Source organism: Micromonospora sp. LOL_023 (genome assembly GCF_048060115.1).
Lineage (GTDB): Bacteria > Actinomycetota > Actinomycetes > Mycobacteriales > Micromonosporaceae > Micromonospora_E.
Genome location: NZ_JBHMIM010000019.1, coordinates 1 through 109,522, shown reverse-complemented (window position 1 = coordinate 109,522; position 109,522 = coordinate 1). Strand labels below are relative to the sequence as shown.

Below are 109,522 nucleotides of genomic sequence, written 5' to 3'. Positions count from 1 at the left end.
CGTTCCTGTGAGCTGCTGGAGGTCTCCCGGTCCGCCTACTACCAGCACCGTGCCGGGCCGTCGCGGCGGGAACGCGACGACGTCGACCTGACCGCCCGCATCGCGGATATCCACGCCGACTCGGCCGGCACCTACGGCGCGCCCCGGGTCCGGGCCGAACTCGCCGCCCAGGGGCGGCGGCACTCCGGCAAGCGGGTCGCCCGGCTGATGCGGGACGCCGGGTTGTGTGGTCGGATGCCGAAGCGGTGGCGGACCACGACCGTGCCCGACCCGGGTGCGGCGTTGTCGGCGGACCTGATCCGTCGGGACTTCGACGTCGCCGCCGGCCGGGTCGACACCCGCTGGTGCGGCGACATCACCTACATCCACACGTGGGAGGGCTGGCTGTACCTCGCCACCGTCATCGACATCGCGTCACGCCGGGTGGTGGGCTGGGCTACCGCCGACCACCTACGGACCGATCTGCCCGCTCAGGCATTGTCCAACGCGATCGCCGTCCGACGCCCGACCGGGCCGGTGATCTTCCACAGCGACAGGGGTTGCCAGTACACGAGTGCGCAGTACGCCCGGCTCGCCGACCGCAACGGGGTGCGGTTGTCGGTCGGTGGGCGGGGTCAGTGCTGGGACAACGCCGTCGCGGAGTCGTTCTTCGCCACGATCAAGACCGAACTGCTCGACCGGAGGGCGTGGCCGACCCGGGCCGCCGCCCGTGCGGCGATCTTCGAGTGGATCGAGGGGTGGTACAACACCCGCCGCCGCCATTCCACCTTGGACTACATGAGTCCGGCCGAGTATGAGGCGACGGCCTATTCCCGCAGGCCAGCCAGCAAGGTAGCGTGAGATCAACTTACCGACCCTGTCCGTCAAACCGGGTCAACCCCAGACGTCGGTGATCCGTTTGAAGGCGAGCAGTTCGCGCAGCTGCGGGGCCCAGCCGATCTCGCCGCTGTCGTACTGGGTGGCGAGGTTGCGGGCGGCGCGGACCATCCGGGAGTCGACGCCGAGCGCGGCGGCCAGGTCGTAGTCGGAGGAGACCTTGACCTGGGTGGAGAACCGCGAGGAGAGGGCCTCGGTCAACACGGCGCCGTGCACGCCGGGGTTGTGGCCGGCGACGACGTAGAAGCCGGGGGCGGCGGTGACGACCCGGCCGGCGGCGGCCTTGAGAATGATCTGCCGTCGGCCGTCCATGGCCGGGTAGACCACGGCGAGGACCTTCGGCTGGATCAGGGTGGCGTCGTCAATGAACAGCACCCCGCCGGCTTCCATCGCCCGGGGCAGCGGGCCCGGCACGAACTCGTAGCCGCCGCTGTCGGTGGGCACGTAGTCCCCGACGATGTCGCCGACCGTGGTGTCGCCGTCGCCGGGCACCGTGTACAGGTCGGTGCCGAACGCGGCCTCGATCAGCGAGGTCTTGCCGGTGCCGGGCGGCCCGTACAGCAGCACGGGCACGTCGGCGTCGCGGAGGTCTCGCAGTACGTCGACGTCGGGGCGCTTGGCCAGCAGCCGCGGGTAGTACAGCTGCCCGTTCGGGCGCCGCACCGGCCCCGTGGTCGGCTTCTTCGGCGCGGGCGCCGCCGGTGCCGCGGGCCGCGGAATCGCAGCCGCCGGCTGTGTGGGGTTGGTGGATGCCGCCGGGCGTGGGGCTGGGGCGGCCGGCCGGGCCGGGGACGCGGGTCGAGCGGTGGTGCTTTGCGGTGCGGGCGGTATCGGCGTCGGGTTCGCCCGGTGCTCCGTCAGCCCGGCCAAGGTGATGCGGTACTGCTTGGGCGAGCTTGGCAGGAGTTCGACGTGGCCGCGCGCGACGAGCCGGTCACACGCCTGACCGATCGCGCCAGAGGACCGTCCGGCGAGGACCCCGGCGATGTCGCCGACGTCCAGGGCGACGCCGGCGCTGGCCAGGACCGCGAGGACCTGGTTCTGCAGCTCGCCGGCGCGTAGCCTCGGCAGCCCGCTGACCGCGTTGATCCCGGCCGCGCCGGCAGGTGTGGCGGGCGCACCCGCTGTCGGTGTCGTCATCGCCGGTCCCCTGACGCCGTCGATCGGTGCGGCGCAGACACGACTACCGTTGCCGCTCTCGCTGATCAAGTCGCGGTCGGGGCTGTGGTGCGCTGGTGTGGGTGGAGAGTCCATCCGTTGTTCCTCCTGAGAAAAGGGACAGGAGGTGGCCACGCCTCCGGCGTGGCCACCTCCCGGTCGGGAATTGGGGTTGGTGCCGCGCCGAACCGCCGTCACGAGGCGGGGCGGACAACCGGTGGCGGTGCCGAAAGCGGGGCGTCGGTCAGCTACGGATGACGCCGCGGGAACGGGTGGAGCTGGTGCCGCTCGCCGGAGTGTCCGGACGTCGAGCGGAGCCGGGATCGGGTGGCGTGGGTGCGCCGGTCACGGCTTTACGTGGTCTGCCACACCCCAGCGGTTGCCGGTGCCGTTGAGGCCGTCACGCGTGCCGCGCGATACGATCTGACCACGCTCGTCGATGATCTCGACGCGCCAGAACACCGACAGGGTGCGGTACTCGCGCTGCACGTGGTGTTGCGCTGCGGTGAGGCTAGGGAACAGGGTCCCTGTACCGGCGGATACCTCACTGATGGGGTGAACGCTCGGGTTTCCCTCCAGATACCGATGCCCTCGGACGGATACAGCGAGGATTCTGAGCATCTCGCCTCCTTTCTGGGGTAGAGGAATTGCTTTAGGGCTCGGCTCGCGCCTTGGCCGTGCCGGCCCGCGGTACCGGGCCTCGCCCAGGCGGGCCAGTACGGCCCGGGGCGCGCCGGGCCGGGTGGCGGGCCGGGTTCTACTCCGGCCACTCCTCCCACGTCCACGTACCGGCGCCAACGGCGAACATGTCGTCGTCGTCCGGGTGGATGACCTCCTGGACGCCCTCGTCGTGGAACAGGAGCACGTTGCCGTCCTCGAGCAGCTGTCCGGCGAGGGAGTCGGGGTGCTGCCCGCTGCGGTGCCAGTCCTCGTCCAGGTCGGCCATCAGCCGGGCGACGATGTCACGGGTGAAGCGGGGCCGGGCCCAGCCGTTCCAGCCCGCCTGCCAGATCTGGCAGGGGTAGGGCCCGCCGTGGGCGCCGGCGATTCGGACCACGCCGGGACGCCAGGGCGACGCGACCGCGGCGCGACTGCCGCCTGGGGTGAGCAGCCGCGCGGCACCGGTGCTGACCGCGGTGGACAGGAGCACGGCGACGGCCCGGTAGGCGCGCTCGATCGCGGTAGCAGCGTCCGCGACGATGCCGTGCACGTAGTCCGGGTCCTGGCTGATGGTGTAGCGCAGGCCGGGGTCGTTGATGTAGCTGGCCTGTTCGATCAGGACCGCGCACAGCCGGGCGGCCTGTGTGTCGGTCGCGGGGACGCCCGGGTCGGTGAGGAGCGAGGTTTCGTCGAGGTCGTAGCCGAACTGAGCGGCCACCCGGACGAGAGGGCTTTTCGACGGAGGCATGGATTTCTCCCAGCGAAGAGGCAGCGGCGCCCACGAAGGCGAGCCCGCCCAGTGGTGGGTGGGCCAGCCTTCGGGGCGCCGCATGCGAATGATTGGAGCTGGATTGACCTGAAAACCTCGGCAGCGGGCTGCCGGAGTGCGCTGTCGCCTACCGGTGGGCTGGCGGCAGACCGGCGGGCCGGCGGCGCGGATTAGCCACCGAGGTTGACGCGCCGGCGCCCGGCTACTGAGTTGCCGGGGACATGGTGATGAGGCTCGGGTCGACGAGGGTGCAGAAGCTTCGGTGGACACCACGCCAGTAGCGGCCGTTGTCGCCGCCGAGCTTGACCAGGGAGACCTTGTCGCCGCTCGTCCGCAGGACGACGTAGAGCTGGCCAGCCTGCCCTGTCCACCGTGGCCCGGCGACCGTGACGACACTGCCGGCCCACAGGGTGACCGGGTTGGCTGGGGCCGGATGCGTGCCGTCCGGCTGTTCGGCAGCGGCGGTGGTCTCCGGCGTGGGCTCAAACATGTCCTTGGGTGCCCGGATGGGACGCCCGCCGCTGACGGGAGCGGCGTCGAGGTTCACTCGGTGAACCTCGACCACGCGATACACGACGTTCTCCTCGCCAGGGCGAGCGAAAACCGGGCTGATGACGACAAGGTCATCCTTGCCGAAGGTGTGACTGGGCATGGAAAGTAACGCTCCTGTGTCGATTCTTGGGCACAACAAAGCCCCATGCGCGGGGCGTGGGGCCAGGCGAATCGCGTCGCTGTCTCCCACAGCGACACCCGGGTTCGTAGTGAACGCGGCGAGGACAGCGACGGCGTCGCCGTTAGAGAGCGGTGCCGTTTCGCGCCCCGCCCGTCACACGGGCGTTTCCAGCACCCCGAGTTCGGCGAGCGGAATGACGAGCGTCCGTACTCGATCGACGGCTGCTTGTCGCTCGTCGAGGAGGGTCAGGGACATGTCCGCCAGTGCGCCGGCGACGAGCAGTAGGTCCTCGGGGACGCCGCCGTTGACTTTCGCCGCGTCAAGCATGTGATTGAGGTCTTGCTGATGCTTCTGTATCAGGCCGGTGTTGAACTCGACGGTCGCGGCGGCGCTGATGAGCGCGGTCACGGCCGGGGATAGCAGATTGTTGTGCAACGCGGTCCAGTTGACGGTCGCGCCAACTTCCAGCGCCAGGTCGTTGATGGCTCCCGTGATGCCGCTCATCGGGTTACGGGCGTCCCAGCAGCGGTTGTACGTGAGCGGGGTATTCGTAGCCGTCGTCCCACGGGAACCGGGAGCGCGGGTCCGGCCACACGATCTGCTGCAGGCGCACGCGATCCTTGCCGTACCGGGCGTGGGCCGCACCGGGAAGCAGCGCGTCGGTGGCGGGCCCCTCGACGATGATCGCGTCGTAGCCGACGAGCAGGTCGGCGACGCGTTGGCCGTGGGTGAACCGCTCGGCCCGGGAGTAGACGCGTCCGGCCATGTCGTTCAGCAATGCCTGGGCGATGAGCGGGTCGAGGCCGGCGATGACCAACTCAGGGAAATCATGCTCGGTCAGGCCGACGGTGTAGGCGAACGTGGAGCCGCTCTCCCCGAGATCGGGTAGTACGGCGGTCACTGCCCAGCCGAATTCGTTGATGAGACGTTGTTGGTTTTGGAGGAACTCCTCGAGGGGTGGCATCTTGTTTCCTTTCTTGTTTAGCGGGCGAGGATGGAGACGGCGTCACCAAGAAGCAGCGGGGCGCCGTCTGGCCCCTTGATGTGTTTGTGGACCCAGATGCGATACCGCCGGCCGTCAGCATCGGAGAGGTGACGCCAGTGACCTTTGACAAAGAACCGGACCCGGTAGTGCCATTTCGCTTCACCGGTGTTGCGGTCGGTGACGGGTTTGCGTCGGCGCAGCATGACAACGCGGGTCAGGTGGACGACCTTGTCTCGTTGGGCGCGGCGGCGGGCGGCGCGGTCGAGCGGTGGGGCGGATACGGTGGCGAGGGGTTGGGCCTGGATGGCCCAGAACGCGTAGGCGATGGCGGCGACCGCGTTGACCCGGACGGTCGACTCGTCGATGCAGAACCGCCCGTCGGGGGCTGGTTCCCACTCGATGTCGTCATCGTCGACCGCAGTGAGGTCGCAACGGGCTTCGACCGACCTGCCCACGGGAATCCGGGCCGATGAGGCCAGCACGTACGGGCCGAAGTCCGCCGCGAGTTGGGCGTCCTGTTCGTACTGGGCTCGGAGGCGGGCGGCGCTGGGGTCGAGCGGGTCGTTACGGTCGGCCCAGCCGGTGATCCACCAGTCGGTGCTTCCGGTGCCGATGTTGTGCATCTTGGCCCAGGTGACCGCGCCTATCGATGCGACCTGGCCGTGTGTTCCACGGTGGTAGATCGGTTCGGGCAGGAAGAGGACGCCGCTGTCGCTGGGGGCGATGTCGTCGGGGATGAGGTCGCCGGTCAGGTCGAGTGCCTCGGCGGCGGCGGCCACGATCGCGGTCATCTCGGGGGCCAGCACGTAGGGATCGCCGAGTTGCCACGGCTGGTGGGCGAGCTTGTCGACGGCCGCGAGCACCTTCGGCGTTGTCGTCGCGACGGTCTCCTCGAACGCGGCGTCGAGGTAGGCCTTCAGGTACTGCTGGGCGAAGCGGGTACGGCTGTAGTCGACCATCCGTGACTTGAGGTGGACGGCGGCGCGGGCGTAGCCGGCAAGGGTTGTCTCTTGGTAGAAGCTCAAGGCGCCTCCATGGGGTTGTCGAACCGGCGGCGGAACCGACCCCGGTCGCTGGTCTGTTCGGGACGTCAGGCCGCGAGGCCGAGGGTGGCCATGGGCTGCCGGCGGGGCAGCGGTACCGGCGCCGGCGGAACGGGGCGCGCGGGCCGGAACCAGCCGACGAACCTCTGCGCGGCGGCAGCGACGGCGGTGACGCGGGCGCGTCCCGGCGCGAACCGGTGCGGGCGGGTCGCGGCCTGCTGCGCCCGCTGCGCGTCGCGCAGTGGCGGGCAGGGGTAGGCCTCGTGAACGCAGCGCAGGTTGGCGCAGCGGCCGGGATGGCGCGGGTGGGGCTGGTGATCGGCGGTGACCCGGACGGCCATGCGCCAGAGCATCGGGTCGGTCACGGTCACGGTCACGGGCTCGGGAGCGGGGGTGGTGGGCAGCATGAGGGCGGGTCCTTTCGGCGACCGGGATCGGGCGGGTGGTCACCACCCCTCGGCCGTCTCGGCACGTGGCCTGGGAGCCGTCCTCCTCGCCGTTCGGGCCGGGCGATGGTGACCGCACCGATCGACGCTCGACTCTGCGGAAAGATCAAGTCGTCCAGGGGCGTCGGCGGGCTCCGCGTTCCCGCACGCGGCTTGCGGACCGGCCGAAGTCTCGGTGTGCCCGTGGGTGTCTCTGCGGATGAGGAAGCAGTCGGGCACGGCGGGGTCGTCGTGCCGGTAGTCCTGCAGGCGGGTGTCGTAGTGCGCGGGGTGGCCGCAGTGGGCGCAGCACAGCGGGACCTCGCGGTCCAGGTGCTGCCCATCCGGACCCGCGCTGGTGGTGTGGTCGTGAGCGCTGAACGTGCAGCGGCCGTAGGTACAGAACGGGCGGCCGGGCGTTCGTAGCCGCCGGCTGACCTCGTCCGTGACGGCGTTGGCGAGGTCGAGGTCAGCCTGGCTGCTGTAGTGGGGCAGGCCGGCGGCGTCGAGGTAGCCGTTCGCGTCGAGGTAGCAGTGCAGGTCGACGAAGCTGCCGATACCGGGTGGCACCGCTCCCTCGGTGATGTCGCCGTCGATCTCGGTCATGATGTGGTCGGCGTAGCGGGCCACACGTGGGTCCCCGGTGTGCATCGGATGCTGCTCCTTACTGGTCGATCGAATGCTTCGGCGGGGCGCCGAAGCCGGTCAGCCGGTGGTATTCGTGGGCGGGTGTTTCACGGCGGTGCGGGCGGCGGCGCTGAGCTGGGCGCGGGGTGCGGGGCCCGCCCACCCAATGCCTGGGTGAGCGGGCCGTTCATCACCAGTGATGGGCGCACTGCGTGGCGGGCGCGCTAGACGCGTTTGGCCAGCTCGGTAAGGGCGCGCAGCCCGACGACGACGCCGCGCCGCTGGCCCCACCGCGGCAATTCGGGCCAGCTCTGCGCGGCCGACGGTTGGCCATGGCGTACCCGCGCGACGCGGTGCAGCCCCAGGTCGGTGTCGACGGCGGCGGCGATGCGGACCTCGCGGCGCAGCACCGCGGGGGCCTTGGCGAGATCACCGCGCCGGTAGCCGGGGGTCACCGGTCCAGCCCAGCCCTCGAACAGCAGGCCGAAGCCGACGAGTGCGCGGCGGTCGCGGGCCAGCCAGTCCCGCAGCCAGACTCGGGCGTGCGGTGTGGCGAGCTGCCGGGCGAAGCGCCGGAGTACGACCGGTACGGGCAGCGACTCGCCGGGCCGGGCCGGGTCGGACGCGGTCCACAGGTCCGGGGCGGCCAGGCTCGGGTCGACCTCAAGCGCCCCAAAGCCGGAGCCGGCATCGGTGGCGAGGTCGGCGCGGTCGAACAGGCCGAACACGACCGGGGGCTGGTCCCAGCCGTACTGGTCGGCGGCTGACTCGACGCCGGTCAACACCGCGGGTATCGCGGCGCGGGTGGCAGGGTGCAGCACAGTTGTCCTCCTTGCGGGTAGGTGCGGCTCGAACGCAATGGCGATCCGAGCCATGGACGGGATGGCGCAGGTGGCCCTGGCTCGGACCGGCGGGACGAACCACACGCGAGCGACCGGTGTTGATCAAGTCGCTTGGGTCGTCCGGCGTGAGGCCGCTCAGCTCCGGCGGCCGCGTCGAGGGGGCGCCGTGGTCGCCGCCTCGTCGGCCGTCCACGTGAAGCCGGGCAGCGGAAAGGCGGCGCCGGGCAGGTCCACCAGGTGTGGGTGCAGCCGGCCGTACTCGGCGCGGCTGATCTTGCCGATGAGCAGCGAGTCGCCGACCGCGATCCGTGGGGTGACCCAGGCGGGAACGGCGGCCAGGCGCAGCGGACGCGGGAGCAGCCCAGCGTCGGCAAGCAGATGTCCGAGGTAGACGGTCATTCGAAGCCGGGCGACCGCCACGGTCAGCGGGTCGATGTCGACGCCGTCGACTCCGGCGAGGATCCGCCGGATCGCCTCGCCGGGCGGGAGAGTGTGCCCGCCGGTGATCGGCGGTTGCTCAACCGATCGGGCGTCCATTCGGCCGGCGGTGTACCACTGCCAGAGGTAGTCGACCGCCCGGACCAGGTAGTGGCCGGTGCCGACGGTCGGGTCGATCAGCCGCAGCACGGGCTCTTCGCGGAAGGTGTCGGCGGCTGGGCGGAGGGTGCGATCGAGGATGAAGTCGGCGACGTAGTGCGGTGTCTGCACCAGGGCGTGACGCGCCCGCCGCTGCGGGGACAGGATCTGCAGCAGGTCGCCGATGACCCAGCCACTGATCGACGGCGGATAGCCGTCCTGGTCGGGCCAGGCCAGCGACGGCGCCTGGGTGGCCCACCACCTGATCAGGTCGTCGCAGGCGGCGGCGCTGGGAGCGCCGGCCCACAGCATCGGGTTGTACTCCGGGTGCAGCAGCCACTGGGTGCAAGGGTGCCGGGTGAGGGCTTCGAAAGCGCGGCCGAGCCACAACGGCGCGCTCGCGGCGTTGCGCACGATCCCGGGCGGTGCGCTGCGCAGCAGCGGCTCGACGAGCTGGTGGTCCTCGGCCCAGACGGCGACGCAGGACAGGTAGAGCCAGGCGGCGGCCACCTGTTCCCGCCACTCACGCTCGGCCGTGACGCTGAGTCCGTCGGGAGGGTCTTTGAGCGTGACCGTGGCAGCCAAGGCGTCGACCTGCCGTTGCAACGCACGGTGGAACGCCCTGTCGTCGGCGGGGTTGGGAGTGCCTGGCCGTCGCTGGCTACGGCGGGCGGTCACGGCTGCTCCTCGACCATGGTCGCGGGCGTCCAGCGCCACTGGTAGGCGCCGACGGCGTAGTGGTCGTCGGCGTCGGCCGGTACCCGGTCCTCCTCGATCCACCGGCTGCTGTCCTCGCCGGTGTCCGCTTCCCACTGCACGCTGACGAAGCCGGCACCGAGACGCAGGACGGGGTGTTCACCGGGCATGTCGCCGATCGACAGCCCGTGCAGGTGGTCGGCCATGCGTTCGACCTCGTCGCGGGTCTTGCGCTGCCGGGGGGTGGCGGCGGCGTGTTCGGCCAGCGGGAGGATCTCCTCCACCCGCCACCAGAGTCGACGCGTCATCGTCGTTTGGCTCCTTACATGCGAAAGGCCACCCGGGCGTCGCGCGGGACGCGGGCCGGGTGGCCGTTGGTGAGACAGGGGTGCGCCGTCGGTCGGCGCCGTGGTGCGTTACCGCCGTGGGCGGCGGGGCCGGCGGCGGCCCGGCGGCAACGGGTTGCCGCCAGTGACGTGCTGCGCCCGAGCCGCCGGTTCGTCACCGCCGACGGCTTCCTGCCGTCCGGCCAGCGCGGCGGGTAGTGCGGTGGCCGCCGGGTCGTCGATCAGCGGCGGCCGGCCGAGGTGCGCAAAATCGAGGGCGTGCCGGCCGAGGTCACGTAGGGCATCGTCGAGGTCCTCGTCGATGTCGGCGAGCAGGTCGCACACGGCGGCGAGCGCTCCGGCGGCGGCGCGGAACTGCGTAGGCGGCCGGCCGGTGAGCCGGTCGCGTAGCTGCTGTGCGGCGTCGGTCAGCAGGCGCTGAATCCTGCTTGTGGCGGTGTAGCGGGCGGCGGCGGCGATCCAGTTGTAGGTTCCGTCGTTGCCCTGTCAACGGCAGCGCGGTGACCTGGGCGTCCAGGGTTGCCGGTCAGCGGATGGCGGCTCGGTCGTCCAGGGTTGCGTGGCAGCAGTGGTTGGGTGCTGTGACGTTCGGGTGTAGTGGCAGGTGTGGCAGTGACGGAGTTCGGTGGCCTCACCAGGACGTTCGCAACTGGCACCCACCGGCGTTATGAATGCGTTTCCCCGGCACGCCGGCACTCTCGGTGATCGCATCCGCGTTGTTCTCACGCGTGCAAGCGTTATCCGCGGCTATGAGCGTGCGCCGGATCAAGCGACCGACCGCCTCCGCTGCTCGGTGTCCGAGGGCTTGGCGACGCGTGGACCGGATTTGGCTGGCAGAGGCGGCGGCTCTAACGGTGGAAGGGCCTTGATGATGCAAGGACGCTGGTCGGGCCTGGTGCCGCGCAGTGCGAGCCACAGGAGGAGACAGTTGCGGACTTCCCGAGCCACGGGCGCCATCACTCGGGTGAGCACGGTCGTGGTGGCCAGTGCGGCCAGCGCGAGGCTCAGGAGACTGCTTGCCATGCCGCCTATGGGAGCACCTCGCACGGCTGCTGGCCCACTGCGGCTTGTCCACGACGGGTGGACAAGAAGACCTTGACGGCCCGGATGCAAACCCCTCTATGGTGGCGCGCGTGAGTATCCTGGACGAATGGCAGAACCCTGCCTGGAGGGGAACCCCGTGCACTTCCGACGCGTGGCCGTTTTCCCCCGATATCGCGGTGTTCGAAGCGCGGCGCGCCATTGGCCAACTGGTCAGGACGTTGGGCGAGGCGAATCCGTCCGGCCTTGAGTCATCCGATGTGGACCCAGTGCTGCGCTACATCCGTGCGGCGCGCGATCTGGAAAAAATCATGGGTGTCATTCGAAAGGATCTTGTTGCCGAGGCTCGAGCGCGCGGCCTGACGTGGGAGATGATCGGTCGTAGTGAAGGAACCGGTAGGAGAGCGGCCCACAACGCCTACAGTGACGGGCTCCCAGATGGGCGTCTGGAGCAGCTGAGAGACGAAGCGTTTGTATCGTGGATGGCGAGGCAGGCCGTTAAGCCGCATCGGCCTCCGGAGCAGGTCAGCGGCGATCTAGACGGGTCTACGCCTCTCGATCGGCTCGCGTACCTGGTCCGCCATGCCTGGCATACCCTCACCGAGGTCGATGAGCTGCTGACATTGACCGAATCCAATCACAGGAACGCACTGGATGTCTTGGAACGGCCATGCCGCAGGATCGAGCGGACCATGACGGCAGTGACTCTCGATCATGCCATGTGGGAGGCAATGGCTGACTGGTCCGGTCGGCCGGGGACCAACGATCGGGTGAACTACCATGCGCCCACCACGTATCAGCTACACGTGATGAGGCTGCTCCTATTCGCGTTGCTGCACGCACCCGAGGAAGGTTCTGCGGATATCGACCATTTCCGCATGTTTCTTACCAAGGTGCGGCAAGTTTACGCTACCGTGCTCCTCATCCTCGAACGCCCCGACGTCGGTTGGGCGATACCGTCGCCCGAGTGAAGTAGTGCCATGGTGTGCTGGTATGGATCATAGGTGGCGTCGGTCACCGCGACCGTCGTCGGCACGCGCCCGGTAAAGCTTCTGCGGAACCTACACCAGTTCGCGACGTGCTCGGGCTGCTCGATCGCGGCCTCGGTCAGCCGGTCGTTCGCCAGGCGGTAGCCGGCGGCGCCTGCGGCGCGCCGCAGGAACGTGTCGTCCATGAGGCAGTCACCGCCCCGTGCGCCGTGCGCCGTGCGGCAGGTGCGGTGGATTCTGGGTTCGGGATCATGTCGGGTCCTTCTGCGCGTCGGTGGCGCGCGGTTCGGACGCGAAAGCCCCGGCCGGGGCGGCTCCTGCTGACACGGACCGGCGCACGGCCGGCGGCAGCAGGTGCCCGGGCCGGGGCGATCGTGTCAGGTGGAACGAGCCGGTTGAGGCCGTCGGGACTACGACGGCAGGTGGTGCAAGGCGGAGGGCCGCGGCGGCGACCTCGAGCGGGGACAGCACGGCGGCGTGCGGGTCCGCCGCCCAGGTACCCGGCCAGCGGGCGGGGCAGGGTGACGCCACCATGGCCGGGCCGGCCGTCGCCGAAGGTGTGCCCAGGCGTTGGGGAGCTGCGGTGAGGGCCGGCGTGCGGTGCGGGGTACGGATGGCGGGGTCAGGATGGGCGAGAGGCGTGTCTGCTTCTACTGGGGGGTCGTGTCGGGGTGCTCGGCTGCCCAAAGCCGGGTGAGGGAGCGCAGGTGGTCGATCTGCGCGGCGCGGCGGGCGAGCAGCGCGTCGAGGCGGGGTCCTCGTGCGTGGAGGACGCCGGTGTTCTCGATGAGGGGAATCTGGTCGTGGCGTCCGGCGGCGAGGACCTGCTCGACGTCGCGCAGGCTGCGGTCCAGCGGTGTGATGAGTCCGGCGATGAAGCCTTCGGTCATCTCCAGGGCGGTGAGCGCGGTACGCAGTTCCGTGGCGAGCGTCGGCGTGCCGGGGTCGGCGAGTAGTGCCTCGGCCAAGTGCTGGGGGTTGATCCGTTCGCGGCAGTACTTGGCGGCGAGTCGGGTGTCGATCACGGGGGTGCCCTTTCTGCTGTTCGGGTCGGGGAAAGGCCCGGCCGGGCAGGTGCCGGCCGGGCACGGGTGGTGGTGTGGTCAGCGGAGGTTGTTCGGGTGAGCGGGGTCCGCCGGCGGCCGGTCCCGGCCACCGGGGCGGTCGTGCGGCTGATGCTGTGCGGTGGTGATGAGCGCGCGCGTGGCGGGCGATGGCGACGCTGGGTAGGTGTGGCGGGTGGCGTCAACGCGTGTCGGGCCCGGCCGTGTCAGTTGGGTCGGGCACCCGGTGCCAGGCGCCGTCCAGCCACACCTGCCAGTGGGTGCTGAAGGTGGCCTCGACGGTGGCCAGGTAGGTAGCCAGGCTGGTCCACGCGGCGGGCTGCTGGGGCCGGTCGAGGCCGGTGAAGACGACGAAGTCGCCGCAGGAGTCGCCGTCGTCGTCGACCGACCTGGCCAGGAATGCGCCGGCTGGCAGGGCGGCGATCTGGCGGGTGAGGTCGTATTCGGTGACCAGACGGTCGAGGACGGTCTCCTCGTCGGTGGGCTGGCGCCGGTAGCGGCATCCACGCACGTACTCATCCAGGTCACGCCGGCTGAACCGGGCGGGATCGTGGTAGCTGAGCCAGGTCCCGCCGCCGCGGCCCTCGTTGTGGATGACGCCGATCCGGGTGCCGTCGAGACGGAGTGTGGCGGTGAACGCGACCCCACGGTCGGTGGGGAGTTCGTCGAGGCTGGTGACGGTGAGCCGGTCGTGGGGCGCGTGCAGCGGGCTGTGCCGCAGCGGGATACGGGCGGGTTGCTGGGCCGGGGTGGGTGGTGTGCCGGCGATGCGGGCGCAGTCGGCGGGGTCGACGGCGCGCCAATCCCACACCCAGCCGCAGATCGTGTACCGGCCGTCGGCGTCGGGGCAGATCCGGGAGATCCCGTCGGCGTCGCCGTGGACGCGCCGTTCGTCCAGGATGATGTCGTCGCCGTCGAAGTACAGCGGCGCGCACACAAGGTCGAGTTCGGCGTCGAGAGCCGGCCCGCGCAGACCGTCGCCGTGCAGCCGCCGGCGGGTCTCATCGCGCAGGCGTTCCTGGTCGGCGACGATCGCTTCGGCGACGTCGCGTTCGCAGGAGAACACGGCGTACTGGCCGTCGTATCCACGTTGGGCGTCGAGGCGTCCGACGAAGCCGACTGGGTGGCGGGTCCGGCCGTGGTGGTCGTAGGCGGTCCAGTCCCCGGCGAAGATTCCGATGTCGCCGATCATGATGTGGGTGGCGGCGAGATGGCCGCCGACCGTGGGATCGGCGGGGTGCTGGCCGCGGGTCGGTGGGGTGGTGTGGTCAGGCACTGACTCTCTCCCTTTGTCGAGGCTGGCGCTCATGGGTGGGTTGATTGCGGTGTGGATTCCGCCACCGCCGCTGGGGTGGGTGACGGATTTCAGGTGGGAGGCACGCCGAGCGGGGCGCCTTGCGCGGCCATGAACGGCACGGGGTCGATGGCCCCGTTCGCGCTGGCGTCGCCGTTGTGGTGTACCTCGTAGTGCAGGTGCGGGCCGGAGCTGTTGCCGGTGGAGCCGACGACGCCGATGGGTTGGCCGACGGCGACCTGCTGCCCGACGCTGACGGTCGGCGGCCGGTCCATGTGGCAGTAGCGGGTGAGCAGGCCCCCGGCGTGGTCGATGTCGACGTACCAGCCGCACCCGCGGGTCAGGGTGGGGTGGCCGTCGCGGTGACAGCCCCACCCGGCGCCGGTGCTGGCGTAGACCGCGTTGCAGCGCACGGTGCGCACGGTGCCGGCCGACGCCGCGCGGATGACCGTGCCGCGTGGGGCGCTGAGGTCGACGCCGTCGTGGCCCGGCCGGTCCGAGCTGCGGAAGGCGGATCCGACCGGGGCGAGCACCGGTTGGGTCCACGGGCCGACGGCTCCGCAGCCGGCCAGCCCGTCGGTGGGTAGGCCGGCGGTGGCGGCGATCGCGGCGACCAGTTCGGCGGCTGGCCCCTCCCACTTCGCGTACGCGTCGGGGTAGGCGGAGATCTGCACGGCCTGCGCCGCCTCGGCCAGCGGCATCGTCTGCCAGCCGTCGATCGTGACCAACGTGCCGAAGAACTTCTCCGACGCGTAGACGGGGTCGCGGAGCTGGGCGGGGGTGCCCCATCCTTGGCTGGGACGCTGCTGGAACAGGCCGACGGAGTCGCGGTCGCCACCCGGCAGGTTCCTCAGGGTGCTTTCCTGCATAGCGGTGGCGACCGCGATCACCCACCCGCGTCCGGGTACCCCTAGACGGGCGCCGGTGGTGACGATCGCGGCGGCGTTGCCGACCTGGCCGCTGTCCCAGTCACCCATGGCTGGCCACAGGGTCGGTCCGGCGATCGGCGCCACGGTGGCGGGTGACGAGGGACCGGGCGAGGTGGCCACGGTGACACAGCCGGCGGCGGCGGTGCCGCCACCGACGATGCCGCCGAGACCACCGGCGCAGAGGATGAACACGGCGATGAGCGCCACGGCGAGTGATACCAGGGATCGGAGCGTCATCCCGGCCCCCTGCCGTCGGGACCGGGGTGACGGGTTCGGTAGGGCAGCGCGGCGAAGCCGGGCATGGCGGGTTCCTTCCTGGTTCGCGGTCAGCCGAGGTGGTGGACGCCGACCGGCTCGCCGTCGCCGCTGTGCACGGTGACCGTGTCGTCGACGGGGTTGATCACGTAGATCCACGAGGCGACGAGGTCGACGGCGCGGCTGAGCGGGAAGACGGTGAGCGGCTCCGGATCGGTGTCGTCGAGCGTCATGCCGACCCCCACGACGTGGTGCTGGCCGGGAACCGGCCGCGGGTCCGGGGCGAGGTCGGGTCCGAGGTGGTCCCAGTCGTGGGCGAGGACGGCATCGATGAGGGCGTTCGTGTCACGTCCGGTGGTGGTGGCCCAGATGCCGCGCAGCTGCGGGATGACCGATGAGGGGTTGCCGTCGGAGTGGACGTAGCGGGCGCGGACGATGGTCGGCCGGGCGGGGTCGGCGGCGCCGACGTAACAGGGGGTTCCCACGGGCGGTGTCTCCTCGTGAATCGCTGGATGGGCGCGGGGTATGGCGACGACCGCGCGGGGCATGGCTGGCCGCGCGGACATCGGCGTCAGGTCATCGCAGGCCGGGCGGATCGTCGGCGGTGGAATCGAGGTCGTCGGGGGTTGCGTCGTCGCGGCCGGAGGCGGTCCAGTCGATGTGGCTGTCGTGGCCGCTGGCGTCGAGAGCGTCGTCGATGACGGACTCGGCGGTGCCGAACGCGTCGTCGGGGTCGGTGGCGGTGACGGTGATCGTCAACGGGATGGTGAGTCGGACCTGCCAGTGGCGTGGCAGGCCGGGCAGGTCGAGGAGGTTGAGGAGCCTGTTGGCGGCATCGGGGTCGATGTCGTCATCGCCGACGGCGTCGCGAACGGCGCGCCACACCTGTCGGCGCAGCCGTGCCACCTGTTCGTTGACGGTGGGAGGCGGGGCGGCGGGCGGAGTTGGTGCGGGTTGGTGGGTGCCGAGGTAGTCGTGGACGCGGGTGGCGGTGTGGGTGAGCCAGCCCAGCGGGGCGGGCTGGCCGGGGTGGAAGGCGTCCCAGGCGTCACGCAGGACCGATTCCAGAGCCGCTGGTTGCGGATCGCTGTCGAAGGTGGGCATGTCGATCTCCCGAGGAAGACAGGTGCCGGCCCCGCTCCCGAGCAGGAAGGGCGCGGACGGCGGTGACGGGTGGGTCAGTGGTTGGTGGCGGGCATGGGCGACGCGCACCGTCGGTGGTGGCGGCCAGGCGTGGCCAGCGGTAGCCGATGGCGGAGGCGTCGGAGAGCAGGCCGATGAGTGAGTCCGGCTGCGGATCGGTGGTGGGCGTCCACGACGGCGACGAGCCATTCGGCCGGGTCGACGGAGATGCGTCGGCCCGAACCGTCCACGTCGCGGCGTCCGGCGCGCAGGCTGGCGAAGACCCGGCGGAGCCGAGGCGGGATGTCGGTGTCGGTGTGGTAGGGGTATCGGTGCCGAGCCAGCGCACGCCGGCTGGGTTCGCCCACGCGTGTGGGGTGCGGTGCGGCGGGAACCGCCAGCCGGGATCCAGAAGCCGGGCTGGCGGGACCAGATCGCCGGTGTGCCGGGCACAGACGTACGTCAGCTTAAGGATCGTCCCGGTGCTGCGGGCCTTGGCTGACCGCGTCCGTGCAGCCGTGACAGGTGTTGCCGTCCGGGTCGCGCAGCGTGCCGTGGCACCGCGGGCAAGGGCTCATGGTTGGCCGGGTCGCGGGTCGGGTCGTATTCCGGGTCCCGGGCGCCGGTGAAGCCGCCGCCGAGGCGGTAGTCATCGATGCCGAGTGTCTCCAGTTGTGGCTCGATGATCCGGTCCAGGTCAGCGTCGACGGTGTCGACGGTCGCGGTTGCCGGCACGAGGACGGCGAGCAGCATGTGTCCCATCAGCGGAGACCGCCCTGCGGGGTTGCCGGCTTCGAAACCGGTTCGATGAGCGCGCCGTTGTGCCGGAGGACGGCGCACGCCTCGTGGAACCGCACGAGTGCCTTTTCTCGTTCCTCCCGCACCCGGGTGAGCGCGAGCCCGACAGCCCGCACACGCTCACCGGCGGTGACGAGTTCGGGGCCGTTTGCCCCGTCGTAGACGTTCCAGAGCACCTGCGCGGCCTCGACGAGCAGTTCCTCCTGAACGTTGGCGGCGACGAGAGCGCAACCCGCGGTGACGAAGTCACAGACGTCGGTCGTGTTCTGCGCGGTGGTGACGCCGATTTGCTCCATGTCGAGTGCGGCACTGTCGAGGCGGGCGAGATGCCGCAGGACGACGATGATGTCTGTCACGGATTACTCCAAAATGGGGTGTGGGATGGTGGAATCCGCCTACGCCGGCGCGCAAGGGGAGTTGACGCGGCGGCCGAGCGCGCGGCGGGCGCGTGGGCCGGGGAAGGTCGGGCCCGGTGCAGGTGGCTGTTGCCTTGCGAGCCGGGCCCGGCCATGGCGGTGTCAGCCCTCGTAGGGCGGCGGCCAGTCGCGGGGGCGACCGTCGCTGGGGACGTCGCCCATGTGCTCGGCGTAGCCGTGCACGACGCCGCCGTTGGCCTTGGCCCAGTACATGGCGATGTCGGCCAGGTGCAGCAGGGATTCGGGATCGTGACCGGCCTGGTCGGTGGTCGTGTAGCCGACGCTGGCGACGATGTCGATCTGCCTGCCGTCGAGGGCGAACGGAACCTGGCTGATGTGCCGCCACGCCCGGCTAGCCACCGAGATCGTTCTGTCGAGATCGCCCTGCACGATGAGGGTGAACTCGTCGCCGGAGAGTCGGGCTGCGACGATGTCGGACTGCCCCAGGCGGCGGAGACGTTCGGCGACCTGGGACAGCAGAATGTTGCCGGCTCGGTGCCCGAGTCGGTCGTTGATCAGCTTGAACCCGACGAGGTCGAGGACGATGACGCCGACCTCGCTGTGGGTCTTGAGTGCGTGCGTCAGCCGCTCGATCGCGGCGCGGCGGTTGGGCAGGCGGGTGGTGTCGTCCTCGGTCGCCTGTCGGTGGTACCTGTCGCGTTCGGCTCGCAGAGTTTCGACCAGTTCGTGCGCGTTCAGGACGACGCGGTCCAGCTTTCGCAGCCGGAGCCGGGCGCGGGTCAGCAGGGTCCACAGGCGCAGTGCCCACAGGCCGGCGATGGTCAGCCCGGCGAGGAGCCCGCCAGCGGCGGTGAGGAGGGAGTTCGTTGTCTGAGACACTGTTGTCGCTCCTTGTGTGTGAAGGAGCACCGGGGACGGGCGTGAGCGCGCCAACGTCAAACGCCCGCCCCCGGGCTGCCAGGGGTGAGGGCGCCGCTAATCGGCCTGGTAGGTCGCGACCTTGGTGTCGAGTCGCGTGACGTTGCCGGCGATGACGAGCTTGTCCAGGGCGTTGGCCACTGCCCCCGCGCTGGCCTGGTTGACCTGGGCGCCGTCGTGGGCCTGGTTGATCAGCTTGCAGATCTCCCCGACCTTGTAGGCGGTGTCCGGGTTGCGTTGCAGCAGCGCCAGCACCTCGTCGCGGAGTTCCCCCTTGCGGCGTCGGGGCTGGGCCGGCTTCCGACGGCCGTCGCGCTCCTGTGTGCTGGCTCCAGATCCCTGGTGTTCGATGTCCTCCGTCGGTTCGGTCTCCGATTCGCCGATACGGTCGTCGGCGCGCGGTTCACCGGTCGGCTGATCCTGCGTAGCCCCGCCGCGTGATGCCCCTGGATCTGTCTCCGGCGCTGGTGCGGTCTCCAGCTCGGGCATCGGATCCGGGTCGGGCTCGGCCTGCGGTGCGGCGACCTGCTCGGCCGTCCCGACTGGTCCTGCCGCTTCCGCTGGCGTTGGGCCGGCCTGGTCGGTCTCCGCTGCGGAGTCGCGGGTCTGTTGGTCGGCTGGCGGTTTACCAGGTACCTGGTCCTCGGCAGGTACTCCCGCGCCGAGTTCCGGTTCGGCCTCCGGGCGAAGGTTGGCTCGCCGCTGTGACTCGCCCCCGGCCTGGTCGTCGTCATCCGTTGAGGCAGCGGATGGCGTCTGCATGCTGGTGCTGCCGGCTGCGACCGACGCGGCTGCCGCCTTACCGGTGTCGGTCAATTGCCACAGCGTCGTGCGCTGCTCGGTGCGAATCCGCTCGGCGTGGCCCGCGTTTTCCAGCTCTCGCAGTTTGGGGGTGGTCGTGGGGTAGGCGACGCCGATGGACTTGCCGATGTTTGCGGCGGTGGCCGGACCGAGCTCGGCGAGCGCGGTCAGCACCCGCTCCAGGGTGGATGTTTTCTTGGTGCTGTCGGTCATGCGACGGGTTCCGTTTCTTCCTGCTACCAATGGGTGAGGACGAGGCGTGCACTCATGCACGCTTCGAATCGGGGCGCGATCAAGTCGTTTGGGTGGACTCGCGCGTACCGGGCCGCGACAGCCAGGGCGGTCGTTATGCGCCCTGGCTGTTGGAGCTGCGTACGCGCTGCGCAGGGCTAGTGGGCGCTGTTGTAGGCGTCACGGACGGCCGGAGGGATCGCCCCTCGGGTCCTGGGCTCGGGCAGGTTGTGCTTCTGCCAGTGCGTGGCCCACCACTGCCGGATGCGGGCGTTGAGGGCACGGCGATCGGTGTTGGTGTCGTGCCCGGTCTGCTTTCTCACCGTCGACTTCGGCAGGCGGCGGGCGGCGGTGATGAAGGGCTGGAAGGCTGCGGCCATCCGGTCGAAGTTGGGGCGGGACAGGTCGATCTCGTACAGCACGCCGTTGAAAGCGAACCGGTAGGTCCCAATGTCGTCGGTGGATCCGTCGAAGTCGTCGTAGACGACGCTGGTGGTTCTGGTGGCCATCGGGCCGTGTCCTTTCGATCTGGGATGCAAAAGAGCCCCGGCCGGTACGGCGGCGGGGGCGGTGGGACGTGGGGGTTTCCGGCCAAGGCGCTCGCCGTTGGGTGGGGCTCTGGCCACAGGAGACGGCGGGCTATCGGGCGCCGAGGCCGAGCTTGTCGCCGATGACGGGCCCCTGCCGTACGGCGGCGACCGCGGTGGGCAGGTGCCGGCGCTGCCACCCGTTCAGGGCGGTGGGCAGGTCGGCGCCCCACCGGTAGTGCTGGGTGAGCGCGACGGCCAGGCCGGCGGCCTGTTCGATGCCGTTGTTGGCGCCCCGGGCCGTGTGTGGGCGGACCGGGGCGAGAGCGTCGCCGAGCAGGACAGCGTGCCCGTCGCCGACGGGCCACACCATGCGAGTGGGCGGGTCGATGTCCAGCACCGGCACGGCCATACGGGTGGTGGTGGCCCGCACGACCGCCGCGTGGTCGGACGGAAGCAGGTAGTCGGCGTGCTCGTCGACGTGGGTACGAGCGGCCGGGGTGATGTGCCGCGGCAGGGCGAAGACCCGGCGGGTGGGTGTCGCGCCGAAACGCTGCTCGTACTCGGCGGCGGTGCAGCCGAGGTAGAACGTCCAGTCGCAGCCGCCGGGCACCGGCGCGATGTTGAACTGTGCGCCGGGGCAGGGCTCCAGCCGGACGAAGTCCCGCAGGTCGGGCTGTGGGGTGCTGGTGGCGATCCCGCGGTGGGCGACGTAGCCGGCGTAGTGCAGTTTGCGGGCCGGGTCGAGGAGGCGGCGGCCGATCGAGGATCGGCCGTCGGCGAACACGACCAGGTCGGCCGTCTCGGTGTTCCCGTCGGTGAACCGCAGGACGGGCCGGCCGGCATCCTCGGTCAGGCCGGTGACCCGCGTTCCTTTGCGCAGGACGCCCGCCGGGACCCGGGCGGCCAACGCGCGGTGCAGCAGGGTCCAGGTGGTGTTCCGGCCGGGGTAGGTGCGCAGGACGGTCTGTTCCGGCTGGCGGTCGCGGATCGCGACCTGCCGGATCGTCTCGGAGTCGTAGGCGATGAACTCGCGCTGGGGGATGTCGAGGCGGTCGAGCACGTCGAGGGCGGTGTGTTCCAGGCCGATGAGCCCGCCGCCCAGCGGGGCGGACGCCGGTGTGGCCTCGTAGACCGTGACGTCGAAGCCGGCCCGCAGCAACAGCAGGGCGGTGACGGGGCCGGTCAGGCTGCCGCCGATCACGGCGATGGTCAGCCGGCGGAGTCCGGCGCCCGTGGTGCGGGCGGCCAGGGCGGGGTTCGAGTCCATGGGGGGTTCCCTTCTACGGGGGGGAACCCGGGCACGGCCGTACGGCCGTGCCCGGGGCTGCGCGGTGTGCGCGGGTCGGCCGGGCAACGGCCAGGTCGTGCGAGTGCGGTGGTGCGAGAGTCCGGCGGGCCGGTTTCCGTCGGCGGCCGGAGGTGGTCAGCAGCCGGGGCTGGGAAGCCCGGCGAGAATGGTGCGGGCGTGGGCGAGGAGCCGGTCGGCCACGTCGGTGAGGGGCCCTCGTCGTCGGCGTACTCGGGTTAGTTCGGGTACCAGGTGGCGCGGGGCTCGATGGCCAGGGTGGTCCAGGTCAGGTTCGGGGTCAGAACCTCCACGACGGCGGCACGCTGGTAGACAGCGTGGTCGCGGCGGGTCCGCGCCCGCAGCACCTGCCCGTCGACGTGATGGACGCGCGTGAGGATGTAGCGGCTCAACTCGTCCGCGTCGAAGCTCTTGTCGACGATCAAAGCTGATCCACTCCCCTGGAAGAGGTATAGGGCGGCCCTTGCGCGGGCCGGGCGTGGTGGGATGCCCCAGCCCGGGGCGCCTGGCGGGACCGCCGTGCGCGGCGTCGGCGTCGCGCGATGGCGGGCCGCAGGCTGTCGGCGTCGGGGTCGGCGTCGATGGCGAACATGTCAAAGCCGGCGGCGTGGCCGGCGCGGAGCAGGTCGAGCAGCCTGGCATCGTCGAGGAGGGCGATCTGCGCCTGTATCGGCCGGCAGTGGCGCGGTGGGCTGCCGAGCCACTCGGCCCAGGTGATGCCGTGGCCGTAGTGGCGACCGCGGTACGTGCTGCGGAACGGCTCCGCGTTGATGTCGTCCGCGGACAGGTTTGGGTGGAAGTTCCCGGCAATGTAGAGGCGGTCGTCGAGGTCTCCGCCGCAGTCGCGCATGAGGTGCAGCGCGGGCGGTGTGTGGGTCACGACGTTGCCGTCGATGTCGAGCCGGTGGCGGGTGTTGATCGCGGTTTCGGCCAGGTGCAGCACCGTGGCCAGGTCGAACCAGAGCCGTAGGGGCACGCGGATTCATCCCTTCGGGTGTCGTGGGGAATTGGTGGGGTGGAGCCGGCCGGGCAGCAACACGGGTCCCCTTTGGGTACGAGGGAGGTGTGGCTGGCCCGGCCGGTCTGCGGTCACGAGTGGTGCAGGGTGACGGCGAACAGCCGCTGGGACCCGTCGAGCGAGTCCAGGTAGCGGGCTGCCTGCTCCAGGTAGGTGATCCGGTCGGCGAAGAACGCGCTGGCCGGTTGCAGCCGGTCGCCGGCCTCGGTGAGGAAGGCGTCGGTGCACAACGCCCAGAGGGCGTGGTAGTTGGCGTATGCGCTGGCACCGGCCTGGAACATCTCCAGGTCGCCCAGGTCGAGGTGACCCGGACCGTACGTGGCAGCGTTGTACATGCGCATGGCCTGCACCCGCGGCTGCCGGTTGAACTCGGCGGTCGCGGTGTCCATCGGATACGCCGACGGGTCGGACAGGTGCTTGCGCAGGAAGCTCGGCCACGGGGTGGCCGCCTTCGTTCCCGCGACGACGCGGGCCCAGTGCGCGTGTCGCACGCTGGCCCCGACGTAGGCGCCGTGGCGCATGCCGGCCAGGTCGAGCAGGCGGACGGGTCCGCCGGCGCAGTACCGGGGTCCGGTCTTGGCCTTACGCAGGTCGATGAGCTGGCGGCGCTGCCAGGGGTAGATGGCCGGGGAGGCCCAGTACCGGGGGCAGCTCGTACCCGAGACGCCGAGGTGGCGTTCGAGTTGCCGGGTGCTGTCCAGCACCTGGGCCAGCTCGTCCGAGACGCAGACGATCATGGTGCGAACGACTGCTTCCGGGGTGGCCACGAAGGCCGGGGCGACCGTCGTGGTCGTGGTGGCCGCGGGGGCCGTCTTCTTGGTCATGCGGGGTTCTCCTTCGTGGGTTGGGCGTGCCGTTGGGCACGCGGAGATAGCCGGTCCATTGGGTGCGTGGGCGCCGGCCGGGAGTGGGTTGGGTTGGTGCGAGGTGGTAGGTGCGACCGTCGGGGTTCGTCGCGGGCTGCTGGGCCGACCGGCCGGTGAGGGCGGGTGGACGTCAGGTGCCGGGAGGCGGCGAAGGGTCCGAGGATGGGACCTACCGGGGTGGAGATATATGGGTGTGCTGTAGTGCCGAGAACCGTAGCGGCCTGATCTGTCAGCGCGCGGAGCGCAGCAGATCCCGTAAAGGGCCGCTGACCTGCACTGTCAGACGTGGGCGGCGGTCAAGGACGGCTACTCGCCGGGCCTTGACAGATCACCGTGATCTGACAGCGGGGAGTATGTGGTCTGACAGATACGGTGCGTGTCTGTCAGAGGGGCGTATGGGTGACCTGTTCGGTGCCCGGCTCGGGATCGCGACGGACGAACCGGTTCGGGTTCGTGGCCGCGTACGGGCCGTGGTCGCTAGGGAGTTCGTGCAGGTGACGACGCCGGTCGGGGTCGCTGGTCAGGGTCCAGACGGGCCCTGCGGGGTTGGTGCCGTGCACGGCGGTGGCCATCGGCATCGCGGCGGACGTACCGGCGAGCGCGTCGAGGAGATTGCGCTCGCGGCCTCGGCTGGGGACCCAGAACAGGACCGGGTACCGGGGTCCGAACTCGGTCACCCGCTCGTAGGCACGTAGCTTGGCCAGCACCCTGCCGAGGGGTTCGGTGCCGTTGTCGTGCTCGAGGAAGAACCCGACCGTGGCGTCGCCGACGGTCCAGACGCCGTGGCCGTCGGGCTGGACCCCGGCACCGCCGTAGGCGTCGGTGGCGTGCTGTTCGGACCACCACCGCTCCAGCCGCGCCCGCGGATCGGTGCGGGCGTGAGCGAGCAGGTCGGTGAAGAAGTCGTTGACGCCGAGCAGGTGGCGCAGTTTGCGGCTGCCGACGATGCGGTCGGCGCGGTCGCGGCTGCTGCGCGGCGGTTTCGCGGCGGGGTTGTCGGGGTCGCGGTAGGCGTCGCGGTTGAGCCGCAGGCCGAGCGGTCCGAGCGCGTACAGGTACTGGGTGGAGTCGGCGGCGGCTTCGTCGACGAACCGGTCGACGGCCTCGATGCGGTGGAGCAGGGTCAGCCGCAGGCGGGCGGAGCGGCCGGAGGGGAACAGGGCCTTGGCGACCTGGCGGGTGGACAGCAGGTAATGCTCGGCGAGCCAGGACAGCAGAAGCCGGTCACGTGAGGTGAGACGACGGGTGTGCAGATACGGGTCGGATGAGGGCGAGCGAGGCGGAAGACGGCTGGACACGGTAGGTACTCCTAGGGAAGAGAGCCCTCCATACGGAGGGTGTCTGAGTGGGGTTCAACCACAGTGGTTGGTTGACACGCCGCGGTGCGGCAGGAACAGAACGTCACCGGTGATCTGTCAGCCGGTGTCGCAGATGAGGGTGGAAGGGGTGGTGGATGCCCATGGGGATCCCGCTACGGAAGCCGACGTCTGTCGCTGTGACAGATCGGTCACGACGAGGCCTTGCCGCCTCTGCGGCGCCGGTCGTCCGGTTTCTGGCTGTGCTGCTTGACCAGGGCGTCGATGGCGGAGGGGTCCTGGGCGGGGACTGCCTTGGCGACCTGCTGACGGATCGCGGTGGCCTCGCCGACCACCGGCAGCGGCGGGCGGGTCCGCATGGTGAACGCGGCGGTCTGCCGGCCGTCCACCACCAGGCGACCGACCGCCGTGTATGCGTCGAGGTGGGCCAGGTCGTGCTCGTCGAGTTCCGGCAGGGTGTGCCGGGCCAGCACGCGGGCGTCCTCCGGCGCCACACTGAAGTAGATCTTGTTGCGGGCGTTCGCGCTGACCGCGGCTAGGAGTTCGCGGGGGAACTGGGCGAGATCCTGGTGCGCGAGGGTCATCGCGAGGCGGTACTTGCGGGCCTCGGCCAGCATCGCGTCCAGACTCGCGGCCAAGGTCAGGAAATTCTGGGCCTCGTCGAGATAGATCGAGCAGTCCTTGCGCCGGTCGGCGGGGATGCTGGCGCGGGCGGTCGCGGCCTGCCACACCCTGGCCAGGATCAGTGAGCCGAGCAGCCGGCTGGTGTCCTCTCCGAGTTCGCCCTTCGGGATGCGGACCAGCAGCACCCCGCCGTCGAGGATCTTCGACATGTCGAAGCTCGATTTGGGGTAGCGCATCGTCTTGCGGACGAAATCCCGCAGGAGGAAGGCGCGTAGTCGGGCCAACACGGGGCCGATGATCTGCGAGCGCAACGCCGGGGACAGCTCGTCGTACCACTGCCAGAACCCGTGCAGCCCGTCCGGATCGTCCAGGTCCACGGTCATCGCCGAGCGGAACTGGGCGCTGTTGAGCAGCGGCGGGATGTGCTGGAGGGTGACGTTGGCGTGCCGCAGCAGGGTCAGGCAGGACACCCGCATCACGTCGTCCATCCGCGGCCCCCACGCCTTCGAGAAGATCGACCCGAAGATGCTGACCAGGTTGTCCACGACCAGGTCCGGGTCGTCGCCTTCGAGGGGGTTCATCGCTGGCGGGTTGGGCTGGGCGGGGTCGAACAGCACCACCCGGTCGGCCATGGTCGCGGGGATCCGGTCGAGGACGTCGAGCACGAGGTCGCCGTGCGGGTCGAGCACGATGGTGCCGCGGCCGGCCTTGATGTCGTCGAGGATCAGGTTGGCGAGCAGGGTGGTCTTGCCGGAGCCGGTCTGGCCGACCATGTGGGTGTGGTAGCGGGCGTCCGGCACGGACAAGGCGACGGCGTGGCCGCCGACCTCGGCGTCGCCGAGGACCTTGCGGCCCCGTCCACCCGTCGGTACGGCGACCGGGACCGGCATCGACTTGGCGCGGGCGCGGTCCAGGCCGGGCACGGCGAGGTCGCGGGGCAGCCCCGCCATCGCGGCGAGTTCCGGGGCCGAGGTGAGGAATCCGGCGCCGAGCCGCCGGGTGGCCAGGACCGCGACGGGCCGAGGCATCCGGGTTCGGTGGGCGAGCCGGTTACGGCCGGCGTAGACGGCGAACGCCGACGCGAGAGCGTCGGCGACGCCCCGCAGCCGGTGATGGGGCAGGGTGCCGTCGCGGTGGGCACGGGAGGCGACCGCGTACCGGATGCCGGTCTCCCACAACTGGTGGGAGGTCTTGTCGAGGATCGCCCGCACGTCCCGCTCGACGGTTGGGTCCCGGCGGCTGGCCGGCGCCGCGCCGGCAGGGCCGCGGGAGCGGCCGGGCAGGAAGATGTCGATCAGTTCGGTCAGCGGCCCGGCCAGGTTGACCGACGGGACGGCGGTCTTGCCCTGGCGCAGCCGCCCGGCGGCGCGCCGGGCCCGCCCCGCCCGGCGGGGCGTGGCGGGCCGGGCGAGGATCTGCACACAGGCGTACTCGCCGTCGTGCAACTGGGCGCCGGCGGCCATCAGGGCGCGCAGCGGGTCGGCGTGGTGGTCGGTGTTGAGCGGGAGCCAGTCGGCGGCCACGGGCAGCAGGTGACCACCCACCGCGGCGGCCGTCTGCGCCGGGATGGGGTCCGGCGCGGGTTCGCTGGTGGTGGTGGCCACGCCAGGCCACGCCGCGCGGACGGCGGCCTCGACCGCCCCGTTCGGGACGGTGCCAGGCACCCACAGGGAGATGATCAGCTGCCGGCCGGTCCAGGCGTACTGCCAGACAACGTGCGGGGTGCCGTAGAGCAGCCGTCGACGGCGGGACGGAGTGAGGATGCCGGCCAGGTTCGCCCACAGGGCGGTGACACCGTGCTCGTCGACCTCGGGCGGCGGGGCGACGGTGACCAGCCGGGCACCCGTGGCGTGATACCGGTGTCGCCAGCCCGCGACGAGGTTCCGGCCGGCGATCCAGACGCAGAACAGGCCGGCGGCGACGCCCAGCAGCCAGGGCCGGTCGATGGCCCAGTCCGATGCCCGCAGGAGCCACTGGGTTGCCGGCGACGGGGGAATCGGCGAGCCGGGATCGGTGCCGACGGGGGTGGGCGACGGGGAGAACAGCAGGGTGACCATGACATGCGTCCTTCGCGGTTGCGCGCACGGCAAGGCGGTGGTGCCGCGCCCGAGCGCGGGCGCGGCACCGCCGCCTGCCGGGTCGATAGGGTTTGGCTAGACGCTGTCGGCGTCGTCGTCGATCAGGTCGAGCGGGTTGGTCGTCGCGAGGGCGTGCTCCGCGTCGCTGGAGATCGCCTCGAATGCGGTCCGGTTGGTGCCGCTGATCAGAAGCCCGTGACCCCGTCTGGCCGCGAGCAGCAGCCGTCGTTCACCGGCGGTCAGGCCGAAGGCGTCCCCGACGGCGTCGATCGCCTGGGGGGCCTGGCGAAGCAGGATTTGCGTGGCGGCGTTGGCGACCACCGCGTGGCCGAGGTCGGTGCCGAGCACGTCGGCGGCGTCCTGGGTGACCACGGTCAGCCCGGTGTGCCGCTTGCGGCCCGCCTTGGACAGCCGGAAGAGAAACTTCGCGCCCTCGCCGTCGCGCATGAGCAGCCACGCCTCATCGACCACCACGATGCGTCGCGGTGGCCGGCCGCCGACCGGGGGCGCGTCGACCTGCCGCCAGATCGAGTCGAGGGCGAGCAGGGTTGCGACAGTGCGCAGCTCGTCCGGCAGCTGCCGCAGCGACCACACGACGAGGTGACCGTCCGGCCGGGACGTGCTGGGCCCGTCGAACAGGTCCTTGAACGACCCGTCGACCCACGGGGAGAGTCGGGCGGCGAGCTGGGCCGCGGCCGGATCCGTGTCTGCGGCCAGGGTCGCGGCCAGGTCCCGCAGCAGCGGCGCGGGCCGGCGGTGAGTGCGTGGATCGGCGGTGATCCCCGCCTGCCGGTAGACGGCGAGGACGGCGCGGTCCAGCGCGGCCCGCTCGGCCGGCGGTGGCAGATGTCCGATCAGCACGGAAACGAGGGTGTGGAGGAACAATCCGCGACGGGTGAGCACGTCCGGCCGGGTGTCACCGACCGGAAGCTCAAGCGGATTGATCCGCACGCCGGCGACGCCGAGCCGCACGACCGTCCCGCCGACCGCGTCGGCCAGGCGCAGGTACTCATCCTCTGGATCGATGATCGACACCTGGACGCCGGTGTACAGGTGCCGCAGCGTCTCCAGCTTCACGAGGTAGCTCTTGCCGGCACCGCTGCGCGCGAGGACGACGCTGTTGTAGTTGTCCTGAGCGAAGCGGTCCCACCAGACCACACCGTTACCGGCCGGGTTCGTGCCGTAGAGCACGCCCCCGGAGACCGGCGGGTCGCCCGGCAGCGGTGCCGGGAGGTCGGGGCTGGCCAGGGGAAACGCGGCGGCCAGGGCGGCGGTGTCCATGGTTCGCAGCATCCGCAGCCCGTCGGACGCCAGCGGCAGGGTCGTGGTCCAGCCGGCGAGCTGACGCCAGGTCGCCGGCTGCACCTCCAACAACGTGGAGGCGGCGGCGGCCTTGACCCGGGCACACGCCTGCAGCAGTTCCTCCTCCGAGCGGGCATGCACCGTCACGTACAACCCGACCCGGAACAGCTTGGCGGCGCCGCGGGCGAGCCGGTCGGCCAGGTCGGTGGCGTCGGTCGCGGCGGCCTCGGTGTAGGGGTCGATCAGCTTGCCCCGCTCGGCGTCGGCCCGCCGCGACGACTCCAGCCGTGCCCGCTGCTTACGCAGCCGGGCGGCGGCGATCGGGGCGGGCAGCGGGTCGATGTGCAGGGTGACGTCGACCCGACCGGGGTAGGACAGCAAAGGTTCCAGCCACGCCGGCCCGACTTCGGCCGGATACCCGGTGACCACGAGAGTGGCGGTATAGCCGTCGCCGACCCGCAGCCAGCGCGGGGTCACCTCGACCGAGGCGGGGGCGACAGCGCTGGCCAGCCCGGCCGAGGCGCGGCCGAAGGGAGTAGTTCCGTTCGGGCGAGCACGGGAGCGTTGAATGCCCATCGCAGTGTTCTCCTCTCAGGGCTTCTTGCTGTTGGTCGGGGTGACGGTGATGACTGCGTCCGGGGCGGCCAGGCCGCCGGGACGCGGCGGCCGGTAGGGGTCGGCGGCGGCGACGAGCGCCGCGGTGGCTGCCGCGCCGTCGAGCGTTCGGGCGGTCACCCCGAGGCCGGACAACGCCCGGACGCTGTCGTCGGCGCGCCGCCGCGCCGCATGGCTGCCGTGTTCACCTGGCGCGGTGCGGGTGACCACGAGGACCTGGCGGCGCAGCGGGTCCCGGTGTTGCGCCAGGTCGGCCAGGAACGCGGCGTGGTCCGCGCACGCCGCCTCCAACGCGGGGTGCGGCTGGGTTCGGGCGGCGTCGGAAACCGCGCGGGCGTGGGAGGCGAGGTCGACCGGCTGGGCGGACACGACGACCTGCGTCGGCGCCGACAAGCTGTTGAGCCAGCGGCCGAACCCCTCGATCAGGGCAGCCTGCTCGGCGGCGGTACGCAGCGTCAGGTTGATGTTCGTGGCCGCGACGATCGCCGCCCGGTCACCGCCGACGGTGATCTCACCGTCGGCGCCGATCGCGTCGGCGGGCAGCCGCAGTGGCGCCGGCAGCGGGATCCGTCCCTTCGGCTGCTGGACCCACTCCGGCACCCCCGCTGCGGCGGATTCTCCAGAGGATGACAGCGCCTTGTGGCTGCGGGAGTGGCGGATCGCGTGCAGCAGCCACACGTCCATCGGCAGCCCGTCGCGGCGTCCGACGACCAGTCCGAACACGACACCGCCGACGACCACGCCGGCGAAGACGATGGCCTGCGGCGGCACAACGGTGCGCAGGCCGTTCCAGGCGCCGTAGAACAGCGCCCCGGCGACGGCGAGGATGGCTAACTGCCGCCAGGTCAGCCCGTATGCGACCTTGTCGGGGGCGTCAACGTCGGCGGGCATCCGGGCACGCTCGGCGGCGTCGATCGCATCGTCTTTGATCATTTCGTCACCTTCCGGATAACGTTGAGCCCGCGGGCGGCGCCCGCGAGCTGCGGGATGACGACGATCCGCGCGACGGCGCCGGCAACGTTGGTGCCGCCGCGTCCGCCCTGACCGACCCACCGGCCGACCAGGCCGGGGATCTTCACCGTCGTCCACAGCAGGACGATCACGATGAACAGGTTCAACACGCCGCCCGGTTCGAACGGCAGGCCCAGCACGGGCAGCATGTGGGAGGCGTCGAGCAGCATCCACTGGCCGGCGGTCAGGGTGAACGCCTGCGCGGACGGGATCGCCAGGCATGCGCCGTAGCCGCGCCACCACATCCGGGCGACGCCCTCGAGTGCGGGCACGGCGTGGCAGGCCAGGGGCAGCGGCGCGATCGCGGTCATCACCAGCAGGGCGACGAACCGGCCGATGAGCTGGAACGCGGTCATCACGACCAGCACGGCGATGACCAGCACGAGGACCAGGAACAGCAGCGGCGCGGTCGGATCCCTACCGGTCTCGATGTGGTTGCGTACGGCGGCGAACGCCGCGTCGCCGTCGTAGTTGCCGTCGCTGATCGCCCCGGTCACGGCGTTGGCGAGCGTGATGAGCTCGCGGCACAGCAGTTGGGAGAAGTGCGCGGCGACGAACCCGACGACCAGCCGGGGCGTCAGGTCCTTGACCGTGTACCGGGACCGTTCGTCGCCGCCGGAGACCATCATCATCACGCCGGCGGCGACGAACACCAGGACGAACGCGGTGTCGACGATCCAGATCGACCGGCCGGTCAGCGCCTGCACCTGGGGCAGCGCCGTGACCTGCGGGGTGGTGAGCAGGACATCGGTGATCAGCCCGAAGATCACGGCCAGGCAGGCCAGGACCGCCTCGATCAGCCAGTCGAGGACCTGGTCGAGGACCGGACCCATCAAGTACATCGGTCAGCCCCCGACAACGCCCTGCAGCAGCTGCAGCAGGATCGGGGAGAGCACCGCCAGTCCGTAGCCGATCAGGGCGTTTCGTAGCGCGCCCTTGGCCTTCTCGACCTGACCGGGATCCCCGCCGGCGGTGGCCCAGTACACCCCGGCGAGGACCAGGAACAGGGTCGCGAGTCCGGCCAGCAGACCCATGATCAGATTCTGGAGTTTGGTGATGACGACCGGCAGGCTGTTCGCCGCCAGGTAGACGACCTCACCGGAATCGGCCTGTGCGGCGGCCGGAACGGCGAGGACAAGGACGACGACGCCGACCGCCGCGCACACGCGGCCGACTCGACCGACCGGGGACAGGTGGACAGGCTTGTTGATGCGGATGCGGAGCATGGGGGGTCACCTCCCGCCCGCCGTCGATCACCGAGTGGGTGCCGGGCGGGGCGATTGCCAGAGACGGTCGAGGGACCGCCGCCGAGCGCGAGGTCGGCATGCCGCACCGCCCCGGGAGGAGCTCGTCCTCCCTTGTTGGGTGGTTGCGGTAATCGATGAGGTGTCAGCGCATGCGATGGCGCGGCACCCGGGGCGACACGGCAGGCGTCACCCCGCTGCTCGACGGCGGACGGGACCGGACCAGCGCTGCGTGGCTGCTCTCGCTTGTCCCGCACCCACCAATCGGCGTTTGTCAGACGTGGCGAACACTTGCCGATCTGACAGCGGTCTGACAGGGCGGGGCCGGGCACCTGACACGGCAGGCAGGCCATCGGCTGGTGCAGGCCGGGGCCTCTCCGGGCTTGCGAAGTCCGCCTTGGACGACCAGAACGGTTGTGGGCCTGGCGCATCGGCGCCGGGCCCACAACCGTTCTGGAGGAGCATGGGTCTTCGGTCAAGCGGCTACCGCAACCCCGCGGGTACCGGCTGGGCCGCGTGCGCCGGCCCGGCCGGCGCGGATGCTGGTCCGACGTTTCGCCTGCGCTGTGGTCGCCGCGACGGCGTCGGTCGACGCGACCTCGGTGAGTCCGCCCTCGGCGACGGCCTGTGCGAGCCGTTCGTCGGCGCGTGCCAGCCGCATCCGCAGCGCGTCCACGGTGATGCCGAGCCGGGCGGCGATCGGCTCCGGTGCCCGCCGGCCCAGCCGAACCTCGATCCACGGCTGCACGTCCGCCTCGTCGATGATCCGCAGGGTGCCGGCGCGCCGGACCAGCAGATCTGGGTGGCCGTACGGCATCTTCGGCGTGCGGGACCCAGCCGCTACGTGCTCGATGTCCTCCACTGGCATTGCCTGGTCGTCGGCCAGCCGTAGCCGCCGCCCGGCCCGCCACGCGGCCATGGTCAGCGACGCGTACAACGCTGGCCGGGTCAGGTCGAGGTGGTCGCGCAGCGCCTCCAGGAACCCGGTCAGCACCTCGCTGTCGATGTCGGCCGGGTCGCCCCGGTAGCCGGCGGACAGCTGCCCGGCGATCCGGACGAGCGCGGGCATCGCCATCCCGACTGCGGCGATCGTCCACTCCGCGCCCCGCAGCCGGGCGCGGAGAACCAGTTCCCGCCACACAGCGTCACGGCCGCCGTAGTCGCCCGGATGCTTGAGCAGCCAGTCCCGCAGCACCGGCAGGGGAACAACACCGGACGGCAGGTCGGGATCCTTGCCGATGTCATGAGCCAGGCTGTCACAGTCGAGTGTCAGCGGCGCCGGATCGGATGTCAGCGCCGCGAACGCCGCGTCCGCGGCGAGCAGGTGAGAGGTTGGCCAGTCCGGGGTGTCGGACACGGACATGTCAGAACTCCAAATGACAGAGGGACATCAGAGCGGGAACGTCGCCGACGGACATCGACGGATTCCCGTGGGGGCAGTACGCCACCGGCATCTGACACGGGCATGACAAGCGCGGAACGGGCTCCTCAGGCCCGCGCTCACCGTGATCTGACAGCTCGCCGAGTCGCGCCCGGCGAACGCCCCGTCAACCTCTGACAGATCGCCTTGAGCTGCGCTGTCAGTTCGGCTACGGGCAGCGGACTCCGCGCGGGAGCATCGGGCGCGGTCACCCCAAGGGGATGCTCGCGAGCCGACCCCGCCGTCCACAACTGTCAGACCTGACGACTCTGACACGCCTCACCGACAGGTTCCGCGCATGCCCGACCGTGGTGTCCGCGCCGCCAATGCCAACGGCGAACGCCGATGACATCGACATGCCCCTGCCCGTGGTGTCAACGAAGCGCGCCAATGTCATGCCCTCGCCGGACATGTCAATGTCAACGACTTTCGTCGATGCAAGGGTGTTGTTCGTGCGTCCGCGTCAACGACAACTGTCGATGTCATCTCGGATTCAGGTGTTCGGCGTGGCGACCCCCCGATGTCACAAAAGCGGAGACCGGCCGGCGGAAGGGCGTCCACTCTTGGGATGGCGGCCCGTCCGTCGGCGTCATGACAGACACGGAGAGTGTCTGACAAGCGGCCTCGATTTGCCGCTGCCGGCAGCGCGGCCCCGCCCGATCTGACAACGGAAGCGTTGACAGATACGGATCGCGCCTGTCAACGCACGTGCGGTATCCGGCCGCGCATGAGGCGGCGTCGAACAAATCGGGCGAAATGTGGACTGTCAGACGGGACGAGGTCGCTGTCAGATCGCCAAGTGTTCGCCACGGCTGACAAACGCCGATTGGTAGACGTCAGCGCATCACGGCGCGGCGCGGAGCCGACACCACATGAGCGAGCACTCCACGCCGCAGCCCGCCCGTCAGGGCGGCACCCCCCACATCCCTTCGATGGATCTGGTTGCCGGCGACCCGCCGGTACCGGTCACCGTCTGGCGTACCGCCCGAGGCGGCGACGACCAGAGCACGACCATCTCCAACCGGCTGGCGTACCGGCTGATCGCCGCCTACAGCCGGTCCGGCGAGGCGGTCGTCGACCTCACTGACGAGCACGTGCTGGACATCGCCTGCCTGCGCGGCGGTCGCCGGCACCACCCGGCCTGGTTCACCGGCACCTCCGCGCTGGTCGTCGGGCCGCAGACGCCGCAGCACCTCGACGAGCCCGACGACAACCTGGACTCCGACGGTCCGGACGAGATGCGGGCATGGTTCGGCGACGACCTCAGCGACTCCGGCCCACTCCCCGGCGACGACCCGGCCGTCGTGCTGAGCGACGGCGACGACCTGCAGGGCCGGACCAGCCTCGTCGTGGCCACCTGGCCGCTCGACGCCAGCAGCGACGCGGCCAACCGGGTCCGCCTGGCCTGGCTGCTTGCCGCCTGCACCAGGCTGCTGCGCCCCGGCGGGTGCCTGGTCCTCGTCGTCGGGGTCCCGGCCGGTGCGGTCGCGACGCCGGAGGACTTCACGCCCGTCGTCGACGCCGCCGCCGGTGCCGGACTCGGCTACCTGCAGCACATCGTCGCGGTCGCCGCCGACGCCGACGGCGACCGGTTCACCTACCACGCCACCGACGAGGAACTCCTGTCGTTGGCCCGGGCCACCGGCGCGCAGGAGTTCGTGCTCCACGTCAAGGTCCACGCCGACCTCCTCGTCTTCACCCACAAGGGCGGTGACCGGCGTGCCTGATCCCTCGATGAACAACACCACCGGCGCGGCGGGCCCGAACGAGACGACCGCTGCGTGGCCGCTGGACCTGTCGGTCTGGGCAACCGCCCAGTCGACCGGACCGGTCCAGCGGCGCGGCCGGTACGTTCCCCAGTCGGTCAAGCACCCGGCGAGGATGCTGCCCGCGATCGCCGCCCACGCCGTGCGCTCCTACACCCAACCCGGCGACCTGGTGTTCGACCCCATGTGCGGGATCGGCACCACGATCGTCGAGGCCATCCACGCCGGCCGTGACGCGGTCGGCGTGGAGTACGAGTCCCGCTGGTCTGACATCGCCGACCTCAACATCGCCCACGCCCACCGGCTCGGCGTGACCGGCCGCGGCTCGGTGATCCGCGGTGACGCCACCCGGCTGACCGCGCTGCTGCCCGCCGCCCTGCAGGGGCAGGTCTCCCTCGTGGTGACCTCGCCACCGTACGGGCCGACCGTGCACGGCCTCGTCCGCCCCGGCAGCGACGGGGTCGCCAAGTTCGACAACCGGTACGGCGAGGACAAGGGCAACCTGGCCTACCGCTCGTCCCTGGCTGGGCTGGTCGACGGGTTCACCGAGATCCTGCGCGGCTGCCACGCCCTGCTGCGCCCCGGCGGGGTGGTCGTGGTGACCGCCCGGCCATGGCGCAAGCGCGGCGAGCTGGTCGACCTGCCCTCGGCGGTCCTGGCCGCTGGCACCGCCGCAGGCTTCGTGCCGCTCGAGCGGTGCGTCGCCCTGCTCGCCGCCGTCCGCGGTGGGCAGCTCGTCGCCCGACCGTCGTTCTTCCAACTCTCCGCCGTGCGTAAGGCCCGCCAGGCCGGGGTGCCGATGCACCTGATCGCCCACGAGGACGTCCTCGTCCTGGCCAAGCCACAAAGGTCCGGAAGTTCCCGCGAACCCAAGTGTTCTCACGGGGAACCGGAGGGCCCTGGTGCCCCATCCTCGCATGTCGGCCCTTGTGTTCCTGGCGAAGCTGAGGAGCCGTTGCCATGAATCGCAGGAAGGGGGATCCCGGCCTCGGCAGCTGCGAGTTCGGAGCGAATCACTTCCAGCAGACGGCCGATCCAGTTGGTGGCTCGTTCGCTACCGACGGACCAGTAGGCGGAGTCGAAGTCGACGTAGATGACGCGGGCGTCGCCGCTGGCGAGCAATGTCTGTGCCATCTGCGTGTGCTGGGTGTACTTGGCACGCAGCAGGATGGTCATGACGGCCAGACGTGCCGAGGCCCAGTCGGCGCGGCGGGGTGCCTGCTCGGCGAATTTGCCGGCGTCGTATCCGCGCGCCGCCGCAGCGATCTGGTCGTGCCAGTGCGGGTCGGGAGTCGACAGCGCCCAATAGGCGTGTGTGACGCTGGGGTAGCTGTTGGCGCCGACGGTGATGGCTGCCGGGTAGTCGTTCTGCAGGACTTCGACGCCGGGGGGATCCGGCCAGCCGCGCGGGTAGACCGTCTTCGGGATCGTCAGCGTGGGCCGCATCGGGTGTTCGGGGCCATCGGCTGGGACCCGCGCGTCCCATGTCTCGATCGCGATCTCGCGCTCGCGGAAGTACGCGACTGCCTTGGCCCGCCTCTGCTCGGTGACGACCGGGCCGTCTGGCCAGCCGTGCAGTGGTTCGCCCAGGTCGGTGATCAGGATCCGCAGTGGAGCGTCCTTGCGGTCCATGTCGCCGAGGGCGTAGGTGCACAGGTGCTCGGGGATTGCCAGGTAGCGCTCGCGAAGCGTGCGTCGGTTGTCCTCGGTGGGGTCGGCCAGGTAGGTCGTTGCTGCTTGCAGGCATCGATCGGTGGAATCGGGCCGTCCGTTGAGCCGGTCGATTTCGTCGGAGGCCTCGCCGAGAAGCATCTCGGCGTTGATGGCGGAGCGGGGCTCGGTGAACCGCCACCCCGCCAGGTGGTGCGCCGATGCCCACGCGCCGTCTTCGAGGGTGGTCGCGACTTGGCCACGGCGGAGTTGTTCGGCCAGTCCGTCGAGGTCGGTGAGTCCGCCGGTGCCGCAGTCGATCGCGCCGTCGGCGTAGATGACCAGGTCGGTCAGGAAGTACGTGTCCATGTTGCGGGTGAAGATGTGCCGCCAGGTGCCTTCGACTCGTTGGCCGTCCACATTGCGGTAGGTGCGGCGATATCTGGTCACCGGCGCACCGTAGTCCAACCGTGCCGGGACGGTTGTTCTGCCCTCGCGGGCTGCTCAGTGCGGCGGCCGGGGTGGGGTCTGCAGGAGGATTCGGGCGTTGGTGGCGTACCGGATGGCCGTGTCCTCGCTGACGGCGAAGACCGCGGCGATGTGCAGCGGGTCGCCGCCGGTGGCGATGGCCTCCTCGAGCTGGCGGTCGATGCGCAGTCGTTCGATGGTGGCGGCCAGTCCGCGCATGTTCAGGATCCAGGTGTGGCTGACCGGGCCGTGCCGCAGGGCGCTTTCGGTGCTGACGAGCAGGTGCGGGTTGGCGGTGTTCGGCCAGCGGCGGTGCCGGTAGTCGAGCCAGTCGAGCAGTGCGTGGTGGGTCAGCTCGTCGAGCGGGCGGTCGTGGCCGGCGATGGTGATGCGCCGGCCGGGCAGGTCGACGTCGTCGAGGTGCATCGCGCGGATCTGGCCGGGGCGCGCCGCGTGGACAGCGGCCAGTACGAGGAAGAGCCGGGCCTGCGGGGTTGTCGCGGCTGTGACGGCCTGGTTCAGCTCGTCGGGACGCAGCGGCTGCCAGATGGCGTCCTCGACGCGTGGCCCTCTGACCCGGGCGGTCGGATTACGAAAGATCAGGTTGCTGTGCTTGGCCCAGCCGAACAGCGACCGCAGGGCGGTGGTCGCGGTCTGGCGTGGGTTGCCGTGCAGCGTGTCCAGATACGTGCTGACGTCGTCACGGGTGACCTCCCGCAGGTGCTCGCGATGCCGCGCCCAGTCGGTCAACGCGGGCACGGTAGCGGCGACATAGCCGCGAACGGTCTCGACGCGCCGGGCGCGGGTGCGTGGTCCGCCATCGCGCAGGACCCGGGCCCACCGCAGCACATCGCGCTGAATGGGCGGGGCAAGGTCGGCGAGTTTGGCGTGCAGCCATGGTTCGAGGGCGGCCGGTCGGTCATCGTCGACGACGGCCATGGCGGCGAGGATCTCGATGACGTAGTCGAGGTTGGTGCAGCGGCGCACGACGATGTCCGCGAAGTCGCTGACCCGGATCAGATCGCCTTCCTGGTAGTTGGCGAGCAGCATCACCAGGACCCGTTGCATTCCCCGGCGTGTGACCGGGGCCCAGCCACGGGCCTCCGCGTTGGTGTGAGCCAGGTGCAGTGCCCAGGCCAGCCAGGGGTTGTCCGGCGCGGGGCCGTGCCGCAGATCGATTGCGGCGTAGCGGTAGCTGCGCACTCCGGCGTCGAGCAGCGGCGGCTGGATCCATCCAGTGACCGGCCGGGCGGCCGGCAGTGGTGGCGGTTTGAGAGGCCGGCCCCTGGCTCCGTAGCGTCGCGGCGCAGCCCGGGGCGGGGCCGTCCGCCGGTCCATGTCGGCGAAGAACAACTGCTGGTGCCGGATGTCGCGCAGGTATGGCGCCAGCACCACCGCCGATCGGGCGTCCTCGGCCAGGACAGTGCGATCGGTGCGGGCCTGGCACCAGCACAGCCGGCAGTAGCCCTTCTTCAGCCGTTCCCGCCGCAGGCAGGCGCCGCACTCGCCCGCCTGATGCCCGTGTCGGGGCGCGGCGAAGTTGTAACAGGCCAGGCAGACGCCCTGGGCGAAGGTCAGCCCCCAGGCCAGACACGCGGCGCAGGTGGTGACGGCTCTGCGGACAATGCTGCCGTCGCGCGCTCTCGCCACCACGGTTCAGGCCGGTGGCAGGGAACGGCCGTCTCGGCGTCGGGGCACCACCGCGAGCGGTGTGGCGCCGGCTGCCCGGGAGGCCACCTGACCGGCGTCCGTAGAACGGGCCACCGTGTCCGGTTCGGGGAGGAGCAGATCACCGACCTGGCAGCCGAGCACCACGCAGATGACGTCCAGGTCGGCGAGCTTGACGGTGACCGGCTGCCCCGACCACAGGCCGGACATCTTGCCGGCCGAGATGACCAAGCCATGCTCGGCGAGCTGGCGTTGCAGGTCAGAAGCCTTCCAGATACCACGCTGGGCGGCGACCAGCCGCAGGTTCCACCGCATTCACGTGACTCCTTCAAGCCGCTGCGCGGCCCGTTGCTGCGCAGCCAGCCACGCCTCTTCGATCCGCGTGCGGTGCACGTGGACGTAGCGCATCGTGGTGGCGACCCAGGCGTGTCCGAGCATCTCCTGGATCGAGATGAGGTCCACTCCGTTCATGTAGAGCTGCGATGCGCAGAAGTGTCGCAGCACGTGCGGGGTGAGCCGGTCGGTCCACACCGGCAGGTGCACGGCGACCGCCGCCGCGAGCGCGGCCCGGACGGCGTCGTAGCCGACCCGGCCGCCGGCCCGCTCGGAGGGGAACAGCGGGGCGCACGGCCGGGTGTGGTCGTCACCGAACTGGCCCCACACGTCCTCGATGAACCAGTGCAAAGTCCGGCCAGCATGGTTGATCAGCGGCACCATCCGCTCTCGAGGACCCGAGCCACGCGAGCCCTTGCCGTGGCGAACATGCAGCTTGCCGAACCGACCGAGGTCCCACTTGATGTCGGCCAGGTCGAGCCGGCGGGCCTCGTTGACCCGCAGTCCGGCCTCGGCCATCAGACGGGCCGCCGTGTAGTTACGAGCGGACGGGGCGAACTTGCGGCAGCTGGCCAGTTCCTGCGCCCAGCCGGTGAACAGGGCGGTGACCTCGGCCTCGCTGGGCGGGATGCGCAGCATGGCGTCCTTGCTACCGCGCGGGCGGTTCATTTCGTCTACCGGGCAGGTCACCACTCGGCCGGTCATGGCATGCAACTCGGTCTGGTAACGCAGCTCAAGGAACGTGAAGTAGGTGCGCAGCGCCTGCGACCGGGCCAGGCGGGTGCCGCTCGGCGCGCGGCGCATCACCCGCCCGAAGTAGGCGTCCGCGTCCGCCGCTTCCATCTCCCACAACGGGCGGCCGAACCACGACCGTACCTGCTCGAGATGGCCCACGTCGCCGCGGATCGTCCCGTCGGTGAGTCCGGCCGACGCCCGCGCCAGAACGAATCCGGCCAGCGCATCCGTCTCGAACCGTTCCAACTCCTCGGCCGACGCCAGACCACGTCGCTCGCGCAGATCACGGACTGCCGCCAGGCCCAACCCAAGCCCCTCACGTTCGAGCTGTCCGAGATTTCCCCGGATGCCTTGATAACGCTTCAGAAATCCCGAGGTGACGTCATCACACCCGCCCCGACCAAAATCACCCAGATCACGCTCACCCAGAAGGCTGCGCGATCAGATCGCTACCGAAACCCAAGTGATGTCGGACTGGCGTCGGATCCCGGAACCGGGGTGGTTGCGTGACCACACCCACCCACCGCATTCTCTCCCTCGGCGCCGGGGTGCAGAGTACGACCCTTCTCCTGCTGGCCGTCGAGGGCAGGATCGCACGATTCGACGCGGCCGTCTTCGCCGACACGTCGTGGGAGCCGACGGCGGTCTACCGGCATCTGGACCGCCTGATCGGCATCGCGGAGCGGGCCGGGATCGAGGTCGTGCGGGTCAGCACCGGAGATATCAGGGCCGACGCGCTCGACCCAGAACACAGGTTCGCCTCGATGCCGCTGTTCACGCTCGGCCCGAACGGCGAGCGGGGTATGGCCCGGCGGCAGTGCACCAGCGAGTACAAGATCAAACCGATCAAGGCGGAGGTGCGGCGCCGGCTCGGCTATCCGCACCCGACGCGGGTCCCGGCTGGTGTCCGGGCCGACGTCGCGATCGGGATCAGCCTGGACGAGATCGGCCGGGCACGGGACTCCGACGTCGGCTACATGCGCAACGTGTTCCCGCTGCTCGACCTGGGCTGGCGGCGGACCGACTGCCTCCGCTTCCTAGCCGAGCACGGTCTCGGGGACACCCCCAAGTCGTCGTGCGTGGCTTGCCCGTTTCACGACGACCGTTTCTGGGCCGGTTGGAAGGCCGACAGCCCGCAGGAGTGGGCAGACGCGGTCGCGTTCGACACGGCGGTCCGCAACGGCTCCGCCCGGGCCAACGCCGCAGGGCGTCCGCTGCGCGGGGAGTTCTTCCTGCACCGGCAGCGGGTGCCGCTCGGCGAGGTGGTCCTGCGCCCACGGCCCCAGCCCGACGTCCCGGGCTGCGGGCCGTGGACCTGCCCCCACCCCGACCCGCCCCGCCAGGACGGCCGTGGGGAGGCGGGGTGATCGTTGATCCTCCCGCCGGATCGCGGATCGGGTCGCTGTGCACCGGCTACGGCGGACTTGACCTTGCCGTCGAGCTGGTGCTTGGCGGCCGCCTCACCTGGTACGCCGAAACCGACCGTCACGCCACCACCGTCCTGGACCGCCACTGGCCCGACGTGCCGAACCTCGGCGACATCCGCACCATCGACTGGACCCGTGTCCCACCGGTCGACATCGTCACCGCCGGCTTCCCCTGCCAGGACATCTCCAACGCCGGCCGCCGCGCCGGCATCACCGGTATCCACAGCAGCCTGTGGACAACCATCGCCGCAGCCGTTCGCGTACTACGACCGCGGCTCGTCTTCGTGGAGAACGTCGCCGCCCTCCTCCGCCGAGGGCTCGACGTCGTCCACGCCGACCTGGCCGAGATCGGGTACGACACGCGGTGGCTGTGCCTACGCGCGTCCGACATCGGCGCACCCCACCGCCGAGACCGCCTGTTCCTGCTGGCCACACCCACCGAACGAGGAGGTACTGACGCTGCCCACCCCGTGCGCCCGTGACGGCAAAGGCCCCGGCCACCAGTACGGACTACCCGACCTGGTCGAGCCGACCGGCACCCGCCACCACCACCTCCCACCGACTCCGCACACGACACCACATGGGCCGGACGTGTCCCCGCAGGCCGGGAACGACCGCCAGTCCGGCGCCGCCCCGCGGCTGCTGCCGACGCCGAGGGCCAGCGACACCGGCACCTTGGGCCGGCGGGCCGGGGCCGGGTGGCGGCCGCCGCTGTCGCAGATGCTGCTGCCCACCCCACGCGCCTCCGACGGCGCCAAGGGCAGCCCGGGGCAGCGCGGATCACGCGGCGACCTCACCCTGCCGTCGGCGGCCGTACGGGTGCCGGACCGGACCCTGCCCACCCCGCGCGCCTCCGACGCACGGGGACCGGGCCGACACGGCGACGGCGGCGCCGACCTGCGCACCACCGTCGCCGGGCTGGGCCAGCCCGACACCGACCGGTGGGGTGCCTACGCGACAGCGGTGGCCCGCTGGGAACTGCTGCTCGGCCGCCGCGTCCCCGAACCCACCCAACCCGGCCGACATGACAAACCGGTCCTGGCCCCGCCGTTCGTCGAATGGCTCATGGGCCTCAACGACGGCCACGTCACCGACCCGACGCTCGCGATACCCCGCACCGGCGCGCTGCGGGTCCTCGGCAACGGCGTCGTCCCCCACCAAGCGGCCGCCGCGCTGCGGCTGCTGCTGTGCCCGCACCGGTGGGCCGCACCCGACTCGCCAAGTCGGACTCCCTGACCACACCGCCCGAACCGGCGCCCCGGCTCCGACCAGGGCCGCGTCTCGGTGACGCCCGCTTCCCACGCCCCACCACCTCACCATGACCCAACCCACCCGCAGAGGGCCCGCCACCACCACGGTGGCGGGCCCACCACCACCCATTCGACAAAACCGTCCCCACCCGACGGCCACCGGTACCGCAGGCGTGGACCGGCCGAGCGACACCTGGGCGACGCCACGGACTGTTCCGCCGCCGGTCTGGCCTTCCAGGCCCGCGTATCCGCCCCTGACTATCCGCAGGCGCGCTGACCCGCTGCGACCCGCCGTGCCGGCCCGCCGGCCTCCCATCTGCGGCCGGTGGACTCCCTCCACCTCACGTCACCCGGAAGGACCACCCCTGCCATGACCAGCTCCGACCACCACTTCGCCGACCGCCCCGACCCGGACAGCGGCCAGCCCGACGACACCGTCTGGACCGTCGACCGTATTCGCGCCCTCGGCCCGGTCACCGACATCACCACCGCGGCGCGGATCTTCGGCCTGTCCCGCGCCGCCGCCTACGAACTCGCCAAACGCGGCCAGTTCCCGGTCGCCGTGCTGCGCTTCGGCAGCCGCTACCGGATACCGGTCGCGGCAATCCTCCACGCCCTGCACCTACCCGTCGCCGACGAGCAGCCGCCCGACCCGCCACCGGCGACTTGACCTGCTCGCCGACGCACGCGTCGATCACCCCGTACGAAACCCGCAGCCACCGGCCGCACCCCCAACCCCGAGGAGCCACACCCACCATGGCCGAAGGATCCATCCACAAGACCTGCACCTGCCGCGACGCCGACGGAAAGAAACTCGGCAAACGGTGCCCCCACCTGCGCCGCGCCGGAGGCGCCTGGAGCTCCCACCACGGCAAGTGGGGATACCAACTCGAACTACCGAGACGAGTCGACGGTTCCCGCCGGTCACCGCTGCGCCGCTACACCTTCGACAGCCGCGACGACGCGGTCAAGGACCGCGGCCAGGCCATCGCGTTGCTGACGCTCGCCGGCGACGACACCGCCCTCGCCACCGAGATCGCCGACCTGCTCAAAAAGGTCAAGGCCGGCGACCCGATGCCCGACCGCGACACCATCGCCAAACGGGTCAACACCGGCCTCCCGGCCAGCGTCGACATGACCCTCGGCGAATATCTGCGGCAGTGGCTCGAATCCCGGCGCACCATCGAACCGAGCACCAAACGCATCTACGCCAGCCACATCCAGAACCATCTCATCCCGCACCTCGGCACCGTCCCACTGGTGAAACTGCGGGTCGAGCACATCTCCGCCATGTTCACCGCGATCACCGACAACAACACCGCCATCGAGATCGCCCGGCAGAGCGGGGACCCGCAGATCCGCGCCACCGTCCGGGGAGCACGCACCACCGGGCCGTCGACCATGCAACGCATCCGCGCCACCCTGCGCAAGGCACTCAACGACGCGATGGCACGATCCAACAACCGGCTCATCGACTTCAACCCGGCCAAGCACGTCGAACTACCGTCGGCGAAGCAGCCCAAACCCCGGGTGTGGACGGACAGAGCCGTCACACAGTGGCGCGAGACCGGAACAAAGCCCAGCCCGGTCATGGTGTGGACCCCGCAACAGGCCGGAGCCTTCCTCGACTACGCCCAGGACCACGACATCGCCCTCTACCCGGTGTTCGTGGGCATCATGCACCGAGGCATGCGTCGCGGTGAGGCACTCGGCCTGCGGGACAGCACCGTCGACCTGGACGCCGCCCTCGTCACCGTCGACCTGCAACGCACCACCGTCGGCTACGAAGCGGTCGACAAGAAAGTCAAGTCCGAGGCGGGTAACCGCACCTTCGCCCTCGACAGCTTCACCGCCGCCGCGTGGCGCGCCTACCTCGCCCGCCGCGCCCGCTGGCAACTGGCCAGCGGCGGCAGCTGGCCGGACACCGGATGGTTCTTCGTCCAACCCGACGGCGAGAAGTGGCACCCGGACACCGTCAGCAAACGCTTCGACAGCCTCGTCCGCGACGCCGGACTGCCCCCGGTCCGGCTCCACGACCTACGACACTGCGCCGCCACCTACCTGAAAGCCTCCGGCGCCGACCTCACCGACGTCAAGGAACTCCTCGGCCACTCCACCATCACCATCACCAGCAACATCTACACCTCCGTCATCGTCGAACTCCAGGTCGAGCGGGACAAAGCAGAGGCCGCCGCCGCGCTGGTTCCCCGCCGCCGACGCACACAGGCCGCCTGACCGACCCGAACCGCCGACACCACCTCCCAGCCTCCAACCACACCAACCCCGGACGACCCCAACCCGCGACCGAGGACACCAGATCGCCCGACACGTCACCCGCTGTCGGCGTACAGGTCCGAGTACTGAGGTAGGTACGGCTGCAAGTGCACACCGCTTCGATCTCGACCTACGCACGGCGACTGACCCCTCGACGTGGCGACGGTCAAGGTTGGTGACGTTGCGTGAGGGTTCGCTGGGCACTGTCGATCCCTCGACGCGCGGATCTGCCGAGAAGCGCGCACCTCGGTCCGTCGAGTCTCGGTCTGCCGTCGAGTGGAGGGCTCAGGCACGTTATTCGCGCGAATAACGTGCCTGAGCCCTCCACTCGAAGCAATGTCGCCGATCGCGGCGTCCGGATCTGAACCTGCCGCCACGGGTGTCGAGTCGTCGCAGAACAACGACGGCCACCTCCGCGAACGGTTTGCGGGCGTGCCCTCGCCGCAGCCCCCTGGCATCATCCCTTTGATGACCACGACACGGCAGCGGGTGCTCGGCGGTCTGGCCGAGCGGATCCTCGCGTTGCGGCTGGAGCACCCGACGCGCGTGGGGATCGACGGCCCCTCCGCGGCTGGCAAGACGACTCTGGCCGACGAGCTGGCCACCACCTTGCGAGGAAAGACGGCACGACCCGTGCTCCGGGTCACGATCGACCACTTCAAACGGCATGTCGACCTGCGTACGCACTATCCGCCCGGCTCGCCGGAGAGCTATTACTTCGAGATGTTCGACGTCGACGCCATCCGCGACGAGCTGCTGGCGCCGCTCGGTCCGGGCGGCAACCGCCGCTACCGCGCCCAGATCATGGACTTCAGCGGTCGTACGCCCATCGACTCCGGCATCCACGTGGCTCCGGACGACGCGATCCTCGTGGCGGACGGCGGGTTCCTACAGAAGCCGGCCCTGTCACGACACTGGGATCTACGCGTCTACGTCCACATCGAGGCGACAGACGTTCTGCACCGCGGCACGACCCGCGACCAGGCGTGGATGGACTCGGCTGAGGCGGCGGCCGAGCGGTACCGCACGTACTACATCCCGGGCGAGGAGCTCTACCTGGCCGAGATCCGCCCAGCCGAACAAGCCGACATCGTCATCGACAACCGCAACTTCGAAGCGCCCCGCATCATGCGTTACCGTCCCAACCCAGGTCGTTAGCCACTACCGTGGCGCCCGGTCGCAAGGCCACTGCGTCGGTGCCGCGTCGTGGTCGACAGCGCACGGATTTGCCGCGTTGCAGGCCGGCGGCGGATGAGGTCGTCGCCCTCGGGTTCCAGTCGGTCATCGGGGTCTGGAACATCCCGACATGACCATGTGCCGGCGTCAGGGGCGTGCACCGTTCAGGTAGACGGCTCGGGCACGTCATGGCCCGTGAGCCAGAGTCGCCACGGCTCACCCAGATCGCGGGTTTCTACGTCGAAGATCGGGTGCCAACGCCCGTCAGGCGAGTACCAGCCGAGGGTGTAGAACCCGTCCTCACTGGGCTCGATCGAGATCTCGGCGACGCCAGTGACCCGGCCAGCAGTACGGTCCGCCCGGTTGAGGTCGTGCACCCGCAGCATGGCGTCGCGCGGCTCCCCTGGATAGCTCTCCGTGTGCCACACACCGTCAGCGTCGACGTGGCCGACCTCGACTCCATCGTTCCACCGGTAGACGTACATCTATCCTCCGCACCATCAATTCGGGCGAGATTTACAGTAGTCGGCGCCCTCATCTGCCGCGTAGCGCTCGTCACCGACGGCGATGTCGGCGCCGGTTGCCGGCGTCCGGACGTGCCGATGAGCGGGCGTAGCGAAGCAGCGCTCAGCGGAGGACGAGCCGGCGGGTGCCGTGCTCCCGGAAGTGCCGGCTCTCGCTACGGTCATGGGCTCGCGGCCGACGCGGGTGCGGCGGGCACTGTGGTAGCGCCGCCGAGGTGACGGTGCAGGAAGGTCGCGGCCGTGTCGGCGGCCTGACTGACGTACGGCTCTACGTCGTAGAGGTCGATGTGCTGCTTGGCGTCGAGCCAGCAAATCTCCTTCGGTCCTGTCGCGTCGGTGTGAAGCGCCTCGGCGAGTTCCGGTGCGCAGTAGGCATCGCTCCGGCTGTGTACGACCAGCAGCGGGGTGGCGGCGAGCAGCGGCGCCGCGCTCAGGGCGTCGAACGTCATGAGCGCGTGTAGAGAGCCGTAGGTGACCCGGTTCTCCCAGTGCGCGGCCGTGGATCGTCGGGTGCCGTAGTAGTCGAACGGCTCGTCGCCGCCCATCGCTGCCGTACCGCCGTCGGGAGCGACCGCCGGCAGTTCGTCGTCGTAGCGCTCGATGAAGGAGGTGAGCGCTCGGCGGTAGCCATCGGCGTCGCTCGCGCTGAAGCGGACCGGGCTGTTGTAGGCACCCGCGATGCCCACGACCGCGCGGATCCTCGGATCGGCGGCAGCCGCGCGAACCGCGTAGCCGCCGCCGAGGCAGATGCCGACCGCAGCCACGCGGGCGGGGTCCACAGCCGGGTGGGCGGTGAGCAGGCCTACCGCCGCGCGCAGGTCGGCCAGCTTGCCCTGGCTGTCCTCGTGCGCGCGGCGCCCGTCGCTCTCGCCGAATCCGCGGTGGTCGAAGGCAAGTGTGGTGAAGCCGCGCTCGTGGAGCCGGGCGGCGTAGGTGCCGACGACCTGCTCCTTGACGCCGGTGAACGGCCCGGTCAGCACCACGGCGGGCGCACCACCGGCGGCCAGGGCGAGGTTTCCGACCAGCGTGATGCCGTCGGCGTGGAACGTGATGCGCTCGGTGCTCACGCCGCCACCGCCTCTGCGGTCGGCGCCGTGCCGACGCTGCCGGTCGCCTCGCTGGCCAGCTCCGCAGCGACCGCGTCGGCGCCGAGGCCGATCATCCAGGTGAGCGGTGCGCCGGGCAGGAACCGGGTCATCACGGCGGTCAGCTCCGCACGTTGCCCGTCGGTGAGGGTCGGTGCACCGGCCGCGAGGCGTTGGACCGTCGCGCGGTACATCATGAGGTACCGCCGCTGATCGGCCAGCATGCCGACGTCGCCCGGCGCGCCGTGACCCGGATACAGCGTCGCCCCCTCAAGTTCGCCGGTAAGTGTGTCCAGCGCCACGAGCCATTGACCGATATGCCCGTCTGCGGTGTACGGGTGGGTGCCGTGGAAGGCCAGGTCGCCGATGAACGCCCGGTCGTCGAGTGTGAGGTAGGAGTCGGCATGGCTCTCCGCTGCGCCGACGGCATGCAATGCGAAGCGCAGGCCGCCCAGCTCCACAACGTCCCCTGTGGATAGCCGCTGGTCCGGGACCCGGTGCCGGTCGGGCCACTCGTCGCCGTAGACCGGTTGCCACTGCGCCCGTTTCGCGTCGGCGATCTGCGCGATCGTGTCGGCCACATCAGCCGCCGCGTACACCGGCACTTCGTCGCCGGCGAGCACCGGCAGGCCGTTGAAATGGTCCGGGTGGGCGTGCGTCACGAACACGCCCAGCAGCGGCTTGTGCAGCGCCGCGATACGGGCGGCAAGGGCACGGACGTCGGAAAGCAGCAGGTTCGCGTCAACAAGCACGACACCCTCGGTCGTCTCGACCAGGTAGCTGTTGACGAACAGACCCGCTTCGGCGGCGGTGTACGTGTGGATGCGGTACTCGGACGTGCGGTCGGACATGTCGGCGGTGTTCCCTTCGGCGTCTACTGTTGGCTCGACGCTAGGTCGCACGGCGCTCGTCGGACAGAAGGCACTTTGCGGTGCCCTTCGACGAGTTCGGGCGGCGCTGTCCAATCCTCGGGAGTGCTCATGTCGCTGGTCGTTCCGGACGTGCTCGAAGAGGGCTGCACGACCCGGCAGGCGCTCGAGCGGCTCGCCTCGAAATGGCGGGTCCTGCTCGTCTACGCGCTGCTCGCCGGTCCCCAACGGCATGCTGAGTTACGTCGCCGCGTCGCAGGGATCACTCAGAAGGTCCTGACCGAGACGCTGCGCGACATGGAGCGGGACGGGTTGGTGCAGCGACGTGTGCTCAAGGAGTCACCGCCGCAGCACGTCGAGTACGGGCTGACCGCCCTCGGCAAGACGCTGCAGGAACCACTCGCCGCCATCTGTGCCTGGGCGACGGAGAACAACGCCGCCTGATCGGCTGCTCCGCTGCCGGTTCGGCGGTCACATCAGTCGGGGGCGCCGGGATGGCGCGACCAACCCGAGCGACGCCGACCTGGCTCAAGCACCACCTCTGGCAACAGCCGCCCGGAGCCTCCTCGCTGCCTCCCTACACGGCACGCACCCTCCTGCCGCGGTCGGTCGTGGCACACGGATCTGCCGCGAGTCGCGCGCCACTCCAGTCGGAGCCGTCACGCCTCGTGACCGTCCTGCAGTGTCGATTGAGGTCCGGACTTGCCGACTGAGCGGATGTCTACATGCCTTGTCGGCTCTTCGCCAGCGCGGCAGGCGAGGGGTAGTCACCGGTCTTTGCTGTGGCGGTGCTGTCTGCCTGGGTGCGAGAGCAGCGTTCGAACAGGTCAGTGGCTGCTGGCTGGAGTGGCAGTGACCGGTTCGTGTAGTGTGGCGGTCGCCATCTGGTGGAGGTGCTTGGCCCAGCCCAGCGGAGTTGCGTCGAAGCGCTGGTCGCGCAGGTCGGGATCGGCCCCCAGGTCCAGGAGACAACGGGTAAGTGCGAGGTTGCCGTTCCCGGCGCTGTGGTGCAGTGCGGTCTCCCAGGGCTCTTCGACCGGCGCGTCGCCACGCCCGTATGCGTTGACGTCGAAGCCGAGCTCCGCCAGCAGCGTGATCGTCTCGATCGGCGCCTGAGTCGCGGCCCACACCATGAGTCCGGGACGGGTGCGGCGGGCATGGTCCACTGCACCGGGATGTTCGGCGCGAATGCGGTCCAGGGTGGAACGGTCGGCGCGGAACGCTGCGGCGATCAGCTCTCGAACCGGGTCAGGACCGGGCGGGGTGGCACCTCGGGCGATGAGATAGCCGGTGATCTCGGTGTCGCCGTTGAGCTGGGCCAGCTCGACCGGCGTCCGGCCGTCGCCGGGGGTCCACGCGAGCCCAGCACCCTCGAATGGTGAGCGGAAGTCGATTCCGTGCTCAACCAGTAGCCGTACCCGGTCGGGTTGGTGGTGCTCGACCGCCCAGCGCAGCTGGGTCCGCAGCATCTGCGAAGGTGCGTCCAGGTCTGGGATCCTGGTCTTCCATGGGCCGCCATCGCTGGCGCCGAGACCGTACTCGAACAGCAGCTCCAGGTGTGAGTCATCCGGCGTGAACATTCCGTTGTACAGGGTCTGCGCGTCGTTGGGGTCGGCACCGGCGGCGAGCAGCAGCCGGCCCAACGCCTGCCAGTGCGGGTGGCGGGGCTGACGCCGCGGGCCCAGCTCGCCGAGGCCGAAAACTCCGGTCAGCACCGTGAACGGTGACGGCAGGGCATCGAAGAGGTAGCCCTCGTTCGCGTCAGCACCGGCGGCAAGCAGTTGCTCGGCGACCGCGAGCACACGCTCGACCGACACGGCCGGGTCGAGACGCGAGTAGGCGAGGTAGAACAGCGGCCGCCACCGGAACGGGCCACCTCGCTCGGCCGCCCGTCGCGGACGCGCGGCGAGCAGCCGAGCGACGTCGTCCGGACGGGCAGCCGCAGCGGCGGCCCAGATGTTCGCCGAGGTCAGATCGGGATGCTCAGCGATCAGTCGCCGGGCCTCGGCCCAGCGCGCCGGCCCGTCCTCGCGGCCGTACGTCAGACAGGCGAGGCGGCAGAACTCGTCCGCACGGTCGGCCACCGAAACCGCGCCGAGCCCGGTTTCCCAGCCGTGTTCAACCACTGTTGCGAGGTATCGCCTGAGCCGCGGCCAGCTGGCGAACCCGTACTCGCGGGCGACGACCAACTGCGCGGTGGCAAGCGGCAGGCCGCTGAGGTCGTCGGGAACCCCGCCGGGATTGTGGTGGGCCAGCCGCGCCACCGCGCCGGCGTCGCCGGACCGGACGGCGCGCTGGAGGGACCGGGCCTGCCGGCGGAAGCTGTCGAGGTCGGGACGGGCCGGAATGTCCAGGGTAGGCACGACGGTCTCCTCTCGTCTGCCTGATGTCCGCTCGGTCAGGCCGAAAGGAGAACGTTGGTGATCATGCTGCACACCCCAGGTGGGCTAAGCCCATTCCCGCGGACCGGTGGCTTCCTGGCAGCCGCCACCAGTTTAGCCGATCCTGCCGTGACCCCGGCCCGAGCAGAATCCGCGCCAACCAAGATCAGGTGTGCGCTCATGGCACCCCTCTGTGTCAAGACGTGACCGGGAGTGGTGTTCTAGGGTGGGGTTCGGCGGGTCCGGGAAGTGACTTCTCCGAAGTGTCGATCCCGGGGTTTGGGTCGGCCGCGCTGGATGTCAGAGTCGCCCCCACGTGTCCTCCCGGGCCCGTCTGGAGCCGTTTGGCGTCAGCGACCATCTGCCGGTAGACGACGTCGGAGAGCCGCCGTTTCAGAGCTCGCATCGCTTCCATGGTGGTCTTGCCGGCGGCGAGCTTGCGTCGGTAGTAGCGGCGGCCTTCGGTGTCGTTTCGGAGCTGGACGACGGCCATGATGTGCAGGACCCGATTGATGCGCCGGTTGCCAGCACGCGATAGCCGGTGCCTGTTCTGGTCGCCGGAGGATGCATCGATTGGCGCGGTGCCGTTCCAGGAGGCGAAGTGGGCGCGGCTGGCGAAGCGGCTGATGTCACCGATGTCGCCGATCAGGCGGGCGGCGCCGGACGGGCCGATGCCGTGCAGTCGCTGCAGCCGGCTGCCGGTCGAGATAACGAGTTCGGTGAGCTCCCGGTTCGCGACTTTGATCTTCTTGTCGATCGTGACGAGTTCGTCGATCAGTTCGGAGGCCAGCCGCCGGCGGGTCTTGCCGACGACGTCGCGCGGCCGGACGGTGTTGAGCAACGCGCGGGCCTGCTGGGCCGAGAGGAACTTCTTCGCGCCGCCGGGCACCAGTTCGAGCAGTAGGTGATGCAGCCGGGACACTGCCTCGGTGCGGGCGTGACCGAGCTGGTCACGGCGGTCGACCAGCAACCGCAGCGCCACCGTGGTGTCGTCGATGACGGCCTGCCGCAGGCCAGGAGTCCGCAGGGCGACGACGGCGACGCTGTGCGCGTCGACGGGGTCGGTCTTGCGGCCTTGGCCGGTGGAGAAGACCCGGGCCCGGGCGGATAGCTTCGCGGGAACGTCCACCACGGTCTCGCCGTCGGCGACCAGGCGCTGGGCGACGTGGCGGCCGATGCCGTTGCAGCCCTCGACCGCCCACACCCGATCGGTGTGCTTACGGCCGGCGGCGAGCATGCCCTGGTAGCCGTCACGGTCGGTGCCGAACCGGCCCTTGCCGAGAATGCGTTCTCGCTGGTCGATGACCTCGAAGGTCGCGGAGCGTTTGTGCGGGTCTACGCCGATGATGACCTGGCCCATGTGGTTGCCTCTCCCTCCATCCGACAATGGGGTGTCGACGGGAGGGCAGCGCTACTTTGAGCTGGGCATACCCCTCTGGAGCCACTCCGCGCCGCGGTGACCGGCAGGGCGCATGCCATGAGTGAGCCACACCGAACTCCGGTGGGCAGCCGCGAGCGAGCGACTCCGCCGGTCACCTCGACCAAGCCTGGCCGGGCTGCGGTCGTAGATCAATGAAACAAGTAGCCGCGAGCCGGTGCACCTACCCAACTCTCTTGGTAACCCAGCGTGAACAGCGGATGGAGGCCACTGCGTCCGCAGCCGCCGGCGGATCCGAATCGGCAGACATCCCGGCGTGTGTACGTCTGGCGTACCTGGCTCTGCACTGGAGCCCGTACACCGACACCCGCCGTCACCCGTCAGCCGCGACAGCCCCAGACCCGGGCAGCAGACGGGCGGATGCAGCAGCCGCGGCCAGGCGGAGTAGGGTTGGCCCTTGACGGGCCGTTAGCTCAATCGGCAGAGCTGAGGACTTTTAATCCTTAGGTTCTGGGTTCGAGTCCCAGGCGGCCCACCACATGACCTGGGAAAATAGTCATCGATCGATGATCGAATCACCTTCTGTCCGGCCAGATTTGCCGGATATGACCCGCTATGCGGGGAGCACCCAGCGAACACCCAAGACGCCCACGACCGCGTCGGCGGTCGACGGCTGCAGCCCGGACCGCAGGGTGTGGTATCCAGGACGGGGGGAGGCCGGGCCGGGTGACCATGCGCGCCGCCGAGTGCAACCCGGCCATTCCCGGCGGCATCATCTAGAAGTTCGTCAACTACCGGCTGCGGTTGGTCGTGGTCGGCGACATCACGGGCCGCACCGCCGGCGCGCGCCCTGTCCGCTGGCCCGGTCCTTCAGCAGCTCCAGGTACCGCTCGTAGTCGGGCGTCCTGTTCACGCGTAGAGACGCCAGCCGCTGGGCACAGAGCCAGTTGGCGACCTGCCCGTCGACGATCGGCGCGGCGTTCGGGTCAGCGATGCCATCGACGGCCGTGGTCATGAACAGCCACGTGGTGAAAGAACGCCCCGCCGGTGCGCGACGGGTCGGCCGTCGGTGTGCAGCCTGGGCCTGACCGCCCACAACGCCCGTGTGCCGGGCGGGGCTGGTGGACCCGAACGGTTGTGAGCCCGAGGTGCGCAACGCAGCCTGTCATATGCTGCGCTCGGGCGGCGCGGCACCATCTCCATGTCGATCTCCCGCAAGAGTCGATCGCGCCGCCCCAACCCCTCCCCCGGCATCACCCTGGTCGTTGGTGCTCTGTCTGCCAGGTGAGGCAGGTGGGTCGGCGGCCCGTGGCGGCGTATTCGGCGACGGCGCGGCCGGCGGCGGCGACACTGGCCCGGGCCAGGATGGCGGGCACGGTGACCAGGCCGGAATCGGGCGATTCGACAACCGTGATCGGGCCGACGGGTTCGTGCTCGATGCCCCGTGTGCCGTCCGGGAGCCAGCACACCGCTGCCCGGTTGACGCGCGTGTCGACGTCGATCCGCAGCTGAGCCTGCCCGTCCACGGGGCCGATCCAGATGGTCTGGCCGGTTCCACCGTGGGCCATGATCGACTCAGCCTGGCCGGCGAACAACTCGGCGGCGCGGACCGGGTCGGGCAACGGCTCGCGGTGGCCGTGGTAGTCCATCATCACCGCGGTCAAAGGTCCTCCTTCCCCTATGCCGGTCGGTCGGGCCGTGTGGCCGGCGGCGGGGGCCGTGCCGGCGCGGAGGTTGTGGCCGGCGAGCTGGTGGGCCGCGATCGCGGTGGCGGCGGGTCGGGTTGATGCCGCCGGCATCGGTCTTCTGCCTGAGTGCTGCCGAGCGCGGATGGCCACTCCAGAGATCCCGCAGGTACAGGTCGTGTTCCTGCCGTCATGGACTCACCCGCGACCTGGGCCGTGTCCATGGCTGTGACCCGGTGCGATTGGGTTGCCTCCCGGTCCGGTCGGGTTGGGTTGTCTGGCTAGCGGCCGAGGCGTCTGGCTGTCTGGTCGATCAGCGTGTCGGTGAGGTCGTGCAGGAATGCGAGCGCCGTGTCCGTCTCCGCGGTGGGTATCAGCGCCTGCACGTACGACATCACGACCAGGTTCTCGTCGCGGACGAGGTGAGTGATGTCGATCTGGGTGGCTCCGAGGCCGCCGCCGGTGGTGCTGCTCGCGTCCAGGTCTTCGACGGTTTCGAACGATATTCCGCTGTCCTCCCACCAGCCGGTGAGGTCGGCGGTGGTGGTGCCGGGTGTGGTGTCGTCCCACAGGTCGACGTAGCGGATGGCGTCCTGGTTGTACGCCTCGACCGCGCCTGGCACGTCGTCGTAGACCCGGACCTGTATTCCGCCGACGGGTTCGAAGCCGCCGAGTTTGGTGGTGAAACGCCCGTCGGTGGCGTGGGCGACGTAGATGCAGTTCGCAAACCAGTGGGTCCGTCCCACGCTGTAGGTCGTGTGGTGGTCCAGGGCGGGAGCGAGGGTGAGCCCGAATCGCCGGAACAGGTCCTCCGACCGCAGCCGGTTGCACAGGTTGAGGGGCATCTCGTCATACGGCGGTGTCGGGTCGGGCCGCGGGTCCTCGGGGTCGGTCCCGCACCCGCCGGCGACGCTCACGAGTACGGCGGCCAGACACGCGGCGAGGATGCCCCGTCTACTGGTGGTGGGGTTCATCGCCGCTCCTCGAGAGGGGTGTCGAGGGTGAGGGAGCAGGTGATCAGTCGGTGGTCCGATGGCGGCGGCTGGCCGGGGTCGGGTAGGTGGACGCGGTAGGTGTCGGGCAGGACGTGGGGTGTCATGGCGTCGTTGGCCAGGAGCCAGTCGATGAGCAGACCGCCGCCGGGGTCGTTGCCGGGGTTGACGGTCGGCGCGATCGGCTGGGTGGGGTCGGCACGCCATGCCATTTCGGCGACGGCGTGCAGGCCGCAGCCGTTGGTGCGCTGCCCGGTGGTGGTGTCCCAGTCGCCGATGAGGTGGTCGACTGCGCGGGTGTCCGGCCCCCATGCGCCGTCCGGCCCGAGTGTGCCTTTGTGGGTGCGCTGGTGGGGTGTGGCGGCCATCCAGTCCCGCTGCGGCAGGTGGTCACCGGACGCGGTGCCGTTGAGGTCGCCGCCGCCGATGACCGGCAGCGGTTCGCTGTCGCCGTAGCGGCTGACGCGGCGTGCTTGTTCGAGTCGGGCGTCACCGGACAGGGGTTCGAAGTGGTGCACGAAGGCCAGGAACTCCCGCCGGTGATCGCGTGCTCGTGCGCTGTCGCGGAGGGCGAACCGGGCGACGTTGCGTTGGTCGTCGAACACGCCAGGGTCGTCGGGGTTCCACCAGCGGCGCAGTATCAGCAGGTCCGGGTTGTAGAAGATGGCGGGTGGCATCGGTCCGCGTCGCATCGAGCCCAGCTCGGCGACGTACGGGACACCGAGTTGGTCCGACAGGGCCTCGGCGGCGGCGTACTTCGCCGCGCCGGCGTTGTCGCGGTAGCGGCTCGCCTCGCAGAACAGGATCAGGGCGGGCGCTGCGGTGACGTCGGCGAACGCTTGTTGGAGCGGGGTGAAGTCGTAGCGGCCGTCCGGCGTCCGGCCGCCGTTGTGGTAGTTGAACAGGGCGATGTCGATCACTGCTCGCTCCTCTCGTGCCTGCCGGCCGGTCGGCCGGTCGTGCTTGCTCTGGTGGTGGTCGTCGGCCCGGACACGGACCTGGCTGTCGCGCGTTCGGTCGAGCCGGGCGGTCAGGTCGCTACGGCGCGTCTGGAACGGCCGGGGAGTGTGGGCGGGCTGGGTTGTGCTGGTTCGGGTCGTCGTGGCTGGTCGGGGGCTCCGGGGTCCGGCCCGGTGTCGGGTCGGACCCCGGAGGTGTTCCTCCCTGGATGGCCCTGGCATGCCGTGCGCTGCCCTGCCGAGCCGAGCGGGCGGCTTGGCTCGGCGCGCCGCGACGCAGGCGTGCCATGGGTTCCCCCTCTACGCCCCGGGTTCGGGGTGTGGGGAGCTGATGGGCGGCGGTGTGCCGCGTCCGCCGGTGTCGAGTTCGGTGACCTGCGGGTCGACCCGGGCGACGACGGAAGGCTGCTGGTAGGTGGCGGGGCCGTCACGGCCGCCCCGCGGTCCGGGGGTGTGCCGGGGTTGGTGGGGTTCGGTCCGGGCGTCACCAATCCGGGGGATTTGCTGCAGGGCGGCCATCGCGGTGTCGAGCCGGTCCTGGCGGACGTCGAGTTGGCGCATCATCGCGGCCTGGTGGGCGAGGCCGGTGGCGGTGGCCTGGACCAGCCGGGCGGCGGTCACGTCGAGCCTGGTGAGGTCGATGGTGCCGACCTTGGTGTGGGCGTCGGTGACCTCGGCGACGGCGCGGGCCTGGTGGCGGTACGCGAGGTCGAGGACCTGGTCGGGGCGGGCGTGCTGGTAGCCCCGCCCGCGCGCGACGGTGAACACCGTGCGGTGCCGGGTGAGCAGGACCTCCGCGGCTTTGCGGGCGGCGGCGTGGATGGCCTGCCGGCCACCGGTGTGGTCGGCGGGGTCGAGGTCGAGCAGTTGTCCCATCTCGTCGTAGCTCAGGATGTCTCCGGGCTGGAGCCGCGACATCGCGGTGGCGAGGATCTGCCACCGGGGGGCTGGGCCGATCGGCTGGCCGGGTCGGCGAGCGGCGCTGCGGTCATCGTCCGGGGGTGGGGTTGGGCGGGTCGTGTCCATGTCAGTCCGTGCCGTCGAGGGTGCCGACGAACCGGCCGTAGGTGGGCCGTCCGTCGCCGAGTCCGATCAACGCTCCGGCGGTGTGGGCGGCGTTACGCAGATCGGCCAGGTTGATGACGGCGGGGTCGTAGACGCCGCGGGCCTGTAACCGCCAGCGGGGAAACACCGGTCGGGTGCGCATGACGCGGGCGTTGCCGACCTTGACGGGGGCGCGGTGGACGTGGCGGGTGTCGGCGTAGAGGGCGGCGGGATCCCGGGGACCCTCGTACAGCACCGGGACCTTCATCGTTTCGATCAGCACACCGCGTTCGACCTTCTTGCCGTCGCGTGACAGGCGGGCGCCCTCGACCAGGCATTTGGTCAGGTTCGGTGCCGGGATGAACGGACCGACGTCGGGGTCGTGGTAGAGGCCGCCGAGCCATTCCAGCTGGGCGATCTCGGCGTGGTCGTCGTCGGTCTTCTTCGCCTTGGCCGAGATGGGCCGGATCTGCCGCACGATGGTGTCGAGGGGATCGACCAACCGCGCGTTGTGCATGAGCAGCGGCGCGGTGCCGGCAGCATCGAAGATGAAACTGGGCACGAGTGGTAACTCCTGATCAGCAGTGAGCCGGGTCAGACACCGCGCGGGGAGGTAGGGCCGCGCGGCCGACGGGGCGGACAGGGCGAGGACGTCGCGCAAGGTGTTGTCGCCGTGGGGGTCGTCGGGTGGGCCGTCGTCGGCGGTGAGGATGGGCAGCACGGTTACTCCGGGCCTGCCGGACGTGGCTGGGGGTGGTCGGTGGTGAGGGCGGTGAGGATGTCGTCGAGGGCGATGGGGTCGAGGTCGAGGACGATTTCGTGGTGTCGGGTGTCGTAGGTGATGTTGACGACGCCGACGAGGTGGCGCTCGCCGAGGCGGACGCTGACCGGGTTGGTGCGGCGTCGGGTGAGGAGGTCGATGATCTGCTCACGGTTGAGGACGTCGCCGCGGAAGGTGTGGCTGGTGGGCATGCTTCGGCCGGGGATGGCGTCGCGGTACCAGTGGAGGGTGGGGGTTTCGTGCCATCCGGCCCAGTCGGTGTTGATGGTGGTGTGGCCTGCGTGGTGGCGCAGGACGATCTGTTCGTGGTGGACGAGGGTGGCGTCGCCGGGGTGTGTTCGTAGGAGGGTGACGACGCTGTTGATGATGTCGGCGGTTTCCTGGTCGGCGTTGGTGTGGTGGGGCCGGTGGCGGTAGAGGACTTCGAGGCGGGCGTGGTGTTGGCCGTAGGAGCCGGCGAGGTCGTCGTCGGGGTGCAGGGGCCGGGCCTGGACGGTGAGGCCGTCGCGGGCGAGGCCGATCTCGACCGGTTGCGCGTGCAGCGTGGCTCCGATCAGGTTCAGGACGGTGGCGGCGGGTGTGGTGGCGGTGGTGTAGAGGCGGTATTCGGCGGCCATGGGGGGTCAGTGGCGGGGTGCGGGGCCGGTAGATGTGCGGTCGGGGGTTCGGTGTGGTTGGCGGGTCATGGCGGGGTGGGTTCCTCGGATGTGGCGGGGAGGGGCGGGTCGGTCAGCGGGCGCGGGGGTTGATATGGGCGATGAGGACGGCGGCTGTGGTGCCGCGGGAGTGGTTGGTGGCGTCCGGGTTCGGCGGCGGAGGGTGTGGGGTGGTGAGGCCGGGTTGGTGGAGTAGGGCGGCGGTGTGGTCGGGGCTGCGGTGGTGGTAGGGGATTCCCGCCGCGACGAGGTGGTGCCGCGCGGCCCGGAGCCGGTGGTCGACGGGGTGGGTGTGGATGGTGACCACCAGGACGCTGTGGGCGGGTAGACGCTGGGCGAGGTGGCCGGCCAGGTCGTGGAGGTGGTGGTCCGCGAGGTGGTGGGCGACGCTGGTGGCCATGACGGCGACCGGCTCCGCCGGGTCGATGTGGGCGGTGACGGCGGTGGCCAGGTGCGCTGGTCGGGTGGGGTCGGCGTCGACCACGATCACCCTTCCGGCGGGGTGGCTGGTGTGCAGGGCCCTGCAGTGGGCGAGGACGAGCGGATCGTGGTCGACGTACACGATGGTGCTGGTCGGGGCGACGTGTTGGGCGATGGTGTGGGTGTCGGCGCCGCCAGGGTCGGGCAGCCCGGGGTTGAGGTCGACGAACTGGCGTATCCCGTCGGCGGCGAGGGCCGCGACGGTGTGGGCGGCGGCCTGTCGGGCGGCCCGGTAGCTGTGGGGGATGCCGGGATGGGCTGCGGTGATGTGGTCGGCGAGGGTGCGGTCGGCGGCGAAGTGGTCCTTGCCGCCGGCCCAGTAGTTGACGATCCGGGCGAGCGTCGGCCGCCGGGTGTCGATGGTGGGCTGTCGGGTCATGGTGGCGGTGGGTGTGTCGGTCATCAGTGGGTGCCGGTGGGGGCGGGTCGGCCGGCGGGTCGGGGTTGGCGCCACATGGGCCACAGGGGTGGTCCGCCGTCGGGCAGGTGGACCGGCGTCGGTGTGGTGTCGTAGTAGCCGTGCCGTTGGTAGAGGCGTCGGGCGTCGGTGGTGGTGGCGACGAGGTGGACGGGGGTGCCGGCGGTGTCGCAGGTGGTGTGCCGGTGGGCGAGCAGGGCGGTGCCGAGGCCGTGGCGCTGCCGGTCGGGTGTGACGCCGAGGTAGGCGAGGTAGGTGTGGGGGCGGCGCGGGGTGTGGTGGTGCAGCACGGCGGCGAGGCGGGCGAACCGTGGAGCGTGTTGGCCGGCGATCCGGTCGATGAGGGCGGTGTGGTGGGGATCGAGGTCGTGGGCGATGGTATGGGGCAGCCAGACGGCGGCGCCGGCGTGGTCGCCGCTGGTGTACACGGTGCCCGAGGTCATGGCGTGGGTGAGGATCGCCGGGCAGAGTCGCTGGTAGACGTGTCGGCGTTCGGCCGGGTCGGGGATGAGCCAGACGGCGTCGGGAGTGCCGACGAACGCCTCGACCAGGGTCGCCGTGAGTGCGGGGATGTCGTGGCGGTCGGCGACACGGATCACGGTCGTGGTGGGGGTGGTGGTCACCGACGGATCTCCTTACGGACGGCGGGCGTCGGGTGGGTGGTGGGGCGGGTCGCGGCGTCGGCGCCCGCGCCGACGGTGGCGTAGACATGGCGGCGGGTGCGGTGCAGGACGGCGGCCCATGCCAGGCCGGCGGTGACGGCGGCGGCGTAGAGGCCGGGCAGCGCCCACCGGGCCGGCGAGCCGGGCGGGGCGTCGAGGAGGTCACCGAAACCGATGAGAGTGCCGCCGAGGATGAACACCAGCAGATTGAGCGCGACGCCCGGAGCGAACGCGGTCGACCAGCGGGACTCACCCCGGCGGTCGTGACGAAAGTAGACGAGGACGGCGAGGCTGGTCGCGGTCATCAGGATCAACACGCCCAGGCCGCCGGTGACGGTCAGCCAGAAGAACAGATGAACGATCGGATCCAGGCCGGCCAGGGCGTAGACCACGATGACGAGGCCGGCCACGCCGGTCTGGGCCAGCGAACCGAGCCGCGGCGCCCCGGTCCGCCCGCTGGTACGCCCCAGCGCGGCGGGAAGGACCTGCTCACGGCCCAACGCGAACAAATAGCGGGCGACCATGTTGTGGAAGGCCAACAGAGCGGCGAACAGGCTCGTCACCAGCAGCAACCGGCCCACGTCCACGAACAGGCGTGGGAGGTGGCCGTCGACCAGCACGAACATCAACTCCGGCCCATGGCGGGTGGCGGCGTCGATGATCTGGGTGGGGCCGGCGGCGGTCTGCATCGCCCACGCCGACCCCGCATACAACACGGCGGTGACGGCGATCGCAGTGTAGGTGGCGTGCGCGACCGTACGGCCGGGGTCGCGGGTCTCCTCCGCGAGGACGGTGGTGGCCTCGACACCGACGTAGCCGGCGATCCCGCCGACGAGGATCGCCGCCATCCCCGGCACCGCCAGATGCCCCGGCGCCAACCCGTGCAACGCTAGTCCCCCGCCTGCGGCGGGGTGGGTAGCCATCACGGTGTCGAAGACCACCACCACGGTGATCTCCGCGACCAGCAGCACACCCAGGACCCGGCCGTTGAGGTCGACCCGCGCCAACCCCAGCACCGCGACCAGCAGCCAGCCGCCGAGCGCCCACACCCACCACGACACGCCGACACCGGCCACCGCCGACACGGTCGCGGCCGTGACGACACCGAACGCCCCGTACAGGCCGATCTGCATCAGGTTGTAGGCGACCACCGCGACGAACGCCGCCGCCACCCCACAGGCCGGGCCGAGAGCGTGCGCGACGTACGAGTACATCGACCCGGCGTTGACGACATGCCGCGACATCGCGACGTAGCCGACCGCGAACACCACCATCACGGCGGCGGTCGCCGCGTACGCGACCGGCACCCCCGACAGGCCGGTCACCGCGTACGCGGTCGGCACCGCCGACGCGACCACCGTCATCGGCGCCGCAGCCGCCAGGACAAAGAACACCACCTGCGGCACACCCAGCCGCGACCTGGCCAACGCGGCGGCGACACCACCCCGACGCGGACGCGGCACACCAAACGAAACCGACACAACGATCCCCCAAGAAAAGACAAGAACCAGACGAGACGGAGGCAGGTCAGAGAAAAGGGCGGGCAGGGTGCCTGAGCAGACGCCTGAACAGGGCAGACGGTGGTCAGGTCCGACCACCCAGCACAGCCCGACCGACCGCCGCCGACAACTCCCACAACAGGGCGTCGACCTGCGCCGGCACCAGGCTCAACAACCGGTCCAGACGCTGCCGAGCCCGCGGCTCACCGCCGAGGAACCGGCCCTCGACACCAGCGGCGACACACAACCGCGCCAGAACGCTGTCGAACTGGTCCAACCGGTCGCCGCGGCCGATCCGGGTCGACAACCGGGCCCACGGCCACGCCGCCACGTTCATGTCCGCCGGCTCCCACACCGTCCGGACCGTCACCAGCCGCCGGACCCGCACCGGACGCACCACCCCCGCGTCGGCCAACCGCTGACCGATCGCCGGCACCGACACATCCGCGAGAACGTCGAGCCACACCGGAACCGGCTGACCCGGCTCAGCCGCCACCCAGGCCACGATCTGCCGCTCCAACCCGACCAGCCGCACCCCCGGTTCCGGACACGCCAGATGCCCCGACGGCGTCACCACCAACACCCCCGCCACGACCAGATCCGCCAACACCGCAGCCGCCACCCCCAACCCGGCGATCCGCGCCGTCACCCGCAACTGACCCGACACGTCGTGATGCGCCATCAGGAAGAACTCATCCGCCAACAACCGACGATCAACCGGCAACGACAACACCGACCGCCGACCGGTACCGGACTGGTAGACGGTCATCGAGGGTGCCGTCCCGTCCACGGCGTGAACGGCTGGCGAGACGCGGCTCGCCGGTCGCGCAGATCGAGGGCCGACAGGTGGGGGTTCGGCCCGGTCGCGCAGGCCAGGGAGGCGGCGAGGGCGACCCGCAGCCCGCTAGGTGGCAACATGACTTCACCCTTCGACTGGTGCGGCGTGTGGTGGGCCTGCCGTGCCGGTGACGGGGGACACCGGCACGGCAGGCTGTCTGACGGGGCGGCCAGCGGTCACGCTAGGTACGCGGCTGGCCGCCGAAGTCCGCTGCAATTACCCGCTGGTCGGCGGCACGCGGTAGACCCGAGCGCTGATCGACTTGCTGCGAACAGCCTGGGCAAGGCGGTGGGTGTCGAACAGCCTCGACACGAACCTTCGACGCTGGGGCTACCGCAGCCGCGGACGCTTCATGGCTTTGGCCTGTTCGGCCGAGTGTCGACTCGCGAGATGTCGAACCTCGCCAAGGTCACGTCCTTGCCTCGGGGTCGTGCCGGGACCTTGGTGTCGAGAGGTATCGACAGCGCCGGACTAATGTGTCCGCTCGCACTGCCATTGGCCAGACACGCGGACAACTGCGACGCCAGCCCTAGTCGACGCATATCCAGATACAGCCGGGCCCCGGATCGCGCATCCACCATCGGCTGCGGTCAACTCGCCAGGCGCCAACCACGGCTGACGGGACGTTTATCGAATGGACGGTACCGGCCACGGCCGAAGACCATCGCGAGGTTGATCAACGACAGCTGCAGGGCGCGGAGCAATCGCTCGACCGGAAGCTCGGCGAGCTACGTACGGCCGTGGGATCGCGCGGAAGGACATCGCGGGGCTGGTCTACAGCACCCGCGGCACCGTGGCGAACGTCGAAGCCGGTCGGCGGGTGGTCGACGCCGGCCGGGCAATTGAACGTGGCGCACGCTGATCTTGCCGCACCCGGCAGTCCATCCCCACTGCGGTCCGTCGTTGTGTGGTCGGCTCTGCGCTCGAGCGCTACGGCGGTCGGCGAGGCGCAGCGGGCTGCGGTCGTGACCGGTCAGGGTTGGGTGTGCTGTTGGAGGATCGCGATGCTGGTGGCGAAGGTGGTGGTCAGGCTGTCGAGGACGGCCATGCCTTTGGTGGCGGTGGCGGTGGATGGTGCGCCGATGACGCCGGTGTGGGTGTAGCCGCGCATGCCGAGTACCAGGAGGTCGGGTCGTTCGGTGAGATGGTCGGCGGTCTGGAACCCGGATCGGACGAGTTCGGGGCACAGGTGCAGGAGCAGGGAGGTTTCGATCTCGCCGGCGTGCATGTCGTCGTGGCTGGTGCTGTCGAGGCCGGCGTGCTGGCGGGCGGTTTCCCAGTCTTGCCTCCTTGGGTACAGGGCCATGCGTCGTCTGTCGGCGTTGGCTTCCTGGACGATGTTGGACAGTACGTAGTTGCCGCCGTGGCCGTTGACCACGATCAACCGGTCGACGCCGGCCTGCTGTAGCGAATGCGCGATGTCGGTGATGATGTGGGTCAGGGTGGAGGAGCGGATGCTGACGGTGCCGGGCCATCCGGTGTGTTCCTGCGAGCAGCTGATGGTCACCGGGGGAAGGAGCATCAGGTCGTAGGCGGTCGCGGCGGCTTTCGCGATCGCGCAGGCGATGATGGTGTCGGTGATCAGCGGAAGGTGGGTGCCGTGTTGTTCGAAGCTGCCCACCGGGAGGACGGCGACGTCGGCGGCCCGGTGAGCCTCGTCCGTGGTGGTCGCGGTGGAGATCAAGTCCATGATCACAGTCTGGTCGTTGACGCGACGACGGAGAAGGCATTGCGGAACTCGACGACCTCGATGGATCCCGTTGCGCCGGCAAGCCGGGTGTGGAGGTGGCTCAAGGAGGTCATCGCCCTGGCAGCCGAGGTCGCGACGGCCAAAGTCAGGGCGCGGCTGCCTTCGGCACCGGCTTCTGCCAGCCGGTTCGTCGCCGCGTACGACCGGGCGAGCCAACTTCGGGTGAGTGCCTTTTCTGTCGGTTGTCAGCAGCCCAGCCGGTTGTCGAAGTCTTCAACGTTGAGACTTCCGCGGCCAGGTCACATGCCTTCGGACATCAGCGGCATCGGGTTGTCGAGTCGGTAGAAGATCTTGTTGTCGTTGCGGGTGACGCCGAGGCGCGCGTAGAAGCGCTGGGCGTGGGTGTTGTCCCGGTCGGTGGTCCACTCGAGTCGGCTGCAGTTGTTCGCCACTGCCACCTTGGCGAGGTGGTCCATAAGTTGCTTCCCGATTCCCTGGCCTCTGGCTGCTTCCGCTACGTACAGCTCTTTGAGGTAGAGGGAACGGGTCAGGCCGACAGCCGGCCACAGAAAGGAGTACGTCGCGAGCCCGACGAGTTCCCGGGCGTTCCAGGCGAGTGCGGCGTGGGCAAGGGGAGGGTCACCGAACAGCGCCTCGTTGATCTGGCGGATACGCACCTCGTACGGCTCGACTGCGGTCTCGCCGTAGAACGTGTCTAGTTCCTGCAGGAGCGCGGCGAGCGCGTCCACGTGGGCTGGATCGACGGGTGCTATGCGGGTCACGGACCTTAAGCCTTCCTATTTGGTCGTCGTCAACAGCGCTCGCAGGTCGCCTGCGGTCGACGCGGAACGTTGCGTCGCGGGCAGCGCGTCAAGGACATGACGTGCCCGCTCGGCGATTATGCCCTGACGCTTCGCCTCGTCGAGGCTGCCGATCGTGTCCGCGATCTGGTCCAGAGCGTCGGACGCATGGCCCGTGACAGTCAGACAATTGGCGCGATCCAGTCGGGTCAGTGCCCAGTCGGTGTAGTCGGCGGGTGGGCAGAGCTCCAGCGCGCGATCCTGGACGGCGAGTGCCGCCTCGACATCGCCCAGACGGGTGTAGGCGTTCTGCTCATGGAATCGCAGCTGGGCCTCGCTGTAGCCGAACGCGGAGGAATTGAGGTCGTCTCCGCCAAGGCGGGACAAGACGTCCTCGGCGCGTCCCAACGCGGTCCGGGTCTGCTCGCGCTGTCCCGTCGCGGCGTACGCCCGTGCTTCGACCGCCGCCGCCAAGGCGGTTCCCACCGACGCCTGCCCGGCGATCTCCTGCGCGTGCCGCGCGAGGTCGATCGTCTCCCGGAAGTCCGCGCCGTAGTAGTAGACATGTGCTTCCTGAGCGAGTACCCAGGAGCGCGTCACCGGGTCTCCTGCTTCGACGGCGGCGAGCCGAGCGGTGCGTGCCCATCGGTGTGCGGCCGACCGGTCATCGACCCTACACAGGACAAGGCACATCAGACCCGACATTTGCGCGGCCATCCTGGTCACGCGACGCAGGGTGGAAGCCGACGGATGACGTCCGATGACCTCTCTCAACTCGCCGAGGTCAGCGACGAACTCGGCGAGCAGCACAGCGGTTGGGCGGTCTCGCGTCGCACGGCCGTGCCCGGCGACGACCTGTTCCCACTCGTCCAGCCCGACCGAGGTCATCGATCCCGAACTCAATAACTCATTGAGCGAGCGACGCAACCCGTCAACGTCGTCGCCACCCACCGACGAGCCGGTCCCTACACGGTCGTGACCATCACCCTGGGAGAGGCGCCCGCCAGCAGGTGATGCCGCCAGCGCACGAGCGCCGGGGACCTCCGCTGGACTCGCCTGCGCCAGCACCCGGGGGTCGACAGCTTTCCACCGCGCCTGACGAGCCGCCTCGGCCTTCTCATCCTTAAGCCGTGCTTCGAGAGCCCGGTATTCGTCGTAGCCGGAGATCAGTTCGCTGCCGGCATCGAGGAGCGAGTCGCACTGTACCCAGAAGACCCGGTCAACCACCTGCCGGCCGCATTCGACGTTGCCCACGGTGCTGCGAGTGCTGTGTACCCGCCGTGCCACGTCATCCTGGGTGAGCCCGCGCGTCCTACGCCATCCGGCGAGCCGACGTCCAAGCGCCCGCTTCACGTCACTGAGCTGCTGCGGATCCACGAGGAAAGCCCTCCACCGTCATCGCAGTGCCGATCACCATTCGCCACGTACCCCTCACGGCACGTCGACACTAGCCGACAACGGAGACCGGGGTCACACCCGGCCCGCGCAGCGGTATCCCGGCCGGCCCAGACAGAGTGGCGGGACGTTGTCGAAGATTCGTGTCGAGGGTGTTCGACATCGACGTTCAGGCGTTGAGTAGATGCGACCAACCTTTGATCCAGCACCTTGTCTGCGTCTGGGGATTGTGGCGCACGATCACCGCGACCTGCTGGGAACGGTGGGGCTTCAGATGGTGGTCGCGAAGATGTGTTCAGGACCGGGCAGCGATCCGACCGACGGGTCGTCCAGATGGACGGCCGCGACAGATGGGGAGTGGCGTAGCGGATGAGTGTCGACATGGTGACCAGCGATGGTCTGCGGGCGGCGATGGTGGATGGGTTGGTCGCTGATCATGCGGCGAAGGGTCTGACGATGCGGCCGGAGGTGGAGGCGGCGTTGCGGGCGGTGCCGCGTGAGTTGTACACGCCGGGTGTGCCGTTGGAGGAGGCGTACCGGGGTGACAACGCGGTCATCACGAAGCGGCGGGGTGCCGAGACCGTCAGTTCGGTGTCGGCGCCGTGGCTGATCGCCGAGATGCTGGGTCAGGCTGCTGACGCCTTCGACGGCGGCCTGCTCGGTCGGCACGTGTTGGAGGTCGGTTCGGGTGGCTACAACGCGTCGCTGCTGCGGGAGCTGGTGGGCCCGTCGGGTTCGGTGACGACGGTGGACATCGATCCGGATGTGACGGAGCGGGCGGTGGCCTGTTTGGCGGCGGCGGGCTACGGCGATGTGACGGTGGTGTGCGCCGACGCCGAGCAGCTGATCGAGCCGCGTCGCCGGTTCGACCTGATCATCGTGACGGCGGGGGCGTGGGATGTCCCGGAGTCATGGATCGCGCAGCTCGCCGAGGACGGCGTGTTGGTGGTGCCGTTGCGGACGTTCGGGATGACCCGGTCGTGGGCGCTGCGTCGGGTCGGTGACCGGCTGGTAAGCCACAGTCAGCGCCTGTGTGGTTTCGTGGCGATGCAGGGCACCGGGGCGCACGAGGTGCGCTATGTCGACATCGCCGACGGGGTGCATCTGCGGCTGGACGAGGACCAACCGGTGTCGGCGGAGTCGGTCGCGGGGTTGCTGTCGCAGCCGCGTGAGCAGGTGTGGGCCGGGGTGAGTCTGCCGCCCCGTACCGTGCTGGCGGATCTGGATCTGTGGCTGGCGGTGCGTCTGTCCGCTGAGGTGGATCAGTTCGTGGTGCTGTCGGCGCAGCAGGAAGCGGTCGACGCGGGCGTGGTGGCGCCCGCGTGGCGGTTCGGCACGCCGGCCGCGCTGCACGAGGGCACCTTCTCCTACCGGTCGGCGCTCGCCTGGACCGGTGACCGGTTCGATGTGGGTGCGTGCGCGCACGGGTCGGACGCCGCCGCGGCGGCGGAGCGGATGGTGGCGCACATGCACGACTGGGTGGACGGCGGCGAGCCGTCCCCGGCGTTGCAGGTGCTGCCCGCGGCTACTCCCGACGGTGACCTGCCGGCCGGGACGGTGCTGGACAAGCGGCACAGCCGCGTCGTCCTCACTTTCAACCCCGCATGAGAAGGGAAAACGCGGATGGAGATTACGGAAATCGAGGAGTTCGACCTGGACATCACCCTGGTCGACGCCGGCCCCGCCACGGGCGGGTACGCCACCAACACCGACGACAACTGCGGCTCGGGTAACACCGGGTCGAACGCCTGCTCCGGCGGCGGCAAGTAGTACGGATTCGACGCCGTTTCGGGCCCGGCGTCCACGGACGCCGGACCCTCTTTTCTTCCGGGGGTGTGTCGTGGTTCCTGCGGCGGGTGCGGCCCTGGTCAGAGCCGCCGCCTATCCGGACGGACTGACAGTGCCGTCCTGGCCCGACCTGACTTCAGAGCAGCCGGAGCTGTGGCAGGGGTGGCTGACGCAGGTGTGGGCGTTGCCGGGGTTTCCGGCGGCGGTCGCCTGCGCCGCGCCGGAGCTCGCTGAACGGGTCGGCCGGGCGGTGGCCGGCGAGCCGATGTCGGGTCGCCGGTGGCGTCGCCTGGTCGAGACGGTCGTGCGGTATCTGCTGCGGTGGACGACGCGGGCGACGCCGTTCGGTGTCTTCGCCGGGGTGGCGCCGGTCGAGTTCGGCGCCCACGCCGCTGTGCGGTGGGGTGGGGTGCACCGGGTGGTCGTGCGCCCGGACGGGGAGTTCGTCGCTGAGGTCACCGTCCGCGCGGAGCAGGACGTGGCCGTGCTGCGGGGTGTGGCGGTGGTGACGAACGCGGTGGGGTACCGGCGTGGCGGAGTGTGGGTGGTGCCCTGCGTCCACGCCGACGGTGACCGCAGGTGGGACGTCGAGGTCGGGTTGACCGGGCCGGTGCGGGCGGCGATCGACGCCGCCGCCCGCCCGATCGCCTTCACGGTGTTGGCGGAGCGGGTCGGCGGTCCGTCGAAGGCCGGGGTGGCTGCGGCCGAGCGGATGCTGGCCGGACTGGTGCGGTCGGGGGTGCTGCTATCGGAGCTGCGTCCGGCGATGACGGTCACCGACCCGGTGGCCCACCTGGCCCGCCACGTCGAGGTCCCCGACCCCGGCGGCCCGGTCTCGGCCGATATGCGTCTGGACGCGTCGGTGACGCTGCCAGCGGCGGTCCTGCGGGAGGCGGGTCGGGCCGCAGCGACGTTGGCGGCGGTGGCACCGCCCGCGCCCGGGTGGGTGGAGTACCACGGCGCGTTCATCCAGCGGTGGGGTCCGGGCGCGGCCGTGCCGCTGCGGGACGTGGTGACCGTGCTGGGTTTCCCCGCCGGCTACCGGGGGTCGACCCGCCGTGTGCCGGCGGGGTTCTCGGCCCGTGACCGGCTACTCGCCCACCTGGCTCAGCGGTCGGCGGTCGACGGCCGGGCGGAGGTCGTCCTCGACGACGACCTGGTCGGCCGGCTACGGGGAGACGACGACCGGCCGCCGACGCCGCACACGGAGTTGCGGTTCACGCTCGCGGCCGCGACCCTGCGGGATCTGGACCAGGGCAGGTTCACGTTGACGGTGGTCAGCGGCGCCCGCCACGCCGGGGTGTCCGCCGGACGGTTCCTGCACCTGCTCACCCCCGGCGAGTTGGCGTCGTTCCAGCAGACATATCGCAGTCTGCCGACCGTGTCGCCCGACGCGGACGCGGTGCAGCTGTCCGGGCCGCCGCTGGACCCGCGTCTGACCCCGCTCGCGCGGGCACCGGAGCTGCTGCCCGTCCTGCCCGTCGGGGACTTCCACCCTGACCCGCCGTACACGGTCGCGGATCTCGCCGTTGCCGGTGACGGCCGCCGGCTGTGGCTGGTATCCCGTAGCAGCGGCAGGCCGGTCGAGCCGTTGCTGTTCAACAGCGTGCTGCTGCCCGATCTGCAGCAGCCGTTGACGCGGTTCCTGACCGAGATCTCGACGGCGTGGACGGCACCCTGTGGCAGGTTCGACTGGGGACAGGTTCACGACCTGCCGTTCCTTCCCCGGATCCGGCACGGACGCAGTGTGCTGCACCCCGCCCGCTGGATCATCGACCGGCGTACCCTCCCACCCGGTGTGTCCTGGCCGGTGTGGCGCGACGCCTGGCAGCGGTACCGCGACCACCATCAGCTCCCGGCCGAGATCCTGCTCGGCAGCGGCGATGACGTGCGGCTGCGCCTGAACCTCGACGACGACACCCACCTCATCGTGCTGCGCCGCCACCTCGACCGGCATCCCCGTACCGTCGTCACCGAAGCGCCCGGACCGGCCGGCTGGATCGGCGACCGGCCCGCCGAAATCCTGCTCACCCTCACCGACACCCCAACAGCCACCCGACCCACCCGGCCGGTCCGAGCCGTGACCGCCGCGGCGCACCGGCCCGGACCGGCGTCGCCGTGGCTGGAAACCCGGCTGTACGGGCGGCTCGACGACATCCTCACCGACCTCACCCGACAGACCGCACCCGTCCTGCCGGTGGGCTGGTGGTTCCTGCGCTACCCGGACCCCGAACCCCACCTGCGGCTACGCATCCCACTGCTCGACACGGCGAGATTCGCCGACGTCGCCGGGTGCCTCGCCGAGTGGACACGCCGGCTGGAACACGACCGTGTTCTGCACGACTACAGCCTGCACACCTACCGGCCCGAGACCCGCCACGGCACCGGACCCATGCTCGCCGCCGCCGAGGCCGTGTTCGCCGCTGACTCCCACGCGGCGCTGCTGAGGCTGACCGGCGACCGCGTCCGCGGTGCGGACCGCCAAGCCGCCACCGCCGCCGGCATGATCGCCATCGCTGACGCGTTCACCTGCGACGGGCCGCGCTGGCTCACCGACCGCGTCCCGCACCGCAGCGGTCCGCGACTCGACCCCACCCAACTCGACCTCGCCCGCACCCCACACCACGACGATGACCGCGCGGCAGCCCTGGCCGCCTACCGGGACCTCGCCCACACGGCCGGCCTCGACCTCGACCAGGTGCTGGCTGACCTGCTGCACCTGCACCACGCCCGCATGATCGGCGTCGACACCGCCTCCGAACGGCACTGCCTGCGGCTGGCCCGCGCCGTCGCCCGGACCCACCAGGCGACCTCATGAGCAGCGGGCAGTCCCTCGCCGACGGCGCGGCCGGGGCCGCACTGCTGCACCTGGAAACCGGCGACTGGCCGGCCGCGTACGCCGCCCTACGGGAAGCCACCGCCGACGGCGTCAGCATCGCCGACGGCGCCAGCCTCTTCCACGGCGCACCCGCGCTCGCCTTCGTCCTCGCCACCGCCGACCACCCCCGGCTCGCGCGGGCCCGAACCATCGCTGCGACCGGCACCGCCACCGTGACCCGCCGACGCCTCGACGCCGCTCACCGCCGCATCGACTCCCGCCGCCGGCCGCACTACGCCGAGTACGACCTCATCCGTGGCCTGACCGGCCTCGGCGTCGCCCTGCGCCGCCTCGGCGACCACGACCTGCTCCGCCACGTCCTCGACTACCTGGTCCGCCTCACCGAACCGGTCGACGACCTCCCCGGCTGGTGGTGCCACAACGGACCCGACCGCCACCAGCCGCCACCACCCGGGGGCCATGCCAACCACGGCCTCGCCCACGGCATCACCGGACCCCTCGCCCTACTCGCCCTCACCCACCGCGACGGCATCAGGGTCAACGGACACACCACCGCGATCACCCGATTATGCGACTGGCTGGACCGGTGGCAGCAGCACACCGACAGCGCCACCTGGTGGCCGCAAACCCTCACGCTTGACGACCTGCACCGGGGCACACCGGCCCAGCTGCAACCGTTGCGGCCCTCCTGGTGCTACGGCACCCCCGGCATCGCCCGCGCCCAGCAGTTGGCCGGTATTGCCCTGCACGACACCGGCCGACGGCACCTCGCCGACACCGCCTTTGCCACCTGTATGAACGACCCCGCACAGACCTGCCGACTCACCGACCGCAGCCTCTGCCACGGCACCGCCGGCCTCCTCGCCACCGGCCGGCGCATCGCCGCCGACGCACTCACCCCGACACCCGTCACGCCGCTGACCCGCCTGCACCAACACACCACCAGCTCCACCACCGCCGACGAACCCGCCGGACTTCTCGACGGCACCACCGGCACCCGCCTCGCCACCGCAACCACCACCACGACCGGATGGGACGCCTGCCTCCTCCTGCACTGACGAAAGGCCCGCCATGGACACCACCTGGAAACAGGTGACCATCGACTACCCCGGCCGCAGCCGCCACGAACGCGAACACAACGCCGTACCCCACCTCCACCGCGTGCTGCCCGCCGCCGAGACCGCCGGCCTCATCACCTCCTGGTGGTTCATCCGCAAAGGACCCTGGCGTATCCGCTACCTGCCCGCCACACCCACCGACCACCCCGACCCGGTACACCGCCTCCTCACCCAGCATGTTCCCTGGGCCAGTGACATCTACGAACCCGAAACCCACACCTTCGGCGGCCCCGCCGCGATGGATACCGCCCACACCCTGTTCCATCACGACAGCCATTACCTCCTCACCTACCTCCGCGACCAGCCCACCGACCGGCGCGAACGCTCACTCATTCTCAACACCGCACTGATGCGCGCCGCCGGACTCGACCTCAACGAACAAGCCGACGTCTGGGCCCGCGCCGCCCAGCATCGCGCCGACCACCTCCACCCACACCCGGCGACTCGCACCGATTCCGCCACCTGGAGAGCATTCACCAGCAAGGCCCGCTACCTGCTACTCGGCAACCCCCACCACTCGAGTGACTGGCACACCGCCTTCGCGCACGCCGGCACCACCCTTGCCGGCCTGCGCGCCACCGGCACACTCACCCGTGGACTACGCGCGGTCATCACCGAACACGTGATCTTCCACTGGAACCGGATCGGACTACCCGCCACCGCCCAGGCCACCCTCGCCCAAGCCGCAGCCGAAGCAATCCTCGGCAGCACGCTGTTGGAGGGTGGCGAGGCTCGTGGCGAAGGTGGCAGTCAGGCCCGTGATATCCACGCACAGGACCAACGCGTGGGTGAGCCACCGGTCACGATCCCCCGGGGAGCGGTGTCGGGCTTTTGATCGGCAACTTCCACCACAGGACAGAGGTGCGACGGCATGACCGTGACGGGCGAGATGGGTGTCGGGGATCCCGCGAGGCTGCGGGCGGCGATGGTCGCCGAGTTGCGGGAGGACGTCATCGTCTCCGAAGCCGTGGCTGCGGCGTTCTCGACCGTGCCTCGTCATCTGTTCGCGGCTGGTGAGCCGTTGGAGGCGGTGTACGACTCGAACACGCCGCTGGTGACCAAGGTCGGCTCCGACGGGGCCGCGCTGAGTTCGGTGTCCGCCGCGCACATCCAGGCGGTGATGCTGGAGCGGGCCGGGATCGAGCCGGGGATGCGGGTGCTGGAGATCGGCTCGGGTGGGTACAACGCGGCGCTGATCGCGGAGCTGGTCGGCCCCGAGGGTTCCGTCACGTCGGTGGACATCGACGCGGAGATCGTCGCGCGGGCGCGCCGGTGTCTGCGGTCGGCCGGTTACGGACGGGTACGGGTCGTGCGGGCCGACGCCGAGCATGGTGTGCCGGAGCACGCGCCGTACGACCGGATCATCGTGACGGTCGGGGCGTGGGACATCCCTCCGGCGTGGATCCACCAGTTGTCCGGGCGCGGCAGGATCGTCGTGCCGCTGCGGTTCGCCGGGTTGTCCCGCTGTGTCGCGTTCGACCGCGTCGGCGCCCGCCTGGTCTCCCGCAGCTACTGTCTCGGCGATTTCGTGCCGATGCAGGGCCAGGGCACGTTCACCGACACGGTGGTGCCGGTCACCGGTGACGCGGCGCTGCGGTTCGCCGGGCCCGACCCGGGCTTCGACGTGCCGGCGCTGCGCGGGGCGATCCACGGGCGGCGGATCGCACGGTGGTCCGGGGCGGCGTTCGACCTGCCTGATGAGTTGGAGCTGTTCGTGGTGACCAGCGGGCCGCTGGTGCCGTTCCTGCACGCCAGCCAGGCGCTGGTCGACCGGGGTGTGTTCACGTCGGCGGTGACCGTCGGCGCGGCTGTCCTGGTCGAGGCGGGCAGTTTCGCCTACCGGACGAAACGCGGGAACGAGGACACCGGCGGGTGGGAGAGCGGCGTCTACGCGCACGGACCGAACGCCGAGGACGTGGCCGAGCGGTACCTCGACCTGCTGCGCCGGTGGGCGGCCGGTTACCGCCGCCGAGGGGCCGCGCGCATCGAGTACATCCCAGGTGATGGCGACGGGGCCACGCCGCGCGGGTGGTGTGCGCCGAAACGCCACGGGGTCGTGGCGGTCTCGTGGCCGTGACAGCTCCCTGCGGCGGTTCCAGCGGCCGCCTGGCCGACCTCCATCGGAGTACGTCGCCGATGGGCGGCACGCCCGGCGGACCGGTGTCCTTCCGGTTCTGGAGCCCGGCGTGATTCTGCTGGCCTGCCGCCTGTGGGAAGTGGTCGGCCACCGTCAGTGGAGGGTGGACGGGTGCGGCCGGGCTGAGTCGCGGCGCACCGATACGGTGCGCGAGCCCGCTACGGGTAACGCGATCACCGGTCGGAGGCAACGGAGAGTAGTCGGTTGTTGATTCGTCGATCAGGGTTGACCGGGTGTGGAAGCGGCCTGCCGGTCGGCGGGTGTGTGGTGTCGCCGGGTGCCGGGGCGGCTGCTGTTCAGGACGGCATGGCCCTATCGGTCAGTCGCGACGCGGCGTCCAGCTGTGTATTTATGCTACAAAACCACCTACCATCGCGTTCAGTGAACGGAAGGTGGCTGGCGGGATGTCACGCCTGAGGGGGAAGGGAGTCATCGCTGAACGACTTCGCTGCGACACGCCTGGACGGTCACCACAGGTAATCGCCTATGGTTACTGATCATGGTAGCGGCACCGCCGCCGGTATTCGTCCGACCGTCAACCCGGGTGGCGTGCGGGAACGGGTCGACAGCGCCGTCACCCGCCTCTGGTGGCTCAGTCGCCGGGGCGCAGCCCTCCGGTCCGTACACCGGACACGAACCGGTGCCATGACGTGGGGGTGAACGTGAGGCGCGGTGCGGGGACACCCGAGCTGGTGACGTCCACCCGATCGCCGTGAAACGCGACTTCGACGCAGTGGTCGTCGAGACAACTCGAACTCTTCCGTCGCCAGATCGGTGGAATTTCCATCTCGGTCCCGCTGCGCGGGGGAACAGTCACCGGGTCTTCCGGTGTGGACCATGAGAAGTGAAGGGGGTGTGATGATGTCACGGCGAATACCTTTCGAAGTGCGACGCATGCCAGCCCTCGGCGTGATCCCATCTGCGGCGACGCGGCGACTTCCTGCACGATCCGATCGAGACGAGATCGCCAGGGACACCGAGTGTACCAAGATGGCACCAAACCAAGGATTTTCAGTTGATCTCGACAACGCGCGGATGACCACGCCATCCCGCATCAGCCCAGTGCAAAGGGCCCAGTGCCGTCTGCAAAGTGAAGATGGTCATAGTCAGATATTTACGCATCCCTTAGTGTTGTCGGTACACGACGAGAGGACGCGGACGCCATGACGACGCCTGGGCCGACCCTCAGCCGCCGACGTCTGCGGACCGCGCTACGCCATCTCCGGGAAGAAAATCACTACACGACCGATGATGTCCGCAAAGGTGTGGAGTGGTCTCTTTCCAAGGTGACCCGGATCGAGGCCGGAACCGTCACCGTCGCCCTCGCCGATCTCCACATGCTGCTCCGCTTCTACGGGGTGGACGATCCCGGCGAGGTCACACGACTTCTCGACCTCGCCCGGTCCGCCCGTCGGCGCAGTTGGGCCGCGAGCTACCGCGAGTACGTGTCCTCCGCCTACATCGACTTCATGGGTTACGAGGACGAGGCCGCCGTCATCAAACACTTCCATCCGGTCGTGATCCCCGGACTCCTGCAGTGCAGGGCGTACGCTGAGGCCCTCATCAGGCTGGTGAAGATACTGCCGCATGACGACAAAGAAATCCAAGCTCGAGTAGCGTTACGGATGCACCGGCAACAACGTGTCTTCGACCGCGCGGGCGAGGTGGAACTGCGGGTCATCATCGACGAACTCGCTCTCCAACGCAACGTCGGGGGGAGAGAGGTCATGCGCGACCAGCTCGCCCACCTTTCCGAGATGTTCGACCACCCCGCCGTGGAGATCGCCATCATCCCGTTCCACCCCGACGTCTCAGAACGCCCTACTTGGTCGTTCTCACTTCTCGAATTCACCTCGGAACAGGACAGCCCGGTCGTATATCTCGAGAACCTTCCGAGTGACGTCGCGCTCGTCGAGAACGAACAGGAAATAGTTTCCTACGAAGAGCTGTTCGAGAACCTGTGGAACTCAGCCGTCAACGGTGACACGGCCCGCAGCATTCTCGCCCAGCAGGCCTCGCGCTACGAGTGACGATTCCGATCACCCCGCAGGGCGGGCGGGTCCCGACACCGTCGCGACGTATCAGCCCGGCTCCCGGTCGTTCCCGCGCCTCAGCACCAGGATCAACATGGGTCGGGTGTCCGTGCCCGTCGGCGGCCACGCCCGAAACTCCCTCGACCAGCCGACACCGGCGAGTAGGAGGCGCCCGACCAGCGCGCGCACGTGCCGCGCAACCACGGGCACCCCCATCGCGGCGAACATCACCACGATCACCAGCGCCACCGCGGGCAGACCACCGGCCGCGACGACGTCGTCACCGACCAACCCGCACAGGTAGCCGCTCACCACCGCTGGCGCCATGCAGGACATGACGCGCCAGTGGGTAGCTGCGGCGGCGACACCAGCGCAGCAGTGGCCGTGCCCCGTCGCCGCCCACCGGCAATCCCTTGTCGTCGACGAGCCCCGGGCGATCCGATCAGACGCCGAACGCCCCGGACCGCCGCTGCCGCGCCGTCCGCGCCGCTGCCTACCTGCCATCTGCCGCTCTCCTGTCCAGCCAGGTCTGTTGGTCCGGACGAGTCTCCCACGCGGAACGCAAACTCTGCAATTGGCTGACTGCACTCGGCGGACTTCGTGACCTCGTCGAGACTCGGGCGCACACCCGCCACCCGTGCGGGTACAGGCTTTGACACACGTCAGCCCGCATGACCATCTGGCATGCGAAAAATGTTCACCAACCCATTACGGCGACAGAGATGAGACGCGTCGACCAGGGATCTGGTTCCCACGCCCCCGACGAGGACGGTCAAGTCGGCATCCACGACCGCCACGCCATGCCGCCGCACGCCATCCTAATAGATGCGCATAGACGTGCGGGAGTGAATCAAACAATTCCTCACATTCGGGTGCGCCACCGCCGGGGCGACCCCGCTCCGAGAAAGCCCACGCAGAGACGCACGCCAACGGCCCCCGAACAAACACACAACCGACAGAACGTGAACCTCGTGTTCGTTTCCCGCCCGCACCGACCGACGCCACCGGACACGCCGCAACGCCTCCACAGCCCACCCAATCCAGGCCCCGTCCCGTCCACCACCCCTACGACGCCGCACGCCCACGCCACCCGGCCCACCGAGCACGAGAGACACCCGTCCCGGCCCGTACCGATAGCCGAAAACCCGCGCCGGCCAACCCGCGTGGGGACGCACCACACCCACGACAGAACATGCGGCGACGGGGACAGACCAAGGAGGTGGGGATGGCCGACGACGACCACGAGGCACACCTGGCCGCCGACCGCGACCTGTGGCGATTGATCGAGGCGGACAGGTTCACCGGACACCGCTGGGACCGCATGATCGACGCGCTCGTCGCGGCCGCCGTCACGCAGATGCGCCACGACCTGCGCACCAAACAGATCTTCGGCCGCTGCGCCCGACGCGGCTGGCGACTCCACCCACCCGACGGATGGGCACACGCCGACCACGACAGCATCATCCAGGAGTCGGTCACGAACGCGCTGGCGACGTTCACCCGCCGGTGCCACGACGGCACCGGCTGGGACCCCAACCGCGACCACACCCTGCACGACTACTTCACCGGCATGTGCCGAAGCGAGTTCGCCAACACCTTCCGCCGATGGCGCACCAGCAGGAACACCAACGAGACCGCGCTTCCACCCGACGACACCGGCCCCGCCGCCCTGCGTTCCGAGCAGGACCCCGCACGATCCGCCATGGCCATGGTGATCCTCGACAAGATCAGACACACCACGGTGCTGTCGGATCTGCAACGCAGACTGCTGTTCGGCCACGCCTACGGCCTCACCCACCAGCAGCTCGCGGAACACTTCGACACCACGGTCCGAGCCGTCGAAGGCCAGATCCGCCGCGCCCGGCGACAACTTCGCAAGGAGGGGATCTCATGGTGAACGCACCCCGACCGACCCACCCCGCCACCGCACCCACCGACGCCTCCCGAGAGCACGGACCAGCCAACCCGGAAGGCCAGTTGTTCAACGGCCTGCTCCGCGCCGGCTCGCTCGGCGCCGCACTCGCCGGCTCCGACCCACGCGACCACACCACCGACGACGTCATCGCGGCCATCCGCACCGCCGCCGGCACCCCTCGCACAACCGTCGAACCCCACCGATCGGACCCGACCCCCCACCACGAATCGACGTCGGCCGGTCGCGACACCGACACGGTCGAGGTGTGGGAACTCGTGCAACGAGCCCAGGCAGGCGAGAGCGAGGCGTTCGGGCTGATCTACGACCGCTACGTCGACACCGTCTTCCGGTACGTCTACTTCCGGGTCGGCAACCGGCCGCTCGCCGAGGACATCACCTCGGACACCTTCCTCAGAGCGCTGAGGCGAATCGGCGGCTTCACCCGGCACAGCCACGACCTCGGCACCTGGCTGGTCACCATCGCCCGGAACCTGATCGCCGACCACCTCGGACCCGGCCACCACCACCGGCCCGGCATCATCCCAGAAAAGAAGCCCACCCTCGACATCCCCGACAAAACGACCAGCGACGACGCCCAGTGACAGACTGCACAGTGGCGGTGCCTTGCCGCCCCCGGCAGGCGGCGACAAGGCACCGCCCCTCCCAAGCCCGCCGGGCCGCGTCCGCCCGCTACCGGCGGCGACCCGCCGGGATCGCGGTGTCCGCTGGTGTTCGTGCACTTTCTCGACTGACCAGCCGATGAACTGCGCGATCTCCTCGACCGGCGTGTTGGACTGGCTGATCCACTCGCAGAGGGCCTGCCCAGCGACGGCAAACCCTCGGGGTGCTCAACTGAGGCAACGCGGCCGGCGGCGTCGGCGATGACCTGCACGTTCACGCCGTGGCACCGGTGCTTACCGGAGTAGTACGGCTTCTGGTCCGCCACAAGGTCGATCGGGATCAGCGTGCCGTCGAGGGGAGGTGTCGGATGCGTCGCATCGCAGTGGCCAGGTCCTCGGCGACTGCAGCGAGCAGCGCGATTGCTTCCTGCACGTACCGCCAGGCGGTGGCGACGCCGACGGCGAACCCGGCGGCGAGCCGGATGTATGTCTACTCCCTGGCCGTTGTAGAGGTAGGCGTTGGGGGCGATCCGCGGGCAGGTCGTGCTGGCGCAGGTCCGGACGTTCGCGCCGCCGGAGTTCGATCCGATGTAGCTGGTCCAGGCTGCGGCGGGGGAGGCCATGGCGAGGATTGCCGCGACGGCGACGCCGACGGCAAGCACCAGCTTGGCCACTCTGCGGCGTCGGGCTGGGGGCGTGGTGAGAGGCATCTCCTGAGCTCCTTCCGGCGATGCGCTTCGTATCGCGCATACGTCGTTGTACGGACAGCCGGCGCGTCCTTCCACTCGTGTAGCGCGTCGCTCCGGCGGTTCTCAGACAAGCAGGTCAGCCAGGTCCGGAACAGCGTTCAGCTCATGCTCGTACACTCTCCGTACAACCCCGGTCGGGATCCGTACGGACGGTGGCCTTGCTCCTCTGCCCTACTCGCTCATCGTTACCCGACCCGAGTAGCGATCGACGGCGAGCCGATTGACGGCACCCGGCCACCCTGCCGAAGGAAGACGGGATCTGGGCGACGGGGAACACGTACGACCTGGAAAGCTGGCGCCCGACCCTTCCCCGCTGGGTGAACGGGCAGGACCTCATCGTCACCGAGTGTCTCAACACGCTGGGCTCCGACCCTGCTAGTCCATTTGAGAGCCCTTTCCGTCCTCGCGAGATCGACCTCCATCAGTCATTGGTCAATGTCGCCTGACCATGCCACTGGCGTAACGGATGGGTGCCGCCCCAAGGCAGGTGCGGCACCCGTCCGTGACCAACAGCCATGTCGACCGTGCGGGTATCTTCCGCGCGGCCACCGTCGGCGCTGACTAGGTCACCTGTCTGTGATTTGGTGTAGTGCGACAGCGGTGACGTGCTGGAGTTCGTCGTCTCGGGTGATGCTGTCCCACTGGCCGGGATCCACCGGACGTCGGTCACCGGCCACGGCCAGGCGTAGTACGGGCAGGGCATCGGCGGCTGGTGGACCGATCTCGCCGAGTGTGCCGATGGCGCGGATCGTGGGCGGCCAGACCCGGCCGTGTTCGGTCAGCTTACGAACCACGGCGATGAGTGGGCCTACCGAGTCGGAAGGGTCGCCGGTGACCCGCCACAGCGCCGTCGCCGCCGAGGCCGTGATCCACGGATGGTCGGCACTGTGCAACAGGGCGCGGACACGATCGGCGTACCGGTGGGCGTCCGTTCCCAGTTCGGCAAGAAAGTCCAGGGCCTGCGCTTCGTGATACCGGTCGTCAAGTTGCGGCACGAGCAGGTCCAGCGCGGGCTGGGCGTCTCCGGTCAACCGCCAGTACGCCCGGACCGCCGTGTGCCTGGCCGAGGCGGGCAGTCGCCCGTCGGCGGCCAGGGGGCGGATCCGGGCCAGGGGAATCGCCGCCCTGTCGGGGAGACCGGCGGCCGCCAACGCGTGCAGCGCCCAGACGGCGGCGTCGCTGTCCAGCAGGTCGAGCAGATCTTCGTAAGCTGTGGCGGAGGCGCTGCCCCACGCGGCCAGGACTCGGGTGAAGGTGCGTCGTTCGTCGAACGTGGTGGCCGTCCGCAGACGCGCCCGCACTGCGGGCAGTAGCTGTGTCGCGTACTGGGGCACCCCGCTCAACACGTCCAGGATGCCCGGTGGCCGGGTCCACCAGCCGCCGCCGTGATGGCTGTTGAGCGCGAACCCGAGCCGGGGGCGCGTCAACCGGTCCAGCAGCGGCGCCACGCATCGGGGATCGCCCAGCCGGGTCAAGGCGAACACGGCAAGGTCAGCGGCTGGCAGGTAGACGTCCGCGCAGGCCCGCGCCAGCTGGTCCGCCCAGGCCGCCGCCTGAGATCCGCACGCGGCCAGCAGACACGCGGCGAAGGCCCGGTTCTCGGCCTCCGGGTCGGTCAACCGTTCGGCGACCAGCGGCAGCAGCACCGGGGTGGGCGAGCGCCAGCGACTGGTCACCTCCGCCGCGGCACACAGCGCACCGGACCGGAAGGCGGCGTCCGGGTGTTCGAGCAGCCCAGCGGCCAGCAGCGTCCGACCGTCCGGGTCATGACCCCACTGCCCGTCGACCCAACTGATCATCGCGTCAGGGCGGTCGGTGCCGCACCACGCCTGTCCCCACGGGTGAAGGTCCGCCTCCCGCAGCGCGGTGAGGGCCTGCTCGGCGAGCGAAGCGTCAACACCCCGCGTACCGGCGCGGCGCAGCGCCACTACGGCCGCCAACCGCTGCGCGCGATCAGACCCGACGCGGAGTTCGGCCAACCACCGCCGCGCCTCGGCCTGCTCCCAGCCGGCGCGACCGCGCAGCAGTTGACCCACGGTGGCGACCAGACCGAGCCGGACCGCATCGTCGTCCTCGACGTCCCACCGTCGGCGGACCGCGGACCAGACCGCGTCAGCGCCGGCGACCGTCTGCGCCAACGGGTAGCCGACACGCCTACGCACCGCCGGGTCGTCGTCGTCGAGCAGCGTGACCAGCCGGCCAACGGCCTGCGCCCACGCGGCGGGCCACGCCGGGTCGACGACGTGCGGTTTCGCCTTACGCGCTGCCCGCGCCAGAGAACCGACCAGCTCAACCACCGCGACCCGGGCGACGACCTCGCGATCAGCAGCGAGCGCGACCAGGAACGGAAGCGCCGCCGACGCGGCCGAGTACACACACCCGCCCTGGTGGTAGATCCGCAAGCTCAGCTCATGGACCGCCGCCTGGCCTCCGCCGGGATCCGCCGCCGCGCCCACCAACTGCGGCACGTTACCCGCCGACCCGTACGCGTGACGCAACGAAGCCCACGCCACAGCATCGAGGCCCTCCAGCCCGACCACCCCACCACGGCGGCCACCGGCCACGTCCGCGCCCATCCGGAACTTTCCCACGACCAACTCCGCCCGGAAGGAGCGGAGTGGACCCGTTCCTCACGGCCCGCCGTTGTCGAGCCCCCGACCGAGGCTACCGCCACCCACCCGAATCACCCCACTGTGCGGCAGAGCCGGAGAGCTTCGCAGCTTCAGATAGTCGCGCTCCACCAGTGCCGAACGAGACGGACCGGTCTGTCCACCGTCACCGAACACGCATTGAACGGCATGACCCACCGATCGCGCCCAGGATGCCCATCGGGCGGACAACCGCTGCCGGGTGGCAAGGCGTGCTGGTCACCCTTGGCGAGCCAGCAGCCGCTGCTGGGACCTGGTCGTCGAACTAACGCTGGCCGACGTGATCCGCGTGACGGACAGATCGCCGTGAGCGTCCTCGCGCGGGACTGTCAGAAGGCCCCGGCTCCGCCGGGTGAACAGGGTGTATCCGCCTGACAAGGCGTCCGATCGCGTCATGGTCCTGAGTACGGGGAGGTCCTGCTCCGGCTGTCCCTGAGGATCAGGGGTGATGGAAGTAGGCCGGTACGGCTTGGTGGATGGCCGAGCGCGCGAAGGTTTGTACGTCTTTCAGTAGTTGTTCGGGGGGTTGGCGCAGGTTGAGGGGCTGATAGCCGATCTGGATGTCGGTGTTGCGGACGTGCCACGTCGTGGGCGGATCCGCGCCTTCGGCGTAGATGATCCATCCGGTCCGGAGGTTCAGCGCGGTGCAGTAGGCGAGCATCTGGTACAGGTCGGGGTTGGTGGGTCTTCCCGTTCCGGGCTCGATCTTGTACTTGGCGTCGAACACCGCCGCCGGCCGACCGTCGATGATGTGGAGGACGTCGGGTTCGATCCGGATCGCTCGCCCGAGATCGAGGGTGTCCTTGCCCGGGGTTTCCGCGTGGCCCGGGTAGGCCGACAGGGCGTCGCGGAGCGCGGCGCCGATGAACGCCTCGAAGACCTTCTCCATGTTGACCACGAAGGCGGCGATGGTGTGGACGCCGTTGCCGGGGTCGGCGGAGCTGTTGAGCAGGATCAGCTCGCTGAGGCGCAGAGCGGGAGCGTAGTGGGCGTTGAGCCGGCCGGCGTGCCAGATCGGCGGTGGGGTGCCGGTGGGTAGCGCGGTCACGCCGGTGAGCCGCGCGTCCAGTTCGGTCAGGTCGTCCCGGTCGACGGGTCTCAGTCGTGGTACCGCGAGCATCCGCCGGATGGCGGCGCGCAGGATCTGGTTCTCGGGGATGTCCGGGGTGTGGTCGTCGTACTGCACCTCGACGGGTAGTGGCATGCCGGGGCGGCCGGCCAGTTGGTCGGTGAACCGGATCCGTCCGCGGATGAGCGGGAGGGCGTCGTCGACGGTGACGTATCCTCGGAGTGGCCCCGAGGCCAGTGCCCGGCGGGCCTGGCGGATCAGTGATGTCGCCAACGCGGGCCACAGGCCGGTGACCGGTATACCGGCCACGTCCTCGGGACGGAATCCGGGGCTGGTGGCGTAGCCGAGGAAGAAGATCATGTTGGCGAGGCCGACCTTGGGCGTGACCTCGATCTCGAGGTCACCGACCCGGATGGCGCCGACTTTGCGGCCGGCCTTGATCTTCCAACGGCCGCCGGCCGCGCGGCGGACGGTGACCAGGTCGGCCGCGCGCAGCGCCGCCACTTGGGCGTCGTCCAGCGACAGCACGACCTCCTTGGTGTCCACCTCCGTCAACACGACTGGGTCCGGCCCGGCCGCCGGGTTCACGTCGTTCCAACGGCTGGGTCCGCACCGTTCGCGGTCGATCCATGTTCAGGGCTGGTGCCGTCGGTGGTGGGCGTGTCGGCTTCGGCCCGCTGGCGGATGACTGACAGGCCGAACCTGCTGCGCACTGCCGCGCGTGTCAGGCGTCCCGCGTAGTGCTCCTCCAGCAGCGGCAGCAGATCGTGGTCCCATACCCGTTTGAGTCCGCCGTCGTGGTCGGCGCTGGGTCGCATGAAGTAGGAGGGTCCGATCTTGAAGTCGTGATCTGCCTCTCCTATCGCCTCGTTGAGCGCCCGCAGCAACCTTGGTCGCTGGTCATCTGGTCTGCCTTGTCGCCGAAGCCATTCGTCGAGCACGGATCTGACCGGTTCCTCGTCGGGGTGCAACTCGACGAACGCGAACCGTCGCCGCATGGCGGCGTCGACCAGTGCGATCGACCGGTCGGCGGTGTTCATGGTGCCGATCAGCAGTAGGTTGGGCGGCAGGTTGAACGCCTCCGCTGGCGAGTACTGCAGGCGGACCGTGGCCTGCCGGTACTCCAGGAGGAAGTACAGCTCGCCGAAGACCTTGGCCAGGTTGGCCCGATTGACTTCATCGATGACCAGGACGTAGGTCCTGGTCGGGTCTTCCTTTGCCTTCGCGGCGATCTCCCGCAGCGGACCCGGGGTCTTGGCGAACCCCAGGGTGCCGCCGTCGGTGCCCTCGACGGGCCGGAACCCCTCGAAGAAGTCTTCGTAAGCGTAGGAGGGATGGAACTGGACCAGCCGTATCGCGTCGCGGTCGGTGACGTGTCTCGCGACGGCCTGGGCGATGAACGTCTTGCCGGTACCGGGCGGCCCGCAGAGCACCACCTGCGAACGCTCGTGCCACAGATCCAGCAGGTCCTGCAACCAGTTTCGAGACAGGTGTAGGCGGTGGGCGAGGTCGTCAGTGGCGGCGCGCAGCACAGATGGCACCTGTCCCGGCGCAGGGGCCGGCCTGTCACTGTCGGCCGGCCGATCGGCAGGCTCGACCACCTTGTCGATCAGGGTAGTGAGAACCTCCAGCGCGCCGGTCAGGTCCACCACCGTTCCTTGCTGATCCAGCTCCGCGGGCAGCGGCGTGGGAAGGGCGTCGACCGGAAGGGCGTCGAGCATCAGCCACTGCACCGGCCGGCGCAGCCACACCCGCTCGTCGTCGGGGAGATACTCCGGCGCCCCCTCGATCATCCCGAGATGGAGCCGGTCGTCGACAACGGTCGCCACGACATCGTCGGCGTTCATCAGCGACAGGAAGGCGTGGTACTCGGTGGCGAGCACCAGCCGGCCGGCGTAGTCGAGGTGCCCGAAACCTGTCTCCACCGCTGCCCTGACCTCGGGCCGATCGGCGCCCGCCGGTACCTCACCAAGATGTGTGGCGACAAGCGACACCACACCGTCTCGTTTCCAGGACTGGAACAGATCGTCCCCGCCCCGCGGTCGGACCAGCCAGGCGCGCCTGCCCTGCGGGGGCGGCTTCCACTGCCCGACGAACGGCGGCCGGTAGAAGTCGACCGGCCGCCCACCGACCTGCTCCTGCACGCGGACGGCGATCTGGAACAGGTCCCGGTTGAGGTCCGTGCTGGGCGCAACACCGGTACTCGGGGCGAACGCATCGCGGATCGCACGCTTGTGCTCGATGTTGAGGATCGGCAGAAAGTGCGTGGGAAACCCCAGATACAGAAGTGACTCCCGCAGCGACGGCATGAGCTTCGTCCGGTACACGACGTCCTGCCAGACCCAGGGATCAGCAAGCGCGGAGGCGCGCTGCTCGCCCGGCACATCCCACCAGGCCAGTAGGAAGTCGACGGCGTCGGCGAGCCACTTCCACAGCATGGTGTTGGCCCCGATGCCACCGTTCCAGGTGCTCTGCTGGAAGGCCTCCAGCACTCTCTCCGGCACCGCCGCAGGGGTAGCCATCCAGGCGAGCACAGACTCGACCCGTCTCCGCTTGGTCGCGGCGGTGAGGTTGGTCAACGGCAGCGCCTGCATCGTCAGCAACTCCGCGGCCAGCAGCTTCACCTCATCGGACGCACCGTCGAGTTGCCGGCTCAGCTTGACCAGGAACGCGTCCGAACCCTGATCCGGCCGCTCGTTGTACACACGAAACAAGTCCGTCGCGGTGGACCGAGTCCACACCGACCAACCGGGGCGGAACAGCGATCCCGCCTGCCCCAGCCCGACGTCGATCAGCTCACGGCCGACCAACCTCACCAAATCGTCAGTGCGCGCAGGAGTGATCACCTGTTCATCCACACGGACCTCTTCTCATCGCACAGCAGGATCATGGACCGTGGTCACGATCTCGCTACCACGGAGCAACCTACCAACACGCTGCCGTCCACTACAGACCCTAAGCGGTTCGAAGGCACCGGGACCGGCGTCAAGGCAGCCGGAGGGATGTCTCGTACCTTCACCTCAGCGCCGAAGGAGGATAATCTCTTCGTCCTTCTACCTCACCACGGTCGGCGGCCTGATCGCCCGCCGGAAACCGCCACCGGCCAGACAGCCGACCTGCTATGCGAGCAGATCGCCATACTCACCGCGAACCCGGACACTCCCGAACGGCACCGGGGCCAGCTCTGGCGAAAACCGGCCCGGTGGGATCACCCCGGGTGCACGGGGAGCTCGCGAAGTCCCAGCTCGTAGAGGCGCGGCAGGTATAGGCACCGTGCAGGATCCGGCGCGATTACCCGTGAATGAAGTGCGCGATCGCCAGCAAGAGCGCCATTGTGGCGGCGAACGCGCTACCACTGGCGAGAATCGACTCAGGTACGCCCTTGCCAGCAGCATGGGCCAGTAGACCCACGACGCCAGCGACCACAATCGCAACAAGGAGCATGATCAGTACCAACGTCCAGCGTGGCGTGTGGGGCGATCCAACCGGAGGTGCCGGCGAGGTTGGTGGGGCGGGCATGTACGACATGCGAAGCTCTCCCGACTGAGCGCAGGATGATCGTGGGCTCGTTGTGCCTGGCGAGGTGCTCGACGATGGCCGACTTCCACGGTATAGCTCCAGCGTTGTACAATGCAAGGGTTATCACAGGAGCTGCCGGGCTAGCCCGGCAGCGCGTCGGATGTGCCGCATAGGAGGTCACCTCAACAAGGACTGCTGGCCGCGCTGTCCGTTCTGCACGTACAGCTGGTCCTGCGGCCATCGAAGGATCTTTGCTCTGCAGCACCAAGCGTGGCCCGCTCGGGAGGAAGCGGTGGGACAGCGCATGACCGGCGGCGATTCGTCTCGTTAATCCTGATCCCAGCCTCCCAGAACCTGGAGGCGGGGAGGCGCAGAGCGCGATAGCCACTTCTTGCCACGACCTGGAGTACCCATGGACGAACCGCCTGACGACGACACCGTGAGCAGTGCGCCACCAGGCGCGGCTGCGTTAAAATCGACGGTTTCCAAGGATCTGAGATGGTCGCCTGGTCAGTTGCAGGCGACTGATCCAGATTGTCGGACAAACCTTCCACCCACACTGCGGCATCGATACGTTGCCGAGCGAAATCTCGTCTCCGGAGATGGGGCCGACCTGCTTCTGGTACGAGACAGGGAGACCGGGGAGCCGGCGGTGGTGCGGCTTTTCCACCGCGACGTCCTTCCCGTTGACGAGAGTATGTTGGAGTCCCTGAGCAGAGCTGACCGGCACCACTTACTCGGGCTGCTTGAGTGGGGTAGCGATGACGGCTCCACCTGGGAAGTGCTGGAGTACGCCCCCGGTGGCTCACTGAAGGAGCTGCTTCGCGCCAGGCCCGGCCCGTGGCCGCCGCAGACGGTGCAAGAGGTCCTCAATCAGCTTTTGCCTACGCTGGAGTACCTGCATTCACTGCGGATAGTGCATTGCGATATCGAGCCAGCCAGCATTCTAGTCCGTTCGACTGAACCGCTGGATCTAGTCCTCGCCGGCATCGGCCTGACGACCTTCTTTGCCGGGGCTCAAGTCCGCCAAACTACCTCGCACGCCTCGGCCTACGCTGCTCCGGAGGCGGCTACTGGGAACATGTCGACCGGGCTGGACTGGTGGTCGGTCGGGATCGTCCTGGTGGAGCTACTCACAGGACGGCATCCCTTCCAACGGCCGGACGGTAGCTGGATGGACGACATGTTGATCGCCCGTAAGTTGATCTTCAACGACGTCGACCTGAGTATGATCGCGGACGAACGGTGGCGGTTGCTCTGCCGAGGGCTGTTGTGCCGGGCACCGGAGGGCCGGTGGGGGGCGGCCGAGATACGGCAGTGGTGTGCCGGCGGCGCACCGGCCCTGGCTGAGCCGCAGGGACCGGCGTTCACCTTCGCTGGCGCCGTATACACCACTCCGCAGGCATTGGCCGACGCCTTCCGTCAGCGGTGGTCCGACGGCCGACGGTTGCTAGCCGGACAGCGACTGGACGCCACACAGCTCCTCGCCCTGCAGGAATGGACAGGCGAGTGCGGACTGACCGCCTTCCAGCGGCCATTGGATCAGCCGTTCCGGCCGGACCGGGCGGTCGCCCAGGTGGTCCGGGCGCTGGACCCGACCGGCCCGGCGGTGGTCCAAGGCCGTCGGGTGGACCAGGAACACCTGCTCCAGCTCGCCAACGAGGCGATGGGTGAGGCGGGTCCGGCCCGCGCGCTCCTCGATGTTCTTTACCAGGACGGAATTCTCGCCGTACTGGACGACCTCCCCGGCTGCTCCGGGTACGCGCTACTAGACTCTCAATGGCGACGCTTAGTCGACGACTTCGTCGCCCGGGCCAACGCCTTGAGCCTACCGCTGTCAGCCGAGAGTCGGTCGCTGTACCGGGCGATGCTGCTGCTAGCGGCCGTTCCCGGCGAGGAGGAGGCGCTCGCACCGCAGGCCGCCGAGGCGGCGGCCGATCCGGACGCCCAGGCGCAGCCATGGTTCGCGCACCTGGCCAGGGAGAACCTCTCGGAGGAGTCACGGCCCGCCCACCACGCGATCCTTTTGCACGCAGCCCCGCTGGCCGCAGGCTTGACTACGCGACAACGCCCAGGGCACGAGCTGCAGGTCGCCGAGACCGAAAACAGCAGAGTTAGATCCACTCGTCTTGGTTCCCCGCTAGCGGCCGCTCGCCAAAGGACGGGCCGCACGCAGCGAGAGGTAGCTGAACGAATGGGGCTATCGCAAGCCCGTGTGTCTGCTATCGAGAGTGGGAATATTGAGACCACGGAGATCGCCACCTTGATCAATTACGCGCAGGCAATCGATGCAAGCCTCAGAATCTCATTCGCAATCGGAAACGTCGAGCAACCGATCTTGGACACGGCCAGCAGGCTAACTACAGACAGAGGTGGCAACCGAAATTCAGACGAGGAGGCCTCAAAACCTTTCCTGACGTCCCGAGAACACGAAATTTTGCTGTTATGGGCCGAAGGAGCGACACCAGAAACCATGACAAAGAGGTTGCAGATATCAGCTCGCACGATTGCCAAGCATAAGGAACGCATATCTCGCAAACTTGGTGCACCTGATCAAATTGACACAATTCTTCGCGCGCGGCAGTTGGGCCTATTATCCACTCAAGCCTACGGATCAGAAGGTTAAGGGCCAGAGTCCCTCCGGGTAACTAGATCAATAAGGGTATGACCTGCTGAAAGGCGATCATGCCTTTCTTGCCTGTACCGTTCGAATTCTCGACCATGGGCGCTGACGTGGTGCCTGCCAAAAATGTCATACGAGCAGGTCGAGCGGCATTTCCGTACTCGTGGAGGATGTCGCCGAAGTGTCGCGTCGGTGGATGCGCAGGGCGGCGAGACGGTCCGGGTCGCTGATCGTTTCGGGCAGTGGCGCAGTGGCCGGGTGTTGGTGATGCCCTGATGTGGACGGTGTTCGTAGGAGGCCTCGTACTCGCGGAGTGCGTATAGCAGGTGCCGCTGGTTCCAGATCAGGGTCTGGCCGAGAAGTTCGCGTCGGCAGGTCTGTACCCAGCGTTCCATGATCGCGTTCATCCGGGGTATCCGTACCCCTGTGAGTGAGACATCAGCCGGTGCTGGCCAGGACGTCGGCGACGGCGGGCGGCCACGACGGGTGCAACTTCCTCGGCGGGCCCCTGGCGCCGAACGGGGCATGGGCGTTCGCCCCGCCATGCGCCCATTGAGGTCAGCCAGCCGATGGTGCCTGCTGTGCCACGAACCTCCCCTGCGTGCCACGCACTGGCCCCACGCTGGTCGGCACGGTGACGTCGGGGCAGCAGACCGCGCACCGCTTGCGTCGCGGTGCCTCCGGCCCGAGGACGTCCGGCACGCGGACGTACCACTCCTGCCGGTGGGTGCAACCTGCGGTCAACATGTCGGAGGCGTCGTTGATGTTCCTCTTGAGGGAAGGGCAGCCCACGGCATGGGTACGGCCGCTGGTCTCGACGAAAGCATCCTTGGAGTCGACTGCCGCTAGTGTTCCGTATCTGAAGTCTTTTTGTGGTTGGCTTTGATGAGGATCTGGTCGGCGGTCTTGGTCCAGGCGAAGGGTTTGCATCGCTGGTTGTAGCCGTCGATGAAGGCACGGATCGCAGCCGTCAGGTCGGGCACGGAGGTGAAGGTGCCACGGCGGATGGCCTGGCGGGTGATGATCCCGAAGAAGATCTCCACGATGTTCAGCCAGGAACAGCTGGTCGGGGTGAAGTGCATGGTGATGCGGGGGTGTCGGGCCAGCCAGGCTTTGACGTTCGGGTGGTTGTGGGTGGCGTAGTTGTCGACCACGACGTGTAGCTTCACTCGGGGGTGGGCCTTGGCGACCTGCTTGAGGAAGGCCAGGAACTCCACGTTGGAGTGCCGGTCGAAGCAGGCGTCGGCGCTGACGCGTCCGGTGGCCACCTCCAGGGCGGCGAACAGGGTTGCGGTGCCGTTGCGGACGTAGTCGTGGGTCTGACGCTCCGCCAGTCCGGGGCGAAGCGGCAGGATCGGCGCGGTCCGGTCGAGCGCCTGGACCTGGGACTTCTCGTCGACCGAGACCACCACCGCGCCGGCCGGCGGGTTCAGGTACAGGCCGACCACGTCCCGGATCCTGGCTTCCAGTTGAGGATCGGTGGAGAACTTGAACGTCTCCGACCGGTGCGGTTGCAGGCCCCATTTGCGCCAGACACGTGACACGGTGGCGAAGCTGACCGGTGTTCCTTCCCGGCGCAACTGGTCGGCCAGCAGCCGCGCCGACCAGTGCGTCACTCCGAGATCCGCTGGTGGCCGCCCGTCGTCGGAGACGGTGCGCACCACGATGGCGACCTCGTCGACCACCGACGGTCGGCCCGAGCGGTCCAGGTCGACCAACGCGTCGATGCCGCCGGCGTCGTAGCGGTTGCGCCACGCCAGGACCGTCGGGGTCGACACTCCGACCTGACGGCCGATCGCCGCGTTCGGCACACCGTCAGCGGCGAGCAGAACGATCCTCGCCCGCTGCGCCAGGCCCGCCGCCGCCTGCGACGACCGGGTCAACGCGCGTAGACGAGACCCATCTCCCGGGCGAAGCGCCAGCGGCGCGGCAACAGACATGCCTCATTGTCCCGCACCTGAACCACAAAACCACTTACGACACGCGACACTAGGTAGCGCTCGAGTAGCGGTCGTGTTTCGGCAGCCCACCGGCTGTACTGAGCGCAGGCTCCGCGCATGGCCCGCCCGCCGAAGGGGTGGCTGCAGCTGCACTCGCCACAGCAGGCGCATGGGGTGCAGGGATGCGCAACTCCCTCGGCGTCGAGGACCATCGGTTCCTGGTCGCCGAGCGCAGAGCCAGCCCGTCGGCGATCCGCTCGGCCTGGTCGACCGCCGCGAGCAGTGTCTCGGCGAACTGCCGTGCCGTCGGCTCGTCGAGCAACAGCCGCGGCAGTCGAATCTGCACCGGGGGCGAGTCGTCGTCATCGTTACCGATGAACAGGCCCGTCGTGACGATGGGGGAGCCACCCGGCTCCATGTAACGGTATTCGTGGTGGACGTGCAGGCCCACCGCGTAGTCGCCCTCGTCGAAGGTGAACGTCGTACCCAGCTCGGCCGCCGACCGCGCCTGCTCTACACCGATCCTGCCCACGATCGGCAGCCTAGTGTCTCGTGATCCTGGTGGGTTTACTTGGTGTTGTTCGCGACGAGTTTCTTGATGTTGGTCTGGACGAGTTGGTGTCCCGCACCGGGTTTGATGGAGACATCGAGACCTGGGAGGAACACCAGCGATGCCTGCACCGAGGAAGTACTCCGACGAGCTGCGTGAGCGTGCGACCCGGTTGGTCGTCGAGGCCCGCCGGAGCATAGCCAGTTCGGTCGGCGCGATCTGGCGGATCGCCGACCAGCTTGGCGTGTGCCCCGAGGCGTTGCGTGGGTGGGTGAAGAAGGCCGAGACCGACGCCGGACAGCGGGCGTGCACTGCCAGCGGCGACGCCGACCGCGTCGCCGCCCTGGAAACGGGAGGTCCGTGAGCTGCGGCGGGCGAACCAGATCCTGCGCTCAGCGGCGACTTTCTTCGCGGCCGAACTGGACCGGCTGTCGAGATTAGGGTCGCGTTCGTCGACTCGCAGAAGGCCGAACACGGTGTCCAGTCGGTCCTGCGGGCGCTTGAAGACACGCCCGCCGAGATCGCACCGTCGACCTACTACGCCGCCAGGGCCCGCCCCGCCTCGGCCGGGCCGAGGCGTGACGAGGAGCTGTATCTCTGCAGACCGGTAAGCAGGGTGGTGAACACAAGTCAACTTTTGGGCCAGTCGGTCCAAATGGGCCAGTCCCAGCCATAGCGACGCCGGTTCGGTGGGCGAGTCATCTAGTTGTCTGTTGTCAACAAGTCAGATGGTTGTCGCCTCCGCGTCGTCTGTGCTAATCCAGTAGCACAAGGCATCGTCGGCTGTCGGGAGATGGGTATGGTCGCGGAATGGTTGCTTGCTCTGGCCGCCACTGGCGCAACGACATTGGTGGGCGCGGCGGCTACAGACGCGTGGACAATGGCCCGCGATGGGTTTGTCCGGGTACTTGGGCTGGGAGACCGGCGCCAGCGAGAGTTGATTGAACAGCGACTCGACCACACCGCAAGCGAGGTCGCTCTGGTGGAAGGTCCCGACCGGGGAGCGGTGCTACAGGCCCAGCTTATCGCCTGGCAGACCCGGCTTACCGACCTGCTGCAGGAACGACCGGAGTTGGCCGATGACCTGCGCGCTTTGATCGTGCAGGTCCAGTCAGGGTTGCCTTCGGAGCGGGCTCAGTGGGTGCAACAGATCAGCGCCTCCGCGCCCGGCGCTACGGCGCAGGGCGCGATGTTCGGCAACGTCATCAATCACTACTACGCGCCTGCGCAACGGGATGAGGCCAACGACCGGCCGAAGCCCGGTCCGCAGCAGTGACGGACGGTGAGGCAGAGGCACGGTGGGCGGGAAGCCCTGCTGGCCAGACCAGGTCAGTCGCTAGCCAGTTGGTCAGCGCGACGGCCGGGTTCGCGTACGGTGTCGTCGGCGCGGACGTACACGTCTTTGGCGACGGCACCCCAGTCTATTTGCTGCATACCTGGCTGCCGCCGCAGCCGCCGGACGATGAGTGGCTGCGGGCGCTGCCGAGCCGGATGCTCAACGCTCAGCACGCGGTCGTTGAGTTCACGGGGCGCACGGATGAGCTCGCTGCGCTGCACAGATGGCGGCAGAGCGGAGCCAGACTCAGCGTCCGCTGGTTACACGGGCCCGGCGGGGCCGGAAAGTCTCGCCTGGCGGCGCAGTTCGCCGCCGAGTCGACCGCGCAGGGCTGGAAAGTGGTCACGGCCGTGCAGGGCCCTGGCAGTGTGCTTCCCCCAGCGGGGAGTCAGGACCTGCGGCTGGGCGGAAAGTTTGGGATCGTACTTATCGTCGACTATGCTGACCGGTGGCCGTTGAGTCATCTGACTTGGCTGCTCAGCAACGCATTGCTGCATCAAGTCGGCGTGCCGGCGCGGGTACTTCTGCTGGCTCGGAGCACCAACGGCTGGCCAGCGGTCCGCGCGTCGCTGGCCAATCACCAGGCGGATACGTCGGCGCAATTGCTGGCTCCGCTACCAGACGCCGGCGAGCGAGACCAAATGTTCGCGGTGGCCCGGGACTCGTTCGCCCGCAGGTACGGCCTCGCAGGACCGCCCAGTGTTACGCCGCCAGTCCCGCTGGACGATCCCGCGATGGGGTTGACCTTGGCGGTGCACATGGCGGCACTTGTCGCCGTTGACGCGTGGCTCCGCGAGGGGCCGAACCCGTCGGATGCTGCCGGATTGACCGTTTACCTCCTTGACCGGGAACATCTGTACTGGACCACATTGTACGGTGACGGCACCCATCGGCTGGCGCCGGACGGCCAACCGTTTCGCACGCCACCGCAGGTGATGAATCAAGTGGCGTTCACCGCCGCGCTGACGGGCCCGGTGCGAGACACCGCTGGACCCGGCGTGTTGGACCGCCTCAACCTAGCTGCACGCGCTGGCCCGGACAGCGCATCCCCGCAGCTGACGGCCACCCAGGTTCTCATGGACCACGCGGTCTGCTATCCCCCGGAACCGGACACCACGCTCACGCCGTTCTATCCGGATCGGCTCGCCGAGGACTTCCTCGCCCTCACCACGCCGGGACATCAGGCGGACTATCCAGCTCAGGACTGGGCCAGCGACACCGCCGGCCGGATCTTACGTCTGGCCGATAAGGATCCGGCCGCCGGCGATCTGGGTAGGGCCATCACGTTCCTGGCCGCCGCCACCGACCGTTGGCCCCACCTGGGCCGGCGCATCCTGTATCCGATGATCCGGCTGGAACCTGTCCTCGCCCTGGCTGGCGGCAGCCCGGCGCTGACCGCACTGGCCAGTATCACTGATCCGGACGTGCCTACTCTCGAAGCGATTGAGGCAGTGCTGCCGTACGGCAGCCATATCGACTTGGACGTCGGCATCGCCGTGCTGGTTCGCCGGCTCACCAACCTTCGCCTGCCCTGCACGAACGACCCGGTGAAGCGGGCCGGCCTTCTTCACGTGCTTGCCCGCCGGCTGCAGTACGCCGGGGATCTGGAGGCGGCGCTTGAGTCGGCGAACGAGACAGTGTCCATATACCAGCATTTGGCGGCCGACGAGCCGACCGCGCACCGCCGCGCATTGGGCGACGCGTTGACTAACCTGGCCAACTTGCTCTGGCAGCTCGGCCGGGCCACCGAGGCCATCAGCCCAATTCAGCAAGCCCTGGCGATCCAGCGGGACCTCGTCGCAACAGCCGAAGCCGACAACAGCCGGATCGTCACCCTCGCCGGGACCCTCGACACCACAGCCACCGTGCTCGCGTTAGCCGGACACCAGGACGCAGCGTTGGCCGCCGCCCGCGAAGCGATAGACGTGCAGCACCGACACGAGCTTGCGCCCACGCTGCGTTGGAGCCTGCTGAACACCTACAGCCAGTGCCTAAATCGGGTAGGCCGGCGGGTTGAGGCGTTTGCCCCGATGCGGGACGCGGCGGTGATCTGCCGGCAACTCGCGCAGGAAAACCCCGGGGAGTACCTTCCCTCCCTCTCCGTCGCGCTGCTGAACATCAGCTTGCAATACAGCGAAGCGGGTGCGTACCGGGATGCGCTCGAACCTGCGAGGGAATCGGTGGACATCGCGCGAGAACTCGCCGATGTCAACCCCGTTGCTTACCGGCCGATGCTAGGCAGCGCCTTACACATGCTTGCGGCTGTATTCGACGACCTCGGGGAGCGCCAAAACGCCGTCACCACCCTTCGGGAGGCCGTCGAGCTACGTCGTGAACTGGCCAACGAACAGCCCGTGACGCATCTCCCTGGTCTAGCGGACTCGCTGATCAACCTTTCGGGCATGCTGCACGTAGTGCGCGACCCACGGACCATAGAGTGCGCGCACGAGGCGGTGGTGCTGTACCGGCAGCTCGCCGCTGCCGATCCTCAGATCCACCTCGGCGGTCTAGCTGCGGCCCTGAACAGGTACAGCAGTGCGTTGAGCGCTGCAGGACGCGAACACGATGCTCTGAACGCGATATGGGAAAGCACCCGGATCCGGCGCCAACTGAGCCAACGGCACCCGGCCGTCCACCTACCCCACCTCGTCTCCTCGCTGCAAAGTCTCAGCATTCGGCTCGCCGCACTCGGGCGTTTCGCTGAGGCGCTACCTCCGTCGCAGGAAGCTACCGGTATCCTTCGCGGCTTGGCTCGTACGGAGCCAAACCGGTTCCTGCCGACACTCAGCGCGACGCTGTACAACCTGAGCAACCGGCTGAGCGCGTTGCGGCGTTTCAGCGAAGCCCTGACCGCAGCGCAGGAAAGCACGACAATCCGGCGCCGGCTCGCCGCGAACGATCCCGGCCTCCACCTACCCGCCCTCGCAATGTGCCTGAATCAGCTAGGTGACCGGCTCGCGACGGTGGGGCGGCTATCTGAGGCCGCGACGGTCACCGGTGAGTCCGTCACAATCCTCCGACGGCTCGCTCAGACTGACCCCGCAGTGCATCTGCCGAATTTAGCTACTTCCCTCGGGGGCATGGCCAGCCGGTTAGCCGCACTTGGGCAACCGGAGCCAGCTCTGGCACACAGCGTGGAAGCAGTCGCCATCTATAGAACCTTGGTCCAGCGCAACCATGCGGCATACCTTCCAGTGCTGGCGAACATGCTCACGAACCTGGCAAGCGATTTGGCCGGTCTCGGCCGGTTGACCGAGGCGCTGACCGTTGGCGAGGAAGCGATCGCCATCAGACGCCATCTGGCCGCCGCGAACCCGGAGGGTCAATTGCCGCATCTGGCCGACGATTTGTACAACCATGGCATCTACCTCTATCAGCTAGGATGGTGGGAGCCAGCGATGGTAGCCGTCGACGAGGCAGTTCGGATCCTGCGATCGCAACTGCCCCGAGACGCCGAGAGATTTCGAAATCCGCTCCTGTCCGCGCTGGAAAGTCTGCAGGTCATCCTGACCCAGTCCGGGCGACGCCGCGACGCGCGCGCGATCGCCAGAGAGATCGGCCGACTACGGAGCTACTGAACCCAATCCCGGTGTGAACGACCCGGCCCGGTCCCAGGGGCAATGCTGTTAACTTTATGGGTCTTGGCTGGGTGGTGACCCAGAGCCTGATCTTCGTGCGGGGTGGTAGCGGCTTCTTGTACTCGTCTTTCTGGCGTGGGTAGCGGCGGCCGGGTTGGCGCTGCTCGCGGGCGAAGCTGCGTGGCCGGCGTTCGGCGGGGAGCAGGTTACGCGGGTCGGTGATCTCGTAGATGACGTCATGGACGAGCTCAGCCAGTCGTTCGGGGGGAAACGCCGCGTCGTCACTGACGTGACGGGCGACGGCATCGCGGGCGCGGGCGAACGATATCCGGTCCGGGTCTAGGCCGGCCTGTTCCGCGCCGGCCACGATCAGATGTCGGATCGCCTGGTAGAGACAGAGCAGCCCGTACACCTCCTGGCGGACGAGGTCGGGTTTACGGGAACGGAGCACGACGTCGGCTCCACCGCGCAGCCGGGTCTCCACCTCCCCGATGGCGGTCTCGATCCGCCACCGGTCGCGGTAGAGGTCGGGAAAGTCCCCCAGCGGATAGGCCCGCTCATCGAGCAGGGTCGTGACCAGGCAGAACAGTTCACTGACCTCATACTCGCCGTGCTGATCGGGTTCGGTCTCGACGGTGTACTCGATCACCCGCACCTCGATACCGGGAATCTCGGCCGGCGGGACCTTCCGCCGCCGTAACCGGCGCGCCGCGACCGGATCGGCGACACGCGAGATCCAGGAACCATCCGCCAGCCGACGCAACACCGGCAGGTCCACCCCCGCCTTGACCCGAAACACCGCGTGCGCGCCGGTCGCGGCGATCGCCCCCAGGTCCTCGTACGACAGGAAGTTACGGTCACCGACCACCACATCGGTGGACCCGAGCAGCCGCCACAACGTCCGGGCCAGCGGCTGCAAATTTCAAATGTCGTTGACAAGGGGAGACGCCGTGGAGCCGATGCCCCTCTTGGGTTGGACGATCATCTGTCCAAACCTGCCAGCGGCGCTGCCGGGCATCCTCAGGGTATTCTTGAAGCTCCGCAGGCACCGTCGATGACGGCAAAGGTGTGGTGGCGATGGACTTCCCAAGGTTCTCCGACTGTCCCAGACTCCCCGAACCTGCGGCACTCCCGCGCCCCTCGTACGACAGCTACTGGGAACGGTCCAGGATCGAGATTGGCTACGATCTGGAATACCTAGCCAACGACACTTCCTACGACGTTCCAGACGAAGCTCGACCGGACGACGATGGACCGGACGAGGATCCGGAACTTGCGGATCGGTCTGACGAGGGCGACACGATCACCGACGACGACGGGCCGCCGGACCAGGACGACGACATCCTCGATGTCGGCCTCGAGGAGTCCGAGGGCAGTGATCCGGGAGTCTCACAAACGGCCAGAGGGCGGAGCAACGTGTCTGGCGACCTCGAATCATCGGACCGGTCCCACGAGCGTGACGCGAACGTTGCCAACCGGCCGCCAGAGCAGGAGGACGGGACGGGTGACATCACCGACAACGGGCATGCTGACGGTGCCAGGGAAACAGCCCGACTTCCCGACGGAGGACACTCCGACCGGCCACAGGAGAGCGCCGCGGAAATCCTCCGGAGAATGGCCCAATTCCTAGTAGGGCAGCCGTACTTCGTGACCTGACCGGTGCGGTGGGGTATGGACGGACAGGATGTGCGGCGACGGAGACGGCCACCGCATGATCGTCCGGTGTTGTGTGGACAACGAAGGATCACGAGGTGGCCGCAGCGGCCATGGTAGAGGCCGGTCGGGTCGAGGAGAACCTCGCCACGCTGATGGGAGACCTCGGTACGTGTTTCGCCCGGGTCGAACCACTACGGCAGGCCGGCAAGTACGTCCGTGGCCTGATCGCCGACCTGCCCCGGAAGAACTGCTGGACCCTCGCCGAACACGCCGGGGACACCACCCCGGACCGGATGCAACGACTCCTCGAACGCGCGGTCTGGGACACCGGCAAGGCGATGGGCGTGGTCCGTGACTTCGCCGTGGCACGCCTGGCCGACCCGGACGGCGACAACACGCTGATCTTCGACGAGAGCGGCGTGGAGAAGACCGGCACCGGCACGTGCGGCGTGACCCGCCAGTACGTGGGCTGCGCGGGAAAGGTCACCAACGCCGTCAACCTGGTCAACGCCACCTACGCCACCCGCGCCGGCCACGCCCTGGTCGGCTCCCGCCTGTGGATCCCCGCCGCCGACCTCGACGACGACGCCCGCCGCGCCGCCACCGGCGTCCCCGCCGACACCGAGTTCGCGACCAAACCCCGACTCGCCGCCGACCTGCTCACCGAGACACTCGACGCCGGCGTACCGGTGCGGTGGTGCACCGCCGACGCCGTCTACGGCCGGGACCGGCGGCTACGCGACACCTGCGAGACCCGGGGAATCGGCTACAGCCTCGGCGTGCCGTGCTCGTTCCGGATCACCCTGCCCGGCTGGAAGACGAAGATCCGCGCCGACACCGCTGTCACCGCCCTGACCACCGACACCGCCTGGCAGACCATGTCCTGCGGGGCGGGTTCCAAAGGCGACCGCTGGTACGCGTGGGCGTGGATCGCCACCGCCGGCCCTCGCCACTACCTGCTCGTACGCCGGAGCCTGGCTGACCCCGACGACCTCGCGTACTTCTACTGCTGGATACCGGAGCGTCTTCCGGCGACCCTGACCGCGTTGGTGAGGGTGACCGGCCGGCGGTGGACGATCGAGGAGGACCACGGGTTCGGCAAGGACCACTTCGGGTTCGACCAGTTCCAATACCGGCTCCACACCCCGATCATGCGGCACATAGTGCTGGTCATGGCCGCGCTCGCCGTCTGCGCGGTCACCGCCGCCGACGCCGCGGCCGGCACCCCGCCACCGCCCCGACCCACCCACCCCAGCGAACCACCACCGGCCGACCTCGGACTCGCCCGGCTGACCGTGGTCGAGATCAAACGGTTGTACAACCTCGCGACCAGAGCCTGGCACAGCATCGAGCACCATCTCCGCTGGTCCTGGTGGCGCCGCCGCCATCAAGCCCGCGCCCGCTGGTACCACTACCGATCCAGACTCACATGATCAAGTCACGAAGTACGGCTGCCCTACTAGGATGGCGTCGTGAGCAGTGATTTCGGATTCTGGAAGCATGGCACGGGTGACCCCGAGGAGATTTTTGACAAGCTCGCTGAGGGTGACGCTAGCGACCTCTCTTCGAGCTCGGACATAATGCGGTTCCGTGAAGAACTGCTAGCGCGTTGGCCCGACATCGAAGATGTGTTGGAGCCTTCGGAGTTCGATCTGGAAGACAGTCCGGATGACGCAATGAAGTATGTGCTCTTGACTCTGTCTGTCCGACAGTTGGATTACTTGCCGGAAATCCTGTCCATGGCGAAGAGGGCCGGTCTCGTCGGATTCAGTGGCGTGGCGGGCGAGTCAATTTAGTGTCTCGTGATCCTGTTGTCTTGACGTGATGTCGGTGTGGTTGGCTGTGCTTCGTGAAGTGCCTTCTGATCAGGGAAGATAGGGCTTGTCGAGAGTCCTATGGAACCCGTCACGGAAGGCACTTGCTGGGTGAAGGCTACCGCAACACGTCCGAAGATCACGGTGACCGGGGACGGGCGGGGCGTGGTCGGTCACGCCGGCGCCCGGCTGCTCGCCGATCTCGCCGACACCACCGGTCTGACCAGCGCGTTCGGGCAGGCCCTGGCCGGTCTGCGGCGACGTCGGGGCGGCCACGATCCGGGCCGGATCGCGGTCGACCTGACGGTGATGCTCGCCGACGGCGGTGAGGCCATCGCCGATCTGGCCGTGCTCCGTAACGAGGCGGCCCTGTTCGGGCCGGTCGCGTCCGGCCCGACAGCGTGGCGGCTGTTGTCGCAGCACGACGCCACGCTGCTGGCCGAACTACGGTCCGCCCGGGCGCACGCGCGTGAGATCGCCTGGGCCCAGCACGCCGACACCCGTGGTGACCTGCCGCAGCCGACGGTGGCCGGCCAGCAGGTCGACGGCCTGGTCCTGGACATGGACGCCACCATCGTGATCTGCCATTCGGAGAAGGAATCAGCGACCCGTACCTGGAAGAAGACGTTCGGGTTCCATCCGTTGTTGTGCTTCCTGGACAACACCGGCGAAGCTCTCGCCGGTCTGCTGCGTGAAGGCCGGGCCGGGTCCAACACCGCCGCCGACCACATCACCGTGCTCGACCAGGCCCTCGCGCAGATCCCTGACCAGTATCGGCACGGCACCCCGATCCTGCTGCGCTGCGACGCGGCCGGTTCCAGCCACGGCTTCCTCGCCCACGTCCGCGGCCTGCGTGAGCAGCATCTGGACATCCGATTCAGTGTCGGTGCCGCGATCACCGAACCGGTACGTGAGGCGATCCGCGCCGTGACCGGCTGGGTACCCGCCGTCGACACCGACGGCGACCTGCGCGAACACGCCGAAGTCTGCGAGATCACCGGCCTGTTCGACCCGGCCGGCTGGCCCGAGGGCACCCGGTTCGTGGTACGCCGGGAACGCCCGCATCCCGGCGCCCAACTGTCGCTGTTCGACACCATCGAAGGCTGGCGGCATCAGGTCGTGGCCACCGACACCCCTGCCGGTGACGGATCCGTCCAGTTCCTGGAGGCCCGCCACCGGGCACACGCCCGCGTCGCCGACCGCATCCGCTGCGGCAAGAACACCGGCTTCGGCCGGTTCCCGTCCCGACACTTCGCGATCAACCAGGCCTGGCTGCAACTGGCCCTGACCGGTATCGACCTGCTCGCCTGGACCCCAGGGTCATTGCGTAGTGGGGTAACTGCTGGTCACGGTCGTGATGAGGTCGTGGGGGCGGCGGTCGGCGCGGCGGGCGGCTCTGGCGATGTTGGTCTCGCCGTTGCCACGGTGAAACCCGATCGCGGTGTTGCGCAGGACCGCCGCGACAGCGGGCCCGTTGCCGGTACGAGCCCGGTGGGCGTCCTCGCGGAAGGTCACGTCCCGGACCCAGTGCAGCCGGTTCTCGATGTGCCATTCCAGACGGGCCCATTGCTGCAGTTCAGCAGGTCGGGCGTCGGCTGCGGGCAGTGACGCCACCAGATAGACGGTCTCTCGTGTGCGTTTACCGGCGGTTGTGCGGGTACGGGTGATCCGGACGGCCTGCTGGGCATGCGGGAAGCCGATGCCACCGGGAGTCTGGAGGGTCAACGCCTTGACGGTACGGGTCTCCCGGCGGCCGTGCCCGACGTCGCGGTGTTGGTCCCCGACCGGCACCCGCGCCCACGGAAGGCGTTTGAGCTGGGCGAACAACGTCGGCTGGTTGGCCTTGACCGACACGTACAGGTGTCCGCCGGCAGCGGCGACGGCACGAGCGTGGGCCACCTGGGCGTGCAACGCGTCCGCGACGATCACCACACCCGCCAGGCTCCCCAGTCGAGCCTTGACCTGCTCCAGCAGCGGGGCGAACGCCGGGATCTCGTTCGACTTCGCCGCGACCTGGACCTGCGCCAGGACCACACCGGTCGACGTGTCGTAGGCCGACAGCAGATGGACCCGTCCTTCGGGCAGGACAGCACCCCGCACCACCTTGCCGTCGACAGCGATGACACGCCGCGCCGGCGCGGGCGCTGGTAGTCGGGAGCACAGCCAGTCGGCCAGGACCGACGTCAACGTCTCGGCGTCGACGCGGACCAGCAACCGCCACACCGTGGTCAGGACCGGTACCCGGCCGGTGAACCCGAGCCGGCCCCACGCCGACGCGTCGAGATCATCGAGCCAGTCGCCGATCGCCGCGAACGTGGAAGCCCGGCCACCACCGCACACACCGCAGCCGCGAGCACGCTCGCCAAGGGGTAGCGGACTCCTCGCGGGTCACGAGGATCGGGAACTCGGGCCAAGGCTTCCAACAGGCCATACGCCTCCCGGTCGGCGGGCATCGTGCCGGATGGGGCGGGGGCGTGCTGACGGATCACGTCGATCAGCGATGATGACATGCGCGGGTGTGGTCCTTGTCGGTGTCATGTTGTCTCAGCAACTCCATGATCACCTACGGGCCGCACCCGCCCCTTTGTCACTCTCCAACCAGGTCGATGACAGCGCGTTCACGCAGGCCAGAAGTACTCTCAGGCGACTACGCAAAGCCCCTGGCCTGGACCCGGATCCTGCTCTTGGACGGCGACCTCGCCGCTGCCGAGCCGAAGAAGCTGCGCTACCGGCTGCTGCACGTCGCCGCCCGTGTCACCCGCACTGCCCGGCGGACCCGTCTCGCCATCGCTGCGGCCTGGCCCCGGACCGACGCCCTGACCAGGGCATTCGACAGACTCGCCGCACTGCCCCGGCCCGCCGGCTGACCTTACGCCCCACGTTCCGACCAGCGATCACGGAGGAAACCCGGCCCCGCGCCGGGCCCTCGCCATGCCAACAAAACGGCACGGACACCCAAAACCCGTTCCATCGGATGACGGCTATGGACTGGCACTCAAGTGAAAGACCGAGACTCGTCCGCATGCCAAACCGCTTCAGACGGTCCGGGCCTCCCCCGGCCTCGGGCGTCGCCGCCAGCCAGTAGCACAACCGCGCAGGTCAGTTGCCCCGTTTGTTGTCCGCCCGTTGCTCGGTCAAAGTCCAGGTCAGTTCAGTTCAACCTCAGCGAGAGCGGCCGGCCAGCGTCATAGTGGATGGTCTTGATAGTGCGTCGAATAGCCCGACGCGGCAGTGGCCGAGACGGTGCAGACACGCGCGTAGCGTCGAACGCAGTGGCCGTAGAGCATTCCAGCGCCCACCGGTGGGGCATGGGTGATCCGTGGGTGCTCGGACGCCAGCGAACCTGGACGGATTCCACCCCTGGATACTGGATTCCTGCCACGAGCGGCTGCCGATCAGCCGACTACGGTGCGCGACGGCCGCGCTGACCTGCCGATACCGCGCGGCCTCGGGCTGGATTGCCAGCCAGAAATCCGGACAAAAACGCCTTACGTTCGGTAGCGAAGGCAAAGGTGCATACCGGGTATTAAAAGTCCGCTGCTCTGCCGATTGAGCTAACAGCCCGCAAGGTCCAAGACTACCGCAAGGCGGAGGTCGCGCAGGTGGCGGGCGATGGTCAGGGAGGGGTGATGCGGGGCGGCGCGGTCGATTTCTTGCGGGAGATCGACATGGAGATGGTGCCGCGCCGCCCGGGTGGAGCATATCGGCGGGGTGGGTGGGGGTGTCATGGTCGCGGTGCTGGTGAGGGTTGTGGGCGGGTGGCCGCCGTCTATCTCGGGCTGGTGATGGCGGGTTGATGGTGGTTGCGGGGGTTGGGGTGGTAGCGGGGGTGGGGTGCGGGTGGCCGGTGTAGGAGGTAGCGGGCGGCGTTGGCGCGGATGGGTGGGAGGTATCCGACGGTGGGCCACCACTGTTGGTCGTGGTCGGCCTGGTAGCCGGCAGTGGTGAGTGCGGTGGTGATGCCGGGTAGGTGTCGGGCTCCCCAGACCATGACGAGGTCGTCGGTGGTGGCGGTAGCCGCGTCGATGGCGGTCTGGGTGCGGGTGTGGAGCAGGACGTGGGTGAGCGGGTCGGCTTTGGCGGTGCGGGTGGGGTTGGGTGTTGGTAGCCGGGCGGCGAGGCGGTTGCCGAATGCGAACAGGGCCTGGTGGCGGGCGAAGCCCCATGGTTGGTGGTCTGGCCAGGTGAGCAGTTTCAGGTGGCGGTTGATGTAGCGGCGCATCGTCTCGGTGCCGACGAGACGGATGATGTCCAGGTCGGTGAGGTCGGTGCGGTGCCAGTCTGGGCGGTGGAGGATGGCGGGTTGGTAGACCCAGCCGAGTGCCGACATGCGGAGGGCACCGAGTTCACGCATGTCGGTGAGTTCGGCAAGGACGGTTTGCTCTGTGGTGGTGGGCTGGTCGTCGGGTCGCTGGTGGTGGGAGTTTTCGTAGTGGACGGTGAAGCCGTCGTGTTGGTAGGCGGTGATTTCGTTGAGCAGGGTGTGGTAGTAGGCGGCTTCGCCGTAGTGCGCGGTGGAGACGACGATGATGCGTCGGCCGCTGTCGGGGTGGGTGAAGGGGGTGATCGGGGTCCGGACGACGTGGTGATGTCGGCTGCCCGGGGGTGCGATCTGCAGGTGGGGGGTCATGTCCTGTTCCTGTATTTGTGTTGGGGGCGTGGTGGTGGCTCCGACACACGGTGGCGTCGGTCGCCCGTCGGTGCAGCGTGTCGGCCCGGCTGGTGGTGGCGCCCGGGTGGGTGGGATGTGGTGTGCCGGTGGAGGTCTACTCATTCGGGTTCGCCGGTGTGGTGGCGCAGGATGACGGCGGCGGCAAGGACGAGGAGTCCGGTGGTGAGTAGCCGCCGGGCCCGGTATTTGGCGAGTGCCCAGGTCACGCTGTTGCCGGCGTGGAGTACGGCGATGGCGAGCAGGATGATCCCGACCGCGACGGGGGCGGTCATTGTTCGGTGTGGGGGGTTCGGTGGGGCTTCTGCCGGGTGGGACCGCTCGCTGGGTGAGGGTCGTCGTGTGGGCGGGAGGTCGCGCCGGCGCGGTCCTGCGTGATGATGGTGAGGACGTCGCTGACGGCGGTCTGGTCGAGGTGCAGGACGATCTGGTCACGTCCGGGGTCGTAGCCGACGTGGGTGACGGGGATGGTGTAGTCGCGGACTCTGACGGTGACAAGGTTGCCGCGCCGGGCCTGTAGAGCGGTGATCAGATCATCGCGGCGCATCGACGGCTCCCTGCGGCCGGTCGCGGTGTGGAGGATTCGTCCGCTGCTGGCGGTGGGTGGTGTCGATCCGGCCGATCTGGACATCGGTGAGTACCTCGTGGGTGTCGTCGTCGGCTGGTTCGTCGGGTGCCGGCGGAGCCCAGCCCGACGGCGGTATGGCAGGTGGTGACAGGGTCAGGCCGCAGCCGCGTAGGAGTACGGCGATCTGGGCTGGTGTGCGTCGGTGGTACGGGATTCCGGCCTGGGTGAGAAGGTGCTGGACCTGGCGGAGTCTGTCGTCGCCTCGGCGGGTGGTGTGGGTGGTGACTACGATCCGGCTGCCGGCCGGCAGGCGTCGTGTCAGCTGGGTGACCAGGTCGTGGAGGTGAGGGTCGTCGAGGTGGTGGGCAACGCTGGTGGCCAGGACGGCGACCGGCGCCGACAGGTCGACACGGGTGGCGACCGTCGCGGTGAGGTGCGCGGCGTCGGTGAGGTCGGCGTCGACCACAACCACGGATCCGGCCGGGTCGCTGAGGTGCAGGGCGCGGCAGTGGGCCAGGACGAGTGGGTCGTGGTCGACGTACAGAGTCGTGCTGGTCGGGGCGGTGTGTTGGGCGATGGTGTGGGTGTCGGTGCGGTCCGGGGTGGGTAGACCGGTGCCGAGGTCGACGAACTGGCGTATCCCGTCTGTGGCGAGGGCGGCGACGGTGCGGGCGGCCGCCTGTCGGGCGGCCCGGTAGCCGTGTGGGATGCCGGGATGGACGCGAGTGATCTGGTCCCCGAGCGTCCGGTCGGCGGCGAGGTGGTCCTTGCCGCCGAGCCAGTAGTTCACCAGCCGGGCGAGCGCCGGCCGGTTGGTGTCCATGACTGCGGTAGCGGGGCTGGTGCCCGGCATGGCCGGGTGGTGGCTGGTGGCGAGAAGGGTCATCACCGCTCCCGGCTGGCGTTGGTGTGGGTGTGGGGTTGGCGCCACATGGGCCACAGGGGTGGTCCGCCGTCGGGTAGGTGTACCGGTGCAGGGGAGGTGTCGTAGTAGCCGAGTCGTTGGTAGAGGCGGCGGGCGTTGGGGGTGGTGGCGATGAGGTGGACGGGGGTGCCGGCGGTGTCGCAGGTGGCGTGCCGGTGGGTGAGCAGGGCGGTGCCGATGCCGTGGCGTTGCCGGTCGGGTGCGACGCCGAGGTAGGCGAGGTAGGTGTGCGGGCGGGGCGGGGTGTGTTTGTGCAGCAGCGCGGCGAGGCGGGCGAACCGGGGAGCATGCGGGCCGGTGACGCGGTCGACCGTGGCGGCGTGGTGGGGGGCGGGGTGGTGGGCGACGGTGTGGGGCAGCCACAACGCGGCACCGGCGTGGTCGTCGGTGGTGTAGACGGTGCCGCTGACCATTGCTCGGGTCAGGATCGCGGGACACAACTGCTGGTAGACACGTCGGCGTTCGCCGGGGTCGGGGATCAACCAGGAGGCGTCGGGGGTGTCGACAAACGCGTCCACCAGCATTGGTGCGAGCTGGTCGATGTCGTGGCGCTCTGCGACGCGGACGATCGTGGAGTGGGCGGTGGTCACCGGCGAATCTCCTGACGGACAGTGACGGACAGGTGGGTGGCGGCGTCGACTCCCGCGCCGACGGTGGCGTAGACGGTCGGCCGTGTCCGGCGCAGTACGGCGGCCCAGCCGACACCGACGGCGATAGCGGCGACGTACAGGCCGGGCAGCAGCCACCGGGCTGGGGAGCCGGCCGGGACGTTGAGGAGGTCACCGAAGCCGATGAGGGTGCCGCCGAGGATGAACACCAGCAGGTTGAGCGCGGCACCGGGGGCGAGCGCGGTCGACCAACGGCTCTCACCCCGCGCGTCGTGGCGGAAGTAGACGAGCACTGCGAGGCTGGTCGCGGTCATCAGGATCAGCACCCCGAGTCCACCGGTGACGGTCAACCAGAAGAACAGATGCGTGATCGGATCAAGCCCAGCGGCCGCGTATCCGGCGATGACCAGACCGGCCACGGCGGTCTGGGTCAGGGAGCCGAGTTTCGGTGCCCCGGTCCTCCCGTTCGTCCGTCCCAACGCGGCGGAAAGGACCTGCTCACGGCCCAACGCGAACAGGTAGCGGGCGACCATGTTGTGGAAGGCGAGCAGGGCGGCGAACAGGCTCGTCACCAGCAACAACCGGCCGACGTCGACAACGAGCGGTGGGAGGTGGCCGTCGACCAGGACGAACATCAACTCCGGACCGTGCCGGACGGCGGCGTCGACGATCCGGTCGGGTCCGGCGGCGGTCTGCATCGCCCACGCCGACCCCGCATACAGGACAGCGGTGACGGCGATCGCGGTGTAGGTGGCGTAGGCGACCGTCCGCCGGGGGTCGCGGGTCTCCTCCGCCAACACGGTGGTGGCTTCGACGCCGACGTAGCCGGCGATCCCGCCGACCAGGATCGCCGCCATCCCCGGCACCGCCAGATGCGACAGCTCCAACCCGTGCAGCGACACCACCCCACCCGCAGGGTCAGCGGTGACCATGACCGCGTCGAAGACCACCACCACGGCGACCTCCGCGATCAGCAGCACACCCAGCACCCGGCCGTTGAGGTCGACCCGCGCCAACCCCAGAACAGCGACCAGCACCCACGCCGCGAAAGCCCACACCCACCACGGCACGCCGACACCGGCCACCGCCGACGCGGCGGCGGCCGCGACGACACCGAACGCCCCGTACAGGCCGATCTGCATCAGGTTGTAGGCCACGACCGCCACGAACGCCGCCGCCACCCCCGACGCCGGCCCGAGAGCGTGGGCGACGTAGGAGTACATCGACCCCGCGTTGACCACATGCCGCGACATCGCGACGTAGCCGACCGCGAACACCACCATCACCACGGCGGTCGCCGCGTAGGCGACCGGTACCCCGGACAGACCGGTCACCGCGTACGCCGTCGGCACCGCGCTGGCGACCACCGTCATCGGCGCCGCGGCCGCCAACACGAAGAACACCACCTGCGGCACCCCGAGCCGCGACCTGGCCAGGACGGCGGCGACACCACCCCGACGCGGACGCGGCACACCATACGAAACAGACACAACAGACTCCCGAGGAGAAAGACGAGAAGAAGGGGGTTCAGCGCGGCCGGTGGCGTCCAGGCAGACGCCTGAGCAGGGTCGACGGAGGTCAGGTCCGGCCACCCAACACAGCCCGACCCACCGTCGCCGACAACTCGACCAGCAGGGCGTCGACCTGTACTGGCACCGGACTCAGCAACTCGTCGAGACACTGCCGCGCCTGCGGCTCACCGTCGAGGAACCGGCCCTCGACACCAGTACCGATACACAGCCGCGCCAAGGCGCTGTCGAACGGATCCAGCAACTCACCGCAGCGGATACGGGTCGACAACCTGGCCCACGGCCACGCCGCCACGTTCATGTCCGCCGGCGCCCACACCGTCCGGGGGGACGTCATCAGCCGCCGGACCCGCACCGGCCGCACCACCCCAGCCTCGGCCAACCGCTGGCCGACCGCAGGCACCGACGCCTCGGCGAGAACCTCGAGCCAGACCGGAACCGGCTGCCCCGGCTCTGCCGCCACCCACGCGGCGACCTGCCGTTCAAACCCGCCCACCCGCACCGCCGGTGGCGGGCACGCGAGATTTCCCGACGGCGTCACCGTCAGCACACCGGCCACGACCAGATCCGCCAACACGGCGGCCGCCACCCCGAACCCGGCGAGCCGCGGCGCCAACCGCAACTGACCCGACACGTCATGGTGCGCCATCAGGAAGAACTCATCCGCCAACAGACGACGATCAACCGGCAACGACAACACCGAACGCCGAGGCGCTCCGGAGCGGTAGACGGTCATGATCGACCTCGCCTCGTCCTCGCACGCCACATCGAAAACAAGGCTTGCGGTGACGACTGGTCCAGACCACCAGAGCTCACTGTCTCTGCGGCCCAAGTCCCGCCGGTCGCTCCCGGCACGACCGCGTCAGCTCTCATGACCTGCATCTGCCGGACGTTCACGATCGACCGCCGAAGCATCCGGCCGCGACTTCACCGGTCAGCCCTCCACCTGCGCTACCGGCCGCTGAGCGCGATGCCGGCCACCGCCGTCCCAACAGTCCGGATGCCCGACCGTGCGCTAGGTGTCCCAAGTTGTGCGAGCGGGTTGCGGTGCAGTCCGGGCACCGCAGCGTGTGCCCACATCCGGTGCACCAACGGTGCCGACACCGACATCCCCCAAATCCCGGGATGGCAGCCATCAGTGAAGAGGCGACGGCCACTACGAATGCGGCGGTCAGCGACATGGCTACACCTTCTAACTAGAAACCTTGGTTGGGCCTGCCGTACCGGTGACGGGGGACACCGGCACGGCAGGCGGTCTAGGTCACCGCGCACTACGGCTCCCGGCGCGATCCGGAATGCCGACGAGCCCGCCAGGCCCGCGCCGGTTGAGCCCCGTCGGTGTGTGTCGCGGCTAGGTCATGGGCTCCATTCAGGGGGTATCGCTGGGCCATCGCTAGACCACGGAGGCAGACACGGAGACTGTCCGCATCTGTCGTAGCTATTCACCGGGGGCGGGTGAGTTTTCCTGCATTCCGGGCGGTGGCGTGACCTGCGGTGTCTTCCGGGTGTGCTGGTCGTTGCAAGGGGCATGGCCGTCGATCCGTTGCTGTGCTCGCGGGAGGAGCTGCTTGCCCTCGTCGCG

General features: G+C 69.5%; 100 protein-coding genes, 1 tRNA gene and 4 pseudogenes. 30 read left to right on the top strand and 75 right to left on the bottom strand.

All coding sequences use genetic code 11. From position 1 onward, the window contains the following. On the top strand, window positions 1-840 hold an 840-nt coding region (locus ACFHVL_RS13025), incomplete at its 5' end, for an IS3 family transposase (RefSeq protein ID WP_416627904.1). A 33-nt stretch (window positions 841-873) separates the two neighbouring features. Here the strand turns inward: ACFHVL_RS13025 and ACFHVL_RS13020 are convergent. The 13 genes from ACFHVL_RS13020 to ACFHVL_RS12960 form a co-directional block, all read right to left on the bottom strand. Continuing rightward, window positions 874-2,016 (bottom strand): AAA family ATPase, encoded by a 1,143-nt coding sequence (locus tag ACFHVL_RS13020; protein WP_416627903.1) that lies wholly within the window; start codon window positions 2,014-2,016, stop codon window positions 874-876. A gap of 363 nt (window positions 2,017-2,379) precedes the next feature. Then, window positions 2,380-2,655 (bottom strand): hypothetical protein, encoded by a 276-nt coding sequence (locus tag ACFHVL_RS13015; RefSeq protein WP_416627902.1) that lies wholly within the window; start codon window positions 2,653-2,655, stop codon window positions 2,380-2,382. A gap of 136 nt (window positions 2,656-2,791) precedes the next feature. Next, on the bottom strand, window positions 2,792-3,442 hold the full coding sequence (locus ACFHVL_RS13010) for a hypothetical protein (RefSeq protein WP_416627901.1): 651 nt from the start codon (window positions 3,440-3,442) through the stop codon (window positions 2,792-2,794). Between the two features lie 223 nt (window positions 3,443-3,665). Continuing rightward, entirely contained in the window at window positions 3,666-4,115 is a 450-nt protein-coding gene (locus tag ACFHVL_RS13005) for a hypothetical protein (RefSeq protein WP_416627900.1), read from the bottom strand. Between the two features lie 174 nt (window positions 4,116-4,289). After that, complete coding sequence (locus ACFHVL_RS13000; protein ID WP_416627899.1) at window positions 4,290-4,640, bottom strand: hypothetical protein; 351 nt, start codon at window positions 4,638-4,640, stop codon at window positions 4,290-4,292. Between the two features lie 4 nt (window positions 4,641-4,644). Continuing rightward, entirely contained in the window at window positions 4,645-5,100 is a 456-nt protein-coding gene (locus ACFHVL_RS12995) for a DUF4262 domain-containing protein (RefSeq protein WP_123606916.1), read from the bottom strand. A gap of 17 nt (window positions 5,101-5,117) precedes the next feature. Next, window positions 5,118-6,146: a hypothetical protein gene (locus ACFHVL_RS12990; RefSeq protein WP_416627898.1), complete on the bottom strand. Its 1,029-nt coding sequence runs from the start codon at window positions 6,144-6,146 to the stop codon at window positions 5,118-5,120. A gap of 65 nt (window positions 6,147-6,211) precedes the next feature. Next, entirely contained in the window at window positions 6,212-6,571 is a 360-nt protein-coding gene (locus ACFHVL_RS12985; protein ID WP_416627897.1) for a hypothetical protein, read from the bottom strand. A 39-nt stretch (window positions 6,572-6,610) separates the two neighbouring features. Continuing rightward, window positions 6,611-7,240, bottom strand: coding sequence for a hypothetical protein (locus tag ACFHVL_RS12980; protein WP_416627896.1), 630 nt, complete (start codon window positions 7,238-7,240; stop codon window positions 6,611-6,613). A gap of 200 nt (window positions 7,241-7,440) precedes the next feature. After that, window positions 7,441-8,037, bottom strand: coding sequence for a hypothetical protein (locus tag ACFHVL_RS12975; protein WP_416627895.1), 597 nt, complete (start codon window positions 8,035-8,037; stop codon window positions 7,441-7,443). 156 nt (window positions 8,038-8,193) lie between these two features. Then, complete coding sequence (locus ACFHVL_RS12970; RefSeq protein WP_416627894.1) at window positions 8,194-9,312, bottom strand: hypothetical protein; 1,119 nt, start codon at window positions 9,310-9,312, stop codon at window positions 8,194-8,196. Then, window positions 9,309-9,638: a hypothetical protein gene (locus tag ACFHVL_RS12965; RefSeq protein WP_416627893.1), complete on the bottom strand. Its 330-nt coding sequence runs from the start codon at window positions 9,636-9,638 to the stop codon at window positions 9,309-9,311. The genes ACFHVL_RS12970 and ACFHVL_RS12965 overlap by 4 nt, the downstream gene beginning before the upstream one ends. A gap of 108 nt (window positions 9,639-9,746) precedes the next feature. Next, on the bottom strand, window positions 9,747-10,001 hold the full coding sequence (locus ACFHVL_RS12960) for a hypothetical protein (RefSeq protein WP_416627892.1): 255 nt from the start codon (window positions 9,999-10,001) through the stop codon (window positions 9,747-9,749). A gap of 809 nt (window positions 10,002-10,810) precedes the next feature. Between ACFHVL_RS12960 and ACFHVL_RS12955 the strand changes: the two genes are divergently transcribed. Then, window positions 10,811-11,689 carry a hypothetical protein gene (locus ACFHVL_RS12955; RefSeq protein ID WP_416627891.1) on the top strand — a complete coding sequence of 293 codons (879 nt, stop codon included), beginning with the start codon at window positions 10,811-10,813 and terminating at the stop codon, window positions 11,687-11,689. Window positions 11,690-12,357: 668 nt separating this feature from the next. Here ACFHVL_RS12955 and ACFHVL_RS12950 read toward each other — a convergent pair. The 21 genes from ACFHVL_RS12950 to ACFHVL_RS12850 form a co-directional block, all read right to left on the bottom strand. Beyond that, the gene (locus ACFHVL_RS12950; protein ID WP_416627890.1) at window positions 12,358-12,732 is read right to left on the bottom strand and encodes a hypothetical protein; all 375 of its coding nucleotides are present in this window, start codon (window positions 12,730-12,732) and stop codon (window positions 12,358-12,360) included. Between the two features lie 220 nt (window positions 12,733-12,952). Beyond that, the gene (locus tag ACFHVL_RS12945) at window positions 12,953-14,047 is read right to left on the bottom strand and encodes a hypothetical protein (protein ID WP_416627889.1); all 1,095 of its coding nucleotides are present in this window, start codon (window positions 14,045-14,047) and stop codon (window positions 12,953-12,955) included. Between the two features lie 89 nt (window positions 14,048-14,136). Continuing rightward, the gene (locus tag ACFHVL_RS12940) at window positions 14,137-15,231 is read right to left on the bottom strand and encodes a M23 family metallopeptidase (RefSeq protein ID WP_416627888.1); all 1,095 of its coding nucleotides are present in this window, start codon (window positions 15,229-15,231) and stop codon (window positions 14,137-14,139) included. An 89-nt stretch (window positions 15,232-15,320) separates the two neighbouring features. After that, complete coding sequence (locus ACFHVL_RS12935) at window positions 15,321-15,734, bottom strand: hypothetical protein (RefSeq protein ID WP_416627887.1); 414 nt, start codon at window positions 15,732-15,734, stop codon at window positions 15,321-15,323. Window positions 15,735-15,825: 91 nt separating this feature from the next. After that, window positions 15,826-16,353, bottom strand: coding sequence for a hypothetical protein (locus ACFHVL_RS12930; protein ID WP_416627886.1), 528 nt, complete (start codon window positions 16,351-16,353; stop codon window positions 15,826-15,828). A 480-nt stretch (window positions 16,354-16,833) separates the two neighbouring features. Further along, a complete protein-coding gene (locus ACFHVL_RS12925; RefSeq protein ID WP_416627885.1) occupies window positions 16,834-17,133 on the bottom strand; it encodes a hypothetical protein in 300 nt (99 codons plus the stop codon). Beyond that, window positions 17,133-17,525 (bottom strand): hypothetical protein, encoded by a 393-nt coding sequence (locus tag ACFHVL_RS12920; RefSeq protein WP_148083813.1) that lies wholly within the window; start codon window positions 17,523-17,525, stop codon window positions 17,133-17,135. The genes ACFHVL_RS12925 and ACFHVL_RS12920 overlap by 1 nt, the downstream gene beginning before the upstream one ends. 162 nt (window positions 17,526-17,687) lie before the next feature. Then, a complete protein-coding gene (locus ACFHVL_RS12915; protein ID WP_416627884.1) occupies window positions 17,688-18,425 on the bottom strand; it encodes a diguanylate cyclase domain-containing protein in 738 nt (245 codons plus the stop codon). A 96-nt stretch (window positions 18,426-18,521) separates the two neighbouring features. Further along, the gene (locus tag ACFHVL_RS12910; protein ID WP_416627883.1) at window positions 18,522-19,478 is read right to left on the bottom strand and encodes a hypothetical protein; all 957 of its coding nucleotides are present in this window, start codon (window positions 19,476-19,478) and stop codon (window positions 18,522-18,524) included. 176 nt (window positions 19,479-19,654) lie between these two features. Further along, complete coding sequence (locus ACFHVL_RS12905; RefSeq protein WP_416627882.1) at window positions 19,655-20,005, bottom strand: histone-like nucleoid-structuring protein Lsr2; 351 nt, start codon at window positions 20,003-20,005, stop codon at window positions 19,655-19,657. Window positions 20,006-20,135: 130 nt separating this feature from the next. Then, window positions 20,136-21,293 carry an FAD-dependent monooxygenase gene (locus tag ACFHVL_RS12900; RefSeq protein WP_416627881.1) on the bottom strand — a complete coding sequence of 386 codons (1,158 nt, stop codon included), beginning with the start codon at window positions 21,291-21,293 and terminating at the stop codon, window positions 20,136-20,138. 257 nt (window positions 21,294-21,550) lie between these two features. Next, window positions 21,551-21,757: a hypothetical protein gene (locus tag ACFHVL_RS12895; protein WP_416627880.1), complete on the bottom strand. Its 207-nt coding sequence runs from the start codon at window positions 21,755-21,757 to the stop codon at window positions 21,551-21,553. Continuing rightward, window positions 21,754-22,275 (bottom strand): hypothetical protein, encoded by a 522-nt coding sequence (locus ACFHVL_RS12890; RefSeq protein WP_416627879.1) that lies wholly within the window; start codon window positions 22,273-22,275, stop codon window positions 21,754-21,756. The genes ACFHVL_RS12895 and ACFHVL_RS12890 overlap by 4 nt, the downstream gene beginning before the upstream one ends. Window positions 22,276-22,421: 146 nt before the next feature. Beyond that, complete coding sequence (locus tag ACFHVL_RS12885; RefSeq protein ID WP_416627878.1) at window positions 22,422-23,174, bottom strand: hypothetical protein; 753 nt, start codon at window positions 23,172-23,174, stop codon at window positions 22,422-22,424. A 425-nt stretch (window positions 23,175-23,599) separates the two neighbouring features. Next, window positions 23,600-24,514: a replication-relaxation family protein gene (locus tag ACFHVL_RS12880; protein ID WP_416627877.1), complete on the bottom strand. Its 915-nt coding sequence runs from the start codon at window positions 24,512-24,514 to the stop codon at window positions 23,600-23,602. A gap of 209 nt (window positions 24,515-24,723) precedes the next feature. Then, a complete protein-coding gene (locus ACFHVL_RS12875; protein ID WP_416627876.1) occupies window positions 24,724-27,213 on the bottom strand; it encodes a type IV secretory system conjugative DNA transfer family protein in 2,490 nt (829 codons plus the stop codon). A gap of 96 nt (window positions 27,214-27,309) precedes the next feature. Continuing rightward, window positions 27,310-29,112, bottom strand: coding sequence for a VirB4 family type IV secretion system protein (locus ACFHVL_RS12870; protein ID WP_416627875.1), 1,803 nt, complete (start codon window positions 29,110-29,112; stop codon window positions 27,310-27,312). Between the two features lie 15 nt (window positions 29,113-29,127). Continuing rightward, window positions 29,128-30,084 carry a PrgI family protein gene (locus ACFHVL_RS12865; RefSeq protein WP_416627874.1) on the bottom strand — a complete coding sequence of 319 codons (957 nt, stop codon included), beginning with the start codon at window positions 30,082-30,084 and terminating at the stop codon, window positions 29,128-29,130. Next, window positions 30,081-30,995 (bottom strand): hypothetical protein, encoded by a 915-nt coding sequence (locus tag ACFHVL_RS12860; RefSeq protein WP_416627910.1) that lies wholly within the window; start codon window positions 30,993-30,995, stop codon window positions 30,081-30,083. The genes ACFHVL_RS12865 and ACFHVL_RS12860 overlap by 4 nt, the downstream gene beginning before the upstream one ends. Window positions 30,996-31,007: 12 nt before the next feature. Beyond that, the gene (locus tag ACFHVL_RS12855) at window positions 31,008-31,388 is read right to left on the bottom strand and encodes a pilin (RefSeq protein ID WP_416627873.1); all 381 of its coding nucleotides are present in this window, start codon (window positions 31,386-31,388) and stop codon (window positions 31,008-31,010) included. A 493-nt stretch (window positions 31,389-31,881) separates the two neighbouring features. Then, window positions 31,882-32,769, bottom strand: coding sequence for a hypothetical protein (locus ACFHVL_RS12850; RefSeq protein WP_416627872.1), 888 nt, complete (start codon window positions 32,767-32,769; stop codon window positions 31,882-31,884). Between the two features lie 929 nt (window positions 32,770-33,698). Here ACFHVL_RS12850 and ACFHVL_RS12845 point away from each other — a divergent pair. Continuing rightward, a complete protein-coding gene (locus tag ACFHVL_RS12845) occupies window positions 33,699-34,553 on the top strand; it encodes a hypothetical protein (RefSeq protein ID WP_416627871.1) in 855 nt (284 codons plus the stop codon). 7 nt (window positions 34,554-34,560) lie between these two features. Then, window positions 34,561-35,556: a TRM11 family SAM-dependent methyltransferase gene (locus ACFHVL_RS12840; RefSeq protein ID WP_416627909.1), complete on the top strand. Its 996-nt coding sequence runs from the start codon at window positions 34,561-34,563 to the stop codon at window positions 35,554-35,556. Here ACFHVL_RS12840 and ACFHVL_RS12835 read toward each other — a convergent pair. From ACFHVL_RS12835 to ACFHVL_RS12820, 4 genes are read right to left on the bottom strand one after another with little or no spacing between them, the layout of a single operon-like run. Then, window positions 35,472-36,692 carry an NADAR family protein gene (locus ACFHVL_RS12835; RefSeq protein WP_416627870.1) on the bottom strand — a complete coding sequence of 407 codons (1,221 nt, stop codon included), beginning with the start codon at window positions 36,690-36,692 and terminating at the stop codon, window positions 35,472-35,474. The genes ACFHVL_RS12840 and ACFHVL_RS12835 overlap by 85 nt on opposite strands. Before the next feature lie 54 nt (window positions 36,693-36,746). After that, window positions 36,747-38,360 (bottom strand): integrase, encoded by a 1,614-nt coding sequence (locus ACFHVL_RS12830; protein ID WP_416627869.1) that lies wholly within the window; start codon window positions 38,358-38,360, stop codon window positions 36,747-36,749. A gap of 6 nt (window positions 38,361-38,366) precedes the next feature. After that, the gene (locus ACFHVL_RS12825) at window positions 38,367-38,693 is read right to left on the bottom strand and encodes a helix-turn-helix domain-containing protein (protein WP_416627868.1); all 327 of its coding nucleotides are present in this window, start codon (window positions 38,691-38,693) and stop codon (window positions 38,367-38,369) included. Further along, a complete protein-coding gene (locus tag ACFHVL_RS12820) occupies window positions 38,694-39,752 on the bottom strand; it encodes a tyrosine-type recombinase/integrase (protein ID WP_416627867.1) in 1,059 nt (352 codons plus the stop codon). It abuts the gene before it with no gap. A 200-nt stretch (window positions 39,753-39,952) separates the two neighbouring features. Here ACFHVL_RS12820 and ACFHVL_RS12815 point away from each other — a divergent pair, with 200 nt between their 5' ends. The 6 genes from ACFHVL_RS12815 (at window position 39,953) to ACFHVL_RS12790 (ending at window position 45,555) form a co-directional block, all read left to right on the top strand. Beyond that, entirely contained in the window at window positions 39,953-40,813 is an 861-nt protein-coding gene (locus ACFHVL_RS12815; protein WP_416627866.1) for a hypothetical protein, read from the top strand. Next, window positions 40,810-41,355, top strand: a complete 546-nt coding sequence (locus ACFHVL_RS12810) for a DNA cytosine methyltransferase (RefSeq protein WP_416627865.1) — start codon at window positions 40,810-40,812, stop codon at window positions 41,353-41,355. The genes ACFHVL_RS12815 and ACFHVL_RS12810 overlap by 4 nt, the downstream gene beginning before the upstream one ends. Continuing rightward, window positions 41,327-42,109 (top strand): hypothetical protein, encoded by a 783-nt coding sequence (locus ACFHVL_RS12805; RefSeq protein ID WP_416627908.1) that lies wholly within the window; start codon window positions 41,327-41,329, stop codon window positions 42,107-42,109. The genes ACFHVL_RS12810 and ACFHVL_RS12805 overlap by 29 nt, the downstream gene beginning before the upstream one ends. Before the next feature lie 384 nt (window positions 42,110-42,493). Further along, window positions 42,494-42,793: a helix-turn-helix domain-containing protein gene (locus ACFHVL_RS12800; RefSeq protein WP_416627864.1), complete on the top strand. Its 300-nt coding sequence runs from the start codon at window positions 42,494-42,496 to the stop codon at window positions 42,791-42,793. An 86-nt stretch (window positions 42,794-42,879) separates the two neighbouring features. Next, on the top strand, window positions 42,880-44,358 hold the full coding sequence (locus ACFHVL_RS12795) for a site-specific integrase (RefSeq protein ID WP_416627863.1): 1,479 nt from the start codon (window positions 42,880-42,882) through the stop codon (window positions 44,356-44,358). A 507-nt stretch (window positions 44,359-44,865) separates the two neighbouring features. Next, a complete protein-coding gene (locus ACFHVL_RS12790; RefSeq protein WP_416627862.1) occupies window positions 44,866-45,555 on the top strand; it encodes a uridylate kinase in 690 nt (229 codons plus the stop codon). A 182-nt stretch (window positions 45,556-45,737) separates the two neighbouring features. On the opposite strand, the gene ACFHVL_RS12785 is transcribed toward ACFHVL_RS12790, so the two are convergent. The 3 genes from ACFHVL_RS12785 to ACFHVL_RS12775 all read right to left on the bottom strand — a co-directional run bounded on the left by ACFHVL_RS12785 (window position 45,738) and on the right by ACFHVL_RS12775 (window position 48,033). After that, window positions 45,738-46,058 (bottom strand): hypothetical protein, encoded by a 321-nt coding sequence (locus tag ACFHVL_RS12785; protein ID WP_416627861.1) that lies wholly within the window; start codon window positions 46,056-46,058, stop codon window positions 45,738-45,740. Window positions 46,059-46,258: 200 nt separating this feature from the next. Beyond that, complete coding sequence (locus ACFHVL_RS12780) at window positions 46,259-47,164, bottom strand: alpha/beta hydrolase (protein ID WP_416627860.1); 906 nt, start codon at window positions 47,162-47,164, stop codon at window positions 46,259-46,261. Further along, a complete protein-coding gene (locus ACFHVL_RS12775) occupies window positions 47,161-48,033 on the bottom strand; it encodes an MBL fold metallo-hydrolase (protein ID WP_416627859.1) in 873 nt (290 codons plus the stop codon). The genes ACFHVL_RS12780 and ACFHVL_RS12775 overlap by 4 nt, the downstream gene beginning before the upstream one ends. A 129-nt stretch (window positions 48,034-48,162) precedes the next feature. On the opposite strand from ACFHVL_RS12775, the gene ACFHVL_RS12770 reads away from it, so the two are divergent. Continuing rightward, window positions 48,163-48,495 carry a winged helix-turn-helix transcriptional regulator gene (locus ACFHVL_RS12770; protein ID WP_416627858.1) on the top strand — a complete coding sequence of 111 codons (333 nt, stop codon included), beginning with the start codon at window positions 48,163-48,165 and terminating at the stop codon, window positions 48,493-48,495. A 383-nt stretch (window positions 48,496-48,878) separates the two neighbouring features. Here ACFHVL_RS12770 and ACFHVL_RS12765 read toward each other — a convergent pair whose 3' ends face one another. Together ACFHVL_RS12765 and ACFHVL_RS12760 are read right to left on the bottom strand one after the other, a co-directional pair. Then, window positions 48,879-50,414 (bottom strand): ankyrin repeat domain-containing protein, encoded by a 1,536-nt coding sequence (locus ACFHVL_RS12765; RefSeq protein WP_416627857.1) that lies wholly within the window; start codon window positions 50,412-50,414, stop codon window positions 48,879-48,881. A gap of 214 nt (window positions 50,415-50,628) precedes the next feature. Beyond that, entirely contained in the window at window positions 50,629-51,792 is a 1,164-nt protein-coding gene (locus ACFHVL_RS12760; RefSeq protein ID WP_416627856.1) for an IS110 family transposase, read from the bottom strand. 480 nt (window positions 51,793-52,272) lie between these two features. Here ACFHVL_RS12760 and ACFHVL_RS12755 point away from each other — a divergent pair. Continuing rightward, window positions 52,273-52,348 (top strand) — tRNA-Lys (locus ACFHVL_RS12755). Between the two features lie 285 nt (window positions 52,349-52,633). On the opposite strand, the gene ACFHVL_RS12750 is transcribed toward ACFHVL_RS12755, so the two are convergent. The 14 genes from ACFHVL_RS12750 to ACFHVL_RS12685 all read right to left on the bottom strand — a co-directional run bounded on the left by ACFHVL_RS12750 (window position 52,634) and on the right by ACFHVL_RS12685 (window position 65,691). Next, window positions 52,634-52,906 (bottom strand): hypothetical protein, encoded by a 273-nt coding sequence (locus tag ACFHVL_RS12750; protein WP_416627855.1) that lies wholly within the window; start codon window positions 52,904-52,906, stop codon window positions 52,634-52,636. Window positions 52,907-53,063: 157 nt separating this feature from the next. After that, entirely contained in the window at window positions 53,064-53,465 is a 402-nt protein-coding gene (locus ACFHVL_RS12745; RefSeq protein ID WP_416627907.1) for an Imm1 family immunity protein, read from the bottom strand. Between the two features lie 311 nt (window positions 53,466-53,776). Then, window positions 53,777-54,469: a hypothetical protein gene (locus ACFHVL_RS12740; RefSeq protein WP_416627854.1), complete on the bottom strand. Its 693-nt coding sequence runs from the start codon at window positions 54,467-54,469 to the stop codon at window positions 53,777-53,779. Further along, the gene (locus tag ACFHVL_RS12735) at window positions 54,466-55,407 is read right to left on the bottom strand and encodes a hypothetical protein (protein WP_416627853.1); all 942 of its coding nucleotides are present in this window, start codon (window positions 55,405-55,407) and stop codon (window positions 54,466-54,468) included. The genes ACFHVL_RS12740 and ACFHVL_RS12735 overlap by 4 nt, the downstream gene beginning before the upstream one ends. A 339-nt stretch (window positions 55,408-55,746) precedes the next feature. Next, window positions 55,747-56,472: a hypothetical protein gene (locus ACFHVL_RS12730; protein WP_416627852.1), complete on the bottom strand. Its 726-nt coding sequence runs from the start codon at window positions 56,470-56,472 to the stop codon at window positions 55,747-55,749. A gap of 1 nt (window position 56,473) precedes the next feature. Then, window positions 56,474-57,211, bottom strand: a complete 738-nt coding sequence (locus ACFHVL_RS12725) for a hypothetical protein (protein ID WP_416627851.1) — start codon at window positions 57,209-57,211, stop codon at window positions 56,474-56,476. A 2-nt stretch (window positions 57,212-57,213) separates the two neighbouring features. After that, the gene (locus ACFHVL_RS12720; RefSeq protein ID WP_416627850.1) at window positions 57,214-57,888 is read right to left on the bottom strand and encodes a SitI3 family protein; all 675 of its coding nucleotides are present in this window, start codon (window positions 57,886-57,888) and stop codon (window positions 57,214-57,216) included. Between the two features lie 112 nt (window positions 57,889-58,000). Continuing rightward, window positions 58,001-58,810: an SAM-dependent methyltransferase gene (locus ACFHVL_RS12715; protein WP_416627849.1), complete on the bottom strand. Its 810-nt coding sequence runs from the start codon at window positions 58,808-58,810 to the stop codon at window positions 58,001-58,003. After that, window positions 58,810-59,448, bottom strand: a complete 639-nt coding sequence (locus tag ACFHVL_RS12710; RefSeq protein WP_416627848.1) for a GNAT family N-acetyltransferase — start codon at window positions 59,446-59,448, stop codon at window positions 58,810-58,812. Before ACFHVL_RS12710 ends, ACFHVL_RS12715 begins: the two co-directional genes overlap by 1 nt. Then, complete coding sequence (locus ACFHVL_RS12705; RefSeq protein WP_416627847.1) at window positions 59,445-60,968, bottom strand: APC family permease; 1,524 nt, start codon at window positions 60,966-60,968, stop codon at window positions 59,445-59,447. The genes ACFHVL_RS12710 and ACFHVL_RS12705 overlap by 4 nt, the downstream gene beginning before the upstream one ends. Before the next feature lie 103 nt (window positions 60,969-61,071). Then, window positions 61,072-61,755: a GOLPH3/VPS74 family protein gene (locus ACFHVL_RS12700; protein ID WP_416627846.1), complete on the bottom strand. Its 684-nt coding sequence runs from the start codon at window positions 61,753-61,755 to the stop codon at window positions 61,072-61,074. Window positions 61,756-62,797: 1,042 nt separating this feature from the next. Further along, on the bottom strand, window positions 62,798-63,514 hold the full coding sequence (locus ACFHVL_RS12695; protein ID WP_416627845.1) for a creatininase family protein: 717 nt from the start codon (window positions 63,512-63,514) through the stop codon (window positions 62,798-62,800). Window positions 63,515-63,813: 299 nt separating this feature from the next. Further along, entirely contained in the window at window positions 63,814-64,296 is a 483-nt protein-coding gene (locus ACFHVL_RS12690; RefSeq protein ID WP_416627844.1) for a GNAT family N-acetyltransferase, read from the bottom strand. A gap of 15 nt (window positions 64,297-64,311) precedes the next feature. After that, on the bottom strand, window positions 64,312-65,691 hold the full coding sequence (locus tag ACFHVL_RS12685; protein WP_416627843.1) for a helix-turn-helix domain-containing protein: 1,380 nt from the start codon (window positions 65,689-65,691) through the stop codon (window positions 64,312-64,314). 387 nt (window positions 65,692-66,078) lie between these two features. On the opposite strand from ACFHVL_RS12685, the gene fxlM (ACFHVL_RS12680) reads away from it, so the two are divergent. From fxlM (ACFHVL_RS12680) to fxlM (ACFHVL_RS12655), 6 genes are all read left to right on the top strand, one after another. Beyond that, window positions 66,079-67,317, top strand: a complete 1,239-nt coding sequence (fxlM, locus tag ACFHVL_RS12680; protein ID WP_416627842.1) for a methyltransferase, FxLD system — start codon at window positions 66,079-66,081, stop codon at window positions 67,315-67,317. 15 nt (window positions 67,318-67,332) lie between these two features. Next, the gene (locus tag ACFHVL_RS12675) at window positions 67,333-67,479 is read left to right on the top strand and encodes an FxLD family lanthipeptide (protein ID WP_416627841.1); all 147 of its coding nucleotides are present in this window, start codon (window positions 67,333-67,335) and stop codon (window positions 67,477-67,479) included. A gap of 70 nt (window positions 67,480-67,549) precedes the next feature. Continuing rightward, a complete protein-coding gene (locus ACFHVL_RS12670) occupies window positions 67,550-70,315 on the top strand; it encodes a lantibiotic dehydratase (protein ID WP_416627840.1) in 2,766 nt (921 codons plus the stop codon). Then, a complete protein-coding gene (locus ACFHVL_RS12665; RefSeq protein WP_416627839.1) occupies window positions 70,312-71,394 on the top strand; it encodes a lanthionine synthetase C family protein in 1,083 nt (360 codons plus the stop codon). The genes ACFHVL_RS12670 and ACFHVL_RS12665 overlap by 4 nt, the downstream gene beginning before the upstream one ends. Before the next feature lie 13 nt (window positions 71,395-71,407). Next, complete coding sequence (locus tag ACFHVL_RS12660; RefSeq protein ID WP_416627838.1) at window positions 71,408-72,289, top strand: thiopeptide-type bacteriocin biosynthesis protein; 882 nt, start codon at window positions 71,408-71,410, stop codon at window positions 72,287-72,289. 36 nt (window positions 72,290-72,325) lie between these two features. After that, on the top strand, window positions 72,326-73,531 hold the full coding sequence (gene fxlM, locus ACFHVL_RS12655; RefSeq protein ID WP_416627837.1) for a methyltransferase, FxLD system: 1,206 nt from the start codon (window positions 72,326-72,328) through the stop codon (window positions 73,529-73,531). 652 nt (window positions 73,532-74,183) lie between these two features. Here fxlM (ACFHVL_RS12655) and ACFHVL_RS12650 read toward each other — a convergent pair. Further along, window positions 74,184-74,378: a DUF397 domain-containing protein gene (locus ACFHVL_RS12650; protein ID WP_416627906.1), complete on the bottom strand. Its 195-nt coding sequence runs from the start codon at window positions 74,376-74,378 to the stop codon at window positions 74,184-74,186. Between the two features lie 376 nt (window positions 74,379-74,754). Between ACFHVL_RS12650 and ACFHVL_RS12645 the strand changes: the two genes are divergently transcribed. Continuing rightward, entirely contained in the window at window positions 74,755-75,621 is an 867-nt protein-coding gene (locus ACFHVL_RS12645; RefSeq protein WP_416627836.1) for a helix-turn-helix domain-containing protein, read from the top strand. A 51-nt stretch (window positions 75,622-75,672) separates the two neighbouring features. Here the strand turns inward: ACFHVL_RS12645 and ACFHVL_RS12640 are convergent, their stop codons facing one another. Further along, on the bottom strand, window positions 75,673-75,951 hold the full coding sequence (locus tag ACFHVL_RS12640; protein WP_416627835.1) for a hypothetical protein: 279 nt from the start codon (window positions 75,949-75,951) through the stop codon (window positions 75,673-75,675). 898 nt (window positions 75,952-76,849) lie between these two features. Between ACFHVL_RS12640 and ACFHVL_RS12635 the strand changes: the two genes are divergently transcribed. Continuing rightward, entirely contained in the window at window positions 76,850-77,521 is a 672-nt protein-coding gene (locus ACFHVL_RS12635; protein WP_416627834.1) for a hypothetical protein, read from the top strand. Between the two features lie 278 nt (window positions 77,522-77,799). Beyond that, window positions 77,800-78,063 (top strand): annotated as a pseudogene (locus ACFHVL_RS12630) (sigma factor); the annotation flags it as partial. 335 nt (window positions 78,064-78,398) lie between these two features. Here ACFHVL_RS12630 and ACFHVL_RS12625 read toward each other — a convergent pair. The 4 genes and pseudogenes from ACFHVL_RS12625 to ACFHVL_RS12610 form a co-directional block, all read right to left on the bottom strand. After that, a pseudogene (locus tag ACFHVL_RS12625) lies at window positions 78,399-78,649 on the bottom strand (IS5/IS1182 family transposase); the annotation flags it as partial. Between the two features lie 825 nt (window positions 78,650-79,474). Next, complete coding sequence (locus ACFHVL_RS12620; RefSeq protein WP_416627833.1) at window positions 79,475-81,499, bottom strand: hypothetical protein; 2,025 nt, start codon at window positions 81,497-81,499, stop codon at window positions 79,475-79,477. 496 nt (window positions 81,500-81,995) lie between these two features. Beyond that, window positions 81,996-83,183, bottom strand: coding sequence for an McrC family protein (locus ACFHVL_RS12615; RefSeq protein ID WP_416627832.1), 1,188 nt, complete (start codon window positions 83,181-83,183; stop codon window positions 81,996-81,998). A 26-nt stretch (window positions 83,184-83,209) separates the two neighbouring features. Continuing rightward, the gene (locus ACFHVL_RS12610) at window positions 83,210-85,330 is read right to left on the bottom strand and encodes an AAA family ATPase (protein ID WP_416627905.1); all 2,121 of its coding nucleotides are present in this window, start codon (window positions 85,328-85,330) and stop codon (window positions 83,210-83,212) included. A 1,226-nt stretch (window positions 85,331-86,556) separates the two neighbouring features. Here ACFHVL_RS12610 and ACFHVL_RS12605 point away from each other — a divergent pair. Continuing rightward, a complete protein-coding gene (locus tag ACFHVL_RS12605; protein ID WP_416627831.1) occupies window positions 86,557-88,770 on the top strand; it encodes a protein kinase domain-containing protein in 2,214 nt (737 codons plus the stop codon). Window positions 88,771-89,612: 842 nt separating this feature from the next. Here the strand turns inward: ACFHVL_RS12605 and ACFHVL_RS12600 are convergent. Beyond that, window positions 89,613-90,707: an IS630 family transposase gene (locus tag ACFHVL_RS12600; RefSeq protein ID WP_416627830.1), complete on the bottom strand. Its 1,095-nt coding sequence runs from the start codon at window positions 90,705-90,707 to the stop codon at window positions 89,613-89,615. A 49-nt stretch (window positions 90,708-90,756) separates the two neighbouring features. After that, on the bottom strand, window positions 90,757-91,239 hold the full coding sequence (locus tag ACFHVL_RS12595; RefSeq protein ID WP_416627829.1) for a hypothetical protein: 483 nt from the start codon (window positions 91,237-91,239) through the stop codon (window positions 90,757-90,759). Window positions 91,240-91,378: 139 nt separating this feature from the next. On the opposite strand from ACFHVL_RS12595, the gene ACFHVL_RS12590 reads away from it, so the two are divergent. The 3 genes from ACFHVL_RS12590 (at window position 91,379) to ACFHVL_RS12580 (ending at window position 96,171) form a co-directional block, all read left to right on the top strand. Further along, window positions 91,379-91,621 (top strand): transposase, encoded by a 243-nt coding sequence (locus ACFHVL_RS12590; RefSeq protein WP_416627828.1) that lies wholly within the window; start codon window positions 91,379-91,381, stop codon window positions 91,619-91,621. A 435-nt stretch (window positions 91,622-92,056) separates the two neighbouring features. After that, window positions 92,057-92,533, top strand: a complete 477-nt coding sequence (locus ACFHVL_RS12585) for a hypothetical protein (RefSeq protein ID WP_416627827.1) — start codon at window positions 92,057-92,059, stop codon at window positions 92,531-92,533. Between the two features lie 68 nt (window positions 92,534-92,601). Beyond that, complete coding sequence (locus ACFHVL_RS12580; protein WP_416627826.1) at window positions 92,602-96,171, top strand: tetratricopeptide repeat protein; 3,570 nt, start codon at window positions 92,602-92,604, stop codon at window positions 96,169-96,171. On the opposite strand, the gene ACFHVL_RS12575 is transcribed toward ACFHVL_RS12580, so the two are convergent. Beyond that, complete coding sequence (locus ACFHVL_RS12575) at window positions 96,095-97,090, bottom strand: transposase (RefSeq protein ID WP_416627825.1); 996 nt, start codon at window positions 97,088-97,090, stop codon at window positions 96,095-96,097. The genes ACFHVL_RS12580 and ACFHVL_RS12575 overlap by 77 nt on opposite strands. Before the next feature lie 158 nt (window positions 97,091-97,248). Here ACFHVL_RS12575 and ACFHVL_RS12570 point away from each other — a divergent pair, with 158 nt between their 5' ends. The 4 genes and pseudogenes from ACFHVL_RS12570 to ACFHVL_RS12555 form a co-directional block, all read left to right on the top strand. Further along, on the top strand, window positions 97,249-97,827 hold the full coding sequence (locus ACFHVL_RS12570) for a hypothetical protein (protein WP_416627824.1): 579 nt from the start codon (window positions 97,249-97,251) through the stop codon (window positions 97,825-97,827). A 95-nt stretch (window positions 97,828-97,922) separates the two neighbouring features. Then, the gene (locus tag ACFHVL_RS12565; protein WP_416627823.1) at window positions 97,923-99,260 is read left to right on the top strand and encodes an IS701 family transposase; all 1,338 of its coding nucleotides are present in this window, start codon (window positions 97,923-97,925) and stop codon (window positions 99,258-99,260) included. Between the two features lie 39 nt (window positions 99,261-99,299). Then, window positions 99,300-99,623, top strand: a complete 324-nt coding sequence (locus tag ACFHVL_RS12560; RefSeq protein WP_416627822.1) for a hypothetical protein — start codon at window positions 99,300-99,302, stop codon at window positions 99,621-99,623. 99 nt (window positions 99,624-99,722) lie between these two features. Then, window positions 99,723-100,985, top strand: a pseudogene (locus ACFHVL_RS12555) (IS1380 family transposase); the annotation flags it as partial. Here the strand turns inward: ACFHVL_RS12555 and ACFHVL_RS12550 are convergent. Together ACFHVL_RS12550 and ACFHVL_RS12545 are read right to left on the bottom strand one after the other, a co-directional pair. Further along, the gene (locus ACFHVL_RS12550) at window positions 100,962-101,981 is read right to left on the bottom strand and encodes an ISAs1 family transposase (protein ID WP_416627821.1); all 1,020 of its coding nucleotides are present in this window, start codon (window positions 101,979-101,981) and stop codon (window positions 100,962-100,964) included. The pseudogene ACFHVL_RS12555 and the gene ACFHVL_RS12550 overlap by 24 nt on opposite strands. Continuing rightward, entirely contained in the window at window positions 101,870-102,151 is a 282-nt protein-coding gene (locus ACFHVL_RS12545) for a transposase family protein (protein WP_416627820.1), read from the bottom strand. Before ACFHVL_RS12545 ends, ACFHVL_RS12550 begins: the two co-directional genes overlap by 112 nt. Window positions 102,152-102,298: 147 nt before the next feature. Between ACFHVL_RS12545 and ACFHVL_RS12540 the strand changes: the two are divergent. Continuing rightward, window positions 102,299-102,508, top strand: a pseudogene (locus tag ACFHVL_RS12540) (transposase); the annotation flags it as partial. Window positions 102,509-103,410: 902 nt separating this feature from the next. Here the strand turns inward: ACFHVL_RS12540 and ACFHVL_RS12535 are convergent. The 7 genes from ACFHVL_RS12535 to ACFHVL_RS12505 form a co-directional block, all read right to left on the bottom strand. Beyond that, the gene (locus tag ACFHVL_RS12535) at window positions 103,411-104,271 is read right to left on the bottom strand and encodes a hypothetical protein (RefSeq protein ID WP_416627819.1); all 861 of its coding nucleotides are present in this window, start codon (window positions 104,269-104,271) and stop codon (window positions 103,411-103,413) included. 140 nt (window positions 104,272-104,411) lie between these two features. Further along, window positions 104,412-104,585 (bottom strand): hypothetical protein, encoded by a 174-nt coding sequence (locus tag ACFHVL_RS12530; protein ID WP_416627818.1) that lies wholly within the window; start codon window positions 104,583-104,585, stop codon window positions 104,412-104,414. Further along, the gene (locus tag ACFHVL_RS12525; RefSeq protein ID WP_416627817.1) at window positions 104,582-104,857 is read right to left on the bottom strand and encodes a hypothetical protein; all 276 of its coding nucleotides are present in this window, start codon (window positions 104,855-104,857) and stop codon (window positions 104,582-104,584) included. Before ACFHVL_RS12525 ends, ACFHVL_RS12530 begins: the two co-directional genes overlap by 4 nt. Further along, entirely contained in the window at window positions 104,844-105,764 is a 921-nt protein-coding gene (locus ACFHVL_RS12520) for an SAM-dependent methyltransferase (protein ID WP_416627816.1), read from the bottom strand. Before ACFHVL_RS12520 ends, ACFHVL_RS12525 begins: the two co-directional genes overlap by 14 nt. After that, entirely contained in the window at window positions 105,764-106,393 is a 630-nt protein-coding gene (locus tag ACFHVL_RS12515) for a GNAT family N-acetyltransferase (protein WP_416627815.1), read from the bottom strand. The genes ACFHVL_RS12520 and ACFHVL_RS12515 overlap by 1 nt, the downstream gene beginning before the upstream one ends. Continuing rightward, complete coding sequence (locus tag ACFHVL_RS12510) at window positions 106,390-107,901, bottom strand: APC family permease (RefSeq protein WP_416627814.1); 1,512 nt, start codon at window positions 107,899-107,901, stop codon at window positions 106,390-106,392. The genes ACFHVL_RS12515 and ACFHVL_RS12510 overlap by 4 nt, the downstream gene beginning before the upstream one ends. A gap of 88 nt (window positions 107,902-107,989) precedes the next feature. Next, complete coding sequence (locus ACFHVL_RS12505) at window positions 107,990-108,676, bottom strand: GOLPH3/VPS74 family protein (protein ID WP_416627813.1); 687 nt, start codon at window positions 108,674-108,676, stop codon at window positions 107,990-107,992. Window positions 108,677-109,522: the final 846 nt, after the last annotated feature.

Excerpts from the sequence above, each read along its gene's own strand:
- ACFHVL_RS12570 (WP_416627824.1), top strand. The coding sequence starts at position 97,249 with ATGGACTTCCCAAGGTTCTCCGACTGTCCCAGACTCCCCGAACCTGCG.
- ACFHVL_RS12520 (WP_416627816.1), bottom strand. The coding sequence starts at position 105,764 with ATGACCCTTCTCGCCACCAGCCACCACCCGGCCATGCCGGGCACCAGC.
- ACFHVL_RS12760 (WP_416627856.1), bottom strand. The coding sequence starts at position 51,792 with ATGGGCCAGGTCATCATCGGCGTAGACCCGCACAAACGCTCCGCGACC.
- ACFHVL_RS12770 (WP_416627858.1), top strand. The coding sequence starts at position 48,163 with ATGTCGCTGGTCGTTCCGGACGTGCTCGAAGAGGGCTGCACGACCCGG.
- ACFHVL_RS12660 (WP_416627838.1), top strand. The coding sequence starts at position 71,408 with ATGGACACCACCTGGAAACAGGTGACCATCGACTACCCCGGCCGCAGC.
- ACFHVL_RS12790 (WP_416627862.1), top strand. The coding sequence starts at position 44,866 with ATGACCACGACACGGCAGCGGGTGCTCGGCGGTCTGGCCGAGCGGATC.
- ACFHVL_RS12740 (WP_416627854.1), bottom strand. The coding sequence starts at position 54,469 with ATGAACCCCACCACCAGTAGACGGGGCATCCTCGCCGCGTGTCTGGCC.
- ACFHVL_RS12840 (WP_416627909.1), top strand. The coding sequence starts at position 34,561 with ATGAACAACACCACCGGCGCGGCGGGCCCGAACGAGACGACCGCTGCG.
- ACFHVL_RS12870 (WP_416627875.1), bottom strand. The coding sequence starts at position 29,112 with ATGGGCATTCAACGCTCCCGTGCTCGCCCGAACGGAACTACTCCCTTC.
- ACFHVL_RS12855 (WP_416627873.1), bottom strand. The coding sequence starts at position 31,388 with ATGCTCCGCATCCGCATCAACAAGCCTGTCCACCTGTCCCCGGTCGGT.
- ACFHVL_RS13010 (WP_416627901.1), bottom strand. The coding sequence starts at position 3,442 with ATGCCTCCGTCGAAAAGCCCTCTCGTCCGGGTGGCCGCTCAGTTCGGC.
- ACFHVL_RS12850 (WP_416627872.1), bottom strand. The coding sequence starts at position 32,769 with ATGTCCGTGTCCGACACCCCGGACTGGCCAACCTCTCACCTGCTCGCC.
- ACFHVL_RS12865 (WP_416627874.1), bottom strand. The coding sequence starts at position 30,084 with ATGATCAAAGACGATGCGATCGACGCCGCCGAGCGTGCCCGGATGCCC.
- ACFHVL_RS12995 (WP_123606916.1), bottom strand. The coding sequence starts at position 5,100 with ATGCCACCCCTCGAGGAGTTCCTCCAAAACCAACAACGTCTCATCAAC.
- ACFHVL_RS12645 (WP_416627836.1), top strand. The coding sequence starts at position 74,755 with ATGACGACGCCTGGGCCGACCCTCAGCCGCCGACGTCTGCGGACCGCG.
- ACFHVL_RS12885 (WP_416627878.1), bottom strand. The coding sequence starts at position 23,174 with ATGACCAAGAAGACGGCCCCCGCGGCCACCACGACCACGACGGTCGCC.
- ACFHVL_RS12640 (WP_416627835.1), bottom strand. The coding sequence starts at position 75,951 with ATGGCGCCAGCGGTGGTGAGCGGCTACCTGTGCGGGTTGGTCGGTGAC.
- ACFHVL_RS12505 (WP_416627813.1), bottom strand. The coding sequence starts at position 108,676 with ATGACCGTCTACCGCTCCGGAGCGCCTCGGCGTTCGGTGTTGTCGTTG.
- ACFHVL_RS12910 (WP_416627883.1), bottom strand. The coding sequence starts at position 19,478 with ATGACCGACAGCACCAAGAAAACATCCACCCTGGAGCGGGTGCTGACC.
- ACFHVL_RS12535 (WP_416627819.1), bottom strand. The coding sequence starts at position 104,271 with ATGACCCCCCACCTGCAGATCGCACCCCCGGGCAGCCGACATCACCAC.
- ACFHVL_RS12900 (WP_416627881.1), bottom strand. The coding sequence starts at position 21,293 with ATGGACTCGAACCCCGCCCTGGCCGCCCGCACCACGGGCGCCGGACTC.
- ACFHVL_RS12785 (WP_416627861.1), bottom strand. The coding sequence starts at position 46,058 with ATGTACGTCTACCGGTGGAACGATGGAGTCGAGGTCGGCCACGTCGAC.
- fxlM (WP_416627842.1), top strand. The coding sequence starts at position 66,079 with ATGAGTGTCGACATGGTGACCAGCGATGGTCTGCGGGCGGCGATGGTG.
- ACFHVL_RS12875 (WP_416627876.1), bottom strand. The coding sequence starts at position 27,213 with ATGGTCACCCTGCTGTTCTCCCCGTCGCCCACCCCCGTCGGCACCGAT.
- ACFHVL_RS12590 (WP_416627828.1), top strand. The coding sequence starts at position 91,379 with ATGCCTGCACCGAGGAAGTACTCCGACGAGCTGCGTGAGCGTGCGACC.
- ACFHVL_RS12825 (WP_416627868.1), bottom strand. The coding sequence starts at position 38,693 with ATGCGGTGGAACCTGCGGCTGGTCGCCGCCCAGCGTGGTATCTGGAAG.
- ACFHVL_RS12985 (WP_416627897.1), bottom strand. The coding sequence starts at position 6,571 with ATGCTGCCCACCACCCCCGCTCCCGAGCCCGTGACCGTGACCGTGACC.
- ACFHVL_RS12530 (WP_416627818.1), bottom strand. The coding sequence starts at position 104,585 with ATGACCGCCCCCGTCGCGGTCGGGATCATCCTGCTCGCCATCGCCGTA.
- ACFHVL_RS12800 (WP_416627864.1), top strand. The coding sequence starts at position 42,494 with ATGACCAGCTCCGACCACCACTTCGCCGACCGCCCCGACCCGGACAGC.
- ACFHVL_RS12775 (WP_416627859.1), bottom strand. The coding sequence starts at position 48,033 with ATGTCCGACCGCACGTCCGAGTACCGCATCCACACGTACACCGCCGCC.
- ACFHVL_RS12545 (WP_416627820.1), bottom strand. The coding sequence starts at position 102,151 with ATGTCATCATCGCTGATCGACGTGATCCGTCAGCACGCCCCCGCCCCA.
- ACFHVL_RS12700 (WP_416627846.1), bottom strand. The coding sequence starts at position 61,755 with ATGACCGTCTACCAGTCCGGTACCGGTCGGCGGTCGGTGTTGTCGTTG.
- ACFHVL_RS12605 (WP_416627831.1), top strand. The coding sequence starts at position 86,557 with ATGGACGAACCGCCTGACGACGACACCGTGAGCAGTGCGCCACCAGGC.
- ACFHVL_RS13005 (WP_416627900.1), bottom strand. The coding sequence starts at position 4,115 with ATGCCCAGTCACACCTTCGGCAAGGATGACCTTGTCGTCATCAGCCCG.
- ACFHVL_RS12845 (WP_416627871.1), top strand. The coding sequence starts at position 33,699 with ATGAGCGAGCACTCCACGCCGCAGCCCGCCCGTCAGGGCGGCACCCCC.
- fxlM (WP_416627837.1), top strand. The coding sequence starts at position 72,326 with ATGACCGTGACGGGCGAGATGGGTGTCGGGGATCCCGCGAGGCTGCGG.
- ACFHVL_RS12795 (WP_416627863.1), top strand. The coding sequence starts at position 42,880 with ATGGCCGAAGGATCCATCCACAAGACCTGCACCTGCCGCGACGCCGAC.
- ACFHVL_RS13000 (WP_416627899.1), bottom strand. The coding sequence starts at position 4,640 with ATGAGCGGCATCACGGGAGCCATCAACGACCTGGCGCTGGAAGTTGGC.
- ACFHVL_RS12730 (WP_416627852.1), bottom strand. The coding sequence starts at position 56,472 with ATGGACACGACCCGCCCAACCCCACCCCCGGACGATGACCGCAGCGCC.
- ACFHVL_RS12860 (WP_416627910.1), bottom strand. The coding sequence starts at position 30,995 with ATGGGTCCGGTCCTCGACCAGGTCCTCGACTGGCTGATCGAGGCGGTC.
- ACFHVL_RS13015 (WP_416627902.1), bottom strand. The coding sequence starts at position 2,655 with ATGCTCAGAATCCTCGCTGTATCCGTCCGAGGGCATCGGTATCTGGAG.
- ACFHVL_RS12525 (WP_416627817.1), bottom strand. The coding sequence starts at position 104,857 with ATGCGCCGCGATGATCTGATCACCGCTCTACAGGCCCGGCGCGGCAAC.
- ACFHVL_RS12965 (WP_416627893.1), bottom strand. The coding sequence starts at position 9,638 with ATGACGCGTCGACTCTGGTGGCGGGTGGAGGAGATCCTCCCGCTGGCC.
- ACFHVL_RS12675 (WP_416627841.1), top strand. The coding sequence starts at position 67,333 with ATGGAGATTACGGAAATCGAGGAGTTCGACCTGGACATCACCCTGGTC.
- ACFHVL_RS12650 (WP_416627906.1), bottom strand. The coding sequence starts at position 74,378 with ATGGAAATTCCACCGATCTGGCGACGGAAGAGTTCGAGTTGTCTCGAC.
- ACFHVL_RS13020 (WP_416627903.1), bottom strand. The coding sequence starts at position 2,016 with ATGACGACACCGACAGCGGGTGCGCCCGCCACACCTGCCGGCGCGGCC.
- ACFHVL_RS12720 (WP_416627850.1), bottom strand. The coding sequence starts at position 57,888 with ATGGCCGCCGAATACCGCCTCTACACCACCGCCACCACACCCGCCGCC.
- ACFHVL_RS12940 (WP_416627888.1), bottom strand. The coding sequence starts at position 15,231 with ATGACGCTCCGATCCCTGGTATCACTCGCCGTGGCGCTCATCGCCGTG.
- ACFHVL_RS12585 (WP_416627827.1), top strand. The coding sequence starts at position 92,057 with ATGGTCGCGGAATGGTTGCTTGCTCTGGCCGCCACTGGCGCAACGACA.
- ACFHVL_RS12715 (WP_416627849.1), bottom strand. The coding sequence starts at position 58,810 with ATGACCGACACACCCACCGCCACCATGACCCGACAGCCCACCATCGAC.
- ACFHVL_RS12980 (WP_416627896.1), bottom strand. The coding sequence starts at position 7,240 with ATGCACACCGGGGACCCACGTGTGGCCCGCTACGCCGACCACATCATG.
- ACFHVL_RS12930 (WP_416627886.1), bottom strand. The coding sequence starts at position 16,353 with ATGCCCACCTTCGACAGCGATCCGCAACCAGCGGCTCTGGAATCGGTC.
- ACFHVL_RS12695 (WP_416627845.1), bottom strand. The coding sequence starts at position 63,514 with ATGGACTTGATCTCCACCGCGACCACCACGGACGAGGCTCACCGGGCC.
- ACFHVL_RS12635 (WP_416627834.1), top strand. The coding sequence starts at position 76,850 with ATGGCCGACGACGACCACGAGGCACACCTGGCCGCCGACCGCGACCTG.
- ACFHVL_RS12905 (WP_416627882.1), bottom strand. The coding sequence starts at position 20,005 with ATGGCCACCAGAACCACCAGCGTCGTCTACGACGACTTCGACGGATCC.
- ACFHVL_RS12665 (WP_416627839.1), top strand. The coding sequence starts at position 70,312 with ATGAGCAGCGGGCAGTCCCTCGCCGACGGCGCGGCCGGGGCCGCACTG.
- ACFHVL_RS12925 (WP_416627885.1), bottom strand. The coding sequence starts at position 17,133 with ATGGGACACATGCTGCTCGCCGTCCTCGTGCCGGCAACCGCGACCGTC.
- ACFHVL_RS12600 (WP_416627830.1), bottom strand. The coding sequence starts at position 90,707 with ATGTCTGTTGCCGCGCCGCTGGCGCTTCGCCCGGGAGATGGGTCTCGT.